Consider the following 112,128-nt stretch of genomic DNA (forward strand, 5'->3'; position numbering starts at 1 on the left):
GCGCCACCTCGGCGCCGACATCGAACCTTCACACGGCGCGCGCTTTCGCATCCTGCTCAATGGCCGCGAAGGCTTTCTGCATCACCCGCATCACGGCTCGACCTGCTCCAAGAGCGAAATCCGTCTGCTGCGGGAATACCTCGCGGCCGCCGGCGCAACGCCAGCGGCCGTGGAAGACGGAACCGCCTAGTCGTCCAGCTCGATCTCGGTCGCGACATGGCGACCGTCGCGGTACTCAAAATCGATCTCGACCCGCTGCCCCGCTCGCAGATCCTCGAAACGCTTCAGCCCATCGTCGTAGTCGGTGGTGTTCGAGGTGTGAAAGGTGATGCCCTGGACGGTCAGCGTTCGCGCTGCCACATCAACCCCCTCAATGGTGCCCTCGATGTCATCGGCCCATGCGCTGGCAGCGCTGCTTGCGAGAACGGCGGTCACGGCGGTCCGGATCAGCAGGTTTTTCATGTATTTCTCCACGGTTGTGATGAGGTTGATGGACTTCTGCCATGTCAGGCCAGTCCATTCGTCTATGCTTGAATGGTGATATTCAAAGCATGTCGCGCTTGGCGCGATGGAAGGGAGAGACATGCGCATGAACGACGAAGTTCTGAACATGAGTATCCGGAAGTTTCTGAAAACGGTCGGCGTGAACTCCCAGCTCGCCATCGAGAAAGCTGTGCGCGAAGCCGCGGCAGCCGGCCGTCTGAAGGGGCGCGCGCTGCCTGCGTCGATGACGCTGCACATCGAAGGCCTTGCGCTGGAAGTGCGCTTTGACGACGAGCTGCGGCTGGAATAGACACGCTGCCGTCCGGACCACGTCATGGCCTCGTCACCCGTTTCCGCCCATCGCTGGTGGCCCGTATTGGTGGCGTGTGCCGCAAGTGCGGCCGTCGCCGTGCTCTTTGCCGGCGCATTTGAACTATGGCAACGCCAGTCCCTTGCGCAGTGGGAGTACCGCGTGCAGCGCTCGCTGTCCGAGCTGCGCGCCCAGGTCGAGGCAGAGCTGTACGGCAACCTGCACCTGGGCACCCGCATGGCGGCCATTGTCGACAGCCAGCCCGATCTGGGCGAAGCCGAATTCACCGATTTCGCACAAGACCTGCTGTCTTCCGGACAGCACGCGGTGCGTTACCTCGCCTATGCGCCGGATCACGTCGTGCGTTTCATCTATCCCGCTTCGGGCAATCAGCTGAACATCGGACGCGTCCTGTCGCGCGACTCCCTCTTCGCGTCCGAGGTCGCGGCACTGATCCGGGAGCGACGCACCCGCATCGCCGGCCCATACGAGCCAGTGCCCGGCACCCGCGAACTGATCGTGCAGATTCCACTGCTCACCCACTCCGGCAACGGCAAGAGCACACCGGAGGTCACCGGTCAGGTCGACGCCTCGCTCGATCTGGAGCAGATCTACCGTCGCGCCGAGATCTACCGCTTTGCCGAAATCGTCGACCTGGCCATCCGTATCGACGGCGCCAGCATCCTGTTCGGCCGCGAAGGCGTGTTCAAACAGGAGCCGATCCTCACCGCAATCGAGCTACCTGGCCTGACCCTGGAACTGGCTGCCGTACCGCACGAGGGCTGGCGCGCAGTGGCGCCGGTTCCGGCCTTCGCGGCGCCGCTGGCCATGTTGATGCTGCTTGCGGTGTTTGCCACCAGCTGGCGTGCGACGGCACAGACCGGGCGCCTGCGCATCTCTGAGGCGCGCATGCGCTCGACCGGCAAGCGCCTGTCCACGCTGCTGGAAACAATGCCCAACCTGGTTTCAATCGTCGAACGCGACGGGCATTGCAGCGGCCTGTTCGGAGGGCGTAGCGCAGAGCATTTCCATGTCGACGAGCTGCGCATCGTCGGACGCCGCATCGACGAGATGCTGCCGCCGGGCAAGGCGCGCAAGCTGCTCGCAGCGCGTGACCGCGCCTTGCAGGAAAATTCGCTGCAGACCCTGGAGTTCGACATCACACCCGAAGACGCCCGCAGCTTCGCTGCGGCAGACTGGCCGCAACAAACCCAGTGGTTTCGCGCCACCATTGCACCGCTGCAGGAAGAACACGTCGAGCCGGGCGCAACACTCTGGATTTACGACAACATCACCGAAGCGCGCGTTGCCGAACTGGCCCTGAGGAACTCGCACGACCGGTATCGGCAGCTCAGTTCAGCCGTCCAGCAAGTGGTCTTCGAGACGGATCTGGACGGCCGCATCGGCTTCATCAACCCGGCCTGGGAAAAACTCTCCGGCGGACACGCCGAGGAAGCCATCGGCCATCCATGGATCAGCCTGATCCACCCGGAAGACCGTGACGCCCTGCATGCCGCGTTCATCGACCTGATGACCGGACGGGCCGACCACGTCCAGCGCGACGCGCGGTTGGCCGGGACGGGCAGCGCCCCCCTGTGGGTCAGCGTCTACCTGATGCCGCTCGCCGAGGAGCAGGGCGGACGGGCGCGCGGCGCCATCGGCACACTGTTCGACATCAACGAACGCAAGCTCAACGAAAGCGCGATCCGCCATCAAGCCCTGCATGACGCGCTGACCGGCGTCCCGAACCGGCTGCTGCTGATCGAACGCCTGGAACAGGCCCTGGGCCGACTTCGCCGTCAGGGCTCTCAACTGGCCGTGCTGTATGTAGATCTGGACGATTTCAAACTGGTCAACGACCAGCACGGCCACCTTGCCGGCGACCAGCTTCTGCGCCTGTCGGCCCAACGCCTGCGCGAGCAGGTGCGTGACACCGACACCGTCGCACGCATCGGTGGCGATGAATTCGTCGTGCTGCTCGACGCCATCACCAACCCGGCCGACGTCGACACCATCTCCGCAAAACTCGTCGCCGCCATCAGTCAGCCCTTCGACTTGACCCCGCCCGGCGGCCCGGTCAGCTGCCACATCGGCGCCAGCATCGGCATCGCACTCGCGCCGCGCGACGGCACCACCGTCGACGCCCTGCTGCACCATTCGGACAACCGTCTGTACCGCGCCAAGGCCAGCCGCAAGCGCGCGGGCAGTACTTGAAGCGCTACCCCGCCAGATCGAGCAGGTGGTTGTCCCAGCGTGCGGTAATGATCTGCGCGTCCAGCGACATGCGGCTTGCGTTGTCCGCATCGACGCGGCGCATGCCGCCCAGCCCGCTGCCGACCACGAAACGCCCCACGCCATCCGCTCCCAGCGCGCAGCCGTCGGGCACCTCGAACAAGGCCACGGGTTTGTCCGCGTCCAGGTCATGCAGCAGCGCTACGCCGCCACGCGGGCTGGTCAGCGCCAGGATGGTGCCGCTGGCATCGAAATCCACGCTGCCGACGTAGTTCTTCAGCCGCGACTGCAGATCGAGCTCCAGCGGGCGCAGCGCCTGGCCGGGACGCAGCACGGCCACCAGCGGCACGTCATCGACACGCGCGCCCTCGTACTGCATGCCGACCGCGATGGTGCCGTCGGCGCGCGCCGCCATGTGGCGCAGGCCGAGCCGGCGCAACTCGTGCGGCAGACGATGCAGCGCGTCGATGCGGCCGTCGCGCGCGTCGATCAGCGCCAGCGAGGAATTCATGGAATCCGGGTTGAGCACCACGCCCGGCGCGTCGACATGCGTCAGCAAGCCGCCGTTGGCCACCGCCAGCGTGTCGCCGAGCGCCAGCAACTGGTGCGGGTCGTGCCCGCCGCTGGGGAATTCGCCGACGCGTTGATACGCGCGCGCCGGGTCGTACACACCGATCAGGCCGTTGCCGATTTCCGGCGGCTCGTCCGCAACCAGGGTTTCGGTGGCGAACAACAGCCCGCGCGCGAACACCGCGTGGCCGTTGAAATAGCGCTGCGGCGCGGCGGGCACCTGGTGGCGCAGCGTGCCGCTGGCCGCATCGAGTACCAGCAGGTAGTCGCCGGGCCGGCGTGAGACCACGATGATCTCGCCCCGCGCGGCGGAGAACGCCGCGCCATGGGCACGCGCCGGCAGCGCCCGCTCGAAACGCAGGCTGCCGTCCGCGTCGAAACGCACGGCGTGCGCCTGCCCGGCGGCATCCACATGCGCGCCGAGCCAGCCGTGTGAGGCCTGCCTTGCGAAGCCTGGCAACGCGACCCCGGCCGCCAGCGCTGCGAGCGAGGCCGACAGGAAGTCGCGTCGGCGCATCAGTCGCCGTCCAGCGAATTGAAGCCCAGCGCGATGCCCAGCGCCGGCGCCAGCCGCTGCGCGAACAGCGCCTTGAGCGCGCCCGCTTCACGCGCGAGCTTCTGTACCTTGGCGCGCTCGGCGGGATCAAGCACGGCCTGTGCGAGCGGCAGCGTGATGGACTCAGCCGTGCCACGCGTCTGACGGAAGGCGCGGCGCAGCAGCTTGTCGAGCGCCGCATCACCGGCCACATCACGCACGATGCGCGAGAAACCGCCGGTGTCAGCGCCCCCCAGATACAGGGCCTCGGCGGCAGCCAGATTGGCGCGGATGTTGGCCACGGAGCGGCCACTGCGCGCGGACTCGACGAGTTGCGGCTTGGCCGTGTCGACCGAGCTGCCCAGCGCGCGGGCCAGCTTGTGATCCGCAATCAGTTCGAGCGCTGCGTGCGCGGCCTTGAAGAAGTCCTGCGTGACTTCCTGATCACTCTGGTAATGCGAGGTGCCGGCCGCGGCCTGGGCGACCACTTCACGATATGGCCGCTCGCCGCCGCGCCAGCCCTGCAGCGTGTCAGCAGCCATGCTCGCCACACCGCCGGAGATGGTCGTCAGCAGTGCGCAGGCCGGCGTACCGGGCGCGGGCGGCTCGCCGTACAGCAGCGCTTCGATGGCCGGAAAACCTTGCGCCGGCACGGTGAGTTCGTCAAAGGCCGGCGTCGGTGCGCCCTTCGCCAACAGCCCTTCGATCTCGCGTCCGACGTTGTTGCGCGGGTCTGGCCAGAACTGCATGCGCATGCCACGCATGAACAGCTCGACCGGACCGAAGCGCAGGTGCTGCACGCCCTGCCAGGCGTCGAAAGCCTCGCCCCAGGCGGCGCGCGCCTCGGCCAGCGTGCCTTCGCCAGCGCACAGGCGGTCCACCTGAGCATCCAACAGGGCGGTGCGGTCGGCCAGCCGCGTGTAAGCCGGCAGCACCACGGTGTCGACCAGCTCGAGATTGAGCCGACGGTACTCCGCGGGTTCGGGCGTGGCGGCTACAGCGCTCAGCGGCAGCAATGCAGCCAGCGCCATCACGACAGTGCGCATCATCGGAACAGTCCTCATCACAGTGAATTCAGGAAGGCCAGCAGCGCCTCGCGCTGTTCGCGCTGCAGCGCAACGACGCGGTCGCGCGATGCCTGCGCCTCGCCGCCGTGCCACAGGATGGCTTCGAGCAGGTTGCGCGCGCGCCCGTCATGCAGGAAGAAGGTGTGGCCGCTGACCGCCTCGGTCAGGCCGATGCCCCACAGCGGCGCGGTGCGCCATTCGCGGCCGTCGGCGTCGCCTTCGGGGCGGTGGTCGGCCAGCCCCTCACCCATGTCGTGCAGCAACAGGTCGGAATACGGCCAGATCAGCTGGAAGGACTGCTCGGGCTCGGCCGAATCACGCCGCGTGACGAACTTGGGCACATGGCAGCTCGCGCAGCCGGACTCGTAGAACACCTGTTTGCCGGCCAGCACCTGCGGCGCATCCACGTCGCGCCGCGCCGGCACGGCGAGGTTGCGCGAGTAGAACACCACGAGGTCGAGCATCTGGCGTGTGGCCTCGACGCCTTCCTCGGCATGGCGGCCATGCGGCGCCTCGCGGCACGCGGCCTGCGCCGGCGTGCAGTCGCCCCACGGCGCATTCACCAGATGCGAAGAGATGCCGATGTCGCCGGCAAAGGCATGCGCGCTCTGGTCAGCCACGCCGGGCTTGCCGGCCTTCCAGCCGAAGCGGCCGAGTTCCACACGTTGAGTCTCGTCGCTCCAGACGCGGTTGGGGCGGCCCGAAATACCGTCGCCGTCCGCGTCCTCGGGGTCGGCGTGGGCCAGGATGGCGGCCTCGGGAATGGCTTCGAGCAGGCCCATGCCGAGCATGGTCGGCGCCACCCGCGGCGACAGCATGGCCTGCGGATGCAGCGGGCCGTAGTTGAGGTCTTCCACGCGGTAGCTCGGCCGGCGCAGCTGCACCACCTCGCCATCCGCCAGCGTGACGGCCTCTTCCGTGTACTCGATCTTCATGCGGCCTTCAGCCGCCACGCCCTGCACCGAGAAGTTCTGCAGCTGCGTACCGTAGGTCGGCTCGGCGATGACGCTCTTGATGCGCGCCGCCAGCGCCGCGCGATCCGCATCGGTCTGCGGCGGGATGGACAGGCGCAGGAACATCGACACCGCTTCCTCGTTCCCCACCGGCGGCGCACCACGGCCGTCCTTGAGATGACAGGACTGACAGGAACGGGCGTTGAACAGCGGGCCGAGGCCATTGGACGACTCGGTGGAGCTGGGTGCCGACACCCACAGCTTGCGAAAGATGCCGTCGCCCACGCGGAAGTCGAGCTGACGCTCGAAGCTCATGTTGGCCGAGGGGTGCGAGAAGCTGCTGCTGTTGACGAACTTGGTGACGGTGCCGGCGCCCGCGGGGTTGGACTCGAAGGGCTCGGCGCGTTCGAACTGCGTGGCCGGCGCGGTGACGCGCGCAATGCGCGCCGCCTCGTCGGCGGGCACGCCGGCCGGGGCGGCGGTCAGCGTACAGGCCGCGGCAATGGTGGCCGCGGCGACAAGACTGCGTTTCATGGGACTCCTGCCACTGCGGGGCCGCGCAGGCCCCGCAAGAGAATTACTGGAACACCGCTTCAGGGTTGTCGAGGCTGTCGGAACCTTCAATCTCGATCGGCTGCAGCGCCAGCGCGGTGACCACGCGTTCGATGCTGCGCGTCTGCACCGTCAGCGCATCGATGGCGGCCTGGATCAGCGCGTTGCCCGCCGTGTTGCCGGCAGCGATGAGCTGGTCGTAGGCCTCGCCAGTCTGTGCACGCGCGCGGATCGCGTCGAGCGCGGCCAGGCTGGCGTCGAGCCGGCTGCGCATTTCGGCGTCCAGCGCGGCATCGGCCGCCGCGGTCAGTGCAGACAGGCTCGGCCCCTGCAGGCGCGTGCCGTCGCGGCGCTGGTACTCGCCCAGATACACCGCGCGCATGCCGACCACGTCGTAGTAGTGCGAGTTGTGGGTGTTGTCGGAGAAGCAGTCGTGCTCCTCTTCTGGATCGCCGAGGATCAGGCCGAGCTTCATGCGCTCGCCAGCCAGTTCGCCATAGGACAGGCTGCCCAGCCCGGTCAGCGCCATCGACAGACCACGCGCCGGATCGGCCGTGACCGCCTGACGGGCTTCGCCGTCCGCCGCCCATTGGGCGACGATCCACTCCAGATCGTCAATCAGCAGTTCGGTCGCCACTTCCAGATAGCGTGCACGACGCTCGCAGTTGCCGCCGGTGCACTGCGCACCCTGCGCGTAGTCGGTCCACGGGCGCTGACCGGCGCCCGGGCCATTGCCGTTGAGGTCCTGGCCCCACAGCAGGAATTCGATGGCGTGGTAGCCGGTGGCGACATTGGCCTCGACCCCGCCGATCTCGTGCAGGCGCTCGGTGAGCAGTTCCTTGGTGATCTCGCTCGTATCGACCACGTCGGCGCCGAAGCGGATCTCGGTGTTGCCGATGATGTTGGCGACGTACAGCGGGTTCTCGTCCGAAGCCGTGCCATAGGACGCATCCACGTAGTCGATCAGCCCCTCGTCGAGCGGCCAGGCGTTGACCTTGCCCTCCCAGTCATCGACCACCGGGTTGCCGAAGCGATAGACCTCGGTCTGCTGATACGGCACGCGGGCCGCCAGCCAGGCGCTGCGCGCGGCCCGCAAGCTATCCGGCGACGGCGTTTCGACCAGCGCCCGCACAGCCCCCTGCAAGTCACGCGCGGCGGTGAGCGAATCGGCGTACATGGCTTGGGCAAGATCGGCGTAATGCGTGACGACGGCGTCACGCTCGGCCGCCAGCACCGGGGCGGCGACGGAAAACACAACGGCGGCCAGCAGGCCTTTTGCGGAACGGACGAACATGGTCTGGAACTCTCCTAGACGGCGACGCAACGCTGCGTCGACAGGAACGGCAGGAGGTCGCGAGCGTATCACAGTATTGCGACTCATTCTTATTTGAGTTACGCATTGGAGTGCGTCGCACACAGTCCGGCGCGCTAAGATGCGGCACACCCGAGGACCGCCGCATGACCGCCTCCCTCCCATCCCCAGCCGCGCCACCGCTGTGGCGACACGTCGTGATGCTCGGCATCACGCAGGTCATCGCCTGGGGCACCCTCACCTACGGCATTGCCGTGCTGGCCCCGGCCATCTCGGCCGAACTGGGCATGAGCACCAGCATGGTGTTTGGCGCCTTCTCTCTCGGATTGGGCTTCTCGGGGCTGGCCGCGCCGGCAGTCGGCCGCGCCATCGACCGCGTCGGTGGCGGCAAGGTGATGGCCGGTGGCTCGCTGCTGGCGGCGCTCTCCATGGCCATGGTCGCGCTGTCGGACGGGCCGGTGCTGTTCTTCCTCGGCTGGATCATTGCCGGACTGGCGATGGCGGCCAATCTGTACGACGCCGCCTTTGCCACCCTGAGCCAGTTCGCCGGCACTCGCTACCGCCAGGCGCTGACCGTGCTGACGCTGATGGGCGGGCTGGCCAGCACCGTGTTCTGGCCTCTGGCCTGGTGGATCGACGAGTCCGCCGGCTGGCGAGCCGCCTTCTGGGTGTTTGCCGTCTTGCATCTGCTGCCATGCCTGCCGCTGCATCTGTTGCTGCCCAGGCCCCACCGCGAGGAGAAGGCCACCGTCGCGCTTCAGGTCTCGCCCGAAGCCGGCGCCGCTCAGCGCAAGCAACTGCTGTGGCTGGCCAGCGCCTTCACGCTGGCGGCCTTTGTGGTGTCCGGCATGGCCGCACATGTGGTCGGTGCGCTGCGTGCCAGCGGGCTGGAAGCGGCCACGGCCATCGCCGCGGCCTCGCTGATCGGCCCCATGCAGGTGGTCGGACGGATTCTGGAATTCACCTTTGCGCGCAATCTGCCGGCCGTGCGCGTGGGACTGGCCTCACTGCTGACGATGGGGCTCGCCATGCTGCTGCTGACCCTGGCTGGCGCGGCGCCGCTGCTGGCCTTTGCCTGTGCGTGCATCTACGGGCTGGCCAACGGCGTGCTGAGCATCGTGCGCGGCACGGTGCCGGCCGAGCTGTTCGGGCGTGAGGCCTACGGGAGCCTGATGGGCAGACTGGCCCAGCCGGCCTTCTTCGCCAAAGCCGTCGCACCGCTGGCGGTGGCCCTGCTGATCGGCGCCAATGAAGCCTACGGCCGAATGGCGGTGCTGTTCGTGGTGCTGATGGTTGGGGCGGTTGTGGCTTACCTCGTCGCGACGCGGCGCACGCAAGCAGGTACGCGCCTCTAGCGTGACTCCAGCACCCGGCGGTCGAAGCCATCCTGCAGCGGCCGCGCACTCGGCGGATGCAACCGGGCAATGATGCCGAGCTGCTCCCAGGAGACGTCCATGGGCTGCTTCATGACTACGCGCAGCACACCCTCAGTGCACGGCGGCGAAGTCAGCGAACCCACGTACAGGAAGTGCGCCGGATCGGCCGGCAGCAAGGGGCGCAGATCGACGCCGAATTCCGGCGCGTACTGCCCGCCGCGCTCCAGCGGCAGACTGGACAGCCAGGTATTGAGTACCGGATTGGGTGTGGTGCCGACACGGAACTGCACCGACACCACCGCCAGACGACCATCCGCGGCGCGATGGTGCAGATCGACCGACAGGTCGTGAATGACGCCATCCACCCGCGCTTCGCCGGGGCGATGCAGCTCGATGTAGATGAGCTCGAAACGTTCGCCGCGAATGCGCGCACTCAGGCCCTCGCCGGTCTGGATGCGCAACAAGCGGCCGGTGTCGACAACGCGGAAGAAGGTCGGCCGATAGTCGAACTCCACCGGCTCCAGATCCACCACCAGCCCTGACTGCAGATCAATCGGCGACTGGCGTCGACCGTTCGCGCAGGCCGACCAGTCGGGCAGCAGCTTGCCCCACATCGGCGGACCATTGGTTTCGTCGTAGCTCCAGTCGGGCAATGGATGTCTGGAGGCCGGCGCCGGCTTGACGGGTGGCGCCGGCGGGCGCGCAGGCGCTTGTTCCGTGCGCGGCAGAGTGGCCGGATCTGTCGCCCCGGAGGGCGTCGAGGTCTGTGACGGACGCGCCGGCTGCGCGGGAGAAGCGGCAACCGTCGTGGCCGGCAAACTCTCCAGCGCTGCCGCCAGACGCTCGGCCTCGTCGGCCAGCGAAGTCAGATCGCCGGTGCTCGGCGGCCGGCAGATCTCGCGCCACAACCGGTCGTCGACCCCACCGCGGGTGACCGTGCGCATGGCCTGGTCACGCACCTCGTCTTCCCGCACCACCACGCTGCGATCGTCCACATAGCGACGGCGGATGGTGACGAAGCCGCGATTGAGGCAGTCGTAGCGGTTGAGCGCCATCACCGCGGTGTAGCCCGCGCGCTCAGCCTCATCAGGCCCAAGCAACAGGCGGGCCCAGGCGACCTTGGTGCCGGCATCCGACAGGATGACGCTGTCCCGATCAATCTGGATCTCGCGACTGCCGTCACGCGACACGGTCACCCAGCCGTCAACGGCAAACACCGTAAGCGGCAGGGCAAGCGCGAACGCCGCGAGCGTGTGGCCAAGGCAGGGATGCATGTCGATCCGTCGTGAAGGGGTGGCGGGCTTCCACTAGCTACAACGGCGCGCAAGGCAGTTTTCTTTAGCCTCAACAACGAATCGGTTAGAATCCGCCGCGTCATCGGGGAGTAGCCGCTTCCGCTCCGGCGGAAGGAACGCGTCAACATGCTTGTCCATCGGACATGGCGCGTTCAGCCCGAGGCGTCGCACGCGCACGTTCCCACCGTGCCCCGACCCTCCAGCCTGGCAAGACCGCTGGCCGCACGCACTCCGCTGTTCGGGCCGGGAGCGCGTCGGTCATCGGTTCATCCACGGCCCGGAGGACCTCATGAATTTCACCACTTTCTCCCTCGACGCCTTTCTGGTGTCCACCGGTATCGTTGCCCTCGCCGAGATCGGCGACAAGACGCAATTGCTGGCCTTCATGCTGGCCGCCCGTTACCGCCGCGCTTGGCCCATCGTGCTGGGCATCTTCGTCGCGACCGTTGCCAACCATGCGTTCGCGGGTGCCGTCGGCGCCTGGCTCACGCAATTGCTGGGACCCGACGTGCTGCGCTGGGTGCTGGGCGTGGGCTTTCTTGCCATGGCGGTGTGGACGCTGATCCCGGACAAACTCGACGCCGACGAGGTCCAGCTGAAAAGCGGCATGGGGGTGTTCGCGACCACGACCATCGCCTTCTTCCTCGCCGAAATGGGGGACAAGACGCAGGTCGCCACGGTGGCGCTGGCCGCGCAATACGACGCCCTGGTGGCCGTGGTGCTTGGCACCACTCTGGGCATGATGATCGCCAACGTGCCGGCCGTGCTGATCGGCGACCGGCTGGCGCACCGCATGCCGGTGCGGCTGGTGCATGGCGTCGCAGCGGTGATCTTTGCGGTACTCGGCATCGTCGCGCTGAGCGGCGCGTGGCAGGGCTGACGCCTCTTCCGGGGCATGGCGTTTTGTTTTACAGGATCTTGAGTTGAGTGCTTGTCCGCAGCAGGGTGCTGCGCTAGGATTCGCACCTTCGTTGGGGGTGCCCGCAATCGCTTGAGCGGGCTGAGAAAATACCCTTGGAACCTGATCCGGTTAGCACCGGCGTAGGAAAACGCGCAATGAACGCCTGCTCTACTCCGCTCCGCGGCACGCCCGCCCCGCCCCCTCGTTCCACAGGGGGCCTGCAATGACCCACAGCATCCCGAACGTAGTCAGCATCGCTGGCGTGGACCCGTCCGGCGGCGCCGGCGTCCTGGCCGACCTCAAGGCCTTCTCGGCGCTAGGCGCCTACGGCTGCGGCGTGATTGCGGCACTGACCGCGCAGAACACGCGGGCCGTCACCGGCGTACATACGCCGCCCGTCGACTTCCTCAAGCTGCAGATCGACACCCTGTTTGCCGACGTGGACATCCACGCGGTCAAGCTCGGCATGCTCGGCACCGCCGACATCGTGCGCACCGTGGCCGACCGGCTGGCGCATTTCAAGCCGCGATTCGTGGTGTGTGACCCGGTGATGGTGGCCAAGAGCGGAGACCATCTGCTGGCCCGCGAGGCGGTGGCCATGCTGCGCGAAGCGCTGCTGCCGCAGAGCTTCATGATCACCCCCAACCTGCCCGAAGCCGGCGTGCTGCTCGAATGCAGCGAGCCGGATTCGGTCAAGGCCATGTATCGCGCAGCCGAACGCCTGCGCGAGATGCTGCCCACCTCCAGCGAGCGCTGGGTGCTGCTCAAGGGCGGCCACCTTCCGGGCGGCGAGTTGATGGACCTGCTGTTCGACGGCGACCGCATGATCGAACTGCCGGCCCAGCGCATCGAAACCAAGAACACCCACGGCACGGGTTGCACCCTGTCGTCCGCGATTGCGGCCCTGCTGCCTCAATCCGCCAACACCATCGCCCCCGTCGAAACCGCGGTACGCGGCGCACGCGACTACCTGCTGCGGGCCATTGCCGCATCCGGTCAGCTCGCGGTCGGCAGCGGCCACGGCCCGGTACACCACTTCCACGCACTGTGGCGCTGACGCGCCGCTGATTGCTGGTTGGCGGCCACCCCCGGCCGCCCCGTCCGGGTGTACTGGTGCACAAGCACGTGCGCACGCACGCATTCCGCCCGGCTCCTCGTCGCCACTCACATGGCATACAACCCTGCAGGAGACGTTCATGAACGCCAATGAGAAATTCATTGCGGCCAAGGCCCACGTGGATGAAGCCGCCATTGCCCCGCTGCCGAATTCGCACAAGATCTACGTCGAGGGCTCGCGCCCGGACATCCGCGTGCCGATGCGCGAGATCACGCAGAGCGACACCTCGGAATCCATGGGTTTCGAGCGCAATCCGCCGGTCTTCGTGTATGACTGTTCGGGGCCCTATACCGACCCCGCTGCCCGGATCGACGTCCGGACCGGCCTGCCGGCGCTGCGTCAGGCCTGGATCGACGAGCGCGGCGACACCGAGCAGCTGTCCGATCTGTCGTCCGAGTTCGGCCGCATGCGTGCCGCCGACAAGTCGCTCGACGAGCTGCGCTTCCCCGGCCTGCACCGCCAGCCACGTCGCGCCAAGACCGGCAAGAACCTCAGTGGCAACGTTACGCAGATGCACTACGCCCGCAAGGGCATCATCACGCCGGAGATGGAGTTCATCGCCATCCGCGAGAACCTCAACCGCGAGAAATACATCGAGTCGCTGCGCGAGTCCGGCCCCAAGGGCGAGAAGATGGCCGCCATGATGCTGCGCCAGCACCCGGGCCAGAGCTACGGCGCCAGCCTGCCGCAGACCATCACGCCTGAATTCGTGCGTGACGAGGTCGCACGCGGCCGCGCCATCATCCCGGCCAACATCAACCACCCCGAGTCCGAACCGATGATCATCGGCCGCAACTTCCTCGTGAAGATCAACGGCAACATCGGCAACTCGGCCGTGAGCTCGTCGATCTCCGAAGAGGTCGACAAGATGACCTGGGGCATCCGCTGGGGCTCGGACACCATCATGGATCTGTCCACCGGCAAGAACATCCACGAGACGCGTGAATGGATCATCCGCAACAGCCCGGTGCCGATCGGCACGGTGCCGATCTATCAGGCGCTGGAAAAGGTGGATGGCAAGGCCGAGGAGCTGACCTGGGAAATCTTCAAGGACACGCTGATCGAGCAGGCCGAGCAGGGCGTGGACTACTTCACCATCCACGCCGGCGTGCTGCTGCGCTACGTGCCGATGACCGCCAACCGCATGACCGGCATCGTCTCACGCGGCGGCTCGATCATGGCCAAGTGGTGCCTCGCCCACCACAAGGAAAACTTCCTCTACACGCACTTCGAGGAAATCTGCGAAATCATGAAGGCCTACGACGTGAGCTTCTCGCTCGGCGACGGCCTGCGCCCCGGCTCCATCTACGACGCCAATGACGAAGCGCAACTGGGCGAACTGAAAACGCTGGGCGAACTGACCCAGGTGGCGTGGAAGCACGACTGCCAGGTGATGATCGAAGGCCCGGGCCACGTGCCGATGCAGCTCATCAAGGAGAACATGGACCTGCAGCTCGACTGGTGCAAGGAAGCGCCGTTCTACACGCTCGGCCCGCTGACCACCGACATCGCGCCGGGCTACGACCACATCACCTCGGGCATCGGCGCCGCGCAGATCGGCTGGTACGGCACGGCCATGCTTTGTTATGTGACGCCCAAGGAGCACCTCGGCCTGCCCAACAAGGACGACGTCAAGGAAGGCATCATCACCTACAAGCTCGCCGCCCACGCTGCCGACCTCGCCAAGGGCCACCCGGGCGCGCAGATCCGCGACAACGCGTTGTCCAAGGCGCGCTTCGAATTCCGCTGGGAAGACCAGTTCAACCTCGGCCTCGACCCGGACCGCGCACGCAGCTTCCACGACGAGACCCTGCCCAAGGACTCGGCCAAGGTCGCGCACTTCTGCTCCATGTGCGGCCCGCACTTCTGCTCCATGAAGATCACCCAGGACGTGCGCGAATACGCCGCCCAACAGGGTGTGGACGAACAGGCTGCACTGAACAAAGGCATGGAAGAGAAGTCCATCGAATTCGTGAAGACCGGCGCCAAGGTCTATCACAACATCTGATGCGGCTTTTCCGCTGAACTGCACGGGCCGCCATGCGCGGCCCGTTTTCATTGGAGGACACCCCGTGAGTGCCCCGCTGAACCAGAAAACCTGCACCCCCTGCCAGGGCGGCATCCCACCGCTCGGGCCCACACGTGCAAAGGAACTGCTCGCCGAAACCCCCGGCTGGAGCCTGCTCGACGAAGCCCGCCGGCTGGAAAAGCGCTACACCTTCAGCAATTTCCGCGAAGCGCTGGACTTCGTTGTGCGTCTTGGCGAACTCTCGGAGGAGCAGGGTCACCACCCCGACATTTCCTTCGGTTGGGGCTGGGCGACGGTGTCGTGGCAGACCAAGAAGATCAAGGGCTTGCACGAGAACGATTTCATCATGGCGGCGCGCACGGAGCCGCTGGCGACAGGCCGTTCTTAGCCAGGATCACCTATAAACCACACCCGAACGCAGACAACGCAATCCGTACTTGTCCCTACTACGGATTCCGATAGACTCGGATGCCGCCCTGCCGGAACTTCTTCGATGCACACACAGCAACACGTTGCGACTGCCCCGCCCCGGACGGCCTGATCCATGTGGCCCACGGTGCTCGCCGCGCTGCTCTACAACGCCGCCCTGTTGCTGGCGATGGTGCTCGTGTTCGAGCTGGCCACCGGCCGCTTCCGGCTCGACCGCAGCCGCAGCACGCAACTGCTGATCGGCGGGGTGCTGGGGCTGATCGCCATCAGCGTGATGAAGGCACCCTTCGTGCTGACCGAAGGCGTGGTGTTCGACACCCGAACCGTCATTTTCGGCATGTCGGGCTTGTTCTTCGGCGCCGTACCGACGGCCGTGGCCGCACTCATTGCCGGCGCCTACCGTTACAGCCTGGGGGGCGGCGGCGCGATCACCGGCGTACTCACCATTCTGGCTGCCTCGCTCATCGGGGTACTTTGGCGCGCGCGCATGCGCAGCTCGCTGGAGGACATCCGCGGGCGTGAGTTGTATGCGCTGGGCATCGTCGTGCATGCCGCAATGGTCGCGCTGATGATGACGCTGCCGGGCGGCGCGGGCCCCGCGGTGATCGCCGCCATCGGCCTACCTGTGATGATCGTGCCCCCGGTGGCCACCGCCGCGCTGGGCATGCTGCTGGCCAACCGCCTGCGCCGCGACCGCAGTGAACACGAGCTGGAGAAAAGCGAGGCGCTGTATCGCTCGCTGGTCGACAGCCTGCCGCAGAATATCTTCCGCTACGACCTCGAAGGCCGCATCACCTTTGCCAACAAGGTTTTTCAGGAGACGCTTGGCAAGAGCGAAGAGGAGCTCATCGGCATGAGCGCCTACGCCCTCGCTCCGCCGGAGCTGGCCCAGCACTACCGCTCGATTGATGCCGAGGTGATCAGTTCCGGCGAATCGGTTTCGCTCACCGCCACCCACAAGTCAGAGCGCACCGGTGAAATCGTGCACGTGGAGATCGTCAAGGCGCCGATTCGCGGCACCGACGGTTCCATCGAAGGCCTTCAGTGCGCCGTGGTGGACGTAACCGACCGCAAGCAGACCGAAGAGCGCATCCACCGCCTGGCCTATTACGACACGCTCACCGGCCTGCCCAACCGCAGCCTGCTGATGGACCGGCTGACGCAGGGGCTCACCGCCCATCGGCGCAGCGACCACATCGAAGCCTTGATGCTGCTCAACATCAACCGTTTCAAGGTCATCAACGACGCGCGTGGCTACCGTATCGGCGACGCCTTGCTGTCGGCCTTCAGCAAGCGCCTGGAAGGTCTGCTGCGCACCGGCGACACGCTTGCCCGCATGACTGGCGACGAGTTCGCCATCCTGCTGCCCGACACTTCGGGCCATCCTGACCGTGCCAGCCGCCGCGCCCTGGTTGTGGCCGAAAAGATTCACTCCGCGCTACGCGAAGCACTGACCATCGATGGCGAGGCGTTCGCGCTCACGGTGAGCATCGGCATCACGCTGTTCCCGGAGAGCAGCCCCGACGAATCACCCGAAACCATCCTGCGCCGCGCGGACACTGCACTGCACCGGGCCAAGGCTGCGGGAGCGGAGCAGACCGCCTTCTTCGACATCGTCATGGGAGAGTCGGCGGCGCAGAGTTTCCGCGTCGAGCGCGATCTGCGCCAGGCCCTGACTGACGGCCAGTTGCGGCTTTTCCTGCAATCCCAGGTCCACGCCGAACGTGGCGTGGTCGGTGCCGAAGTACTGGTGCGCTGGCAACACCCGCAGCGCGGCCTGCTCAGCCCGGCCGAGTTCATCCCGATGGCCGAAGAGTCCGGCCTGATCGTGCCGCTGGGCGCCTGGGTGATGACCGAAGCCTGTTCTCTGATGGCGCTCGAAGCGCGCGCCGGACGCACGCTGCGGCTATCGGTCAACGTCAGTCCGCGTCACTTCCGCCAGCGCGACTTCGTGGTGTGGCTCAAGGCGGTGCTCAACGACACCGGCGCCGACCCGCGGCATCTGACGCTGGAAATCACCGAAGGGCTGTTCATCCACAACATCACCGAAATTGCCGAGCGCATGAACGAGCTGGCCGCCATCGGCATGCGCTTCTCGATCGACGATTTCGGTACCGGCTATTCGTCGCTGTCCTACCTCAAGCGCCTGCCCATCCACGAACTGAAGATCGACCAGAGCTTCATCCAGGACGCCCCGCAAGATCCCAACGATGCGGCGCTGGTTGAAACCATCCTGTCGGTGGCCGGCCACCTTCAGCTCGACGTGGTGGCCGAAGGCATCGAGACGCGCGAGCAGGCGGACTTTCTCGCCAGCCGCGCGACCATCGTCCATCAGGGTTTCTATTACGGCCGCCCGACCGCCGCCCGCACATGGCTGGACGAGCGCCCGGGCAGTTGATCAGACGGGCACCAGCGGCCAGAAGAACGGGATCATCAGGCTTGCCAGCACCCACACGATGAGGTTCATCGGCACGCCCAGCCGCGCGAAATCGGCAAAGCGGTAATTGCCGGCGTTGTACACCAGGGTGTTGGTCTGATAGCCGATGGGCGTGGCAAAGCTCGCGCTGGCAGCGAACATGACGCCGACCACGAAGGGCCGCGGATCCACCCCCAACTGTTGCGCCACGCCGATCACCACGGGCGTGAACAGCACCGCCACCGCATTGTTGCTGACGAACTCGGTGGTGATCGAGGTCAGCAGGATCACCAGCGCCAGCATCATCCACGGACTGAGCCCATCGCCGGCCACCACCAGACCGCGCGCCAGCAGGTCGGCCAGGCCGGAATCACGCATCGCGATCGACAGCGCCAGCATGCCGAAGATCAGCACGATGATCGGCCATTCAATGGACTTCCACGCTTCATCCGAGCGGATGCAGCCGGTGGCGATCACCACCGCCGCACCGATCATCGCCAGCCCCTCAATGGGCATGACGTTGAAGGCCGCCAGCAACATCACGCCGACGATGGTGGCGAGTGCAATCGGCGCCTTCTTCGGGCGGTTGGCCGGTGCCTTGCCGTCGGTGATGGCAAACAGGTCACCGTTCTCGCAGAAGCGCTTGATCTGCGCAGGCGTGCCTTCGACCAGCAACACGTCACCGAACTGCAGCTGGAAGTCATCACCGATGTCCTCGATGGAGGCATTCTTGCGATGCACCGCGATCAGGTGGATGCCATAGCGCGCTGCCAGATCCAGATCGCGGATCGGCCGCTGCACATAGCGCGAGGTCGAGCCGACGATGGCCTCGACCATCACCACGCCGCGCCGACGCAAGGTTTCCAGATCGTGCTCGCCACCGGGCATCTTCAGCCCGACCAGATCGGTGCTGCGCAGATCCATCATGCCCTTGCTGCGGCTATGCACCACCAGCCGGTCACCGACCACCAGCAGCGTGCCCGGTGACGGCGACGAGATCTCGTCGTCACCCCGGAACAGCGTCAGCACCTTGATCACCCCGTTCGACAGGCGCGCTTCCTTCAAGGTACGGCCCGCCAGGCGCGATCCCTCGGGCACGAACAGTTCGGTCATGAACAGGCGGTCGCCGCTGCCGGTGAATTGCTGGGTCAGCGTCTCGCGGCTGGGCAGCCAGCGCGGCGCGAAGAAGTACATGAAGGCGCAACCGGCCAGTGCCAGCACGATCGCCGGAGCGCTGATCTCGAACATGCGGAAGGGCTCCAGCCCCATGTTGCGCGCCACGCCATCGACCAGGATGTTGGTCGAGGTACCGACCATGGTGATCAGGCCACCGAGGATGGTGGCGTAGGACAGCGGAATCAACAGGCGCGACGGTGCGATATTGTGGCGCGCGGTGATGGCAATCACCGCCGGGATCATCACCATCACCACCGGCGTGTTGTTGATGAAGGGCGACACCACCACGCCGACGCCGAGCATGGCCAGCAGCAGGCGCCGCTCGCTGTTGCCGGCCAGCGCGGCCAGCCATTCGCCCAGGCGGTCCACGCAACCGGTGCGCGCCAGCGCTCCGCTGATGATGAACAGGCAGGCAATGGTCACCGGCGCACTGTTGCCGAACACGCCCAGCACCTGCCCCGGCTTGAGCAGGCCAAGCGCGAGCAGCGAGGCGACCGCACACATCACCGCGACCTCGGGCTTGAGCCATTCGCGCACGAAGCTGGCGAACAGCATGAGCAGGGTCAGGCCTACGATGGCGGCGTGCAGTGATTCCGGAACCATGGAGCGCCCTTGCGCGGGGGATGGACAGGCTTCGCACATTAGGCCCAAGGCCGGAATCATCAAAAGAATTTGATATTCAGTTTTTATGCCATTTTTGACATATAGCGGCAGGCCGTCGCGCGGGACGCTGGCTGATGCGACAATCGCGCCACCACATGCCCTGTTTCGCCATGACTGACGACGCTCCCGCCCCGCTTGCAGCCATCCTGTACACGCCCGACGATCCGGTCGAAGACCTGATGCTCGAAGTCGCGCACCTGCTCGCACAGCGCGGCCTGCGCCTGGGTGGCGTGCTGCAGCACGACATCGGCATGGAGATTGAGGATCCCTGCGCGATGGAGCTGGAAAACCTGGCCAACGGCGAACGCTTCTCGCTGTCGCAGGCGCTGGGCCGTGGCTCGGAAGCCTGCCGGCTTGATCCGGCTTCGCTGGCGCACGCCGCAGTCGCCATCCGTCGTGCCGTGGAAGACGGCGCCCAGCTGATCTGCGTGAACAAGTTCGGCGCCCAGGAAGCACTGGGCTGCGGCCTGCGCGAGGAGATCGGCCTGGTCGTGGCAGCCGGCATTCCGCTGCTCACGGCGGTCGGCAAACGCTTCAAGCCGGAGTGGGAAGAATTCTCCGGCGGCTACGGCGAGTTGCTGCCGCCCGAGCGCGAGGCCATTCTGGCCTGGTGTCTGCGCGTCTGCGCAGGCTGACGCGGCATGGAATGCCGCTCAACTTGCGCCGCGTGCTGCATCGCACCGTCCATCTCGTCACCCATCCCGGGCATGCCACAAGGCAAACCGGCCGGCGTTGCCTGCGTACAGCTCGACGAGCACCTGCGCTGCCGCATTTTCGGGCAGCCCGAGCGCCCCGCCTGCTGCAGCGGCCTTAGCCCATCGACCGAAATGTGCGGCGAAACACGCGAGTACGCGCTCGCCTGGCTGAACGACCTAGAAACCCTGACCCGCCCGCAATGATCATCTACCTGCACGGCTTCCGCTCCGCGCCCGCCTCGAACAAGGCGCAGTCCCTCAAACAGCATATGGAGCAGCGCGGCCTGGGCCACGCCTTCTGGTGTGAGCAGTTGCCGCACGTGCCGGCGCACGCCCTGGCGCTGATCGAACACGCCATTCAGGATGCGCGCGAGCGCAGCCCGGAGCGCCCACCCACACTGGTCGGCAGCTCACTGGGGGGCTACTACGCGACCTTTCTCGCCGAGCGCCACGCACTGCGCGCGGTGGTCGTCAATCCTGCAGTGGTCGCACCGATTGACCTCGCGCCATGGATCGGCACCCAGACCAACCTGTATTCGGGCGAAGCCTTCGACTTCACGCTGGAGCATATCGATCAGCTGCGTGCGCTCGACACCGGGCCGCTGTCGGACCCGACACGTTTCTGGCTGCTGGCCGAGAAGGGGGACGAGGTGCTGGACTATCGCCACGCAGTCAAAAAATACCGCGGCGCCCGCCAGACCGTGCTGGACGGCGGGGACCACGGCTTCTCACGCTGGAACGATTACCTCGACGACATCGTCGAGTTTGCCGGACTGGGCTGAGAGGCTCAGTCGCGACGCGGCGCCGGTGCGTCGGCGGGCCCGGTTTCGGTCGGCTCGCGGCGCTCCTCATCCATAGCCCGAGCCGCTTCGGCATCGGCCTGCACCGGATCAACCTGCTGCGCTTCACGCTCCTCGGCCTCCGCCATTTCGGCAGGCGACGGCGGCTCGGGATGGATGCCGGCAAGTAGCGCCTCGGCCTCGTCCGACCGCTCGTCCGGTGCCGACGACGCCTCCTCACCGGCCGGCTCTTCATTCGGCGTCTCTGCCTGCTGCTGCGGGGCATCAATCAGCAAGGTCGCCACATGCTCCCGGAACAGGTCCCGGCTGGAACCGTCGGACAGTTTCTCGTAGCCGCTCGACAGGTGCTCGAACAAAGCCTTGTAGGAGCCCGCCATGGAGACGAACAAAGTGGCAGTCTTGTCGAAATGCGCATCGACTTCGCGCCGATAGGCCGCCAACTCGGAATCCTTGCGGCCAACCGCTTCTTCGGCCTCCCGCACACGCTCTTTCATGCCGCTGTTGCTGACACGGCCGAAGAAGAATCCGAGTCCCGCTGCGACCAGCACCAGAACGATCACAAAGGCCCACAAGGCTTGTCCAGACATGCTTCTACCTCATTGAATGCTTGAAAAAAACGCTGCTGCGCGCTGCCTTACTCGATCTTGATGTAGGCGAAACCCTGGTTCTGTTGCAGCTCGGCAATCCGCACCACGCCCGACTTCACCATCGTGACGCCGCCATACACCTTGTCTTCGGCCAGGCCGATCTGCGAACGCGTGATGTCGCACAGTTCGAGCTTCACACCCTGCACTTCGTTCAGCGCCCGCAGACGACTGGCGTTGTTCTCGCGCCGCTCGGCCATCTCGGCGTCTTCCTCGAAGGGCGTTCCAGTCAGCTTGTCGTCGGTGACAAAACGGATGCCGTGCGCCACGAAGACGATGCGCACGTCGTAGTCGATGAGCTCGTTCTGATAGTGCGTGACCATGTTGTTGATGCTGGTCAGCATCGCGCTGAAGCGGCGCGGATCGGAGAAGTCGGCGTGATACACCACCTTGGGCTCTTCCTCGGCCCGCGCCGGGGTCGCCACGAAGGCGAGCGCAAACAGCAGCGCAGCAAGCGCAAAGGCAACGGGACGCCCGGAAAACAGAGCGAAACGGCTGGCGATCATGAAGTTCTCCTGAGGAAATCAACGGTGTTTCCGGACCGGGCTTCCCGCCATGGCCGAAAGCTGAAGTATACGTCCCGACACCTGCGCTGCCGCTCCGGGTGGACGGCGGCGACCCTGCTAAACTAGCACGCTCATTTCCTCACGGCGACCCGGATGTTTGTCCTCTTCGAAGACAGTGGCGCGTTCAAGGCAGGCACGATCCTGACCGACAACGACGCTACCCTGCAGATCGAAACCACCCACGGCAAGCGGCTCAAGCTCAAGTCCTCGCACGTGCTGATGCGTTTCCGCGAGCCGGCTCCGGCCGAGCTGCTGGAGCGCGCCGAGCGCGAGGCCGAGGCACTGGAGACCGACTTCCTGTGGGAGGTCTGCGGTGACGAAGAGTTCGCCTTCGAGGAATTTGCCGCCGAGTATCACGGCCACACCCCGAGCGCGCTCGAATCAGCCGCCGTGCTGCTGCGCCTGCATTCGGCCCCGATCCACTTTCACCGCAAGGGCCGCGGGCGTTTCCGCAAGGCGCCGCCCGACATCCTGCAGGCCGCGCTGGCCGGGCTGGAGAAGAAGCGCCTGCAGGCCGAGGCCATCGAGCGCATGCGCGCCGAGCTGGTCGAGGGCAAGCTGCCGGTCGAACTGAACGGAATGGTCGAGCAGGTGCTGTACCGGCCCGACCGCAACCGCCCCGAGGTCAAGGCGCTGGAGGCGGCCTGCGTCGACGCCGGCCTGTCTGCCCCGCGCCTGCTACTCAAGTGCGGTGCGCTGCGTTCGAGCTACGACTTTCACTACAACCGCTTCCTGTTCGAGCAATTCCCGGACGGCGCAGCCTTCCCGGCCTTTGAACTGCCGCACGCGGATTTTGCCGAACTGCCGCTGGCCCAGGTTGCCGCCTTCTCGATCGACGACGCCACCACCACCGAGATCGACGACGCCTTCTCGGTCACCCCGCGCGACGGCGGCGGCTGGCGCATCGGCATCCACATTGCCGCACCCGGGCTGGGTTTCGAACGCGGCTCCTCGCTCGATGCAATCGTGCGCCGCCGCCTGTCGACGGTGTACATGCCGGGCAACAAGATCACCATGCTGCCGGACGAAGTGGTCGAGTGCTTCACGCTCGCCGCCGGACGCGAATGCCCGGCCGTGTCGCTGTATCTGGACGTCAGCCCGGCGCTGGCCGTCACCGGTTTCGAGAGCAAGGTGGAGCGCATTCCGGTGGCCGCCAACCTGCGTCATCACGACATCGAACCCTTCTTCAACGAAACCACGCTGAGTGAGGAGAACGTCCCCGACTTCCCGTGGAAGCGTGAACTGGTGCTGCTGTGGGAGCTGGCCACGGTGTTGGAGGCCGGGCGCGGCAAGCCCAGCGCCAACTCGGATCAGGTCGACTACAGCTTCTACGTCGACTGGACGATGGAAACCGCTGACGGCCCCGGCCACGTCACCATCAGTGACCGCAAGCGCGGCTCACCGATGGACAAACTCGTGGCCGAGCTGATGATTCACGCCAACGCCACCTGGGGCAAGATGCTCGACCAGGCCGGCGTCCCCGGGCTGTACCGCGTGCAGAACGGCGGCAAGGTGCGCATGAGCACCCACGCCGAACCGCACGACGCGCTGGGCGTCGATTGCTATGCGTGGTCCAGTTCGCCACTGCGTCGCTACGTCGACCTCGTCAACCAGTGGCAGATCGTGGCCGTCGTGCGCGGCGAGACCCCGCCCTTCGCGCCGCGCTCGACCGAGCTGATGGCGGCAATGCGCGACTTCGAGCTGACCTACGCAGCCTACGCCGAATTCCAGCGCATGATGGAACGCTACTGGTGCCTGCGCTGGCTGCGCCAGCGCGGCGAACCCGAGATCACCGCACGCGTGCTGCGCGACAACGTGGTGCGCATCGACCGCACACCGCTGGTGACCAAGGTGCCCTCCATGCCCTTGCAGATGCCCGGCGCACAGGTGCGACTGGCACTGGAAGGCAGCGATCTGGTCGACCTCGATCTGACTGCACGCCACCTCGAAACCCTGTCCGAGCCCGACCCCGAGGAAACCGGTGAGGCGCTCTTCGAAGGCAGCTGACCCCAAACGATGACGCTCCTGGCACGTGCCCCGCTGCTCTCGCGCTCCCGCGAAGGCGCCCGCACCGGCGGAGCGAGCCTGCCGTTGCCGTTTGCCATTGTCGCATCGTTGGTGCTGCACGCCGTGGTGCTGGGCATCACCTTCTCGCAGTCGCCCCCGCCACCGCGCCAGCAGGTCAATCAACTCGACGTGGTGCTGGTCAACGCCAAGCGCGAACGCGCTCCGGACAAGGCGGACGTGCTGGCTCAGGCCAACCTGGACGGCGGCGGCACGACCACGCTTGAGGACGCCCGCCCCAGCACCCCGACGCCACCACGCCAAGAGAACGTGCGCGGCGACGCGCTGGCCGACGCCCGCCGCGCGACACCGCCACAGGCACCGACCCCGCCGCCCGAGCCGCCCCCCGAGCCCGAGCCACCCGCACCTCAAGCCCTCATCCTGCCGCCCGTGCCCGCGCCACAACCGGCCCCGCCGCCTGCGCTCGTGCCGGCGCCACCGACTCCGTTGCCATTACCGCCGACACCCGCTCCCGTTGCCGTACCGCTGCCCGCGCCGGAGCCCGCACGTCAGCAATTCAGCTTCGACACGCCGGAGCCCGTGCGCACCGAACCGCCACCTCCGCCGCCACCCCCGGTGCTGACCGCCATCGAGACCCCCGTCATCACGCCACCGCCGCCGCGCCCGCAACTGCCTCCGGCGAACATCGCGCCACCACCGCAGGCAGCGGCCGCAGCGATTGTCGAACCCACGCCGCAGCCCGCACCCGCTGCGCGCCCCGCGCCGGCAGCGGTGGCGCAGTCGGTACCGCCCCCCGCACCCGAACCGACACCGACACCGACACCGACATCAGTACCTGCTCCCGCTGCCGCGGAACCGCAAGCCGCGCCACCGGCGCCCGCGCCGGTCGAACCGGTTACCGCGCCCCCTGCGCCACCGCAACGCCCGGCCCTCTCCGGGCTGGACCTGATGGATTCGGTCGCTGCCATCGCGCGCCTGGAGGCGCAGATCGACCGCCGGCTGGATGAATTCTCGAAGCGGCCGCGCAAGGTCCAGATCGGCACCCGCGCACGCGAACACCGTTTCGCGCAATACGCTGAGGACTGGCGTCAGAAGGTCGAACGCATCGGCACCCTGAACTACCCTGAGGCCGCGCGCGGCAAGGTATACGGCAACCTCGTGCTGACCGTTTCGATCCGCGCCGACGGCACGGTCGAACGCATCGACGTCGACCGCTCCTCCGGTCACGACGTGCTCGACAAGGCCGCCATCGAGATTGTCCGGCTGGCCGCGCCGTATGCCCCGTTCCCGCCGGATATCCGGGCCGACACCGACATCATCGAGATCACCCGCACGTGGTCCTTCACCAACTCCGACCAGTTGAGAACCCGTTGAACATGGACCAGTACGCCGTCATCGGAAATCCCATCGCGCACAGCAAGTCGCCGCAGATCCACGCGGCCTTCGCCACGCAGACCGGGCAACCCATGGAATATGGCGCCCTGCTTGCGCCGCTCGACGGCTTTCGCACGACCGTGGCCGCGTTTCGCCACAACGGCGGACGCGGCCTCAATGTCACCGTGCCGTTCAAGCTCGAAGCCCATGCCCTGGCCGACGCGCTGTCGGCACGCGCCGATGCGGCCGGTGCGGTGAACACGCTGCGTTTCGACGCCGAGGGCATCTTCGGTGACAACACCGACGGCGCGGGGCTGGTGCGCGATCTGGTGCACAACCTCGGCCAACCGGTGGGCGGCGTGCGCGTGCTGTTGCTTGGCGCCGGCGGCGCGGCGCGCGGCGCCATCCTGCCGCTGCTCGACGAACATCCGGCCAGCCTGACCATCGCCAACCGCACACCGGCCCGCGCCGAGGAACTGGTCGCACGCTTTGCGCCGCGCGCAGTGGTGACCGAGCTCGACGCCTGCGGCTTCGAGGCGCTAGCCGGACGCACGTTCGACCTCATCATCAACGCCACTGCAGCCAGTCTCTCGGATCAGGCACCGGCGCTGCCGCCGGGCATCCATGCACCGCAGTCACTGGCCTACGACATGATGTACGGCCGCGGCGACACCCCCTTTCTGAGCGCCGCACGCGCGGACGGTGCGGCCCGGCTGGCCGACGGACTGGGCATGCTGGTCGAACAGGCCGCCGAAAGCTTTCTGCTGTGGCGCGGCGTGCGCCCGGTCACCGCGCCGGTGCTCGAAGCCCTGCGCGCCGGACTCGGCAGGGGATGAAGCGCACGATGCGCCGCCTGGCGCTGACGCTGGGCGCCGTATTGCTGGCCTTTGCGCTGGTGCAAGGCTGGTTTCTGGCGCATGTGCTGTGGTGGCGCAACCATGACCCGGCCATGACCAGCTTCATGCACCTCCGCCTGAACGAACTACGCGAACGCGACCCACGCGCCGAGCTGGATCACCGCTGGGTGCCTTACCAGCGCATCTCCGTCCACCTCAAGCGCGCCGTGGTGGCCGCCGAGGACGACGCCTTCATGGACCACTATGGCTTCGACTGGAGCGGCATCCAGCGCGCCATCGAACGCAACCGTGCGCGCGGCGAGCGCGCCTCCGGCGGGTCCACGATCACGCAGCAGCTCGCCAAGAATCTGTTCCTGTCGCCCAGTCGCAGCTATGTGCGCAAGGCGCAGGAGGCCATCATCACGGTGATGATCGAGACCACCTGGAGCAAGCGACGCATCCTCGAGGTGTATCTGAACGTCGTCGAATGGGGCGACGGCGTGTTCGGCGCAGAGGCCGCAGCACGCCAGCACTACGGCATTTCGGCAAGCCGTCTGGGGCCGGTCGAGGGCACCCAGATGGCGGTCATGCTGCCCAACCCGCGACACTACGCGGATGCCTTCGGCCCGCGACTGGCGGCCATCGCCGAGAGTGTTCGGGGCCGCATGATGTACACCCGCATCCCCGACTGAGGCAGCATGCGGCCCGCACAAACTGCGGTCGCTTCACAACGCACAAGCCCGTAAAATCTGCGCGGCAAGCACGTTCCACGCACCCAGCCCGCGCCGAGACCGCCCATGTCCGCTGAAGAGCAGCAGCACCCGCCCGACGACGTCCAGCAGCATCTGCGCGCAGTGCAGGAGCTGCTCGCGCGCCATCGGCTGGTCGAGGGCCTGGTGCATCGGCAGGACATGGCGCGTCAGGACATCGTCGAAGGGCTGATCCACCGCCAGCACCTGGGCGAGCTGCAGGATCTGCTCGAAGGCATGCACCCGGCCGACATCGCCTTCGTGCTTGAAGCGCTGCCGCTGGAAGACCGCCTGTTCGTGTGGAATCTGGTCAAGGCCGAGCGTGACGGCGAGATCCTGCTCGAAGTCTCCGACGCGGTTCGCGAGTCGCTGATCGAGACCATGGACAGCGACGAGCTCAAGGCCGCGGCCGAGAGCCTGGACGCCGACGAGCTGGCCGACCTCGCTCCGGACCTGCCGCCCGAGATCATCCAGGACGTCTATCAGTCACTCGACACCGAGGGCCGCGAGCAGCTGCGCGCAGCCATGTCCTACCCCGAGGACACCGTCGGTGCGCTGATGGATTTCGACATGGTGACGGTGCGCGAGGACGTCTCGCTGGAAGTCGTGCTGCGCTACCTGCGCCGCTTCGAAGAACTGCCGGACCACACCGACAAGCTGCTGGTGGTCGACCGCGACGATCATCTGCGCGGCATCCTGACGCTGGAAAACCTGCTCATCCACGATCCGGAGATGGAGGTTTCCGAGGTCATGGGCACCGAGCCGGTGATCAGCTTCATGCCGGAAGACGACGCCAGCGACGCCGCCCAGGCCTTCGAACGCTATGACCTGGTTTCCGCGCCGGTGGTCGACTCCGAACGGCGCGTCATCGGACGCCTCACGGTGGCCGACGTGGTGGACTACATCCGCGAGGAGTCCGAACAGGAAATCCTCAGCAACGCCGGTCTGCGTGAAGAGGAAGACATCTTCGCCTCGGTATGGGATTCGGTGAAGAACCGCTGGGCGTGGCTGGCCATCAACATGGCCACGGCCATCCTTGCCTCGCGCGTGATCGGCCTGTTCGAGGGCTCGATCGAGAAGCTGGTCGCGCTCGCCGCACTGATGCCGATCATCGCCGGCATCGGCGGCAACTCGGGCAACCAGACCATCACCATGATCGTGCGCGCCATCGCCATGGGTCAGGTCGAACAAAGCGCCATGCGCCGCCTGCTGCGCAAGGAAGTGGGCGTGGCGCTGTTCAACGGCGTGGTGTGGGGCGGTCTGCTCGGCGTAATGGCCTGGTGGCTTTACGGCAGCTGGCAACTCGGCGCCGTGATGACCAGCGCGATGATGCTCAACCTGCTGCTCGCCGCCAGCGCCGGCGTGGTGATTCCGATGCTGCGCATGCGCATGGGCAAGGACCCGGCGCTGGGCGGCTCGGTGATGATCACCGGCCTGACCGACTCGGGCGGCTTCTTCATCTTCCTCGGACTGGCGACGCTCTTCCTGCTGTAAGCCTCGCCACTCGAGCCCTCACCCGGCCATGCGAGCGAACACCTGCGCAGCCTGCGCCACCGTTGCGTCGATATCCGCATCACTGTGCGCAATTGACACGAATCCGGCCTCGAAGGCCGACGGCGCAAAGTAATGGCCGGCGTCCAGCATGGCGTGGAAAAAGCCGTTGAAGGCTTCCTTGTCGCAGGTCATGACTTCGGCAAACGACGCCGGCACGGTCTCGGCAAAATACAAGCCGAACATGCCACCCACCGCATCGGAGCAGAAGCGCACTCCGGCCTTGTCAGCCGCGGCCTGCAGTCCGGTCACGAGACGCTGCGTGCCCGCCGTGAGACTTTCGTAGAAGCCCGGCTCGCCCAGAATCTTCAGCGACGCCAGCCCCGCAGCCACCGCCACCGGGCTGCCTGACAGCGTGCCTGCCTGGTACACGCTGCCGAGCGGCGCAATGCACTGCATGATGTCGCGCCGCCCGCCGAAGGCCCCCACCGGCATGCCGCCGCCGATGACCTTGCCCAGCGTGGTCAGATCCGGCGTGACACCGGTCAGCCCCTGCACGCCCTGCGGTCCGACGCGGAAACCGGTCATCACCTCGTCAAAGATCAGTACGGCGCCGTACTGGGTGCACAGCTCGCGCAGACCTTCGAGAAAGCCGGGATGCGGCTTGATCAGGTTCATGTTGCCGGCCACCGGTTCGACGATGATCGCCGCAATCTCGTCACCCCGCGCCTTGAACACCTCGGTGACCTGGTTGAGGTCGTTGAAGTCGAGCACGATGGTGTGCTTGGCGAAGTCCGCCGGCACACCGCCCGACGACGGGTTGCCCAAGGTCAGCAGGCCGGAACCGGCCTTCACCAGCAAGCTGTCGGCGTGGCCGTGATAGCAGCCCTCGAACTTGATGATGGCGTCCCGCCCGGTGAAGCCGCGCGCAAGGCGAATGGCGCTCATCGTGGCCTCGGTGCCGGAACTGACAAGCCGCACCATCTCGACCGACGGCAGGCGCTCGCAGATGGCTTCGGCCATCTCGATCTCGCCTTCGGTCGGCGCACCAAACGACAGACCGCGCAAGGCAGCCTCGCGCACCGCCTCGACAATCGCCGGATGCGCGTGCCCCGCAATCGCCGGCCCCCAGGAGCCGACGTAGTCCAGATACTCCTTGCCGTCGGCATCCCACACGCGCGCGCCCTGCGCCCGCTCGATGAAGCGAGGCGTACCGCCGACCGAGCGGAAGGCACGAACGGGCGAGTTCACGCCGCCAGGGATGGTGCGCTGGGCGCGCTCGAACAGGGATTCGTTGTGATGACTCATAAGTCTCGCTTCAATCGTAAAGGGCCTGGAAGGCGGCCGCACGGGCAGCCGGATCGGTCGCCTTGAAGACGTCGGAGATCACGGCCAGCATGTCGGCGCCCGCCTCGACCAGCAATGGCGCGTTATCGAGCGTGATGCCACCGATGCAGCACACCGGAACGTTCAGTTCGGCTTTCGCACGCCGCACGAGATCAATGGGGGCCTGCACGGCCTCGGGCTTGACCGACGACGCGAACATCGCGCCGAAGGCCACATAGTCGGCGCCCGCAGCGACGGCCTGCTCGGCGCGCGACCACTCGTCATAACACGACACGCCAAGAATGCGTCCCGGGCCAAGCGCCGCACGCACCGCGGCGACGTCGCCATCCTCGCGACCGACGTGCACGCCGTCGGCACCGACATCGAGTGCCAGTTCAACGCTGTCGTTAACGATGAACAAAGCGCCCGCAGCATGCGCAAGCGCGGCGGCGGCGGCGGCCTGTTCGCGCCGGGCTTCGGCGGAGGCGAATTTGTTGCGGTATTGAACGATGGCCGGATGGCCGGCCAGGGCATCGTGCAGGCCAGCCAGAAGTTCACCGGTGTCACGGCAGTCAGGGGTCACGAGGTAAAGACCCCGGGAGAGCTTTTCGGTCATGCGGAAACTCCAGGAACCCCGCGAAAACAGCGCTTTTCCGGACTGGCGGGCGCGCTGGCGGGGGCAGGAAAATACGGTAAGATGACCCGGATTCTACCGTCAAACCATACGGAGCACGCCGACTGATGAGCAACCCCGAGTACAAGAAATACATGTGCCTGATCTGTGGCTTCATCTACGACGAGGCCGCCGGAATTCCCGACGAAGGCATTGCACCGGGCACTCGCTGGGAAGACATTCCGCCAAACTGGACCTGTCCGGAATGCCAGGCGCGCAAGGAAGACTTCGAGATGGTCGAGATCTGACATCGGCATGCCTCAATACGCGTTGCGAATAAGCCGCAGCCTCTGAAGGGGCATTGCGGCTGAGGCATTTCTGCAGCATAGTCGCGACAAACTCCCGCATATGCAGGCCGATCCGGACCGCCAGCGGGCCATCAGCAACGAGGAACTGTTCATGGACTTGACCGGCTTGCGGGTGATGGTCATTGATGACAGCAACACCATTCGCCGCAGCGCGGAGATCTTTCTTGGCCAGGCCGGCTGTGAAGTGGTGCTGGCCGAAGACGGTTTCGACGCGCTGGCCAAGATCGCCGACCACCACCCCGACGTAATCTTCATGGACATCATGATGCCCCGCCTCGACGGGTATCAGACCTGCTCCCTGATCAAGCGCAACAACCGCTTTGCATCAACACCCGTGATCATGCTGTCCTCCAAGGACGGCCTGTTTGACCGGGCGCGCGGCCGCATGGCCGGCTCCGACGAGTACCTCACCAAACCCTTTACCAAGGACAGCCTGCTGAAGACCGTCGCTCAGCATGCCGGCCAGAAACAACCCGATTGAACGCCAGCAGTGGGACCCAGAAAATGCCGATCAAGAAAATTCTCGTCGTCGACGACTCCCCGACCGAACGCTTCGCACTGAACGAAGTACTTACCGCCAACGGCTATCAAGTGGTCATCGCCGAGAACGGCGAGGAAGCCATTGTCAAAAGCAAGGCAGAAATGCCCGACCTGATCCTCATGGACGTGGTCATGCCCGGCATGAACGGCTATCAGGCCACCCGCACCATCTCGCGCGACGAAGCCACCCGCGCCATTCCCATCATTATCTGCACCACCAAGGGGCAGGAAACCGATCGGATCTGGGGCATGCGTCAAGGCGCTCACGACTATCTCGTCAAGCCGCTCGACCACGCCGAGCTACTTGCCCGCATCAAGGGACTGGGCTGATCGCATGGCACGTCGTGTCAGCCTGCGTGAGTTTCAGGAAAGCCTTGCCCGGCGTCTAGCGGAATCCCGCGAAGGCGAACACCGGACCCTGCTTGGCCTGCAGACCCCGACCGAAAACTGGCTGGTCGACCTTGCCGACACCGGCGAGGTCCTGCCCGTTCCGCCGCTGGCCAACGTGCCGATGACCCAACTCTGGTATAGGGGCCTCGTCAACGTGCGAGGCAGCCTGTGTGGCGTAGTCGACTTCTCGCTGTTCCATTCGGGCGAAGCCATCCCGACCGGCGGAAGCGCACGCGTGCTGCTGGTCGGCGCACGCCACGGCAGCGGCACCGCCCTGCTGTTCTCGCGCGCCTCCGGGCTGCGCAGTCCGGAAGAATTCACCCCTGAGGAGGCATCCGACCCCAGACCATGGGTCGAAGCCATTCTCAGCGACGTCCAGGGCCACCGCTGGCTGAAGCTGGACATCGCCGCCCTAGTTCGCACCCCGGCTTTCCTTGAAGCCGGCGTCATTGAAGTCTGAGGAAACCGGCACCACCGGTTAACTTTCTCGCTGCGGAGCATAAAAATGGGATTCAATCTTTCAACACTCTCCTTGGGCGGCGCGAAGAAGAACAAAGACGCCGATTCGTCCGACGAGACCATTCTCGAAACCGGTACTCAATCCAGCGCCGCACCCGCTGCAACCGAAGCGCAGGATGAGCGCCCGGTGTCCGAGCGGATGAAGAAACACTTCATCCTGTTCGCACTGCTGGTCATCGCTGCCGCCGTGCTGCTGACCCTGCAGAACCGCCAATCCACCTTCGCCACGCTGTACGTCGCGGCGGCCGGGGAATTGCAGACACTCTCGCAGCAGATTGCCAAGGCCGCGCAGCGAGGTATCCAGGGGGATCGTCAGGCCTTCACCGAGCTGCGCACCGCATCCCAACGCTTCACCAACGTGCTGCAGACACTCAAAACAGGTGGGCAGCTGCAGGACCGTACCGTGCCGCCCAGCCCAGAGTCGGTGCAGCCGGCACTCGCTGCCCTGGCCGAACGCTGGGTTCCGATCGAGCAGGACGTGCAATGGCTGCTGGAAGGCGAAAACAGTATCGCCACCCTCGACCGCTCGGTAGCCATGATCAACGCCTTCAACCCGCTGCTGTTCGACCTCACGCAAGCCATCGCACGCCTGAAGACCGAAGGCGATTCATCGATTCGTGAAATTTCCTTGTCGAACAACGCGGTGCTGATCACGCAGCGCATCGCCAAGAACGCCAACGCCCTGCTCGCCGGTGAAACCATCGACCCGGAAGCTGCCTTCCAGATGAGCCAGGACCCGGAAAACTTCAACACCACCCTGGCCGAACTGCTGCGCCTGTCGGCCAACGAGCCGGCCTCAGAGCAACGTCTGCGCGACATCGAGTGGTATGCCGAGGAAACCCTGGCAGCGGTCGGACGCATCAACGACAACATCCAGAACCTTGCCCAATCCAAGCAAACCGGCGTGCGCATGTTCCGCGCTTCTCCCGGCCTGCTGGAAGACACGCGCGCGGTCTCGGCGGCCATCGACAACAACTACCGCGGCTTCGACCCGCTGATCGCCGGCATCATCGCGGCCAGCCTTGCGGCCCTCGCAGTGATCGCGCTCATCGTCAAGGCCTACAACGCCGACCTTACGCGTCGCCGCGCAGAAGCCGAACAGCAGCGTCAGGAAGCTCAGGACGAGCGCAACCTCGCCCAGCAGGCCATTCTGCGTCTGATGAACGAGATGGGCGACCTCGCCGACGGTGACCTCACCATCCGCGCAACGGTGTCGGAAGACATCACCGGCGCCATCGCCGACTCGGTCAACTACACCATTGAAGAACTCTCGGTGCTGGTTCGCCGGATCAACGACGCCGCCACCCGCGTGACGGCCGCAACCGAGTCCGCCCAGAAGATCTCGGGCGAACTGCTCGACGCCACGCAGCGCCAGTCGCAGGAGATCGAAGAGGTCGGCTCCACCGTCGAACGCATGGCCATGTCAATGACCGACTCTTCCGAGCGCGCACTGCAGTCCGCGCAGGTCGCGCGCCAGTCACGTGACGCCGCGCAGAAGGGCACGACCGCGGTGGAAGACACCATCCGCGGCATGAATGACATCCGTGAGCAGATCCAGGAAACCTCCAAGCGAATCAAGCGACTGGGCGAATCCTCGCAGGAGATTGGCGAAATCGTGGAACTGATCTCGGACATTACCGAGCAGACCAACGTGCTGGCGCTCAACGCCGCTATCCAGGCTGCCTCGGCCGGTGAGGCCGGCCGAGGCTTCACCGTGGTTGCGGAAGAAGTGCAGCGCCTGGCGGAACGTTCAGCCGAAGCGACGAAACAGATCGCATCCATCGTGAAGTCGATTCAGACCGATACCAAAGACGCCGTTGTGGCGATGGAAACCGCAACCCGCGACGTGGTCGAGGGCGCCCAGCTGTCCGACGCCGCCGGTCAGGTGCTGGCCGAAATCGAACGCGTCTCGACCGAAACAGCCGAGCTGATCGAGCAGATCTCCGGCGACATTCAGGAACAGGCCGCCACCGCCGGCCGCGTCGCCGGCACCATGAAGGACATTCTCGCGATTACCGACCAGACCACCCGCGGCACCCAGCAAACCGCCGTGTCGGTCGGCGAACTCGCCGACCTGGCAGTCGAACTGAAGGGTTCCGTGTCCGGCTTCAAGGTCTGAACGAGGCAAGCTCATGACGCAATCGCAGGAACTGGATATCGGCCCCCTCAGCTGGGTTCGTGGTGAGATAGACCAAGCGCTTACGCTGGCGGCTGAGGCAGTCGGCCGGGTCAGTCACGAGTCCGATCCGGCTGACCAGATCCAGTTCTCCCGGAACCATCTGCACCAGGCCCGAGGCGCACTGTCCATGGTCGGGCTCGATGGCCTGTGTCACTTCGCCGACACGCTGGACACGCTACTTGCCGGCATGGCCGACGGAAGCATCCCGCCGGATGAAGCACACACCGGACTCGCACGCCGTGGCTGCTCTGCCGTCGCCAACTACCTCAGCGATCTGGTCAGCGGTTCGGGCGACCAGCCCCTGAGACTGTTCGCCCTGTATCGGGAAATCGCCACCGCCAGCGGTCGCGACGACATCAGCCCGGCCGAGCTGTTCTACCCCGACCTCAGCCTCCGCTTGCCGCGCCGCAAGCTGCGCAACGCTCCGAGGCCGGGCACACCGGCCGGAACCGAGCGCATGCGCGGTGCGCGTGCGGCCCTCGAACGCGGCCTGTTGCAGTGGCTCAAGTCGCCTTCCGATCCGGCCGGCCCGGACACCATGCGCGACGCCGCCATTGCCCTTGAGGCACTGCAGTCGAGTCCCGCCTTTTACACGCTGTGGCGCGTGGCCCAGGCCTTTTTCGATGCGCTCGCCCATCAGGACCTGCCCGCCTCCGAGGTCCGCATCAAGCAGCTGTGCACCGGCATGGCCAAAGAGGTTCGCCACCAGGCCAGCACTTCGCACCGCATTCCCGAACGCCTGCTGCGTGACATCCTGTTCGAGATCGGACAGGCACCCGTTCGCACGCCCGCCCAGCGTCAGGTTCGCCAAGCCTGGAACCTTGACGCCTGGTGGGCGGATCCAGGCGAAGTCGTGACCGATATCCCGCTGGGGCCGCTGCTGCGCAAGCTGCGCACCGAGCTTTCCGCCGCCAAGAACGACTGGGACGCTTTCGGTAGCGGGCAGGCCTCCGCCCTGCAGGATTTCGACACCCGCATCCAGTCGATCACGGCCGAAGCCGGGCGCCTCGGGCGCCCCGCCCTGCTGGAACTGCTGTCGGGCACGGCGAAGGTTTCCCAATGGCTGCGTTCCGATCCCGCCACGAACGGCGGTGAGACGCTGGCCGTTGAAGTCGCCACCGCACTGCTGCTGGCCGAGCTCAGCATTGAAGGCGGCATTGCCGACAACGAACTGGCCACCCAGAGCAGGTCCTGCCTCGCCCGTCTGGACGCCATCATGGCCGGGAGTGCGCTGCCGGAAGCTACGGAACAACCGCTCGACGGCACTCGCAGCACCCACGAGTGGGATGCCCGCCAACAGGTGGCGCGAGAGATCGCCTCCAATTTGGGACACATCGAGCAAACCCTCGACGACTTTTTCCGCAATCACGCCAAGCGCGGACCGCTTGCGCAACTGGCTGCTCCGATGCGCCAGATCGAAGGCGCATTGGCCGTAATTGAGGGCGAACAGGCAATACCGCTGGTGCGCGAGGCGATCAAGCGCATCAACGACCTGGCCAACAGCGAGCTGGAACCCGACGAGGACCAGCTCAACCGCCTCGCCGACCAACTGTCCACGCTCGGGTTCTTCGTCAGCGCCCTGCAGCACGGACAAGCCGACCTCAACGATTTCCTGCCGCCCGACCAACGCAAACAGGCCTCCGAGTTCGATCCTGCTTTCGAGCTCGACTTCGATGAAACGGTCGAAGCCCAGGACCTGCACTTGGAAGAAGACGAGCCGGAAGCACCGCAACGGGTGGCTGCCCCCGCCCTGTCTGCGCCAGCCCCGGAAACCGATGCCGAAGTCGATGCCGAGCTGCTCTCGATCTTCATCGAAGAGGCGCACGATGTCCTCGGCAATATCGGCGACGGCCTGAAAACGGTGATGCCGCATGGCAACCAGGATGCACTGGTCGACATCCGGCGCGGCTTCCACACCCTCAAGGGCAGCGGCCGCATGGTCGGACTGACCGACTTCGGTGAAGCCGCATGGGCGATCGAGCAAACGCTCAACCGCTGGCTGCAACTTGAACTCCCCGTAACCGAAGACCTGCATGGCTTGATCGCCTCCGCGCATCAGACCTTCGAGACCTGGGTCGAGCAGATCGAAAACGGCGGAAGTCACGCGTTCGATTTCGCCCCCCAGGCCGCCGAGGCCGAGCGCTTGCGCGGCTCCGAGCTGGATGCCGGCGCCACCGACACCGCGGCAGCGCCACCGACACCCGAGGCCGAGCCACCCCAGTCCGCCCCGCTCGCCGAACTCGACGTCCGCCCGCCACAGGAAGACGAGACGCCAGCCGAAGAGGCCCCTGCAGAGAGCTTCGTGGCCCCCGAGCTGCCGAGCTTCGACTTCGGCGATCTGCCGTCGCTTGAACTCGACGAGCCTGCGCCTCCTGCCGAGCTCCCTGCGATCGAAGAGATTTCGCTGAGCGAGCCGGAAGAGGACGAATCAGAGGCGGTCGAAGCCGAAGCGCCTGAAGACGTTATCGCGCTGGAACTGGACGAGCTGCCCGCGACGGACGCCGAAGCTGAATCTGCGGCTGCCGAGGGTACCGACACGTCGGAAACGAGCGCCGCGCAGACCGTGCACATCGGCGGCTACGAACTGTCACGCCAGCTCTACGACCTTTATCTGAACGAAGCACGCGATCACCTTGAGGTACTTGGCAGCGAACTCAAGCCCCTGCGCCGCAACCCGGGAAAGCCCTCTGACAAGCTTCAACGCACCGCCCACACGCTTTCCGGCATCTCGGGCACGGCGCATATCCCTGCCTTGCAGAATCTTGCACGCGCCCTTGAATTTGCCTTTGACCGCCTGCGCCAGACCGAGCAAACGCCGACCGTCGAACAAATCGACCTGCTGAGCACGACCGTCGACACGCTGCAGGCCATGCTCACCGAAGTCACCCGCGAGCAGTTGCCGCTTGAAGTTCCTGAACTCGAACAGCAGCTCGACGCGGTTGGCCGCCCGCCGGTCAATGAAGAGCCCGTTACCGCCGCCGAGGCGGACGTCCTGGAGGCCCCTCAGTCCGGCGTCGAGACACTCCTTGCGCCGACCGAAGCTGCACGCCCGGGCCACCAGACCAGCGCGACGGTAGACGACGAGGAATCTGCCCTCACGGTCCATGACGACCTGGATGAACAACTGCTGCCGATCTTCCTGGAAGAGGCAGAAGAGCTCATGTCCGGTCTCAGTGAGCGCCTGCGGCTGTGGCAGACCGACCATGCCAACCCGGAACACGCCCGGCTTGCCGCGCGCCAGCTGCATACCCTTAAGGGCAGCGCACGGATGGCCGGTGCAATGCAGCTCGGCGAGCACGTGCACCGCATTGAGTCGCGTCTCGAGAACAGCCTGGCGCGGCAGCACGACGCCTCGCGGCTGATCGAGGACCTGACCACCGGTCTGGACCAGGCGGCCCACCTGATTGCCACGCTCAGCGGTGAAGCGCCCGCCGAAGCCGCGCCCGTCACGGCGGATCCGGCCCAGCAAGCGCGGGCTACCGCCATCGCCATCGACACCGGTGAAGTCGCGGCCGAAGCCATGCAATCCGGCGGCACCTTGCGCGTACGAGCCGAGACGCTTGGCGGCTTTATCAACACGGCCGGCGAAATCGGCATCGCACGCACCCGCATCGAAGGTGAGTTGCGTGTACTGCGCCGTTCGCTGCTGGACCTGACCGAAAACGTCATCCGCCTGCGCAACCAGCTACGCGAAGTCGAACTGCAGGCCGAAACCCAGATGCAGTCGCGCATTGCCCAGGCCGACTCGGCGCACGGCGAGTTCGACCCGCTCGAGATGGACCGCTACACCCGTCTGCAGGAACTGACGCGGATGATGGCCGAGAGTGTCGGCGACGTCACCACGGTTCAGCAGCAGTTGTTGCGCAACCTCGACGGAGCCGAACTGGCGCTGCACAGTCAGGCGCGCTTCGCACGTGACCTGCAGCAGGCACTCATGCAAGTGCGCATGGTGCCCTTCGACAGCCTCGCCGACCGCTTGCACCGGGTCGTGCGCCAGAGCGCGAAAGATCAGAGCAAGCGCGTCAACCTCGACATCCGCGGCGGCCGCATCGAGATCGATCGCAGCGTGCTCGAACGCATGACCATCGCAGTCGAGCACATGCTGCGCAACGCGGTCGCACACGGCATCGAATCCGCTGAGGAACGCCGCGCCGCCGGCAAGGATGACATCGGCCAGATCTCGCTGACCGTGCTGCAGATCGGTAACGAAATCGCCATCGACCTCTCCGACGACGGGCGCGGCCTCGATTACGCTGCCATCCGCGCACGCGGTATCGAGCGCGGCCTGCTTCAAGCCAACGAAGAGGCAGATGAGCGCAAACTCACCAACCTGATCTTCACGTCCGGCTTCAGTACCGCAGAAAGCGTGTCGACGATTGCCGGCCGCGGTGTCGGCATGGACGTTGTGCGTGCCGAGGCCGCAGCGCTCGGCGGCCGCATCGACGTCGACGCCGGAAGAGGTCAGGGAACCCGCTTCCGTATCTACCTGCCGCTCACGCTGGCCGTAACGCAGGCGCTGCTGGTGCGTGCCGGCACGGCCAGCTACGCCATCCCGTCGAGCATGATTGCGCAAGCCATGGAATTGCGCGCAGACGCCATTGAACGTGTGCGCGCAGACGGCTTCGTGGAATGGCAAGGCCAGCGCTTCAACTACCGCTATCTGCCGGAACTACTGGGCGATCGCCGTACGCGCCCGGAGATTCATCGTTTCAATTGGGTCTTGTTGCTGCGCGCCGGCGGCGAAAGCCTTGCGGTGCATGTCGACTCGCTGCGCGGCAACCATGAAATCGTCGTGAAGTCGGCCGGGCCGCAGCTGCTGCGTATCGTGGGCGTGTCGGGCGCCACGGTGCTTGGCGACGGCGAGATCATGCTGATCCTGAACCCCATCGCGCTGGCCAGCCGCTTTACCGCACCGACAACGCTGACCGAGCCGGCCTCCGCCAGCGATATTGCAGAAGGCGCTGCGCTCGCGGACAGCGTGAAGCTGCCGACCGTCATGGTCGTCGACGACTCGCTGACGGTGCGCAAGATCACCGGTCGACTGCTCGAACGCGAAGGCTATCGCGTGGTTACCGCAAAGGATGGCGCGGATGCGCTCGACCAGCTGGAAGAATCGCTGCCCGACGTCATCCTGTCGGACATCGAGATGCCGCGCATGGACGGCTTCGAGTTTGTGCGCAACCTTCGCGCCGACGAGCGTCTGAAGGAGGTGCCGGTGATCATGATCACCTCGCGCCTGGCCGACAAACACCGCGAGTACGCGCAGAAGCTCGGCGCCAACGAGTACCTCGGCAAGCCTTACGACGAAGACGAACTGCTGCGTCTGCTGCAGCAGTACATCCCGACCACGACCACGCACTGAGCCTCAGGGCTCGGCGCGTGAGCTCTTCGTGACCTCGAAGCGCGCCAGCGTGCGCGCTCGCGCTGCGGCGTGGTCGACCACCGGCCCCGGATAATCCTGACCGATCACCACGCCGCACTGCTTCTGCAGCGCGGCGTCCATTTTCCATGGCGCATGGATGTAGCGCTCCGGCACCTTTGCCAGCTCGGGCACGTAGCGGCGAATGAAGCCGCCCTGCGGGTCGAAGCGCTCGGACTGCGTCACCGGATTGAATATCCGGAACCAGGGCTGGGCATCGCAGCCAGTCGACGCCGCCCACTGCCAGCCGCCGTTGTTGGCGGCCAGATCAAAGTCGTTCAACAGCTCGGCAAAATGCCGCTCGCCCTCACGCCAGTCGACCCCCAGATCCTTGGTCAGGAATGCCGCCGTGACCATGCGCAGGCGGTTGTGCATATAGCCCGTCTGCGCGAGCTGACGCATGCCGGCGTCCACCAGCGGATAGCCGGTGCGCCCTTCCTTCCAGGCCGCCAGCAGCGCCGGCGCATCGTCCCAGCTCACCACGTCGAACTCGGGCCGGAAATTGTTGCCGACCACGCGCGGGTGGTGCCACAGGATCATGTGGTAGAAGTCGCGCCAGATCAGTTCATTGAGCCACGTACGCGCGCCGTCGCCTACCTGGCTCCACGCAAAGCGCGCCAGTTCGCGGATGGACACGGTGCCGAAACGCAGGTGGACCGAGAGGTAGGACACGCCCTTGCGCCCCGGATAGTCGCGCGCCTCGTGATAGCCGTTGATGCGCGACGCGAAGTCCTCGAACAGCGCGTGCCCGCCGTTCATGCCGACCGGCAGGCGCAGACCTTCCAGCGTGCCGGCCTCGAAACCGATCTGTGCCAGTTCCGGCACGCCGCACTGCGGCGATCGAGGCGCGAGATTCGCGCCATGCGGCGCCGTCGTCCGCGCGGCCAGGTCGGCTGCCTCCAGGCGCCGCATCCAGGCATTCCGGTAGGGCGTGAACACACTGAACGGACGCCCGTCCTGCGTGAGCACTTCCGCACGCTCGAACACCACCTGATCCTTGAAGTCCTCGAAGTCGATGCCGCTCGCTTCGAGCTTCTCGGCCACTACCCGATCACGCTCGATCGCGACCGGCTCGTAGTCGCGATTGGCGAAGACCGCCGTGACGCCCAGCTCTGCCGCCAGACGCGGAATCTCTTCACTGGCGACACCATGGCACACGATCAGCCCGGCCCCCGCCCCTCCCGCCTCACGCGACAGGCAGTCCAGACCGGCATCTAGCTCAACCAGACTCTCGCGAATGAACTCCACGCGGCGATCCCGCCGCGACGGCAGGGCGTCAAGAATGTCGCGATCGAACACGAAGACACAATGCACACGCCCGAAACGACGCAGCGCGTGATGCAGCGCGGCGTGGTCAAAGCTGCGCAGATCGCGCCGAAACCACACAAGAGCAGAAGAAGTCATGTCAGCAAGTCAGCCGGTGAAGGTGCAATTGGACGAAAGCCGGTCGGGCAGGTTCCTGCAACGCAGGCGCCGTGAAAGCGTAAAATGCCGCGCATGAGCGCCATCATCGCAAACCTGACCAATCACTTCCTGATTGCCATGCCTGCCATGGCCGATCCGAACTTCTCGCGCACGCTTACCTACGTCGCCGAGCACAACGATCAGGGCGCACTCGGCATCATCGTCAACCGCCCGCTCGACATGACGCTGGCGACGCTGTTCGAACGCATCGATCTGCCGCTGCACTCCGCAGAGTTCGCCGGGCAGCCAGTGTACTTTGGTGGACCGGTTCAGACGGACCGTGGCTTCGTGCTACACCGTCCGGCAGGTGAGTGGCACTCAACCCTCAAGGTCAGTGACGAAATCGGCCTGACCAGTTCGCGCGACATCCTGCAGTCCCTCGGCGAGCGCGGCGAACCCGGCGAGGTGTTGGTGTCGCTCGGCTACGCCGGTTGGTCGGCCGGGCAGCTCGAACAGGAACTCGTCGACAACGCCTGGCTGACCGTACAGGCCGAACTGTCGATCATCTTCGATCTCCCCCCGGAAGAGCGCTTTGCGGCCGCGCTGCAGCAACTCGGGGTGGATTTTGCAAACCTCAGCGAGGTCGCCGGACATGCCTGAGGCGGCCGCGGCCACGCCGCCGCTGCCGGCCCGCGGCACCGTGCTTGGTTTCGACTTCGGTCTGGCGCGCATCGGCGTGGCCGTGGGTGAGCTGGAGACCCGTCAGGCCAACGCACTCACCACGATTGCCGAAGAATCCCGCGAGCGCCGCTTCGGCGCCATCAGCGCACTGCTCGCCGAATGGCGCCCGGTCGCCATGGTGGTCGGGATTCCGCGCCACCTGGACGGCACCGAACACGACATGACGGCACGCTGCCGCCGCTTCGCCAACCAGTTGCACGGTCGTTTCGCGTTGCCGGTACATCACATCGACGAGCGCCTGAGCTCGGCAGCGGCCGACGCCGCATTGTCGGACGCCGGTGCCACCCACTGGCAGACACGCAAACCGCAACTCGACGCCGTCGCCGCGCAGATCATCCTGCAGGACTTCCTGAACGGACCCGACCATGCAACTTCCTGACGCAGAAACCCTGCTCGAGACCCTGATCGCGCAAATGCGCCCACAGGTCACGCCCGACACCGCGCTGGTCGGCATCCGCACCGGCGGCGTATGGCTGGCCGAACGCCTGCACGCCGCGCTGGGCCTGACCGGCCCCATCGGCTCGATTGATGTGTCCTTCTACCGTGATGACCTCGGTGCGCGCGGCCTGCCGCCAAACCCGCAGCGCACCGACATCCCCTTCGATGTTGAAAGCGCGCACATCGTCATCGTCGACGACGTGCTGTACACCGGCCGCACCACGCGCGCCGCGCTCAACGAACTGTTCGACTACGGACGCCCGGCCTGTGTCGAGCTGGCCGTACTGGTCGACCGCGGCGGGCGCGAACTGCCGATCGCCGCGCGCTACTGTGCCCACACCCTGCCTGAACCCCTGCCGGCTTCGCGCACACTCGAATTGAGCCGAGACGACACCGGCAAGCTCTCCCTGAGGCTGATCGATGCATAACCCCCAGCTCGACCCCAACGGCGGTCTGCGTCACCTGCTGACGCTCGACGGTCTGCCGCGCGAGATCCTCACCGCCATCCTCGACACCGCGGCACCGCTCACCGAGGTGGCCGAACGCGAGGTCAAGAAGCTGCCGGTACTGCGCGGCAAGAGCGTATTCAACCTGTTTTTCGAGAATTCCACACGCACCCGCACCACCTTCGAGATCGCCGCCAAGCGGCTCTCCGCCGACGTGGTGAACCTCAACGTATCGACCAGTTCGACCACCAAGGGCGAGAGCCTGCTCGACACCATCGACAACCTGTGCGCCATGCAGGCCGACATGTTCGTCGTGCGTCATGCCGCCAGCGGCGCGCCCTTCCTGATCGCGCAGCATCTCATCGCCAACGGCCGCAATGACATCCACGTGGTCAACGCCGGCGACGGACGCCATGCCCACCCGACGCAGGGCCTGCTCGACATGTACACCATCCGCCACTTCAAGGGCGACTTCACGCGCCTGGTGGTGGCCATCGTCGGCGACGTGCTGCACTCGCGTGTGGCCCGCTCGCAGATCGCCGCGCTGAAGACCCTGGGCGTACCGGAAATCCGCGTCATCGGCCCGAAGACGCTGCTGCCGACCGGGCTCGAAGCCTGGGGCGTGCGCGTCTTCCATGACATGGACGAAGGCCTCAAGGACGTGGATGTGGTGATGATGCTGCGCCTGCAGAACGAGCGCATGAACGGCGCCCTGCTGCCGACTCCGCAGGAGTTCTACAAGGTATGGGGGCTGACCGCCGAGAAGCTCGCGCGCGCGCGGCCGGATGCCATCGTGATGCACCCGGGGCCGATGAACCGCGGCGTCGAGATCGACTCTTCCGTGGCCGACGGCGCCCAGGCCGTCATCCTCAACCAGGTCACCTTCGGCATTGCCGTGCGCATGGCCGTGATGAGCATGCTCGCCGCCTGACCGACCGGAGCCCACCCCAGACATGAAAATCAAGATCAGCAACGGCCGCGTCATCGACCCCGCCCACGGCGTCGATGCAGTACAGGACCTCTACATCGCCGCCGGCCGCGTGGTCGCGCTCGGCAAGGCGCCGGACGGCTTCGAGCCCCAGCGCGTCATCGACGCCAACGGGCTGGTGGTGAGCCCCGGTCTCATCGACGTGGCGGCGCGCCTGCGCGAACCGGGCTACGAGTACCGCGCCACGCTTGAATCCGAAATGGATGCGGCGATGGCCGGTGGCGTCACCAGTCTCGCCATCCCGCCCGACACTGACCCGGCGCTCGACGAGCCGGGCCTGGTCGAGATGCTGTGCTACCGCGCCAAACAGCTCAACCGCGCCCACGTCTATCCGGTCGGGTCACTGACCATCGGCCTGAACGGCGAACGCCTGTCGGAAATGGCACAGCTGGTCGAAGCCGGCTGCTTTGCCTTCAGCCAGGCCAATGTGCCGATCGTCGACAACTCCGTGCTGATGCGTGCCATGCAGTACGCTGCGACCTTCGGCTTCCGCGTCTGGCTGCAACCGCTGGCCCCTTTCCTGTCGCGCGGCGGCTACGCCCACGACGGCGAATTCGCCGCGCGCCTGGGCCTCACCGGCATCCCGGTCGAAGCCGAAACCGTGGCGCTGTTCACCTATCTGCGGCTGGCCCGCGTCACCGGCGCACGGCTGCACATCACGCGCCTGTCGAGCGCCGAAGGGCTGGCACTGATCGAACAGGCCCGCGCCGACGGCATGGACGTGACTTGCGACGTGTCGATCAACCACCTGCACCTGTGCGATCAGGACATCGGCTATTTCGACGCCAACTGCCATCTCGTACCGCCGCTGCGCGCCGCGACCGACCGTGACGCGTTGCGCGCGGGCCTCGCCGACGGCCGCATCAACGCGCTGTGTTCGGATCACACACCGGTGGACGACGACGGCAAGCTGGCGCCCTTCAGCGAATCCGAAGCCGGCGCAACCGGCCTGGAACTGCTGCTGTCTCTGACGCTGAAATGGGGCGAGGATTGCGGCCTGGGCCTGCCGGCAGCGCTGTCGCGCGTGACCTGCGATGCTGCGAAACTGATCGGCATCACCAAGGCCGGCCATCTGGCGCCGGGCGCACGCGCGGATATCTGCATATTCGACCCCGCTACGCGCCGTACCATCACACGCGACCGCCTGCGCAGCCAGGGCAAGAACACGCCCTTCCTGGGGTACGAGCTACCGGGCATCGTGCGCTACACGATGGTCGAAGGTCAGGTGATGTTCGAGGGCTGACCGCCTCAGAGACTGCCGACGATCAGCGGCATGAACGTCCCGCGCAGGCCGGCCAGCACCACCAGCAAAATCTGCAACAGCAACAACAGCGCCAGTGGTGATAGGTCTACCCCGGCAATCGCCGGGATGATCCGACGGAACGGCCGCAGAAAAGGTTCGGCAAGATGGCGCACCACCGGCGCAGCCGGTGCGTGCGGCGCCACCCACGACAGCACGGCCGACACCAGCACCAGTGCGAACACCAGATAGACGGCCATGCGCACGAGCTCGACCAGGCCCATGCCGGCCAAGCCCAGCGTAAGACCGCCCGCTCCGCCAAACGGAATACCCCGCAGCGCCAGTTCGATGGCAACGAACGCCACCTGGGCCAGCCAGGCCGGGAGCAGGCTGGCCATATCCAGCCCCCACAGCCCCGGCACCACGCGACGCAGCGGCCTCACCACCCAATCCGTCGTCTGCAGCACGAACTGGCCCAACTGGTTGCGGAATGGCACACGCTGCCACTGCATGAAGAAGCGCGCGAGCAGCAACAAGGTGAACGCGCCAAATACGAAGTTGATGAGCAGGAACAGAATCTGCGTGGACATCTCAGCGACCTCCCAGCTCGTCGCCAAGCTCGCGACCACGTAACTCTGCGGCTGCAACGGCACGGCCGATCAGCTCGACGAAACCGCCGTCACCCAAGACCGCCAACGCAGCGGCGGTCGTCCCGCCTTTGGAAGTCACCTTCTCGCGCAACACACCGGGAGGATCCTCTGAGCCCGCCGCAAGCCTGGCTGCACCCAGCACTGTTTCAAGTGCCAGACGGCGCGCGGTGGCACCGTCAAAGCCACGCGAGACTGCAGCAGCCTCCAGCGCCTCGATGAAATGAAAGACGTAGGCCGGACCACTGCCCGAAACGGCCGTTATCACATCCATGCGCGCTTCGTCTCCGACCCACACCACACTGCCGACTGCCGACAGAATGCGCTCAGCCACTTCGCGGCTGGAATCATCTACGGCATTCGGGGCATACATGCCGGTGACCCCCGCCCCGATCAGCGCCGGAGTATTGGGCATCGCACGTGCCACGCGCTCGTGCCCACCCAGCCAACGCGACAGATCCGCAACACGCAGCCCGGCCGCCACACTGATCACCAGCGCCTTGCCGAGGCGCCCGGCAAGAGGCGCCAACGCTCCGCGCATCTGCTGTGGCTTGACCGCCAGCACCACCACATCGGCATCCGCGGCACGACCGATATCTTCCGACACCCCCACACCGAATGTCCGCACAAGCCAGTCACGGCGCTCCGCGGCAAGCTCCACAACGACCACATCCGACGCGGCAAAGCCACGCTCAAGCATTCCGCCAATCAGCGCGGCCGCCATGTTGCCGCCGCCTAAAAATACGATTTTCATACTGCCTTTCACTCCGTCGGAGATCGTGTGTAATCGCGCGCGCCAAAGATCGCACTACCGACACGCACCAGCGTGCTGCCCTCGGCAACAGCCACCTCAAGATCATCGGACATGCCCATCGACAGCGTGTCGAGGTCAATGCCTTCAGCCGCAAGCTGCTCGCGAAGCGTACGCAGACGCGCAAAGCGCGCGTGCAGCAAGGCCTGGTCAGCGGTCGGTTCAGGAATGCACATCAGTCCGCGCAAGCTGAGCCGTGGCAGATTTGCAACGGCTTTCGCCAGCGGCAGAACCCCTTCCGGATCGACACCGCTTTTGCTGGCCTCGCCGCTGACATTGACCTGAATGCACACCTGCAGCGGCGGCAGATGGGCGCCGCGCTGTTCGGAAAGACGCCGGGCGATTTTCTCGCGCTCGACCGAATGGACCCAGTCGAAAGTTTCAGCAACCTGCCGGGTCTTGTTGGATTGCAGCGGGCCGATGAAATGCCATTCAAGCCCCGATGCGGACAGCTCTGAGAGCTTGCTCACACCTTCCTGCACGTAGTTCTCGCCAAAGGCAGACTGTCCGGCCGCTGCCGCTTCCCGCACCTGCTCGGCCGGCCAAGTCTTGCTGACCGCGAGCAGGCGTATTCCGTCGGGATCACGTCCCGCAGCCATTGCGGCGGCGGCAATGCGGGCGCGCACGGCTTGCAAGTTGGCAGCGATTGATGTCATATACCTGCGTCCGGCCCGTCATCCCAGCAGGCGCCGAGTATAGCACCGCGCCTGAGGCCTCCTTCCGACCCAACCAAGCCCATACCACTCATGGACATTACTGAACTGCTCGCGTTTGCGGTCAAGAACAAGGCCTCGGATCTCCACATGTCAGCCGGTCTGCCCCCGATGATCCGGGTGCACGGCGACATCCGGCGCATCAACCTGCCGCCGATGGAGCACAAAGACGTACACGCCATGGTGTACGACATCATGAATGACTCGCAGCGCAAGCAGTACGAGGACGAACTCGAATGCGACTTCTCGTTCGAGATCCCGAATCTGTCGCGCTTCCGCGTCAACGCCTTCAACCAGAACCGCGGCGCTTCGGCCGTATTCCGGACCATTCCGTCCAAGGTACTGACGCTCGAAGAGCTTAACGCGCCGAAGATCTTCAAGGACATCGCCGAGCAGCCGCGCGGCATCGTGCTGGTCACCGGCCCGACCGGCTCGGGCAAATCGACCACGCTGGCGGCGATGGTCGATTACATCAACGAGAACCAGTATTCGCACCTCCTCACCATCGAGGACCCGATCGAATTCGTGCACACCTCGAAGCGCTGCCTGATCAACCAGCGCGAAGTACACCGCGACACGCTGTCGTTCAACAATGCCCTGCGCTCGGCCCTGCGTGAAGACCCGGACGTGATCCTGGTCGGCGAAATGCGCGACCTCGAAACTATCCGCCTGGCCCTGACCGGCGCCGAAACAGGTCACCTGGTATTCGGTACGCTGCACACCTCGTCGGCCGCCAAGACCATCGACCGTATCATCGACGTCTTCCCTGCCGACGAGAAAGAAATGGTGCGCGCCATGCTGTCCGAATCGTTGCGCGCGGTCATCTCGCAGACACTGCTCAAGACCAAGGATGGCAGTGGCCGCGTCGCGGCGCACGAGATCATGCTCGGCACACCCGCCATCCGTAACCTGATCCGCGAGGGCAAAGTAGCCCAGATGTACTCGTCCATCCAGACCGGTCAGTCCATGGGCATGCAGACGCTCGACCAGTGCCTGCAGGAGCTGGTGCGGCGCAACATTGTGTCGGTCACCGAAGCGCGCATGCGCGCCCAAAACAAGGATGCCTTTGCCGGCTGAGGCCGTCGAAGACTGCCAGCGGAGCACGTAGATGGAACGCGATCAGGCCCTCAAATTCATGCACGATCTGCTCAAGCTGATGGTGCAGAAGAACGGCTCGGACCTCTTCATCACCGCAGGCTTCCCGCCTGCCATCAAGGTCGACGGCAAGATTCTCCCGCAGTCGAACCAGGTGCTCACCCCGCAACACACTGCCGAGCTGGCCCGCGCGATCATGAACGACCGGCAGGCGGCCGAGTTCGAAGCCACCAAGGAATGCAACTTCGCCGTCGCCCCGCCGGGCATCGGCCGTTTCCGTGCCAACGCCTATCTGCAGCAGAGCCGCGTCGGGCTCGTACTACGCACCATTTCGCAGACTATTCCGACCTTCGAGGATCTGGGGCTTCCGACCATCCTCAAGGAAGTCGCGATGACCAAGCGCGGCCTGGTGATCTTCGTCGGCGGCACCGGCACCGGCAAGACCACTTCACTGGCGTCGATGGTGGATTTCCGCAACGAGCATTCCTACGGCCACATCATCACCGTCGAAGACCCGATCGAATTCGTGCACCAGCACAAGAACTGCATCATCACGCAGCGCGAGATTGGCATTGACACCGATGGCTGGGAATCTGCCCTGAAGAACACCCTGCGTCAGGCACCCGACGTAATCCTGATGGGCGAGATCCGCGACCGCGAGACCATGGACTACGCGGTGGCCTTCGCCGAAACCGGTCACCTGTGTCTGGCCACGTTGCACGCCAACAGCACCAACCAGGCGCTCGACCGGATCATCAACTTCTTCCCGGAAGACCGCCGTCAGCAGCTGTTGATGGACCTTTCTCTGAACCTGCGCGCACTGATCTCCCAGCGCCTGCTTCCGCTCAAGGATCGCAAGGGTCGCGTGCCAGCCATCGAGGTGATGCTCAACTCGCCGCTGATTGCCGACCTGATCTTCAAGGGCGACGTGCCGGGCATCAAGGAGATCATGAAGCGCTCGCGCGAGCTCGGCATGCAGACCTTCGACCAAGCACTGTTCGATCTCTACGAAGACGAGCTCATCACCTACGAGGACGCGCTGCGCAACGCCGACTCCGTCAACGACCTGCGCCTGCAGATCAAGCTCAACAGCCGCCATGGCGACCAGGATTTCCTCGCCGGCACGCAGAATCTGGATATCGTCTGACCCTGCGGCTCAGGCAGCCGGCTTGTCCCGCCCGCTGCCCTGGAAAATGCGGTACTCATAGAGCCGGCACTCCAGCGCCCCGTTGAACAATGGCGTACGCCGCGTGGCCTTGAGCCGCATGCCTTTGGGCAAGGCCGGGTCCGCACTCAGAAAGTAGCAGCGCCATCCGGCCCAATGCGCCTTCAATGCGTCGGCCATCTCGGGGTAGAACTCCGCTAGCTCGCTCTCTTCGCCAAGGCGCACGCCATACGGCGGATTGGTCACCATCACGCCAGATTCGGCCGGCGGATCGACCTCCAGGATGTCCGCGCTCATCAGGCGGACGCAATCGGCCACACCAGCTGCCTCCAGGTTCACGCGGGCACGCCGCACCTGCTCGGCAACCAGATCCGAACCATAGATATCCAGCTGGCGCGCCGGCTTGCGGCGCCCTTCCGCGGCCTTGCGCATTGCAGCCCAGCCGGCGCGGTCGAAGTTGCGCATCTTCTCGAAGGCAAAACTGCGGCCCAGACCCGGCGCCACATCCAGCGCGATCTGCGCCGCCTCGATGAGGAAGGTGCCGCTGCCACACATCGGGTCAATCAGCGTCTCGTCCGGCGTCCAACCCGTCAGCCGCAGGATGCCGGCGGCGAGGTTTTCCTTGAGCGGCGCCTCGACCGCGGCGCGCTTGAAGCCGCGCTTGTACAACGGCTCGCCCGAGGTGTCGATATACAGGGTCACCGCATCCTTGGTCAGGAAGGCATGGATACGCACGTCCGGGTTGGCCGTATCCACGCTCGGACGCTTGCCCGACACGGTGCGGAAGTGGTCGCACACCGCATCCTTGATGCGCAGCGTGACGAACTCCAGGCTCTTGAGTGGCGAGCGCTGGGCCGTGACATATACGCGGATGGTCTCATCGGTCGTAAACCAGCGCGCCCAGGTCGGCGCGTAGGCGATGCGGTAGATGTCCTCCTCGCCGCGATAACGCCCCTCGGTGATGCGCCACAGCACTCGCGTGGCAATGCGTGACTCGAGGTTCACGCGATAGCAGGTCAGCCAGTCGCCCTTGAAGCCGACACCGCCATGCGTCGGCTCGACCGACTGCGCCCCCAGCGCATTGAGTTCTTCGGCCAGTGCGGCTTCAAGGCCGCGCGGACAAGGGGAGAAAAACGCTTCGGCCATCAGGCCCTCCGGATCAGAACGGCTTGAGTACCGTCAGAAATACGATTGCGAACAGCACCAGCACCGGCACTTCGTTGAACCAGCGATACCACACGTGGCTGCGCGTGTTGCGCCCCGCCGCGAAGTCGCGCAGCAACTTGCCGCAATACAGGTGATAGAGCACCAGCACGAGGACCAGCATCATCTTGGCGTGCAGCCATCCTCCCGAGAACCCGTAGCCGTACCACAGCCAAAGCCCCAGGCCCATTGCCAGCGCGCCCAGCGGCGTCATGAAACGGTAGAGCTTGTACTCCATGAGGGCCAGTCTCTCGCGCGTTGCGGCGTCCTCGACCATGGCGTGGTTCACGAACAGCCGCGGCAGATAGAAGAGCCCGGCAAACCACGAAACGACGAACACGAGGTGCAGCGATTTGACGATCAACACGCAGCGCTTCCTTGTTGGGCGATGGCCGCGGCAAAACCGTCCTCGACCGTGGGATAGACCAGCCGCATGCGCAACTCGCGCAGCGCGCGCGAACCATCGATACGACGCGACTCCGACATGAAGGACAAGGCCATCGGCGAGAGCTTCTGCGCAAGTTCGGCCCGACTCAGCCGTGGCGGCGCAGCGACGCCGAACATGCTTGCCGCCAACTCGAAGTATTCGCCCATCTTCATGTCTGATTGATCGACCGCATTGTAGACGCGACCTGAGCGTCCGCGGAACAGCGCCAGACAGGCCATGCGCGCCAGATCCTCGGCATGGACGTGATTGGTGAAAACATCCTCGTCCGGCGCCAGCACCGGATCACCACGGCGCAGGCGGTCGAGCGGCAAACGATCCCCTGCATAGATGCCCGGCGCACGCAGGATCGACACCGAAAGCGCGTTGTCAACCGCGAAATTGCGCAATCGGCGCTCGGCATCGACACGACGGCGCGCGCGTGCCGTCGTCGGCCGACACACCCGGGTCTCGTCGATGTGCGCATCTGCACAATCACCGTAAACCCCTGTCGTACTTATGTATATCAGGCGCTGTGGTAGACTCCGCCCGCCCGCCAAGGCCGCCAGCAAACGCTGCATGCGCGCGTCGCCCGGCCCTTCGGCCGGCGGCGGTGCAAAATGCAGTACCGCGTCGGCAATACCCGCCAGCCGCGCAAGACTGGCCCGGTCGTCCAGATCGGCCAGCAGCGGCACCGCACCCAGCCGGCGCAGGCGCTCGCGGCCTTCCGGGCGGCGCGTCAGCGCGAATACGCGAAAACGCCGCGCGAGCCACGGGATCGCACGACCGGCCACGTCGCCGGCACCGACGATCAGGATTCTTTTCATCGCAGGATTATCCCACGTCCGATGCCCTTCACGATTTCACTCCAGCCCGGCGGGCAGCAGTTCTCCATCACATCCGATCAGACCATTCTCGAGGCCGCCCTGGCAGCCGGCTTCGTGGTCCCCTATGGCTGCCGCGACGGCGCTTGCGGTGCCTGCAAGGCACGCGTGGAGCGGGGCGAGATCGAACAAGGGGCGGTTTCGGCCACCGCCCTGAGCGCTTCCGAGCGCGCCGACGGCATGGCCCTGCTGTGCAAGGCCCATGCCCTGAGCGATCTCGACGTCACCGTGCGCAGCCTGACACGCGCCGGAGACCTCCCCATCAAGAAGCTGCCTTGCCGGGTGCAGAGCATAGACTTCGCCGCGCCCGACGTGGCGGTACTGAAGGTCAAGCTGCCCGCTTCGGAGCCCTTCCGCTTTCGCGCCGGGCAGTACATCGACTTCGTACTCGACGGAGGTCGTCGTCGCAGCTTCTCGATTGCCAATGCACCGGCGGTGGGTGATCAGCTCGAACTGCACATCCGTCGCATCGAAGGGGGCAGCTTCACCGGCCACGTCTTCGAACAGATGAAGCCGCGCGACATCCTGCGCTTCGAAGGCCCACTGGGCAGTTTCGGGCTCGGCTCAGGCAGCGGTACCGCCGTCCTGATCGCCGGCGGGACGGGCTTTGCCCCGATCAAGAGCATGGTCGAGGATCTCATTGCCTCCGGCCGGCAGCGCCCGCTCACGCTGTACTGGGGTTCGCGCACCCGCGATGGTCTGTACATGGACGATCTCGCCCGTAGCTGGGAGCAAAGCCTGCCAGGCTTCCGCTACGTTCCGGTGCTCTCCGAAGCTTTGCCTGCAGATGGCTGGACAGGGCGCACCGGCCTCGTACATCATGCTGTCATGGCCGACTTGCCCGACCTCTCCAGCTTTGAAGCCTATGCCTGCGGCTCTCCCGCGATGATCGACGCCGCGCGCGATGATCTGGTGAGTCGATGCGCCCTGCCGTCGGACGCGTTCTTCGCCGACGCATTCACTTTCGCCAGCGCCTGAGCCATGCCCCAAACGACCATTTTCACTCGCGAACCCGTGGTCAACCGCAAGCGGGCAATCACCGCCAACCGACTGATCGCACACGGGCCCGACGTTGCGTCGGTGGTCGAAACGCTCAACGCCCTGCAGGACGTATGGCCGAGTCACTATCCGGTGTTCGTCTCGCTGGCCCGGCTGGTGCCCACGCCCGACCTGATGGACTGGCAGGCCCCGCCCAACGCCATGGTCGAAATCCCTGCCCAGGCCATCAATCACCCGCGCACGCTGGAGCTGCTCGAACAATTGCGCTCGGCCAATGTGCAGACCTGCCTTGCCTGGCATGCCCCGGACACGTCCGTCCCCCCCAACACCGACTGGCGCTTCGCGATCTCCGACGCCCGCAAACACCCGGCTCCGGGCAACCCACCGGGCGTGCCGCTGGCCTGGGGCCTGAACGATCTCGCCGCATTCCAGAGTGCAATCCAGCAGGGCTACGAAGGTGCCTCGGGCTGGTTCTTCCTGCGCGGCCATCCGGCTCCCAAGGCGCTGGCACCGGCCCACGGCCAGATCGTCCAGCTGCTCAACCTGGTCCGCAACAACGCCGACATCGGCAAGATCGAGCAGCTGCTCAAGCAGGATGTGGCGATCTCCTACAAGCTGCTGCGCTACATCAACTCGGCCGGCTTCGGCCTGATGGTCGAGATCCAGTCCTTCCGCCACGCGGTCAGCATTCTTGGCTACGACGCACTCAACAAGTGGCTGTCGCTATTGCTGGTCACGGCCAGCCGCGATCCCTCCGCGCCGGCGCTGATGCAGACGGCCATCGTGCGTGGCCGCTTCATGGAAATCCTCGGCGCGTCCTGGCTCGACAACAGCCATCACGACAACCTCTTCATCACCGGCGCCTTCTCGCTGCTGCCGCTGCTGACGGGGTCGAGCATCGAAGAGATCGTCGAGGCCATGACCTTGCCGGAAGGCATCGTCGACGCACTTGTGCACGACATGGGCGAATATGCCCCGCTGCTGCGTCTGGCCTATCTCACCGAAGGCTTCGACGGCGCCGCGCTGGCCAAACAGGTCGAAGAGCTGCAACTGCGCCCGGAACAGGTCAACGCCGCGCTGCTGTCCGCGCTCAGCTTCGCCGACAATCTCACGGCCTGAACCACTCCGCAGGCAAACTTTCCGGCAAGCCCGCTCAGCCCTTGGGTACAATCGGGCATTCGCAACCGCCCGGCTGACACCCATGGGATCGAGCATGCTCCATCCGCAGGTTCTCCTGCACGATGCAGCCTCCCCCGCACAACGCGATGCGCTGCTCGGACTGCTCGGCGCGACCCCACCCGACCTTGGCGCGGTCGCGCAGTGTTTTCTCGACGACCCCGTATTGCTGCACGCCCTGCTGCGCGCCATGCCGCTCAACGGCGCCGGCCTGGACGACCGCCTGCCCGACATCGTCGAAACACGCGTAACCGCACTCGGCCCGGATCTGCTCACGGCGTGGTTGCTGACACGCACCCACCACGCGCGGGCATCCCGCACCGACATCGCGCTGCGCAGCCAGTCCCAGCATGCAGCCAGCATCGCCCGGGCCATCACGCACACCGCCGGCTACCGCTTCGCCGACGACGCAGCACTGGTCGCGCTGTGGTCGCGGCTCGCACAGCTGCTGCGCATCGGACCGCTGCCCGGTGGTGGCCATCAAGCACCCTCCCGACAACTGAATGCCCGCCTCGCTGACGAGTGCGGTTGCACCCCGCTGATCTGCGACGCGCTGATGCTCGCCGACAGCGCCGAGGAGCAGATTACCCAGGCGCACCCGCTGGCCGCCATGGCCTGGTGCGCCAACCGTCTGGCCGCCAACCCCGACCACTGGCTCGACGCCTGCTCACGCGTCAGCGGACTGTCCCGCGATGAGCTCATGGGCATCGTCGCCGCGCAGGACGCTGCAAGCCTCCCGGTCGTGGACGACGTGACCGAGACCGAGCCGCCATTGCCCGTCGCGCCCGCCCCGACATCGCCCAGCCTCGTTGAGGCAGCCCTGGCCGGCTTCGCGCACAAGGCGTTTGCCGGACTCGAGGCCGGCGCGCTGTGCATGCGCTATGAAGCGGCTGCGCGCCTGCTGTGCGACCAACACCCGTTCATCGTCGTGGCCGCGCAGGAGGGCCGTCTGAATGTGCTGTCGCTGACGCGTGAAACGAGCGTGGCACAGTGGCACGGCGAATCCGCGCAACCGCTCGACGACGAAGCCAGCGTGCTGGCCCTGGCCGTGCGCAGTCAGACACCCACCTCATGGCATCGCGACGACGACGGTCCCGGCCGTTCGGTGCGCGACTGGCAGCTTTCCCGCTGGATCGGGCGCAGCGGTTTCGTGTGCATCCCGTTCAGTACCGGTACGACGCCCGGCGCCATCGTGGTTGCACCGGAGCGCTCTCCGCTGCCGGCCACCGACCTTGCACGCATGCTGGTGTCGCTGACCTCGGCTGCCGCCGCAGTCGCCATCGAGCGCCATACGCGCGATGCACTGGAACAGCGGCTGCGGGCGCAGATCGAACAACGCCATCGCGAACATGCACGTCGCATCGCCCACGAAGCGCGCAATCCGCTGTCGGTGATCCGCAGCTACCTGCACCTGATTCCACAACGCCATGGCGATGTGGCCGGGCTGAGTGATGACCTGCGCATCGTGCACGACGAGATCGAACGCCTCGGCAGCCTCATCGACAACGCCACACTGCCGCCAGACGAGCCCGCCGAGCCCCCGTTCTGCGACATCGTGACGCTGTTGCGCGACATGCAGGCCATGCTCGAGGAATCCCTGTTCGGCAGCCGCGGCATCCACCTCGAACTGCGCACCCTTTCCGCGCTGCCTGCAGTTGCGATGCCGGCCTCGGCCCTGCGGCAGGTCATGCTCAACCTGCTGCACAATGCCGCCGACATCCTGCATCCGGGCGGGCGCTGCACCGTCGCGCTGGCCGGCGAACTGATCGCCGACGGCAGGCGCTGCATCGAGATCCGGGTCATCGACAACGGCCCGGGGCTGCCGCCCGAACGGCTCGGCGACCTCTTCTCACCGCAACCCAGCCGCAAGGGTGGTCAACATCAGGGGCTGGGGCTGTCGATCACGCGTGACATCCTGGAACGCTGGCATGCACGCATCCTGTGCCGCAGCCAGAATGGCGTTGGCACAAGCTTTCAGTTGCTTGTGCCAATCGTTTCCGAATAGATTAGGGCGTCATTCCGCGACGCAGCACGGGGCATATGGTCATACCTGGTGACGCTTTCTTCCAGAATCAGTTCTCCGAGTCCCATAGCGGCGCCGAGACCACTACCCGCATTCTGATTGTCGATGACGACGCTTCGCTGCGTCGCACCCTGCCGCAGATCCTCGCCAACCCGGGCCGCAACTTTGATCTGGCCTGCGATGTAGGCGAAGCGCTGGTCCGCCTCGGCACCCAGCAGTATGACCTTGTCGTACTCGACTACCGCCTGCCCGACGGCACCGGACTGATGGTGCTCGACTGGCTGTCCGAGCATCAACGCGAAGAAGCCGTTGTCATGATCAGCGGTGAAGACGCCATTGACGCCGTCATCGGCGCACTGCGTCGCGGCGCCGATGATTTCGTGCGCAAGCCCTATCATGTGGCGCAATTGCAACGCGCCGTTCAGAACGCATTGCACAAGACCGTGCTCGAGCGCGCCAACCGCGCAATGAGCGAACGCCTGCGCGCGTCCGAGCGCCTGCATCGTTTTCTGGTCGAACAGTCACCTGATCTGATCTTCACCCTCGACGCCCAGGGGCGCTTCAGCTTCGTCAACCCACGCATCGAAGAGTTGCTTGGTTTTCAGCGCAACCACCTGCTCGACACGCCGTTTGCAGAACTGGTGGTCGATGAAGACGCCAGTCGCGTTGCCAAGATGCTCGAAGCCCAGCAGTTGCGACCGGAAGCCAGCTTCACCCTCGAACTTCGCCTGCGGCGTGCCCACCCGATGGGTGAGCCGTATGTCAGCGTGGTGCTGCAAGGCATCCCGATGCTCGGCCGCGGCGACGGCTCCGACAGCGGCTACGCCGGACTCTACGGCATCGCGCGTGACGTTTCGGACCAGAAGCGTGCGGAAGAGATCATCAGCTTCCAGACCTATCACGATCAGCTCACCCGTCTGCCCAACCGCAGCCTGTTCCGCGAACGTCTCGAACTGGCGCTGACCCACGCGCGCCGCCACGGTCGGGCCCTCGCCGTACTGTTCGTCGACATCGACCGCTTCAAGCTGGTCAACGACACCTACGGCCACAGCGAAGGCGATGCCTTGATCCGCGGCGTGGCCGCGCGCCTTTCCGGCGCCCTGAGACGCAGCGACACCCTCGCGCGGGTCGGCGGGGACGAGTTCACCATCCTGCTCTCGGATGTGCGCGGCGCCGAAGACACCGACGCCATCGCCCACAAGATTCTGGCCGCCATGGAGGCGCCACTCGCGTTGAGTCATGGCGACTTCCGCGCAACGGTCAGCGTCGGCATTGCGATGTACCCGACCGACGGCGAAACCTGCGAGACGCTGCTGCAGCACGCGGACATCGCGATGGCCCAGGTCAAGCGCTCGGGCAAGAATGGTTTCCGCTTCTTCGCACCCGAACTCAACACCAGCCACCAGGGACGGCTGGCGCTGGAGAACGACCTGCGCGTGGCGCTTGATCGCGGCCAGTTCGAGCTGCATTTCCAGCCGCAAGTCAGCCTGTCGCGGCGTAGGGTCGTCGGCGTTGAAGCACTGCTGCGCTGGAACCATCCCGAGAACGGCTTGATCAGCCCGTCGACTTTCGTGCCGCTGGCCGAGGAACTGGGCATGATCGGCGACATCAGCCACTGGGTGCTGGAGCAAAGCTGCGCACAATTGGCGCACTGGCGCAGCCGCGGGCATGAAGACATCAAGATGTCGCTCAACCTCGCGGCCAAGGATTTCGAGCGCGGCGATATCGTCACCAGCGTCACCGAATGCATCGCCCGCCACACGCTCCCGCCCGGGCAGGTCACGCTGGAAATCACCGAGCACATGATGATGCAGGACACACCCGGCGTCACCGACAAGGTGCGCCGACTGCGCGAAGCCGGGGTGGGCATTGCCATCGACGACTTCGGCACCGGCTACTCCGCCCTGGCCTATCTGCAGAAGCTGCCGATCAGCGCGCTCAAGATCGACCGCAGTTTCGTCAAGGACATGGGCGGCCTGATGACCAACCCGATCATCTCGGCCATCATCGGCATCGCGCGCGGATTCGATCTGGAGCTGATCGCCGAGGGGGTGGAGCACCCGCAGCAGGCCGCCATGCTGCGCGCACTCGGTTGCGATGTGATGCAGGGCTACTACTTTGCGCGGCCAGTTCGCGCCGACGACGCCGAGGCCCTGTTCTCGATGCCACCACGCGCCGTATCAAACTAGAGCCTCGCAACGCAGAAAACAAAAACACCCCACGCTTGCCGCTCCGTGGCGGCGCCCCCCAGGGTCGTTTCTTGTCTTGGGGCGCCAGCAACAAAAAAGCCGGCATCGCCGGCTTTTCTTATCAGCTTCGCGGGGAAGCTTACTTGATGCTCATGACCCAGGCGGCCAGCTTCTTGGCCTCATCCTCGCTCACGGCATTGGGCGGCATCGGGACCGGGCCCCACACGCCGGAACTGCCATTCTTGATCTTGCCTGCGAGCATCGCAACGGCGTCGCCCTTGCCGGCGTACTTGGCAGCGACATCCTTGTATGCAGGGCCGACAAGCTTCTTGTCGGTCGCATGACAGGCCATACAGTTCTTGGACTTCGCCAGCGCTGCATCGGCAAAGGCGGGGGCTGCGCAGAGGAGACTGGCTGCTGCGACGATGGACAGAATTGCCTTCATGTTTCCCTCTTCCCTCTAGTGATATAAAAGCGGACCTTTTCAAGGTGGTCCGATACTACCCGACTCCCGCGCGCTTTGCCTACTCGTGGAAACCCGGCATTGTCAGCATTCGTGACAGTTCCGCAGCCTCCGACACCGGCGGCAGACAGGTGCGTCCACGGCACACCCAGGCAGCGGCCGCGCCCGTCGGCGCCCGTTTGGCCAGCACCGGCGGCACCCCCGCCGAGTCCCCCGGCACCACAACCCCCATCACGCACGGGCGATAGTGTTCGTTCAGACTGGCGCGCAAAGGGGCGAGTGCCACGGCCTCGCCGCTCATCACCACCACCGCCGGTGGCTGCAACACATCCTGCAAGGCCAGCAACAGGCTCGCGCAGCCCTGCGGATTGCGCTCCAGCAGCGACCATGCCGCCCGCACCGTACGTTCGGCCGAGTCGAGATAGCGCACCTCACCGGTCAGCTGTGCCAGGCGCGCCAGCATGCGGGCAGCCACACCGTTGCCCGACGCAGTCGCATTGTCGTGCAGCGGCCGGGGTCGCAGGATGAGTGGCTCGTGGTCATGCCGGGTGAAATGGAAGCCGCCGTGCTGCCGGTCCTCGAAGTCATCCAGCAGGGCCTCGGCCAGATCCTCGGCAAAGGTCAGCACCTCGGCATCGAAGCCGCACTGGAGCAATTCGAGTGCCGCATCGATGAGCCAGGCGTGATCATCCAGATACGCATTGAGACGCCCCGGACCTCCGTCGCTGGTGGCCAACAACCGACCACCGCGCCACAAGCGGCTGCGTACGAAAGCGAATGCGCTGCGCGCGGACGCCAGCCAGTCGTCCCGTCCGAACACCCTGCCCGCGTGCGCCATGCCGGCAATCATCATGCCGTTCCAGCCGGCCAGATGCTTGCTGTCGCAGCCCGGCCGCACACGTTGTTCGCGCTCTGCAAACAAGGCCTGACGTCCTTGCTCCAGCCGGCATACGAGTTCGTCTTCACCAAGCCCGGTTTTTCTGGCGGTGCGCTCCAGTGGCTCGGCCACATACAGATGCCAGGCGCCATCAAAGCCGGCACGCTCGCCCAGTCCATAGTGGCGTTCAAAGGCCTTCCAGGCTTCGGGTGGCACAACGCGCTGGGCGTGTTTGCGGTCCCACGCGTAGAAGCGCCCCTCGTGCCCCTCGGAGTCGGCGTCGAGCGCGGAGTAATAGCCCCCGTCGGGCGACTGCATGTCGCGCATCACCCACTCCGCCGTGCGCTCGATCGCAGCGCGAAAAACGGCCGTACCGCTGTACACATGGGCGTCGGCATACAGCCGCAACAGCGCAGCGTTGTCGCACAACATTTTCTCGAAATGCGGGATGCGCCATTGCGCATCGGTGCTGTAGCGGAAAAAGCCTCCGCCCAGATGGTCGAACAGCCCGCCTTCGGCCATGCGTGTAAGCGTGGTCAGCGCCATCTCGCCGGCGGCTTCGTCACCCTCGGTCGCGGCACGCTGCAACAGGAATTCCAGATCGCTCGCGCGTGGAAACTTGGGGGCTTCGCCAAAACCGCCGTGACGCCGGTCGAAGGCCGCTTTCAGGCCGTCCCGCAGCACCTTGAACGGACGTTCATTGAGATCGGAGTGATGCGCTGCATCTGCCGGCGCAGACAGGCGAAGCAGTTCCGAACGCAGCCTCACGCCACCTGCCTCGAGTTCAGCCCGCTCGCTCGCAAAGGCCTGCGCGACATCGCGCATCAGGTCGACGAAACCCGGCAGCCGGTAGCGCGAGACCTTCGGAAAATAAGTCCCGCCAAAGAACGGCAGCCCGTCGGGCGTCAGGAACATGGTCAGCGGCCAGCCGCCGGGGCGACCTTTGAGTAGCTGGTGCGCTGCCTGGTAGATGTGGTCCAGGTCCGGCCGTTCCTCGCGGTCGACCTTGATGTTGACGAAGTCGCGGTTCATTGCCGCGGCCACTTCGGCATCCTCGAAACACTCGTGCGCCATGACGTGACACCAATGGCAGGCGGAATACCCGATCGACAGCAGAATCGGCTTGTCCTGCGCGCGCGCCAGCGCCAGGGCGTCTTCACACCACGGCCACCAATCGACCGGATTTTCGGCGTGCTGCAACAGATACGGGGAGGTTTCAGTGGAAAGTCGATTGGGCATGGGGCGTATCGGAGGTGAAGGCCGGGAGTGGAGCTAAGCGCCTCCACTCTTCGCCCTTCACTGTCTCACTTCAAACAGGTTGCTGGCAGGGGCTTCGCCGGGCGTGGCGCGGAAGGGGTTGATGTCCAGCCCGCCACGTCGCGTGTAGCGCGCCCACACCGCCAGCCGTTGCGGCCGGCAGGCGGCGAGCACATCGCAGAACACACGTTCGACGCATTGTTCGTGGAATTCGTTGTGGGTGCGGAAGGACACGATGTAACGCAGCAGCGATTCGCGGTCGATACGCGGGCCGGCGTAACGCACGACGATCATGGCCCAGTCGGGCTGGCCCGTGACGAGACAGTTGGATTTGAGCAGATGCGAGTACAGCGTCTCCTCGACCTCGACGCCCACCTCGGCACGCAGCACACCGGGCTGCGGCGCATAGGCGTCGATGGCCAGGTCCAGTTCGTCGATCAGCGTTCCCTGCGGCACCCCGAACACGCGCTGCGGCGCATCCGACAGCGATTGCAGCTCCACCGTCACAGCGGCTCCGGCTGCCATCGACAGATCGCGCACCAGGACCTCGCGCACGGCCTCGATCGAATCGAAATTCGTCTGGTTGAATGAATTGAGGTAGAGCTTGAGCGACTTCGACTCGATCAGCTGCGGCGAACTTGCCGGCACCGTGAAGCGGCCAAGCGCCACCACCGGCTTGCCACGCGGGTTGAGCCACGACACTTCGTATGCGTTCCACACATCCTCGCCGACAAAGGGCAGCGCATCGGGGCGCAACCCGATCTCATCCCGCTTGGGCTGGCGCGGGATCGGAAACAGCAGTTCGGGCGCGTAGCAATCGCGGTAGGCCACGGGGCGTCCGAGCGGGGAATCCTCGGCACCAGGGGAGACAATCGGGTTCATGGGCCGATTGTACGTCAGGCGCAACAACCGGCGCCCGGACCCACCGCCGGATGCGTCCTTTCGGTAAAGCTGCTCAGGGATATGGTGTAAGTTGCATCCGATACAGGCAAAAAGACGGCCTCCCGGCCCTGCCGGATTGCATCTACCGGACAGATTGCAAGGATGAGCACACGCACATGCCCGATACGCTGTCACAGAAGCACGACAACCCGCTGGCCAGCCCGGTCCGCAGCCCGCGCGCTGATCAGGCCGTCGCAACCGGAACGGCCCGGCATGGAACAGCGGTGTCGCTGAAAATGCTGTCCTGGCTCGGGGCTGCGCTGGGCGCGCTGGTCGTATTCGCCGGCGGCGCCCTGATCTGCCTGTCGATTGCCGGAAGCGAGCTCGAACGCCAGATGCAGGCGCGCGACCGCGATGCCGCAACCCTGCTCGGACTGCTCGCCTCCCGCAGTGAGCCCACCCGCGAAACCCTTTCACCGCTGGTCGAGACCCTGTCCGACAGTGGCGACTACGCCCTGGTGCGCATCGAGCGCCCCAACGGCGAGATCATCGTCCAGCGCACCGCAGAGGAAAGCGTACTCGTTCCGTACTGGTTTGCCGCGCTGCACCCGCTCGAGGTCTCGCCGGCCAGCCTCGAGATCGCCGCCGATGGCCGACCGATCGCCGTCGTCACCGTCGTTGGGTCCCGCGCCGAGGCGCACGCCGCACTGTGGCGTACGTTGCAGGGGCTGATGCTCTGGCTGGCGCTGGCCGCAGCCCTGATCGGCCTGGCCATGAGCGCACTGATCCACCGTCTGCTCGCTCCGCTTTCGGCGCTGGAGGCCCAGACCCGAGGCTTTGCCGAACGCCGCTTCAACCGCGTTGCCGAACCCACGGCAAGCGAGCTCAAGCCCCTGGCAGACGCCACCAATGCGCTGGCTGCGCGGCTTGAAGCCGACAGCGAAGAGCAGTCCGTACGCCTCGGGCAGCTCGACCATCTCGCCGGACATGACGAACTCACCGGCCTGCCCAACCGCAACCGCTTTCTGGCGCTGCTCGAGACCACTCTTGATCTGGCTACCGCCAACCCGGAGCTGCGCGGATCGATGGCGGTGCTGCGCGTCGCCAACCTGCACGGGCTCAATCGCAGCTTCGGGCGCAGCGCTACCGACAAGCTGCTGGTCGACGTCGCAGCGCGGCTGCGCGCGATTGCCTCGGCGCGGCCGGGCCGCAGCGTCGCGCGGCTCAACGGCTGCGACTTCGCGCTGATCGCACCGGACGTCGAGCGCCCCTCGGTGCTGGCTCACGAGCTGTCGAGCGCGCTCACCCCGCTCGAAAGCATGCACGGCGAAGGCTTGATGAAACGCCTGCCCATCGGCGTCGTCGGCTACGCCGGCGGCGAACCACGCGAACGGCTGCTGTCGCGGCTCGACAGCGCGCTGGCATCCGCCGAATACGCGCGGCGCGGCGCGGCGCATATCGGAGACCCCGAAACCGTGATGCCGGCACGCACCGATCTTGCGGGCTGGCGTGAGGCGCTGGAATCGGCGCTCGATCATGGCCGGGTGCGCATCGACGCCTTCCCGGTGCTCGACCAACGCGGCGCGCTGATGCACTACGAGGCTCCGTCGCGCATCCTGATCGACGACCTGTGGTATTCGGCCGAGGCCTTTCTGGCCTGGGCCGAGCGGCTTGGCCTGACGGCGCGCATCGACCTCAACGCGTTGCATCTGGCGCTCGAGCGCATCACCGCCGAAGGCCGGCCGGTCGGCATCAACGTTTCGGCCAGTTCGCTGCGCGATCCCGGCTTTCTGGATGCCGTCCGCAATGCGCTGGAGGCACAGCCGGAAGCCGCCAAATTGCTGTGGATCGAACTGCCGGAACAAGGTGTCGTGGCCGACCTGGCGGCGTTTCGTGCGATGTGCCGGCTGGCTCGACCCTTTGGCTGCCGGCTCGGCATCGAACACGCCGGGCGCGAATTCGGGCAACTGGGCGGGCTGCACGATGTCGGCCTGGACTACGTCAAGATCGACGCCGGGCTGGTGCGCAACATCGCCACCAATCAGGACAAGCAGGGTTTTCTGGCTCGCATCTGCGAGCTTGCGCGCGCCATCGGCCTGCAGGTGATTGCCGAAGGCGTGGATCACCAGGACGATCTGGAAGTCATTCGTACATTGGATTTTGACGGCATGACCGGTTCGGCCGTGCGCCTGCAAGGAGCCCATACCGATGGATAGCCAGCGCCGACACTTCTCGCGCATCGCCTTCGAATGCGCGGCCCGTTTCACCTGCGACGGCCAGACTCAGCCGTGTCAGCTGCTCGACCTGTCGCTCAAGGGCGCGCTGTTGAAACTGCCCGACCACCCTGACTGCAGCGGACAGGCCTGCGAGCTGCAACTGGATCTGGGCGAGGATGCGGTGGTGCGCATGCGCGGGCATGTCGCCCACATCGAAGGCTCACACATCGGTGTCGCCTGCGAGGACATCGACCTCGACAGCATCACCCACCTGCGTCGCCTGCTCGAACTCAACCTAGGCGATCCGGCGCTGCTGGAACGCGAACTGGCGGCGATGATCGTCGCCTGATCGCACTCACTCGTACTCGATCACACGCATGCCGGTCATGCGGTAGCCCGAAGTCCCCAGATCGGAGGTCTTGCGGTCGACCGTCATCACGCCGCTGACCCACACCGGCACCATGTTCCAATCGGCCTTGATCGGCTTGTCCGGCTTCACCAGGATCAACTGGTTGGCGGGCGGCGGCGGCACGTGGATGCAGGCGCCGAAATACGGCACCAGCAGGAATTCGCGGATGGTCTTGGCGTCGCCTTCCAGCGGCACCACAAAGCCCGGAATGCGCACACGCTTGCCGTTGAAATCGGACACCAGCGGCGCGTTGTCCCAGGCCTCACGCACTTTCTGCATCAGTTCGGCGGCACGCGGATCGGTGTCGTCGAGCTTATCGAGGTTCACGTCGTTGAACAGATCCTCGAAGAGCTTCTCGGGCATCCAGTCCTTGGGAATCAGGTCGTCCCACTCGATTTCCAGATAGCCGTCCACCATCTTGCCGGCCGCCGCGCCGACGCGGTCGCCCACCTGATAGTCGCCCTGCTGCGCCACCGCCGGAGCGGCCGTGATCATCAGGGCAAACAGCAACACCGCCATTTTCTTCATGTCACATCCGTATCGTCATTCCATCCGCCAACGACTGACGGTAAGCCCGAACGCCCGGCACCAGACTGGCCACCAGCGTGGCCACCAGCACGCCACCGAGCAACATCCATTCCGTCGCCGACAATCCGCGCACCGTCAGCAACATGCCGTAGTGCGCCTGCAGCCAAGGGCCCGCAAAGAAGGCTGCAGCCTGCACCACCAACACGCCGAGCAGGCACCCCGCCACGCCGATCACCAGACTTTCCAGCGCCAGCAGCGCAAACACGTGACGCGGGCCGGCCCCCATGGAGCGAAGGATCGCCAGTTCGCGTCTTCGTTCCCCAAGGCTCGCGGTCACCACCGCCACCAGGCCCGCCAAGCCGACCAGCACCACCAGCGCGGAGACCGCCAGCAGCGCACGCTCGGCGATCGCGATGATGCCCCACAACTGCTGCAGCGTCGCGCCCGGCAAGGCCGCGGTGAGCGGTTCGTCAGGGAAGGTGTTGATGTGGCGCTGCACGCGGAACACCGCCACGCGCGACTTCAACCCGACCAGCGCGGCAGTGACCTGCTTGGGCTCCAGATCGAAACGGCGCACCTGTTCAGCCGGAATGTTGAGTCCCGGCATGCGCGCGCCGCCCGACCAGTCCAGATGGATCGCCTCAATGCCTTGCAGGCTGACCAGCACCGAGCGGTCCACCGGCGTGCCGGTGCGCGCGAGCACCCCCACCACCGTGAAGGGCTTGTCGTCATGCTGCGCAAAACTCACTTCGCCCGCGCCGTGTGCGACCACGATGGATTCCCCCACCGCGTAGCCCAGCCGCGCCGCCACTTCCGCCCCGATCACCGCGTCGAACACGCCATCGAAAGGCTTGCCGTCTGCAAAACGCAGCGCGCGATCGTCGCCGTGGCGATAGCGCTCGAAGAACTCCGCCGTGGTGCCGACCACGCGAAAACCGCGGTGCGAATCTCCCAGCGACAGCGGCACCAGCCAATCCACCTGCGGATGTTCGGCAATGCTCTGCAGACTCTTCCACGACACGTTGTTGGTCGCGTCGCCGATGTGGAACACCGAGTACAGCAACAACTGCACCGCACTGCTGCGCGCGCCGACGACCAGATCGGTACCGGAAATGGTCTGCGCGAAGCCTTCGCGTGCGTCCGAACGCAGCCGCTCGACGCCCAGCAGCAAGGCCACCGACAAGGCCACCGAAACAATGGTCAGCACCACCGTCAGGCCGCGGTTGGCGATGCTGCGTCGGGTCAGAAACCACAGCGGGGTCATGCCGCCTCCTGCGCGACACCCGCCCGGTTGATCTCGGGCAGCGCGATGCGGCGTGCAAAACGGGGCGCCAGCCGGGCGTCATGACTGACGAACAGCAGACTTGCCCCGGAAGCCTCGCATTCGGTCAGCAGCAGATCGACGAAGTCACGTTGCCGGTCGGCATCGAGTGCCGAGGTCGGCTCGTCGGCCACGATCAGTCCGGGGCGACCGATCAGGGCACGCGCCGCCGCCACGCGCTGTTGCTGGCCGACCGAAAGCTGTGCGGCGGGACGTTCAAGCAACGCAGCATCCAGATCCAGCCGACCCGCCAGCCGCCGCGCCTCGTCGACGGACGAACCGCTCACACGGGTAGCACGCTCGGCCGAAAACCGGCACGGCAGCAGGATGTTGTCGAGCGCCGAGAGGTAAGGCAGCAGATTGAAGAGCTGGAACACGAAGCCGATATGTGCCGCACGGAAACGGTCGCGGGCCGGTGCGCGCAATTCGCCGAGGTCCTGCCCCAGCACCGCGACGCGCCCCGCATCCGGTGACACCACGCCGCCGATCAGCGACAGCAGCGTGGACTTGCCGCTGCCGCTGGGGCCGTGCAGAAACACGTGCTCTCCGGCCGCGATGACCAGCTGCGGAATCTCCAGGCAAGGCGCGGTTGCGCCTGGCCAGGCAAACACGACGCCGTCGAGGGTGACGGCCGCAGCCGACGTCGTGGCCTCAGTCACAGCGCGAGCTGCGCCTTGGGCGACTCAATGCGCGAGGCCTTCTGGCCGCGCGGACCGGCCGTTTCGGCGCGGAGCACGTGAATCGCGGGGAAAGCCTCAATCACCTTCACCTCGACCGATTCCGGCGCAAGCTTGCAGGCAAACTCCCAAGCCGCATAAGCATCGGCATGGTCGTCCCCGTGCTTGTGGTCATGATCGTGCTTGTGGTCGTGTTTGTGATCATGCTGGTGGTCGTGTCCGTGGTCGTGCTCATCAACACCGGGCAGCTCCAGTTCAACATCCTTGAGCACGCAAGCGGCCGTGGCCGGCAGTGCAAACAGGCGGTCGGGGGCACGCAGCGCTTTTTCCAGATCGGCCATGGCGGCTTTGTCCGCGTCAGAACGTGCAGCATGCTCGAAGCCGACCAGGTTGGCGAGCGGCGAATCGAACTCGACCAGCAGCGTCGAACCTTCAAGCGCCACGCGGAATTCGGCAACACCGTGCTCATGGGCGTGCTGGGCGGACGCGCCGGAGGCCACACCCAGGGCAAGTGCGGCGGCAAGGAAAGAAATGGATGGCTTCACTGCAGTCTCCTGAAGGTAATCACGGCCGGCGGCGCTGGCACATGCTTGCGACCGCCAAAATGCTACAATGTTGCATTCTTTGCCACAAGCCATGCTGACCATGTCCCACGAGCATTCACACCACCACGATCATGCGCATTCGACACCCGCCCTGTCGGTGCTGTCATCCGGCATCGCACTACGCCTGACCGTGGCCGGAATCGCCGGCATCGGGCTGTGGCTGACCCTCTGGTGGGCGCTGGCATGAACGCGCCGGAGACCTTCGCGCTCGCCTGCGACAACCTGACCCTGGGCTACGACCGCCATCCGGCCGTGCACCACCTCGATTGCAGCTTTGCGCGCGGCACCCTGGTTGCCGTGGTCGGGCCCAACGGCGCCGGAAAATCCACGCTGCTCAAGGCGATTGCCGGCGAGCTGGACCCGATCGAAGGCCGCTACCGCCTCGGCGTGCCGCGCGAACGTATCGCTTATCTGCCACAGCGCGGCGAACTCGATCTGGGCTTTCCGGTTTCGGTCTTCGACATGGTGGCCATGGGCCTGTGGCGCCAGATCGGCGCCTTCGGCCGGCTGCGCCCGGCGCAGGCGGCGCAGGTGCGTGCCACGCTGGCACGCGTCGGCCTGTCGGGGCAGGAGCAACGCGCCATTGGCACGCTGTCGGGCGGCCAGTTGCAGCGGGCGCGCTTTGCCCGCCTGATGCTGCAGGACGCCGACCTACTGCTGCTCGACGAGCCCTTCAACGCCATCGACAGCCGCACCACCGAAGATCTGGCCGCAATCATGCAGGAATGGCACGCCGAAGGCCGCAGCATCGTTGCGGTGCTGCACGACTTCGAGCTGGTGCGACGCATCTTCCCGCACTGTCTGCTGCTCGCGCGCGAGCAACTCGGCTTCGGCCCGACGGCCGAGGTGTTGACGCCGGAACTGCTCGCCCGCGCCCGCACACTGGCCGAGTCCTTCGACGAAGACGCACCGGTGTGCCACCGCCACGCGGAGGCCGCGCAGTGATCGATCTGCTCGTAACCCCCTTCGTGGACTTCGAGTTCATGCACCGCGCGCTGGCCGGCTGCCTCGCACTCGCGCTGGGCGCCACGCCGGTGGGCGTATTCCTGCTGCTGCGCCGCATGAGCCTGATGGGCGACGCCATGAGCCACGCCATCCTGCCCGGTGCGGCACTGGGCTACCTGGCCTTCGGCCTGTCGCTGGGCGCCATGACGGTCGGCGGCATTGTCGCCGGTCTGGTGGTGGTGCTGGCCGCGGGGCTCGTGGCGCGCTCGTCCATCCTCAAGGAAGACGCCAGCCTCGCCGCCTTCTACCTGATGTCGCTCGCTGCCGGCGTGCTCATCGTGTCGCTGCGCGGCAAGAACCTCGACCTGCTGCACGTGCTGTTCGGCTCCGTGCTGTCGCTCGACAACGGCTCACTGCTGCTGATCGCCGCCATCACCAGCGTCACGCTGTTCGCGCTCTCGCTGCTGTACCGCCCGCTGGTGCTCGAATGCTTCGATCCCAGCTTCCTGCGCAGCATCGGGCGCTGGAGCCCGGTGGCGCACTACGGTTTTCTCACGCTGGTGGTACTCAACCTCGTCAGCGGCTTTCATGCGCTCGGCACGCTGATGGCGGTCGGCATCATGATCCTGCCGGCGGCGGCCGCACGGCTGTGGGCCAAGACCTTGCCCGCCATGCTGGCCTGCGCCGCAGGGCTGGCCTTTGTCAGCGGCCTGATCGGGCTACTGGCCTCGTTTCACCTCGACGTGCCGGCCGGCCCGGCCATCGTGCTCACCGCCGGTCTGGCGCACGTCGCCTCCATCCTGCTCGCACCGGGCGGCGCTTTCGGCCCAAGGCTCTACCGCCGCCATCACCTCGAAGCCTAATTGCCATGAAGCACGTTCTTGCCTGCCTGCTGCTTGCCTTGAGTTCAACGCTGTACGCCGCCCCGCTGAAGGTGGTGGCGAGCTTCAGCATCCTTGCCGACTTTGCCCGCGAGATCGGCGGCGAACGGGTTTCCGTCACCGCCCTGGTCGGCCACGACGCCGACGCCCACGCCTGGCAGCCGCGCCCATCCGATGCACGCACGGTCATGGAAGCCGACGTGGTGATCGCCAACGGTCTGGGCTTCGACACCTGGATGGAACGGCTCGCGGCCTCGGCCGGCAACCGCAGCGTGGTGCTCGCCGCAGACGGCGTGAAACCGCTGGAACAGCACGATGACCACAGCCATGCCGGACACGACCACGGCCCGGTGGACCCGCATGCATGGCAGAGCGTGACCAATGCGCGCATCTACGCGCGCAACATCGCCACCGCGCTGATCGCCGCCGACGCGGCCGGCGAAGCGCACTACCGCGAGCGGCTGACGCGTTACGACGCCGAGCTTGCCGCGCTCGACACCGCCATCCGCCAGGGCTTCGCCGCGCTGCCGGAAGCCGCGCGCAAGGTCGTCACCTCGCATGACGCCTTCGCCTACTTCGGCGCGACCTACGGCATCCGCTTCCTGTCCGCAGCCGGCGTCGGCAACCGCAGCGAGGTTTCCGCCGCGGCCATGGCGCGCCTGATCCGCCAATTGCGCAAGGAGAAGGTGCCGGTGGTGTTCATCGAGAATGTGAATGACGCGCGTCTGATCGAGCGCATCGGCGCCGAGGGTGGCGCACGGGTTGGCGGCACGCTGTATTCCGACGCCCTGTCCGGGCCGGACGGCCCCGCCGCCAGCTATGTGGCGATGATGCGTCACAACGCCGACACCATCCTCGCCGGCATCCGGCCCTAGGAATCAGAAGAAGACGGTGTGCACCATCTTGGCGGACAGCAGCAGGAAGAACACCGCAAATACCTTTTTCAGCCGCTTCACCGGCATGCGGTGCGCCAGCTTCGCACCCAGCGGTGCGGTCAGCACGCCAGCCACCGCAATGGTGGCCAGCGCCGGCAGGTAGATAAAGCCCACGCTGTGCTCCGGCATGCCCGGCGCATCCAGACCATTGACCAGATAGCCGATGGCACCCGCCACCGCAATCGGCCAGCCGATTGCCGACGAGGTGCCGATGGCGTGCTGCAACCTCACGTTGCACGCCACCATGAACGGAATCGACATCGCTGCGCCGCCAATCGCCACCAGCGACGAGACCCCGCCGATACCGAAGCCCACAGCCGACACGCCCAACTTGCCGGGCAGTTCGCGCGTGGGTTTGGGTTTGACGTCAATCATCATCTGCGCCGACATGAACGCCATGAAGATCGCGAAGAACAGCGCCAACGGCTTGGACGGCACGGCCGCGGCAAAGAAGGTGGTGGCGAACGCCCCGATCATGATGCCCGGCGTAATGCTGCGGAAAATATCCCAGCGCACCGAACCCAGGCGGTGATGTGCGCGCAGGCTGGAGATGGCGGTAATCACCATCACCGCCATCGAAGTGCCCAGCGCCAGATGCACCACGTTGGCCAACGGCACCCCCTGCGCAACGAAGATCGACGTGAGAATCGGCACCATCATGCCGCCCCCGCCAATTCCCAGCAGTCCGGCCAGAAAGCCGGCCACCGCGCCGAGCGCAAGATAGGCCATCCACCACACGTCGAAGCTCATGCATCCATTCCCATCATCTCGCGCGTGATAAAGCGCCACTCTGCAGGCTCGACCGGGGTGATCGACAGCCGGTTGCCGCGGGCCAGTACACGCATGTCTTCCAGTTGCGGCGCTGCCCGCAGTGCGGGCAGGCCGATCAGCGGCGTCTTGGTCACCAGCTCCACGTCGACCAGCACCCAGCGCGGATCTTCGAGCCGCGCCTTGGCATCGTAATACGGACTGGCCGGATCGAACTGCGTCTCATCCGGATACGGCCCGCTCGCAACCCGCACGATGCCGGCAATCCCCGGCTCGGCGCAGCTCGAATGGTAGAAAAAGGCCAGATCGCGGACCTGCATCACGTCGCGCATGAAATTGCGCGCCTGATAGTTGCGCACGCCGAACCACGGCACGCGCTGGCCGGGCAGCTCTGCGAGCATGTCGATGGAGCATTCGTCGGGTTCGGATTTCATCAGCCAGTAAGGCATGGGCTCTCCATAGCTGCGGTCTGCCTACTCACATTCGCGGTGTGCGACCGGAGTACGTAATATCGGCGAACCGACAGGGTGCGAGCAAGCGCGCGTGACTCAACCGTTTGAGCCATGGCTGCATCCGCCCTGCACGGCCAGCGCCTGCCGCGGCGGGTTAGCATGCGCGGGACGCACCTTCAGACGCGCCCAACTGACAGCAGATTGAAGGCGTGGCAGGCATTCTCGAAGCATTCTCCGGGCACTTTCGCTGAAGCAAGAACGCTCGGGTGATTGTTATCGAAGTCTGCAAGCGGAAGGCTGCCCTGCGCCCCGTTCTTCTCGTACAGCTGAATCACGGACAGCCCAAGGTGCTGCATGACCTTGGAGACTGCAATTAAGACCAAAGCGGCCAAGTGCAACTTTCCCGGCGACATACCTTGCAGGCCTGCGAGCAATGCATCCTTGGACTTATGGACATGCGCGCCACCGCCCCGATCAGCAACCGTCCTGATGACCTGACGGATCGTAACTGGCACTGGATGAACTGAGACAATCTGATCAACCCAATGCTCGATTGGAAGCACGAAGCCATTCGTTGAAAGTAGCGGACGGCAATCTTCGATCCCGTTGAAGTAGACGCGCGCCTCGAACGGCATGCAGGAGATGACCAGCTGCCCGGGACCAATCACTGCGAGCGAATTGAGATGCTCCAGTTCGGGCGGGAAAGCACCAGGCGAGTACGACTTCACTGGCTGAAGAGCCTGTAGCTCAAGATTGTCGAACAGCCGTGCAAGCAGTGGCTTGGGGGAGTCGCAAAGCAATATTCGAAGCTGAGTGGAAAGTGCACGGTACATGTAGTGCTCGCCAGCGTAAATGCAGCGCAGAGAAGACTCGATTACTCGAAAGCACTCAATGGCCTCTTCGAATTCCCAAGCGGTAGCCGGCATAGCGAAGCCCCTGAAGCGGAACGCTTAGATTGAGGTACTGCTCGTCGTCGCGCAGTCCATCTCAAATGATAGGTTATCCCACACCCTATAACTCGCTGAGTGACACAGCAACCATGCAACTGACCTCAACGGCGCACAAAAATCCGCTATCCACTTGAAACTCGAAGCGACGGCCACTCTGAGGGCCTCGAAGTCAGGTCTAAACTATGGGCCAGTCGGATAATGACCCGACCCCGATTCATATGGAACAATTGATGCGCACGTTGAGAATACTAGTGATTCGATAAATTGATAGCAATGCTAAGCAGCTGCCGCATGCTTGGACATAAGGTAATTCACGAACCCGGCACATGAAACAAGAAAGTATTTCGCATCTGAAAAATCAAGATTAGCCTCTTCTAGCATGGCGTGCCGTATTCCATTTGCGTCGCTGGTATAACCATAGATGGCTGAAAATCCCCTTCTTAATGCGCCGTGCAGCTGCCCTTTTCTCTCCAGAATCTGTAATGCGTCGCCCAAGGTTGCACTTTTCTTTCCCGTAAGCTCGCACGCTAGACTCTCTACCGCCGAAATTGACTCCTTAATAGAGTTTCGGTAATCGGGGTGGTCTCGGCTCGCAAGATGCTGAAGCGCCTGACGAAGATGAACCTGCACTCCCGCATACGGGCCTGGCTCCAGCGCCTTTTCAATTGCATCCCGCTCTGCGACATCGGTAACAGGGATCAAGCTCCAATCAATGAGCCGAAACCCAGACAGCTCTCGCTCCAGCACTTTATTGAGATCTTCGACTAGCCGCTCATTCTTATACGTAGCGACAATATGCTCAACAAAATCGTACACCTGATACCACTCCGCACCAAAATAGTAATCGCGAATAGCCTTAAGAATCTGATGCCCATAGGCCGGCCGTCCATCAACGCGGCGCTTAAAGAAGTTAGCCCATAATTCGCGACTGAACGCCTCGATATCTCCTTTACCAACACCATTCCTGGAGGTAAGAAATCCTCCCCGACTAAAATAGTGCCTATCCAAGCAATTCCAGAGTGAATGCCGCAGAGCTTCTGACATACCTTCCGTTTGAATGGCATCCGCTACTACAACCAACCCCATGCGTTCGCTGAATTTCACGCATCACACTCCGTAAATAAAGTTTATCGAACGTCTTCCGCCGACACACAACCAACGCCAATCAAGTTATATAGGAATGCCTAGCATAGCGAAAGCCGTACGTCATAGGCAACGCTGTTAATCGACTCTTAATGGCTTCAGGAGTGCATAGAAGACACCAGCGGCGGGTAACTCAAATGAACGATGCCCGAGCGGCGGCCCCCACACTCATCGGTTACGACGCCTGAAGCCACTCTCCGAAGCAGTCAGTCGGTGCTACAGTTCGTAACACCCCTGCACCCACCACCGGAGACCTCGGCTTGGACAAGATCGTCATCCTGTTCCTGTTCGGTGCCCTACTGTTCGCGTCGCCGTGGGTGCATTGGTGGGCATCGGGCAGCTTGCCCTGGTACGTGCCCTATCTGCTGTGGGCGCTGGTCATCGCCCTGATTGCCGTGGTGCAGCGCCGTGACCAGTGAGATCGGCACCCTCTATGCGGTGGGTGTGGCGTATCTGGCGCTGCTGTTCTTCATTGCCCACGCCACGGACAACCGCTGGCTGCCGGACAAGCTGGTGCGGCATCCGATGGTGTATGCGCTGGCGCTGGGGGTGTATGCGACGTCGTGGAGCTTTTACGGCAGCGTGGGGTTTGCGCAGTCGCAGGGCTACAACTTCCTGACCATCTATCTGGGCGTGACGCTGGCCTTTGTGCTGGCGCCGTTGATGCTGGCGCCGTTGTTGCGACTGGTGCGCGAGCACCAGCTCACGTCGATTGCCGACCTGTTTGCCTTCCGTTACCCGAGCCCGTGGACGGGCACGCTGGTGACGCTGTTCATGCTGGTCGGGGTGTTGCCCTACATCGCACTGCAGATCAAGGCGGTGGCGGAGTCGGTGGCGATCATCACGCAGGAAGCTCCGCCGCATCTGCTGGCGCTGGGCTTCTGCGCCACGCTGAGCCTGTTTGCCATTCTGTTCGGAGCACGCCACGTCACGCCGCGCGAGAAGCACGAAGGGTTGGTGGTGGCGATTGCGTTTGAGTCGGTGATCAAGCTGTTCGCGCTGCTGGCAGTGGGCGCGCTGGCGCTGTTCGGCGTGTTTGGCGGTTTCGGGGGTTTGAGCCGCTGGCTGGAACTCAACCCGCAGGCGGTGCAGGCGCTTTACGAGCCGGTGCGCGAGGGGCCGTGGTTTACCTTCATCCTGCTGGCCTTCACGGCCGGCTTTTTGCTGCCACGCCAGTTTCACATGCTGTTTGTGGAGAACATCGAGCCGCGCGCGCTGAAGACTGCGGCGTGGGCGTTTCCGGCTTTTCTGCTGCTGCTCAATCTGCCGATTCCGCTGATCCTGTGGGCCGGCTCGGCGAGCGCACTGGAAACACCGCCGGACTATTACGTGCTGGGTCTGGCGGCCGAGCACGGCTCACGCCTGCTGACGCTGTCGACCTTTGTCGGCGGGGTGTCTGCAGCCAGCGCGATGATGATCGTGACCACGCTGGCACTGGCCGGCATGGTGATGAACCACCTCATTCTTCCTGCGCATTTCCGCCAGCAGACCTTTCCGCAGGACGACCTCTACAACTGGCTGCTGTGGGGCCGGCGCACGCTGATCGTGGTGATCATTGCGCTCGGCTACGGCTTCTACCGGCTGCTGGAGGTGCATCAGGGGCTGGTGCAGATCGGGCTGATCTCGTTCGTGGCGGTGACGCAGTTCCTGCCCGGTCTGGCCGGCATGCTGCTGTGGCCGCGCGCCACCACGTTTGGCTTCATCACCGGGCTGGTGGGCGGCATCACGGTATGGAGCCTGTCGCTGATCATTCCGCTGCTGCACCAGTCGGGCCTGCCGGTGACGGGCTTCAACCTGCAGGACTGGGTGGGCGCGGGCGATCAGGACCGCTGGACCTTCTCGACCTTTTGGTCGCTGTCGATCAACGGCGCACTGTTCGTGGCGGCATCCTTGCTGACGCGTCCGTCGGTGCGCGAGGTGACGGCTGCCGCCGCGGCACGCCCGCGCGACAACATCAGCGACGCGCCGCCCATCGTGCCGGAGGCGCGCAGCGTGGGCGAATTCGAGGAACGGCTGGCGCAGGCCGTGGGGCCGCAGACCGCAAAGGTTGAACTGGAGCGCGCCCTGCTTGATCTGGGCATGGATCACGAGACCTCGCGGCCTGCCGATCTGGGGCGATTGCGCGAGCGGCTGGAGCGCAACCTCTCGGGCCTGATCGGCGCGCAGCTCTCGCGCATGATCGTCGACAACCGGCTGCAAGTCGCCCCGCCCGCCCGCCGCGCGCTGGCCGACAGCCTGCGCTTTGTCGAGGCGCGGCTGGAGCATTCCAACGTGCGCCTGCAAGGTCTGGCGGCCGAACTGGACACGCTGCGCCGCTACCACCGCGAAGTGCTCAACGAGTTGCCGCTGGGCGTGTGCTCGCTCACCCCGGAGGGCGAGATCCTGATCTGGAACACGGCCATGGCGCGCATCTCGGGCATTGCCGGGCTCGACGCGCTGGGGCGACGCATCGACCAGCTTGATGCGCCTTGGGAAGGGGTGCTGGGCGCCTTCGTGCGCGGCGAAGACAGCCACCTCTACAAGCAGCAGTGCAGCGTGCGCGGGCTCAACCGCTGGATCAACCTGCACAAGGCGGCCATCGACTCGGGCGAGTTCGACGCCGCCAGTGCCGACGGCACGGTGCTGCTGGTGGAAGACCTGACCGAACTGCATGTGCTGGAGAGCGAGGTCGCGCATAACGACCGGCTGGCCTCGATCGGACGGCTGGCGGCGGGCGTGGCCCACGAGATCGGCAACCCGCTGACGGGCATTGCGTCACTCGCGCAGAACCTGCATTTCGAAACCGACCCGGCCGAGCAGGAAACGGCGATCAAGCAGATCCTGATTCAGACGCGGCGCATCAATGACATCGTGCAGTCGCTGGTGACCTTCAGCCATGCGGGCAACGACCCGTCGGCCGCGCGTCAGGCGGTGGACCTGCGCGAATGCGTGGATGAAGCGGTCCACCTGGTACAGCTCGGCCGCGAAGGGCGCGGCATTGAGTGCTGCAACCAGGTCTCTGCCGGGCTGGCCGTGCATGGCAATTCACAGCGATTGCTGCAGGTCTTCGTCAATCTGCTGTCGAATGCCATCCACGCGTCGGAGGGTGGCAGCCGGGTATGCATCACCGCAAGGCAGGACGGCGCGGACATCGAGGTTGCGGTCGAAGACGAAGGCCACGGCATCCCGCCGGCGCTGCTCGAACGCATTTTTGAACCCTTCTTCACCACCAAGCCGCCGGGCCAGGGCACGGGGCTGGGGCTGTCGGTGGTGTACAGCATCATCGAGGAACATGGCGGCACGGTGGCCGCCAGCAACCGGCCGCCTCGCGGCACGCGCTTTGAACTGCGCCTGCCAGCCGCGGCCGACGACACGCAACACACGGGGGATTCCACCGCATGAACCGCATTCTCATCGTCGATGACGAGGACGTGATCCGCAGGGCGCTGCGGCGCCTGCTCGAACGCGAAGGCTATGCCACGGCCGAGGCCGGCCGTCTCGACGAGGCGCGCCGCATGTGCATCGCCGACAGCTTCGATCTGGTCATCTGCGACCTGCGACTGCCCGATGGCGACGGCATGGAGCTGCTGCCCGACTGCGCGGACACGCCGGTGCTGATCATGACCAGCTTTGCCAGCGTGCGTTCGGCGGTCGAGGCCATGCGCCAGGGCGCGGCCGACTACATCGCCAAGCCCTTTGATCACGACGAGATGCTCGTCATCGTGGCGCGCCTGCTCAAGCAGCGTGTGCTCGAACGCGACAACGCGCACCTGCGCAAGGACCTCGCGCAGGTCTACCCGATCGAGGGCATGGTCGGCCGCTCGTCGCCCATGGCCAAAGTGTGCGAGACGCTGGCGCGCGTGGCGCCGACCGACACCACGGTGCTGATCCGTGGCGAGTCCGGCACCGGCAAGGAGCTGGTGGCGCGTGCGCTGCACGCCAAGAGCCCGCGCGCCGACGTGCCGCTGGTGTCGGTGAACTGCGCGAGCATCCCCGAAACCCTGCTCGAATCCGAACTCTTCGGCCACGAAAAAGGCGCCTTCACCGGCGCCACCGCCAGCCACCGCGGCCTGATTGAAGCGGCCGACAGCGGCACGCTGTTTCTCGACGAGATCGGCGAGCTGACCAGCGCCGCGCAATCACGCCTGTTGCGCGTGCTGCAGGACGGCGAGATCCGCCGCGTCGGCGCCACCACCAGCCGGCGTGTGGATGTGCGACTGGTGGCAGCAACCCACCGCGACCTGGAGCAGATGGTGCGCGACGGGCGCTTCCGCGAAGACCTGTATTACCGGCTGGAAGTCGTGCAGATCCACCTGCCGCCGCTGCGCGAGCGTGGCGACGACATTCCGCTGCTGGCCGAATTCCTGCTCGACGAGGCCTGCAACCGCGTCAAACGCCAGAAGCTGCGCTTCACGCCCGAGGCCATGCAGGCGCTGCAGCGCCACACCTGGCCAGGCAATGTGCGCGAGCTGCGCAACGCCATCGAACGCGCGGTGATTCTGGCCGACGACCGCATCACGGCCGAGCTGCTGGCCCTGCAGCCGCACACCGATGCGCGGGGCGAAACGCGCGAGCTGAGTCTGGACGATTACTTCCAGCGGTTCGTGATCGAACACCAGGGCTCGCTGACCGAAACCGAGCTGGCCCGACGACTCGGCATCAGCCGGAAGGCGCTGTGGGAGCGGCGCGCACGCATGGGCATTCCGCGACCGCGGGCGGAATCCCGCTAAGCCGCTTCCGTAGCGGCTTTCAGCTTTCTTACGCGAGCTTTCAGACTTCTTACATTGCATAAAACGGGCGTTACCCCGGGTAACAGGTGTTACCCAAGGTAACGTCCGTTTCGACCCCCGCAGGCCTACATCCCCCGGCCTGCAACCCTCCTTGTTTTGGCATGCGCCTTGCTCATGTTTCCGGTAGCGCCGGAATACACGTGCGCGCAACAAACCATCAAAGGAGGATCACCCGTGACTGAACTCACCGCAGAGAATCGCGTTGCGCACTGGCGGCGTACGCGAAACCTGATGATCGGACACCTCAGTGTCTGGTTCGTCTTCGCCTACGGCGTACATCTGTTTGCCTTCCAGCTCAACAGCATCAACTTCTTTGGCTGGCCGCTCGGCTACTACTTCGCCGCGCAGGGCTCGCTGATCGTGTTCGTGGTGCAGCTGTTCCTGTTCAACAAGCAACAGCACGCGATCGACGTCGAGTTCGGCGTAGACGAAGAAGAATAAGGGGGACCGATCATGGGTATGCAATGGGAAGGAAAGTCCTTCATCGACAATCTCCCGAAGATCTACGGTATCTACACGGGTGGTTTTTTCGCGTTCTTCGCGCTGATGGCATGGCTGGAAACCATGGGCGTAGGTGCCGACACCATCGGCATCCTGTTCGTGGCCTTCACGATCGTGATCTATGCCTTCATCGGCATCCTTTCACGAACGATGGAGGTCGGCGCGTACTACGTCGCCGGCCGTTCCGTACCGCCGGTGTTCAACGGCATGGCCACTGCGGCGGACTGGATGTCCGGCGCGTCCTTCGTAGCCATGGCGGGCGGCATCTTCATGTCCGGTCACGCCTACATGGCGTTCATCGTGGGCTGGACGGGCGGCTACATCCTCGTCGCAACGCTGATGGCGCCGTACCTGCGCAAGTTCGGCTGCTACACGGTGCCTGACTTCATCGGTACGCGTTACGGCGGCAAGGCCACGCGCTTCATGGCCATCGTGGTGCTGGTGGTTGCGTCCTTCACGTACGTGACCGCGCAGATCACCGCTACCGGCACGATCGCGGCACGCGCCTTCCAGATTCCGTTCGAGGCCGGTGTGTGGTTCGGTCTGGCCGGCATCCTGGTGTGCTCGATGCTCGGCGGCATGCGTGCGGTGACCTGGACCCAGGTTGCGCAGTACATCGTGCTGATCTTTGCCTACCTCATCCCGATCTTCTGGATGTCCGGTTCGCAGGGCTTCGGCTGGTTCCCGCAGCTGGCTTATGGCGGCGCTGTAGAGCGCATCATGGAGCTGGAGCCGGTGATCGGCATTGGCACCAAGGCCGCAGAAGCCGTGCCGGGCCTGTCGGTGCTGACGGCACTGCACGCCACCCCGGCCGAAAGTGGCCTGGCTGCCTGGAAGTTCGTGACCCTGGTCGCGTGCATGATGATCGGTACCGCTTCGCTGCCGCACATCCTGATGCGCTACTTCACCACCCCGTCTGTGCGTGCTGCGCGCAACTCGGTGGCCTGGTCGCTGTTCTTCATCTTCCTGCTGTACTTCTCGGCTCCGGCCCTGGCTACCTTCAGCAAGCTGCAACTGATCGACCCGAACCTCGCCACCTCCATCATCGGTGACAAGATCGAAACGGTCATGACGCTGGAGTGGATCCAGAAGTGGGGCGCGATCGGCATGATCGCAATCCGTGACAGCAACGCTGACGGCATCCTGCAGATCAACGAGTTCTTCCTGAACCCGGACATCATCGTGCTCGCAACGCCGGAAATCGCCGGCCTGCCGTACGTGATCTCGGGCCTCGTTGCTGCCGGTGGTATGGCTGCCGCAATGTCCACCGCTGACGGCCTGCTGCTGGCCATGGCCAATGCCCTGTCGCATGACCTGTACTACAAGATCATCGACCCGAAGGCGGAGACCAAGAAGCGTCTGCTGACCGCTCGCATCCTGCTGCTGATCATCGGTGCAGGCGGCGCGCTGGTGGCCTCGATGAAGCTGACCGGCATTCTGGGCGCAGTGGCCTGGGCCTTCTGCTTCGCGATGTCCGGCCTGTTCTTCCCGCTGGTGCTTGGCGTGTGGTGGAAGCGTGCCAACCGCGCAGGCGCACTGGCTGGCATGATCGTGGGTCTGGGTGTCGGCTGGTGGTACCTGATCGCTGTGCGCAGCGGCATGGACCCGTGGCTCGGCCTCGACCACCTGCGTTTCGGCATCGTCGGCATCACCGCCAGCCTCGTCGCAATGGTCGTGGTAAGCTTGCTCACGCCCGCGCCGGACGAGGAAATCCAGCGCATGGTCGATGAGGTTCGCATCCCGAAAGGCGCGACCATCATCTCCAGCTCTTGATGAGTACGTGGTGAAATGATCAAGCCGGGGCGAGGCAACTCGCCCCGGCTTTTCTTTGGGGTCAGCCCCCTCAAGAACATGGGCCACCGCGCCCGTTTCGGAGTGCTTGAATGATCGAAGGAATTCCCGGCTGGGCAATCGCCCTGGACTACGTCCTGGGCATGATCATGTGGACCCTGATCGGCCGTTTCGGCATGCGTCTGTTTCTGCCGGAAGAGAGCAAGTTCTTCTTCAGCCGCTTCTTCATCCGGGTCACGGACCCGCTGCTGAAGCTGTTTGCGCCGATCACACCGGGTTTTCTGGTGCCGGCCATGATCCCGCTGTATGTAGCATGGTTCTTCTATATGGCGCGCTTCTACCTCATGCCCTGGCTGCTCGGCTATTCCGTGCTGGGCATGCTGTCATTTCCGTTGGAGGGCGAGATCGCCCGCGGTATCAACCACCTGTTTGAGATGGTCGTCCGCTAGGGCCGGTCACTTCCGGGAGGTTCAGGCTTCGACCGTGCCGGCCATGACGCCGGCCGGATCGAGGTTTGCACGCAGATCACGCCGGATTTCCTGCCAGCGGAAACGCACCGAGTTCTGCACGATTTCAGCGTCGAGGTCCTTGAACTCCTGCACCACCGGCGCCCAGTGCACCAGCGACTCCGGGCTCGCCGAAAACGGACCTTCGTCATCCGTCATCTGCGTCCAGTCACACGCCGCGAGGCGCTCGCGCACGCGTTGCGCATGCGCACTGAATTCCTCACCGCAATCGGCCGGCACACCCGTGGCATCGAGAATCGCGCCGACCAGTTGCTGCATCAACACACCAACCTGCTCGGCCTCATAACCCGCACGCACCAGCACTCCGCCGGAAAAGCAGGCCAGATCGCCGAGGCAATCGAGCCAGATCTGCCATTTGGCGACGTTGATGCTGACGACAAAGCCGTCGTCATCGAACAGCTCGGGATAGCGCGTACCGGCGCGGGTGCGCAGGTAGCCGTACAAGGAGGTCTGTGCAACAAAACTCGCGCGGGTTTCCAGAAAACGCTGCAATGCGGCGCGATCATGCACCGGCTCGCTACCGCGACGTGACAGGCCGAAATAGGATTTGAGCGTGGAGAGCAGCGTTGCCGGCGACTTGAGCGCCTCAAGAATGGTGATGCGCGGTTCGGTCGATGCCGTGGATGACTTTTCGCTCACGTTGCGCTCTTCCTTGTTACGTCGGGTGTCTGGCCATTATAGGGCTAAAGCACCGCCCTCCAGAGGCCGCCAACCCCACGTCAAAAATGCAAAAAGGCGCGCAGAATCTGCGCGCCTTTCAAGCATCTGGCCCCCCGCCTGTGCCGTCTCCATCGATATCCTGAACCGAGGGTTCAGGGCGGTCGCCTGACTTCCGCATCAGGCTTCCCCTCGAGGGGGCTTGCACACCAGCGGTTAAGTATTCGGCAACCATGCTCGCAAGCATTGGTTCAAGGAACTACGACTTCAACAAACACGGCAGGGGATTGAACCTGTTCACACGCCTGGGAGGCGCCTCAGAACAGCCGTTCCTGGCTGTCGATGGCTTCGTCCAAACGGGCTGTGATGGCCCCGATTCTACGCTTCAAGTCAGGCATGTCAAACCCGCCGGAGCGCTGAAAAGCGATGAACTCATGGGTGATGTTGAGCGCCGTCATGACCGCCAGTTTTTCACCCGCAGCGCCGGTTTTTGCGGCCAGCTTGCGCAGTTGCTCGTCGAGATAGGTCGCCGCGTCAATCAACGCCTGACGCTCTTCCGGAGGGCAGGCCACGCGGTACTCGCGGCCATTCAGATTGATGTCAATTGCGTCGTCAGGCATCGTCCGCCTCCGTCTGAGGCAAGCGCCCGAGGATGGCTTCGAGTCGCTCTGTCGCACCACACAGACGCTCGCGCAAGGCCTTGTTCTCGGCCTCCAGTTCGACGCCACGGGAACGTGCCGTGCGAAGATCCGAACGCCCCGCTTCATACAGCGCGATGAGCTTGTCGAGTTGCTCTTCAAGACGGGCGATTTCGGCATCCATGCGCGGCATGGTAGTGTCCGCCCTCGGCACGGTCAAGAATGCCAGTGGATTGCCGCTCAACGCCCGTCAAACCTGTCTCTTCGCCGCACAAGCCCGCGCCTGAGGTGCTTTTTGCCTCAATGCTGCCGCCCGTGGCAAACGGGCACACGCCCTACGGAACTACGCCGAATGCTCGTCCATCCCCAGTTTGACCCTGTCGCCCTGTCACTCGGCCCCGTCTCCATCCACTGGTACGGCGTGATGTATCTGCTGGCTTTTGCCCTGTTCATGGCGCTAGGTCGGGTGCACGCGCGACGTCGCCCCGAGTCGGGCTGGGACGGCAAGCAGATCGACGACCTGCTCTTCTACGGCATGCTGGGTGTGATTGCCGGCGGCCGTCTGGGCGAAGTGCTGTTCTTCCAGCCGGGTCATTACCTTGCCAACCCGCTGGAGATTCCGATGATCTGGAAGGGCGGCATGAGTTTTCATGGCGGCTTCCTCGGGGTGCTGGTGGCGATGTGGTGGTACGGCCGCACGCAGGGACGTGGCTTCTGGCAGATCACAGACTTCATCGCTCCGCTGGTGCCGCTGGGGCTGGCGCTCGGGCGCATCGGCAACTTCATCAACGGTGAGCTGTGGGGGCGAGTTGCCTCGACCGACCTGCCGTGGGCGATGGTCTTTCCGTGGGTCGACAATCTGCCGCGCCACCCTTCGCAGCTCTATCAGGCTGCCGGCGAAGGCCTGCTGCTGTTTGTCCTGCTGTGGCTGTACTCGGCCCGACCCCGCGCAACCGGCGCGGTCTCGGCCGTATTCCTGATTGGCTACGGCAGCCTGCGTTTTCTCGCCGAGTTCTTCCGCACGCCCGACCCGGGCATTTTCGGCACCTTGTCGCTGGGACTCTCGACCGCCCAGTGGCTGTGCGTACCGATGGTGGCTGCCGGCATCTGGCTGCTGAGCACACGCCGCAAGCACTGAGTTTTCGACGCCCCGGACAATTCCTGCTTGACCCGCGGCCTGCTTTGGCTGTTAAATACGAATTGTTTTCATTTGCGTTAGTTTCATCATGCATAACAGTGCCTCCGCAGACTGCCCCGACCGCACTGCCTGCACCGCCCCGCCGTCAGATGACGCGGCGCTGCAGGCTGAAGCGCTATCGAGTGCGGCGCTGCTGCAAGGCGGTTCCTGCATTGCCATCGACCACCTCGGCACGCGCTACGTCCTGCGCGCAACGCGCGCCGGGAAACTCATCCTCACCAAATAAGCGAGTCTGGCTGGACACGCGGTTTCATTGAGAGCCTCCGGGATGTACATTTGCATCTGCAACGCGGTCACCGAAAAGCACATCGAGCAAGCAGTCGAGCAGGGCGCCTGCCGCATGCGCGATCTGCGCCAGCAACTCGGGGTGGCCGCCGATTGCGCGTGCTGCGCGGAATCCGCGCGGCGCTGCCTCGCCACCGCGCTCGAGAATCGCGCAGACCGCTCATGGACCCCCGTGCCGGCCTGCGCTGGCAGCGTCGCCCTTGCCCTGGAGGCATCATGAAAGGCGACAAGAAAGTCATTCAGCACCTGAACCGTCAGCTCACCATCGAACTGACCGCAATCAACCAGTACTTTCTGCATGCCCGCATGTACAAGAACTGGGGCCTTACCAAGCTCGGCAAGCACGAGTACGACGAATCGATCGAAGAAATGAAGCATGCCGACATGCTCATCGAACGCATCCTGTTCCTCGACGGCCTGCCCAACCTGCAGAACCTCGACAAGCTGCTGATCGGCGAGAACGTGCCTGAGTGCCTGGCCGGCGACCTGAAGCTCGAAACCGGCGGCCGCACCCACCTGATCGACGCAGTTGCCTACTGTGAGTCCTGTAAGGACTATGTGTCGCGGGAGCTGTTCGAGCATATTCTCGAAGACACCGAGGAACACATCGACTACCTCGAGACGCAGATCAGCCTGGTCGAACAGGTCGGCCTGCAGAACTATCTGCAATCACAGATGGAGGTCGGCAGCTGACCCTGCCCCGGCGCCGCGCCTGCGCGGCGCCGCCTCCGACACTCCAGCCAGCCAGTTCTCGCGCGGAACGAGCCAGCCAGCGGGTCACCTAAGAACTGGAAACATGCACCACACACCGGCCCCGCACCCCTCTGCGCAACGCAATGCCCGACGACAGGCTTTCGCGCCGCTGCGCACCCTTGTCGTTGTAGCGCTGGTGGCCGTACTGCTTGACCTGATGCTGCGATGAGCGCCGGCCCCCTGTCCCGTTTTGCCGGCTCCGGCGGTGAGCGGCGTCTTCTGCTCGGCGCCGTGATCATTGCGCACATTGGTGGGCTGTTTGCGCTCGCACGTGTGCAGCAGCGCCCGGACGTGCTGCCTGAACCGGTCATGGCCGTCACCCTGCTGGACGAGCCCGTCACCGTCGCAGAGTCTCCGCCGGCACCCGAGCCGATTGCGCCGGCCCCGGAACCCACTCCGAAGCCGGCCCCTGCCCCGGCGCCCAAGCCCGAACCGCTGCCGCCCCCCGAGCCCACACCCGAGCCGCCGCCTCCGCTGCCCGAGCCGATGCCGCCGGAGCCTGTGCCCGAGCCGCCGCCGCAACCGGCGCCGGAACCCATGCCCTTGCCAGAACCGGTACCCGTCCCCGAGCCCATCGCGGAGCTCACACCGACGCCTGAACCGGTGATCGACCCCCTGCCGCTCCCGGAGCCGCTGCCTGCACCAGTGCCTGTGCCGCAGGCCGCCGCGCGCGCCGAGCCTGTGCGCCTGCCCGAACCCATGCCGCTGCCGCGGGCAGAGCCACTGCCTGTACCCAAGCCGGCCCCGCTGGCCGAACTGCCGCCGCTGCCCAAGCCGGAACGCCAACCGGTGCCGCTGCCTGCCGCGCCCGCCCGACCCACGCCGCCGGCACCGCCGGCTCTGCCGCCCGTCGCCAAGGCCGAACCGCGCCCCGAAGCGCCGCCGGAAGTGCGCAAACCCTTGCCACCGCCCGCGCCTCCCGCTCCGCCTGCACAACCGCCCGCACCTCCCACACCGCCCGCGCCGCCTCCGCCGGTGACGCCACCCGCGCCACCGCCTCCTGCTCAGCGCAGCCAGCCGGTTGTCGAGGCGCGTTACGATGCGGCCTATCTGAACAACCCGGATGTGCCGTATCCGGCGCTGTCCAAGCGCATGCGCGAGGAAGGACGCGTCATGCTGCGTGTATTCGTCAGCGCCGAAGGCCGCGCACAGAAGGTCGAGATTTCGGAGAGCTCCGGCTCACCGCGCCTCGACCGGGCGGCCAGCGCCTCCGTTTCGAGCTGGCGCTTCGTTCCTGCCAAGAAGGGCGAGCGCAATGTCGCATCCTGGGTACTCGTACCCGTCGTATTCAAACTTGAGGGATAACGCCCATGACCCCGAATGAAACCTTCGGCCTGGCCCACCTGTGGGCCCAGTCCGACATCGTCATCAAGCTGGTCGCCTTCACGCTGGTCGTGATGTCGGTGGCGAGCTGGTATCTCATCGTGCTGCGCACCGTGCGCCAACTGCGCGCGCGCAGTCACGAAGGCGCAGTCGAGTCGTTCTGGAAGGCGGCCAACCTCAGCGAGGGGCTGGAACGCCTGTCGCAGGCTGCGCCCGATTCGCCCTTCGAGGCACTGGCGCGCCAAGGCGTGGCAGCCGCCGAGCACGTGCGCAATCACGCCGCCTCCGAGACCCTTGGCGGCCGGCTGGATGCCGACGAGTTCGTGACGCGCGCACTGCGCAAATCCATCGCCATCTCCACGGCCAAACTTGAGTCCGGCCTGACGGTGCTGGCCTCGATCGGCTCCACGGCGCCCTTCGTCGGCCTGTTCGGTACGGTGTGGGGCATTTACGGCGCGCTGATCGGCATCAGCGTCTCCGGCATGGCCACGCTCGACGCCGTCGCCGGCCCGGTCGGCGAGGCACTGATCATGACTGCCTTCGGCCTCTTCGTCGCGATCCCCGCGGTGCTGGCCTTCAACGCCTTCAACCGTGCCAACCGGCTTGAACTGAACGAGCTCGACGCCTTCGCGCACGATCTGCACGCGTGGTTCTGCACCGGTTCGCGCCTGGCCAGCGGCGCACAGAATGCCCGCGCCCGCAAACCCGCGGCTGCCGAACTACGCACCGCCGATCAAGGAGCTGCGTAATGGCTTTCGGCGGATTCAACCAGCAGGGCGGCACGCCGCAGATGAGCGAGATCAACATGGTCCCGCTCATCGACGTGATGCTGGTGCTGCTCATCGTGTTCATGATCACGGCGCCGCTGCTCACCCATTCCGTGCAGATCGATCTGCCCAAAGCCTCCACGCAGGCCACCAACCAGAAGCCGGAAACGGTCACGCTGGCCATGGACGGTGACGGCAAGCTGTACTGGAACGACCAGCCGGTCGAGCGCAGCGAGGTTTCCACCCGCCTGCGCGAAGCCGCGCAGCAGGAGCCGCAACCGGAGCTGCATCTGCGCGCCGACCGCGAAACCCGCTACCAGATCCTGGCCGAGGTGATGGCTGAAGCACGCAACGCCGGCATCGCGAAAATGGGCTTCATCACCGTACCGAAGCGCTAGCGGGTGCACTCGCCCACGCAGGCAGATCGCGGCAGCGGCGCTTCGGCAAGAAGCGCCGCTTGTTTTTGCAGGCACCCCGCACTGCTGCAATGCGATACAAAGCAAGAACGCCCGGCAGCCTAAGCTTGTCCATGTAGCCACTCCACCGCTCGCCCAATCTCTCCAGCCGACACCATGATCGCCATCCCGCCCCGCTCCCGCACCACCCGCATCACGGTCGCCTGTGTGCTCGTTGTTTCGCTGGCTGCGGGCCTTTGGTTGGCGCGCGGCACCCTGTTTGGCGGCAATGACGCCACGGCGGGCCTGGTGGTCGCACCGGTCCAGCGCGGCACGCTCGAAGACATCGTCACGGCCACCGGCACCTTGCAGCCGCGCGACTATGTCGATGTCGGCGCGCAGGTATCGGGGCTGCTCAACCACATTCACGTTGAAGTCGGCGACGATGTATCGACCGGTGAGTTGCTCGCCGAGATCGATGCACGCGTGCTGGCCAGCCGCGTAGACGCCACGCGTGCGCAACTGCGCAGCCAGCGTGCGCAGCTGCTCGAACGCCAGGCCAATCTCCAGCTGGCCGAGCTGCAGACCCGACGCCAGCGCAATCTGATGGCCGAGGACGCCACCACGCGTGACGCTCTGCAGACGGCCGAGGCCGGCCTGCTTGCGGCCCAGGCCCAGATCGAAGCGCTCAAGGCGCAGATCGATCAGACCGAAGCCAGCCTGCGCGCCGACGAAGCCAACCTTGAATACACCCGCATCGCCGCGCCGATGGACGGCACCGTGGTGTCCATCACCGCACGTCAGGGCCAGACCCTCAACGCCAACCAGTCCGCCCCGACCATCCTGCGCATTGCCGATCTGTCGACGATGACGGTCGAGACCCAGGTCTCGGAAGCCGACGTCGGCCGCCTGCGCGTGGGCATGGACGTGTGGTTCACCACGCTCGGCGCCAACGGCCAGCGCTGGGAAGGCAAGTTGCGCCGGATCGACCCGACGCCCACCGTCACCAACAACGTCGTGCTCTACAACGCGCTGTTCGAAGTCCCCAACGCCGGCCGCCGGCTGATGACACAGATGACCGCGCAGGTGTTCTTTGTCGTCGCACGTGCCGAGGACACATTGAGCGTGCCCATCGCCGCCCTTGCGGGACTGGCCTCCCGCCCCTCCGGCGCAGCAGGCGGCCAACGCCCCGTGCGCGGCACCGGCGACGGCTCGCCGCGCGGGGAGCGGCCTGCGCGCACGGCCGAGGCCCCCGCCGAGGGTGTCGAACGCCGCGGTCCGCCGGCTCGCAAGGCCACGGTGCGTGTTGTTGAAGAGAACGGCACGATCAGCGAACGCGCGGTGCAGGTCGGCCTGACCAGCCGCATTGCGGCACAGATCGTCTCCGGCCTGGAAGCCGGCGAACGCGTGGTGGTCGGCGGCCGTGCGGCGGGTGCGGCCGGCGCGCGCAATCCGCCCATGCCGGCGCACCCGCGATGAAGGCCGAAACCCCGCTCGCCATGCCCGACGGCGCCGGGACGGCCGGCACGCCGTTGATCGAACTGCGCGGCATCACACGCACGTATCACAACGGCGAGATCGAAACGCGCGTGCTGCACGGCATCGACCTCAGCATTCATGCCGGCGAGTTCGTCGCCATCATCGGCGCGTCCGGCTCGGGCAAGTCGACGCTGATGAACATCCTCGGCTGCCTCGACCGCCCGACCACCGGCGAATACCGCTTCATGGGGCAGGACGTGTCGCAGCTCGACCGCGACGAATTGGCCCGCCTGCGGCGCGAAGACTTCGGCTTTGTGTTCCAGAGCTACAACCTGATCGGCTCGGCCACCGCGGCCGAGAACGTCGAAGTACCGGCCATCTATGCCGGCGCCCCGGCCTCCGAACGCCACGCGCGCGCTACCGCACTGCTGGGCGAACTGGGGCTGGACGAGCGCACGCACCACCGCCCCAGCCAGCTCTCGGGCGGCCAGCAGCAGCGCGTGTCGATTGCCCGCGCGCTGATGAACGGTGGCCGCATCATCCTCGCCGACGAGCCCACCGGCGCGCTCGACACGCGCAGCAGCGCCGACGTGATGCAGCTCATCCGCGAGCTCTCGGCCAAGGGCCATACCGTCATCCTGATCACGCACGATCGCGAGGTGGCTGCGCACGCCGACCGCATCATTGAGATCAGCGACGGTCGCATCCTGTCCGACCCCGGCCCGCAACTGCCTGCAGTGCCGGTGGCGTTTGAACCCCATGTCGACCGCAGCTCGCCGCTGGGCGAGCTCATCGAAGCCACGCTGACCGCCGTACGCGCGCTGCGCGCCAATGTCTTCCGCACCATCCTCACACTGCTCGGCATCGTCATTGGCGTGGCCTCGGTGATCACCATGCTGGCCATCGGCGACGGCGCCAAACAGGCCGTGGTGGACCGCATCAGCGCCATGGGCTCCAACCTGCTCACGGTGCGCCCCGGCGCACCCAACCAGCGCGGCCGCGACGTCACCGCCACGCTGTCGCTGGAAGACATGCGCGCCGTCGGCGCTCTGCCTGGCGTGCTGGCCTCTGTCCCCGAACAAGAGGGCAGCGTCACCATCCGCTACGGCAACGCCGACCATCGCACCACCGCCAGCGCCACGTCGGCCGATTTCGTGGTGGCGCGCACCTGGGACGTTGCCGAGGGCAGCTTCTTCAGCGCCGAGGACGACGAGCGTTACGCTACGGTCGCCGTACTCGGCAAAACGGTGGCCAATGCACTGTTCGGCTCGCGCTCGCCGATCGGCGAATATGTGGTGATCAACAACGTGATGTTCCAGATCGTCGGCGTCATGGCCCCGATGGGGGCCACCGGCTGGGGCCGCGACCAGGACGACGTGATCTTCGTGCCCTGGACCACCGGCAGCCTGCGCCTGTTCGGCCAGCGCTATCTGCGCTCGATCACGGTGGCAGTGGCCGACGGCGAGGACATCGACGCCACCCAGCAACGCGTGCAGGAACTGCTGCTGGCACGCCATGGACTGGAGGATTTCAACATCCGCAACATGGCCTCGATCATCGAGAGCGTGTCGGCCACCCAAAACACCATGACCATCCTGCTCGGGTCGATTGCCGCCATCTCGCTGCTGGTCGGCGGCATCGGCGTGATGAACATCATGCTGGTGTCGGTCACCGAGCGAACGCGCGAAATCGGCATCCGCATGGCCACCGGCGCACGCACGCGCAACATCCTGCAGCAGTTCCTGATCGAGGCGCTCACCGTCTCCGCGCTCGGTGGCCTGATCGGCGTTGGCGTCGGCTTGGGCACCACCGCGCTGATCGAGTGGCTGGGCACACCGGTGGTGTATTCACTCGCACCGGTGGTGCTGGCTTTCGGCTGCGCCTTCGCCACCGGCCTGATCTTCGGCTTCCTGCCCGCCCGCAAAGCGGCCCGTCTCGACCCCGTCGCCGCACTGGCTTCCGAATGAAAAACACCCTGTCCGTCCGACTCCTGCTGCCGACCTTTGCCGTGCTGGTGCTTGCCGGCTGCGCCATCACCGAGCCGTCCTCTCGCCCTGACTACGCTCTGCCGGGCGGCTGGAACGAAACCGCCGACCCCACCGCCGCTGCAGTCGACGCCCAATGGTGGCAGGCCTTCAACGCTCCGGCACTCGACACTCTGGTGCGCGAAGCGCGCGACAACAATCCGGGCCTGGCCATCGCCACCGAACGCGTGGTGCAGACCGAACTGGCCTTGCGTACGGCCGGCGCCTCGCGCCTGCCCGGCGTGAGCCTGGGAGCCACTACCAGCGAGCGTCGCAGCCAGCCCGACGGCGCATCGACAAGCACCACCGAAGCCACTTCGGCCAGCCTCTCGATCTCGTGGGAGGTGGATCTGTGGGGGCGCCTCGCGGCCGGCGTGGATGCCGCCTCGGCCGGCCTCACAGCGAGCCGCTTCGACCTCGACGGTGTGCGCCTGAGTCTGGACGCCAACGTTGCATCGACGTGGTTTGAGACGCTCGCGCTGACAGAGCGTCTGCGCATCGCGCGGGAGAACCTCGCCATCGCCGAACGGCTGTTGTCGCTGGTCGAGGTGCGTTACCGCAACGGCGCAGCCTCGGCGCTGGACGTCTCGCGCCAGCGCACCACGGTGCTGTCGCAGCGCGCCACCATCACACCCCTCGAAGTGCAGTTGCGCCAGACCCGCTCGGCCCTCGCATTGCTGGCCGGACGCTTCCCGCAGGCGTTCGAGTCGCCCGAGAGCGCACTCGAAGCACTGTCTGTGCCCGCCGTAGCGGCCGGACTGCCTGCCGAGCTGCTCGCACGCCGCCCCGACATTGCTGCCGCCGAAGCACGGCTGGCTGCGGCCGATGCCAACGTGGCCGCCGCACGCGCGGCCTTGCTGCCCAGCGTGCAGCTCACCGGGTCGGGCGGCCTGGCCAGCGCCGCACTGCTTTCGCTGGCGGACCCGACGCGCAGCACTGCCATCGCCGCCGCACTGGCGCAGACAATCTTTGACGGCGGACGGCTGCGCGCGCAGGTCGACACCGCCCGCTCACGTCAGCGTGAACTGATCGAGACCTATCGACAGAACGTCCTGACCGCCCTCAAGGAAGTCGAGGACGCACTGGGCAACGTCGCCCGCGCCAACGAGCTGGAACAGTCGCAACGCGCCATCCGGGACGAGGCGCAACGCAGCCTGCGCCTGTCCGAACTGCGCTACCGCGAAGGCGCGGACGACCTCGCTGCCGTGCTCGACGCACAGCGCACGCTGTTCCAGACCCAGGATCAGCTCGCCCAGCAACGCCTAGCGCGTCTCACCACAGCCACCGACCTGTACAAGGCCCTGGGCGGCGGCTGGCGCCCCGATGCGGCCGCCCGACCCTGAGTCCGACCTGACACATTTGTTGCAAATTTTAATGCGAGTCATTATCATTTATTGATTCGTAGCCAGCCATCTGCGTGCGTCCTCACAACGCCAGCCAGTCAGCCAGCCATCGCCCCATCCCTGACTGGAGATTCACCATGGCTCGCCGCCTGCGGAGCATGCGCTCCGCTTTTGCCTTGCGCCCCCTGCACTGTGCGCTCGCGCTGAGCTTTACTGCGCCGCTTGGCTTCGCGCAACAATCCGACGCCCTCCTTGACGACGTCGTCGTCACCGCCTCCGGCTTCGAACAGAAGATCACCGACGCGCCGGCCAGCATCTCGGTCGTGACGCAGAAGGAACTGGCCAGCAAGCCCTATACCTCGTTGATCGACGCAGTACGTGACCTTGAAGGGGTCGACGTGGGGGAAACGACCGACAAGACCGGTCAGCGCACCATCAGCATGCGCGGCATGGGGTCGGACTACACGCTGATCCTGATCGACGGCAAACGCCAGAACAACCACGGCGACATCTACCCAAACAGCTTCAGCGGCAACCAGTTCAACCACGTGCCACCGCTCGACGCCATCGAGCGCGTCGAAGTCATCCGCGGCCCAGCGTCCACCCTGTATGGCGCCGATGCACTTGGCGGTGTGATCAACATCATCACCAAGAAAGACATCACCAAATGGAGCGGTTCGGTTACAGCCGGACGTACGTTCCAAAGCAACAGCGATTTCGGCGACGATCAAACCATCGACTTCAGTCTGCGCGGTCCGATCAAGCCAGGCCTGCTCGGCATGAGCGTGCGCGGCAGCCAATATGATCGCGACGCATCAAACCCTCAGTATGCCGGCGCGACTGCACCGGACGGCACTCCCCACCCTCGCACCCTGGGCTTTGGCGGTGGCGGGCGAACGGTCGAAAACACCAACAAGGCGCTCGGCTTCAGTCTTTTCCTGACACCCACCGAGAACCAGCGCATCACCTTCGATTACGACACGTCCAAGCAGGTCTACGACAACAAGCCTGTGGATGGCAATTTCCCGCTCGGGACCGTCGATAGCATTGACACCATCTGGTCGGCCGGAAACTGGTCCGCTTGTGACGATGGCGGCGTAGCGTCCGGCTGCGAAGATCGTGGTGGCTCGGTTATTACGGGACGTCGTGCGAACCCCCGCGTTGGCTACGCGGATGAGCAGGAGTTCACGCGTAAATCGTGGTCGCTCTCCCACGAGGGCACGTGGGATTTCGGCACCAGCCACGTATCTCTGTCCTATATCGAAACCGACAACAATGGCCGGACCTTGCCGTTCACGGTGGCAGAACGCGAGGAACTGCTGGCCATGATTGACGGCACCGGCGCTTATGCAGGGATGAGCGAGACCGACCGCCGTGCAGCCGCCGAGGCCACCTTCCTGCCCCGCGGCAAACGCACACTGCAGAGCAACCAGTACACGCTGGACGCCAAAGTCGATATCCCCCTGGCCAATCTGGCCGGAGATCACCTGCTGGTCGTTGGCGGTCAAGTCATTGACGGCGAGCTGATCGATGGCGTTTTCGGTATGGAGGAAGGCACCCCGGGCAAAGCGCAGAAGCACCAGATGTGGGCATTGTTTGTCGAAGACAACTGGATGCCGACGGACAAGTTCACGCTCACGGCCGGCGTCCGCCACGACGATCACAAGGTGTTCGGAAGCCAGGTATCGCCCCGCCTCTATGGCGTCTACAGCTTCAACCCGCAATGGACGGTCAAGGGCGGCATCAGCACCGGCTACAAAACGCCAAAAACCACCCAGCTCTATGACGGCATCACGGGCTTCGGTGGTCAAGGCACCTCTCCGATGTACGGCAACCCCGATCTCAAGCCGGAAACCAGTCGCAACGCAGAAGTGGCCGTCTATTGGAGTCACCCGCGCGGACATAACTTCAATGCAACGCTGTTCCGCAATGACTTCAAGGACAAGATCGCCAACGAGCCCTGCGGCCCCGGAACGAGCGTCAGCTGCACCAGCACCGGCGAATACTCCGACCTTGGCTATAGCTCGTCCAACCGCAGCACCAACATCGACAAAGTCGTGATCCAGGGTCTGGAGCTGGCGGGCCGCTGGCAAATCGCCGACAACTGGATGCTGCGCGGCAACTACACCTACACCGACAGCGAACAAAAGAGCGGCACCAACAAAGGCCAGCCGATGACCCAAAGCGCCAAGCACATGCTCAACACCACGGTGGACTGGCGCGCCATGCCGAAACTCAACGTATTCCTGACCATGGAAGCCCGCTCTAAACGCTATCGCGGACAGATCGACGGAAAGGCTGCCTACTACAAGGATTACGAGGTGTTCCACCTCGGCGCTAGTTACGCAGTGACCAGCATGCTCACGATCAACGCCCGAATCAACAATCTGCTAGACGAAGACTTCACCACGTACAGCACGACCTTCGTCACATGCTCCAGCGGCAGCAGTTGCATCAACGGATGGCAGCCGAGCTACCGCGACGATTACAACAACAAGGACAAGTCCCGCAATCTGTGGGTCTCGGCCAACCTGAAATTCTGACCTACTCGAGGACGGCCGCTCGCGAGGGCGGCCGTCCTTGCTGATTGATGACGACGCACAGCGAACACCTGCCGGCACGCCCGACCGCAGCTCCAAGCACATCCCCTCAGGCTCGTCGCGCCTGGTGGATGCGCCATCTCATGCAATGGCACTGGATCAGCTCGGCCATCTGTCTGGTCGGCATGATCCTGTTCGCCATCACCGGCTTCACGCTCAATCACTCCGGCAGCCTCGAATCTGCGCCACAACGCAGCAGCGTGACACGCACGCTGCCGGCCGAGCTGCGCGTACAGCTCGAGAACAACGAGGCAGACGAAGCGCCGTTGCCGCGCGCGTTGCGGCGCTGGCTTGGCGCCGAGCTGGGACGCCACGTACCGGCCCTGTCGGCCGAGTGGTCGCCCGACGAGATCTATCTGGCGCTACCGCGCCCCGGTGGCGACGCCTGGCTGGCCATCGACCGCAGCAGCGGCGAGGTCGAGTACGAGCAAACCAGCCGCGGCGCCGTGGCGTATCTGAACGACCTGCACAAGGGCCGCAACACCGGCACCGCCTGGAGCTGGTTCATCGACGTGTTCGCGGCAGCCTGTCTGGTGTTCTCGCTGACCGGCCTGTTCATTCTCGCGCTGCATGCACGCCAACGCGTCAGCGTGTGGCCGCTGGTGGCGCTCGGCGCGGTGCTGCCGGCCCTGCTCGTCCTGCTGTTCATCCATTGAAAGGAATCGCCCGATGAAACGAACCCTGCTGTGCACGCTGTGCGCCGCCTTCTCCGGTCTGACCAGTGCCGCCGACCTGCGCGTGGAGATCGAACTGCCCGAGCTCACGCCGCGACCGTATGTGGCGGTCTGGCTGGAACGCCCCGACAACAGCGTGGCCGCCAACCTGGCCGTCTGGTACGACGGACGCATGCGCAACGACGAAGGCAAGACCTGGCTCAAGGACATCCGCCAGTGGTGGCGCCGCATCGGCCGCGACACGCCGGTGCCGATCGACGGCGTGACCTCGGCCACGCGCGGCGCCGGCGTACACACGCTGAGCTTCAGCGCCGGTCAGGCCCCGCTGGGCACGCTCGCCAAGGGCGAGTACCGCCTGGTGGTCGAAGCCTCGCGCGAGCACGGAGGCCGCGAGGTCATCACCTTGCCGCTGCAGTGGCCGCCGGCTGCGCAGAAACGTGAATCGGCCAAGGGCGAGCGCGAGCTCGGCCGCGTCGCAGTCGAACTCATCCCCTGATTCAACCCGAAGGAGCACCACGATGAAACTCCGTACCCGCATCGCCCTCGCCGCCCTTGCTACGGCCCTGGCCGTACCGCTGGCCGGTGCCCACGAGCGCTGGCTGCTGCCGTCGTCCACCGTGCTGTCGAAGGCCGGCTACATCACCGTCGACGCTGCCTCGTCGAATGAAGTCTTCTACTTCAACCACCGTCCGCTGCAGATCAACGACAGCCTCGTGATCACCACGCCGGACGGCAGCCAGCTTGCGCCGGAAAATGTGCAGACCGGCAAGCTGCGCTCGGTGTTCGACCTGAACCTGACGGCCGACGGCACCTACCGTCTGGCCATGGTCAGCTCCGGCGTGATGGCGAGCTGGAAAGAAGGCAGCGAGACCAAGCGCTGGCGTGGCACGCGCGCCGAACTGGCGAGCAAGGTGCCGGCCGACGCTGCGGAACTGACCGTGCGCGAAGTCGCCAGCCGGGTCGAAACCTTCGTCACGGTCGGCAGCCCGGCCGCGCCGCAGCTCACCGGCGAAGGCCTGGAACTGGTGCCGGTGACCCACCCCAACGACCTGTACGCCGGAGAGGCAGCCACCTTCGCCTTCCATTACAACGGCCAGCCCGCCGCCGGCATCGAGGTGCACGTCCTCCCCGGCGCGATGCGCTATCGCAACGCGCCAGACGAGATCAAGCTGACCGCCGACGCCGAAGGCCGCGTCACGCTGCAGTGGCCGCAGGCCGGCATGTACTACCTGAGCGCCTCGATCAGCGGCGCTGCGGAAGGCAATGTCGAACGTCGCGCCTCCTACATGGGCACGCTGGAAGTGCTGCCGCAGTGAGACCCGGCGCATGATCACCGACCAGCTGCCCCGACTGGCCGGCGCTGCCGGCCTGCTCGCCGGCTGGCTCGGTCTGTGCCTGCGCGCCTGGTGGGCTGTCCGTGTGGCAGCCCCCGCTGCCTCCGGCGACACTGCCGGGCCGGATGGCCCGGTGCTGGTCGCCTTCGCCAGCCAAACCGGCTTTGCCCACGAACTCGCCAATGAAGCCGCGCTCGCACTGCGCGCCGGTGGCGCGGACTGCGAGGTCGTCGCGCTGGGCGAGGTCGACGCCGCCCGTCTGCGCCGCGCCGGACAGGTGCTGTTCATTGCCAGTACCTGCCGCGAAGGCGATGCGCCCGACAATGCGGCAGGCTTCGTCGAACGCGTCATGAACACCCATCCCGACCTGCGCGGCGTACGCCATGCCGTGCTGGCGCTGGGTGATCGTCACTACCCGCGCTTCTGCGGTTTCGGCCGCGAGCTGGATGCCTGGCTCGGCGATTGCGGCGCCGAGGCCTTGTTTCCGCGGATTGATCTCGACGGCGCCGAACCGGCCGGGTTGCAGGTCTGGCGCCACCGTCTGGCCGAATTCGCCAACGCCGCCGAGACCGTGGCGGAGGCACCCACCAGCTGGTGGCGCATCCGTGCACGCCACCACCTCAACCCCGGCAGTGCCGGCGCTGCGGCCTTTCATGTCGAATTCGAGGCCGTGGCCGGGCCGCAGGCCGATGCTGCCGTGGTGTCGCCCCCCGCCTGGGAGGCCGGCGATCTGCTGCAACTGCTGCCCCCCGGCGGCGACCACCGGCCGCGCACCTATTCGATGGCCTCTCTGCCGGAAGACGGCGCGGTACATCTGCTGGTGCGCGCCGTGTTTGACGCTGAAGGCTGCCCCGGCCTGATGTCGGCACTGCTGTGCGGCGAAGCGCCGGTGGGCAGCGTGCTGCGCGGGCGCATCCGCCCGCATCACAATTTCCGTCTGGGCGACAACGCTGAACGCCCGCTGATCCTGATCGGCAACGGCACCGGTCTGGCCGGCCTGCTTGCCCACCTGCGCCAGCGCGCGCGCCAGGGCGATGGCCGCAACTGGCTTCTGTTCGGGGAGCGCAACGCGGCACACGATGCCTTTCACGCCGACGAACTTGACCAGCTCAAGCAACAGCGCCTGCTGGCGCGCTGCGACCGGGTGTACTCGCGCGACGGACCCGGCGAATACGTGCAGCACCGCCTCGCCCACAGCGCCAACACGCTGCGCCAGTGGGTTGCCGACGATGCGGCGATCTACGTCTGCGGCAACGCCGTGGGCATGGGGCCAGCGGTGCACGAAACACTGCGCGAGATCCTTGGCGACGAGACCCTCGCGCAGCTCATGCGCGACGGGCGCTACCGTCGCGACCTCTACTGACCGATTTATCACCACGGAGCCTTCCATGCAGAAGACCCTCAGCCTGATCGCCCTCGCCGTGGCGCTCACCTTTTCCACAACCACTTTCGCCGACGAGAAAGCACCCGAGCGCGTTGCGCACTATCAGGGCAAGCAGGCCGCCGGACTGGCCGAAGCCGTCGCCAACCTGCGCGAAGCCAACGTCAAGCTCGCCGAACTGCTGGGCGGCGAAGTCGGCGAGTACGACATCCACGACATCCACAGCCTGTCCTACACGCTGGAAGAGTCGCTGGCCAAGCTGCGCAAGGAGATCGAAAACCTGCAGGGCGAGGTCGAATCCATGCACTTCTACAGCGAAGGCCTGAACCGCGACGAAGTCATCCAGTACGGCAACGCCTACCTGCAGGGCATCGCCCCGCTGCTGCCGCCGCAGTAAGCGGTTTCAGTCGGACGCCTCGTCGTCCAGCCAGCGGTACAGCGTGCGCCGCCCGATGCCCAGCAACGCGGCGGCGCGGCGACGATTGCCGCCGGCTTCGGCCAGCACACGGCGCACATAGCGCTTCTGTACTTCGTCAAGCGTGGGCAGCATCGGACCGTCAAGCAGCCCGCCATCGCCGCGCGGTGCACTCGGCGTGGCCGCCGCAGCCGGCTTGAGCACGCGCTCGGGCAGGTGCTCAAGCTCCACCGTCTCGGTCGGGCAGAAGGCCACCGCGCGCTCCACGGCGTTCTGCAGTTCGCGCACGTTGCCGGGAAAGGGATAGGCACGCAGGGCCGCCAGCGCGTCCGACGAGAAGCCGCGCGCGGGACGACTCTGCCCGGCCGCAAAACTCGCCAGAAAGCGCTGCGCCAGCAGCTCCACGTCGTCATCACGTTCGCGCAGCGCGGGCACACTCAGCGCGAAGGTCTCCAGCCGGTAGTACAGGTCCTCGCGAAACTCGCCGTCGGCCACGCGCTGCGCCAGATCGCGGTGAGTGGCGGCGACGATGCGCACGTCCACCTGCTCCTCGGTGTCCTGCCCGACCGGGCGGATCGAGCCGTCCTGCAGCGCACGCAGCATCTTGGCCTGCAGCGCCAGCGGCATTTCGCCGATCTCGTCGAGCAGCAGCGTACCGCCATGCGCCTGCTGCAGCAGGCCGCGGCGCGCGCTGCGCGCACCGGTAAAGGCGCCGGAGGCGTGGCCGAAGAACTCGCTCTCCATCAACTCCTGCGGCACGCCGGCACAGTTAACCGCCAGAAACGGCCCTTCGGCGCGTTCACTCTCGGCGTGGATAGCACGCGCCACCAGCTCCTTGCCGGTGCCGCTCTCGCCATTGACGAGCACCGGCCCCTGGGCTCGCGCCACGACACGAATCTGATCGAACAGGGTGCGCATCGCCGCGCTGCGCCCGAACAGGCCGTGAAAGGATTCGCCAGCGCTGCTGATACGGCGGAAACGCGTGACTTCGTCGCGCAACTGGCGGGTTTCGAGCACACGGTCGACGCAGATCAGGAAGTGGTCGAGATCGAGCGGCTTGGTCAGAAAATCGTCGGCGCCGGCCTGCAGCGCCTCGACCGCCTGACGCACGCTGCCGAAGGCCGTGACGACGATGATGGCCGGACGCTCCTCACGCGCCATCAGCTCGCGGACCAGCTCCATGCCATGCCCGTCGGGCAGGCGCAGATCGGTGACCACCAGATCGGGCAGCTTGCGGCCCAGCGCGGTGCGCGCCTCGCCCAGCGTTGCGCACGCCACCACGCGACGCCCGGAGGCTTCCAGCTCGTCCACGACCAGCCGCGACAGCGCCGGATCGTCCTCGACAACGAGAATGTTTGCGCGCTCAGTCATGTGGCTGCTCCAGGGTTTTCAGCACCAGTTCAAAGCGCGCACCGCCCAGCGGCGAGGTGCTGACAGCGGCCTCGCCGCCATGCTCGCGCGCAATGCGTTCGACGATGGCCAGCCCCAGCCCGGTGCCTTCGCCCGGCAGGCGGGTGGTGTGGAAGGGCTCGAACACGCGCTTGCGCTCGGCCTCGGGTACTCCCGACCCGGCGTCGTCCACATACAGCGCCACGCGTCCGTCCTCGATACGCCAACCCAGCTCCACTACGCCATCCGGACAGGCCTGGCGTGCGTTGCGCAGCAGGTTGACGAGCGCCAGTTCCAGCCCCAGCGGATCGCCTCGCACCGTCGCCGGGGCACCTTGCCGCAACGTCGAGACCACGCCCTCGCCCTCTGCCTGCGCATGCACGCGGGCGACCAGATCGGCCACGACAACCCGATCGTGCCCGCTGCCCGCACCGCGGGCGTAGGCCAGCAACTGCTGCACGATGGAAGTCATGCGGGCGACCTGATCGCGGATCTCGCCCAGTTCGCGCGCATCCTCGTCGCTGCGCGCGGTGCGCTGAAGCCGGCGCGCACGTCCGTCCACCACCGACAGCGGCGCACCCAGCTCATGCGCCACGCCGGCCGAGAGCTGGCCCAGTGCCGCCAGCGTCTCGCTGCGGCGCAACTGCGCCTCGATACGGCCGCGCTCCTCGCGCGCAGTCGCCTCGCGCGCCTCGGCCTCGTCAATGGCATCGAGCATGTTGTTGAAACGGTGTGACAACTGCCGCAGCTCGAGCGGGCCGCCGGGGAGAACGCGGTGTTCACGCTCACCGGCGGCAACGCGCTGCACGCTGTGCAGCAGCTCTTCGAGCGGGCGCCCGATGGCTCGCCGGTGCGTGAAGCCGAGCATGCCGAAGACGATCAGTGCCGCCAGCCCGAAACCGCCCCAGATCCGCAGATGCAGCTTGCGCAGCTCGGCCTCGATGTCGCTGCGACGGCGCGTGACCTGCAGCAGACCGTCGGGCTGACCACCCGCGTCGAACAGCGGCAGGAAGAAGGAATAGACGTTCTCGCCACGAATGGTCTCGTACTGCTCGAACTGGCCCTCACGCGAAAGCTTGAGCGCATCCCCGGCCTGCGCGCGGGTCGGCTCACCGGTGCCGAAGGTGAGAACGCGGTTGCCGTCGCCATCGAAAAGATAGGCGCCATACACCTCGCTCATGCCGAACACCGACGCCAGGCTGGACTCGATCTCGCCGATGTCGCGGCGCGCCAACGCCTGCGTGACCGGGAAATGCACCGCCCGCGCGACCAGTTGCAGGTCGCGCTGCATTCGGCCTTCGACGAACTGCCCGAGCACCGCCAGCAGCACGATCAGAATCAGCGCCAGCACGGCCAGCACAGGGGCAACAACCTGCAGCGCGAGCACGCTGCGCAGGCTGCCTAGAACGGCAGGGGCTTGCATGATGAGCTCCGACGGGAGATGTGACACATGCGCCAAAATGACACACTTTTGCGCACAAGGTCAATCCAATCGCCCCCGCAGCGCGGACAACACACCTCCGCATCCGACTGTTTTAAAGCGACTTTCCGGAATACGCCTGAAACTGGCACGAAGTTCGCACTGTATGGCTGGCATGACCCACAAATGGAGGTAATACACATGACCAAGATCACTCCGCTACTGGCCAGCCTGATGCTTGCTTTCGGCGTTTCCACCGCAGCCCTCGCGCAATCGGCACCGCCGCCGCAAGGCACGGCAGCGGCCCAGCCCGCGGCCAAGTCGGCGGACTTCACCGAAGAGGATCTGGAGAAGTTCGCCGAGGTCCAACCGGCCATCGAAACCATCCGCGCGGACTACTCGCAACGACTGCTCGACGTGAACGACCCCGAAAAGGCCGCCAGCCTGCAGACCGAAGCCGTCCAGCAAATGGTCGAAACGGTGAATGAAGCCGGCCTCGAGGTCGAAACCTACAACGGTATCGCCATCGCGCTGCAGTCGGATCCCGACCTGCGCATGCGCGTTGAATCGATGATGAACTGATCCTCCTTCAGATCATCGATTCAACCCCCGGGGCGGCCTCCTCCCGCCCTCCTTGAGGACGGTGGACACGGCACAATACGCGCCATGCCCACCGTCCGTTTTTTTCTGAGCCGACTGACCGAAGACCGCCTGTTGCTGGCGCTGTTGATCGGCCTGGCGGCCTTGTTGCTGCCGGCCCCCGAACGCGCGGTCGAACTGCCGGCGCTGGTGGACTGGGACACCATCGCTGCACTGGCCGGCCTGCTGGTACTTTCGCGCGGGCTGGAGGACAGCGGCCTGCTGGCACGCATGGGGCAATGGCTGCTCACGCACGCGCACGGGGAGCGCCGCCTCGCCGCGTCGCTGGTCTTGTTCTCCGCAGCGCTGTCGACAGTGGTCACCAACGATGTAGCGCTGTTCATCGTCGTACCGCTGACCATCAGCCTGAACGCTGCGGCGCAACTGTCTGTCGGACGGCTGGTGATCTTCGAAGCCCTGGCGGTGAATGCAGGCTCCACACTGAGCCCGGTCGGCAATCCGCAAAACCTCTTCCTCTGGCAATCATCGGGCGCCGGCTTCGTCGAGTTCGCGCTCGCCATGTTGCCGCTCGCGGCCGCCTTGCTGACGCTGATTCTCGTGCTGATTCCACTGGCCTTTCCGGCCCGCCGCATCGGCATGGCGGCTCCGCTGGTCACCCCGCCGCTCGACGCCCGTCTGATGTGGCTGTCACTGGCGCTGTATCCGCCTTTCCTGCTGGTAGCCGAAGCGGGTTACACGCTGTGGGGGGCGGCCGCAGTGATCACCTTGTATCTGGCCATTGCGACGCGGGTACTGCGGGGAGTGGACTGGTTGCTGCTGGTGGTATTCGCGCTGATGTTCATCGACCTCGGCTTGCTCGCGGGACTGCCATGGATTGCTGAGCGGATGCCGGCCTTGCTGGCGTTTCCAGGTGGCCTGCTGGCAGCAGGCACGCTGTTGTCGCAGGCCATCAGCAACGTACCGGCGACGATCTTTCTGGACGGCTTTACCGAGGACTGGCGCACGCTGGCATGGGCTGCGGCGGTTGGTGGCTTCGGCACGGCGCTCGGCTCGCTCGCCAATCTGATCGCACTGCGCCTGTCGCGCCAGCCCGGGCTGTGGCGCGAGTTTCACCTGTGGTCGCTGCCGCTGCTGATAATGGCGTTCGGCATCGCATGGTGGCTGCTTTAGGGCTCCAGACCCAGCCCACAAAACGAAACGCCCCGTGCAGCAAGCGCATGGGGCGTTTCATATTGCTTCGGCGCAGCCAGGTCAGGACGCCAACGCGCCTTTGGGCAGACACGGCATGTCCGCACACAGCGAACGGTATCCATCCCATTCGGCGCACATCTCGCGAGCGCAGGTGCGCACTTCGTCCGCCAGCCGGGGATCGGCTGCAATGACTTCCAGATGCTTCACGACAGCGTCCGCCACCACCGGCGAACGACGTGCCGGGAAGCGCGACATCAACTGCATGACGGCCGCCAGCGCAAGCTCGGGGCGGGCCTCGTAGCGCAGGGCGTCGCTCATGATTACATCCTCACTGCGTAGTATTCGACGACGTGCTGGACTTCCACCGGGAACGGAACTTCGTCGTGGTGTGGCACGCGCGTGACGCTGGCGGTGACCGTCGTGGCATCAAAGCTGATCCACTCCGGACGCTCCAGCTCGGGCTTCTCAATGCACTCCACCGTCGCGGGGATACGGCGCCCCTTGTCGGTCAGCGTGATCACGTCACCCGGCTTGATGCGGATCGACGGAATGTTCACCGACTTGCCGTTGAGCAGCACATGCCGGTGGCTGACGAGTTGGCGGGCAGCGATGCCGGTCGGCGCAAAACCGGCGCGGAACACGGCATTGTCGAGACGACGCTCGAGCAGTTCGAGCAGCTTCTCGCCAGTCGGCGCCTTTGAATTCTTGGCTTCGCGGAACAGCTTGCGGATCTGACCCTCGGTCAGTCCGTAGTTGAAGCGCAGCTTCTGCTTCTCCATCAGGCGCAGCGCAAAGTCCGAACGGCGACGGTTCTTCTGGCCGTGCTGACCCGGCGGGTAATCGCGGTTTTCCATGGATTTGCGCGACAGCCCCGGCAGGGCTGTGCCCAGCGCGCGCATGACTTTGAGGCGGGGACCGGTGAGACGAGACACTTGCTTCTCCTGTGCGTGCTGGCCGCTCTTGAGATACCGGCCATGAATGCAGAAATCAGAAGAAGATGATAGTTACTCTCATTTGTAATTGCAAATCATTCTCTTGCTGCTAGCCGTCAGCGCCCGCTTTGCGCCATCTGGCGCCGCGCCTGCAGGATCTCCTGCGGCCATGTGCTCTGGATGTAGGCCAGCACCGCTCGGATCTCGTCGTCGGACAGAACGTCGCCGTAGGCCGGCATGTCGCTCAGATAGCCCTCGGGCGCCAGCGGCGGCACCAGGCCGTCGTGCACCATCGCAAACAGCATCTCGTCGGAGTGGTGCCAGGTATGGCCGTTGGCGTCGTGCGGGGGCGCCGGCAAACGGCCGTCGGCACGACGTATGCGCCAATCGGCCTGGCCTTCGAGCTTCCCGCCGTGGCACGCGGCGCAATGGTCCGCATAGACCTCCTGGCCGATGGCAAGCTTGGCGGGATTGGTCGGGTCGATGCCACGTTCCGGCCATGGCTCACCACAACCGACGAGCAACAGCGCGCCGGTGGCGGCCAATGCGTACAGCGGAACGGGCAATCGGCGCATCGCGTCCCCTACGAGTTCAGCAAACCCGAATCAGTGACGCGAGAACACCGTGGTATTGCCCTGCGCGTCAAAGCCCACAACATCGTAACGCTCGGCCGGATACGGGCCTTCCATGCCCGGCGAACCGAGCGGCATGCCGGGCGCCGAGACACCCACCAGCTTCGGCTTTTCGGTCAGCAGCCGGCGAACATCCGACGCCGGCACATGGCCTTCGACAACGTAACCGCCCACCTGCGCCGTATGGCACGACCCCAGGGCACGCGGCACGCCGGCTTCGCGCTTGACCAGCGGCATGTCGCGCGCGGCGACTTCGCGCACCTCGAATCCGTTCTCGCGCAAGTGGTCGGCCCACTTGCCGCAGCAACTGCAATTCGGATCTTTATAGACCACCACTTCCTCGCCGGCGGCAAAACCGACCGACGAGCCGAGCAAGCCCGCGCACAGCGCAATAATGCCGAAAGCATTCCTGGAAAGCATCCTGTTTCTCCCTTGGGGCGTATTCACGGTGACCATGGCAGTCGGGGTGGCGGATCGCGAGCGGCTGTGAGGCCGCGCCCTGATTGGTCATGGAGTCGAAATCATGTCGTCAGGTTCCGCACGCCGACACGGCAAGTGCAATGTAAAGCGGGTCGTCCCTTCGCCCGAGAGCAGCGATACGCCGCCGCCGTGCGTCTCGACGATCGAGCGCGTAATCGCCAGGCCCAGGCCAGCACCCTCGCCGCGGCGCGGGCGTTCGTCTTCGATGCGGTGAAAGCGCTCGAACAGCCCGGCCGCGCGCTCGGGCGGAATATCGTCACCGGCATTACTCACCGACACCCGCACTTCAGCCGTGTCCGACTCGATGATGATGTCCACGCTGCTTCCGGCCCGGGCGTGGCGCACGGCGTTCGACAACAGATTGGATAGCGCGCGGCGCAACATCAAGCGGTCGCCGGTAACGGTCGCGGCGCCGGCCACCCGGATCGCCACGCCATGCTCCTCGGCCAACGCCTCATAGAACTCCGCCAGCGCGGCGGCCTCGTCCTGCAGCGCCACCGCCTCGGCGGCGCGGGGCAGACGGCGCTGGTCGGCCTTGGCCAGGAACAACATGTCCGAAATCATGCGCGCCATACGCTCGAACTCTTCGAGGTTCGAGTGCAGCGTATCGCGGTACTCCTCGGCGCTGCGGGCGCGCGACAAAGCCACCTCGGTAGCCGTCATCAGGTTGGACACCGGTGTACGCAGCTCGTGGGCAATATCGGCCGAATACGCATCTAGCCGGCGAAAAGCAGCCTCGAGCCGCTCAAGCATGCCGTTGAACGCTTCCACCAGCTCCTGCATCTCGGCCGGCGCATCACGCAGCGTGAGCCGTTCCCCCAGGCCTTCGGCGGAGAGGCGGCGCGCCGTCGCGCTCACCCGGCGCAGCGGCGCCAGCCCACGCCTTGCGGCGAACCATGCCAGCCCTGCCGCAAGCAGCGCCACCAGAGAGATGCCCAGCCACAGGCGCAACCGCACGGCGTCAAGAAAATGGCTATGGTGCGAGATGTCGAGCGCAACGCGCAGGTGGATGCGGCGCGGCGGATCGAGCGGCAACTCCAACGCCGCGACGCGGCCGATGAACTCTCGCCCGTCGCGCGTCCATTTACGCGGCGAGCCGTTGACGGCAACTCGGGTATCAGGCGGGAAGACGTCGCCACGCACGGCATGGAGCACGCGGCCGGCGGAGTCGGTCACGACGGCCGCCACCATCGAATTTCCGCCCAACATGTCATCAAGCCGCGAGCCCATGGCACCGAACTGCGCTTCCGACGCGGTGTGCGCGAGCAGATTGCTGACGACCGAAATCTGGGCGCCCAGATCGTGCTCGTCGAGCTCATCAAAGTGCGTCGCCACCGCACGCTCGATGATCATGCCCGCCATCAGTAGCACGCTGGCCGCGAAGGCGGCGAAGATCAGCGCGAAACGCGCCGTCAGCGACAAGGGGCGGCGCACGCTCATGTCGTTTCGTCCGCCTCCAGCACATAGCCCATGCCACGCACGGTGCGGATCAGCCTGGGTTCGAACGGTTCATCGACCTTGGCGCGCAGACGCCGCACCGCAACCTCGATGACGTTGGTGTCACTGTCGAAGTTCATGTCCCACACCAGCGAGGCGATCAGCGAACGCGGCAGTACCTCGCCCTGCCGGCGCATCAGCAGCTCCAGCAGTGCAAACTCCTTGGCCGTGAGGTCGATGCGCTGGCCGGCCCGCAGCACGCGCCGGCGCAGCAGGTCGAGCTCCATGTCGGCCGCACGCAACACTTCGGGCTCCTTGCTGCGACCGCGCCGCAGCAGCGTGCGCACCCGCGCCAGCAACTCCGAAAAGGCGAACGGCTTGACCAGATAATCGTCCGCCCCCAGCTCCAGCCCGCGTACGCGGTCCTCCACCTGGTCGCGCGCCGTCAGGAACAGCACCGGCGTCTCGCGCCCGGCGCGGCGCAGCGTCTCGAGCACGCCCCAGCCATCGAGCCTCGGCAGCATCACGTCGAGCACGACCAGGTCGTACTCGCCGGTAGTCGCGGCGTGCAGGCCATCGAGCCCGTCGCGCGCCAGATCGACCACAAACCCGGCCTCGGTCAGCCCCTGACGCAGATAGTCCCCGGTCTTCGGTTCGTCCTCGACGATCAGGACCTTCATCGTCTTCACCCCCTTGAGCATGCCGGCATTGTGCCAGCGCCACACAAGCCCGAACCAAGCTGTCAAAGATGTAATCCTGCGCTCAGCCGGTAGTGCGACCCGCAGCGGCCGCCGGGAGCGCCGACAGTTCGCCCCGTGCCTGCCGGATGACGGCCAGCCCGGACGTAATGGCCAGCGCAGCGATGACCACGGCCACCACCAGATCCGGCCATTGACTGCCGGTGCCGAACACGCCGAAGGCCGCGATCAGCACCGCGACATTGCCGATCGCATCATTTCGGCTGCACAGCCACACCGAGCGCATGTCGGCGTCGCCGTCACGATAGGCGTACAGCAGCAGTGCCACCGCTACGTTGGCAATCAACGCCAGCACCGCAATCGCGCCCATCGCGAAGGCCTCCGGCGGTACGCCGTTGAAGGCTGCCCAGACCGTCTTGCCGATCACGAACACGCCGAACACCGTCATCGTCGCGCCCTTCACCAGTGCCGCGCGCGAACGCCACATAAAACCCATCGACAGCACGGCCAGCGAGATGCCGTAGTTCGCCGCATCACCAGCGAAGTCCAGCGCATCGGCCAGCAACGACGTCGACCCCACTTTCAGGCCGCCGACCACTTCGACCGCGAACATCGCGGCATTGACCACCAGCGCAATCCACAGCGCACGACGAAACTGCGGGCTCACCGCAGTCCGCGTGGAACATCCCGCATCGCAACAACCCGCCATGACGGCCTCTCCGAAGTCTTGACCGGTGCCATTGGAAACCCTGCAACGATTGCAGGGTCAACCCCGTCCCACGTCCCACAACCGAGCGGAGCACCCCACCATGCGCATCGGCGAACTCGCCCGGATCACCGCGACTTCGGTCGAAACCATCCGCCACTACGAACGCCTCGGCCTGCTGCCCGCACCGGCGCGTAGCGACAGCGGCCAGCGCCGCTATACGGAAGCGCACCTCGAACGGCTCGCCTTCGTGCGCCACTGCCGCACGCTGGACATCGCGCTGGCCGACATCGCGCGATTGCTCACCGTGGCCGACCGCCCGGAGGCCGTCTGCGTCGACGTGGACCGGCTGATCGACACGCAGCTCGCCAAAGTGCGCAGCCGCATCGAAGCACTGCGCCGCCTCGAAGCCCAGCTCGACACGCTGCGCGGCTGCTGCGGCACGCCGAGGCGCGCCGACCAGTGCGGCATCCTGCGCGAACTGTTCGACGCGGCACACGGCGAAGCGGGCGCAGATGACGGGAGCCTGTCTCCTTTGTAACGCGGGCGTCAGCGTGCTGTTCGCATCGTCTCCCCATAGTGACCGACATGCCCCATGGCATCGCGCCTGCTCCAATGCATGCGTGTTTTTGGTCAAAAACAGGAGTCCGTCATGAAAGCAACTACCGCATCCATTCTGCTCGCCGCTGCAGCGGCGCTCACCACCCTCCCCGCGCTCGCCGACAACGCCGCCGAAAAGGCGGCTTCGAAGACCGTCGCACTCGCCGACGGCGGAACGCTCTACATCTTTCCGGACGGCAAGATGGCCAAGGCAAACCGTTTCGGGCAGAGCGAGTCACTGCAGATCGGCACCACGCTCCAGACGGTTGACGGGAAACCCGTTCAGGTCAAGTCGAACGAAGTCGCCCGCCTGAAAGCCTTGCTGCAGCAGGACCACGAAGGCTGAACGAACGCCTCAATAGCCCCGGTCGACATCGGCCGGACGCCCGATACGCCCCGCAAAACGGAGCGCATCGGGCTTTCCCGTTCGCCGCGCTGCCGAGCCCGATTACGTCCCGTTCCCGCTTGCGCGCCGACGCCGCATCAGCAGATACACCGCCGGCACGACGAACATCGACAGCAGTGGCGCCGAGATCATGCCGCCGACCATCGGCGCCGCGATGCGCTGCATGACCTCGCTGCCGGTACCCGCCCCCCACATGATCGGCAGCAGGCCGGCGAGGATCACCGCCACGGTCATGGCCTTCGGCCGCACACGCAGCACCGCGCCTTCGCGGATCGCGTCGCGCAGATCGGCTTCGCTCGTGCGGTTCTGGTCGATGCGCGCGAACCACGCCTGCTTGAGATAGACGAGCATGATCACGCCGAACTCCGCGGCGACCCCGGCCAGCGCGATGAAACCCACCACGCCAGCGACCGACAGGTTGTGCCCCAGCGCCCACAGCAGCCAGATGCCACCGACCAGCGCGAACGGCAGCGTCGCCATAATCAGCAGCGCTTCGCCGAGGCTCTTGAAGGTCAGGTAGAGCAGCACGAAGATGATCATCAGCGTGAACGGCACGACGATCTTGAGCTTGGCCACCGCACGTTCGAGGAACTCGAACTGGCCGGACCAGGACACCGCATAGCCCGGTGGAAGCTCGACCCGCTCGGCGACGATCTGCTGCATCTCGCGCACTGCCGAACCCAGGTCTCGCCCGCGCAGGTCCACATACACGAAGCCCGCCAGCCGCGCGTTCTCGCTGCGCAGCATGGGCGGGCCGTCGCTGATGCGGATGTCTGCCACGTCGCCGAGCACCAGCTGCTGGCCGCGCGGCGTCACGATCGGCAGGCTTCGCAGGCCCGCCAGCGAATCGCGCACCTCGCGCGGATAGCGCACGTTGATCGGGAAACGCTGCAGGCCCTCGACCGTCTCGCCGATGTTCTGGCCACCGATCGCGCTCGCCACCACCGACTGCACGTCGGCGATGTTGAGCCCGTAGCTCGCGGCCCGCTCGCGGCGGATGTCGACGTCGATGTAGCGCCCGCCGGTGAGCCGTTCGGCGAATGCGCTGGTCACCCCCGGCACCTGCTTGAGCTCGGCCTCGATCGCGCCGGTCAGGCGGTTGATGACCTCCAGGTCTGCGCCCAGCACCTTCACCCCGACCGGGCTCTTGATGCCGGTCGCGAGCATGTCGATGCGGTTGCGGATGGGCGGGATCCAGATGTTGGTCAGCCCCGGCACACGCACCGTGCGGTCCAGTTCCTCGACCAGCTTGTCCGGCGTCATGCCGGGCCGCCACTCCTCAAGCGGCTTGAACTGGATGGTGGTCTCGAACATCACCAGCGGCGCGGGGTCGGTCGCGGTCACCGCGCGGCCGGCCTTGCCGTACACGCTCGCGACCTCGGGCACGGCCTTGATCAGCCGGTCGGTCTGCTGCAGCAGCTCGGCGGTCTTGCCGGCCGACAGGCCCGGCAATGCGCTGGGCATGTACAGCAGATCGCCCTCGTCGAGCGGCGGCATGAACTCGCTGCCCAGATGCTGCAGCGGCCACAGGCTGGCCGCAAACACCAGCACCGCCGCGACGATGGTCGAGCGCGGAAAGCGCAGCACCGCCTCGAGCATCGGCCGATACACGGCGATCAGCCCGCGGTTGAGCGGATTGCTGTGCTCGGCCGGGATGCGCCCGCGCACGAGATAGCCCATCAGCACCGGAATGAGCGTCACCGCCAGCCCGGCCGCGGCGGCCATGGCATAGGTCTTGGTGAAAGCCAGCGGCGCGAACAGCCGGCCCTCCTGCGCCTCGAGGGTGAATACCGGGATGAAGGACAAGGTGATGATCAGCAGCGAGAAGAACAGCGCCGGCCCGACCTCGGCCGCGGCGTCGCCGATCACGCGCCAGCGCGCCTCGCCCGCCAGTGTCTCGCCCGGGTGGGCATGGCCCCACTGTTCGAGCCGCTTGTGCGCGTTCTCGATCATCACCACCGCGGCATCGACCATCGCCCCGATGGCGATCGCGATGCCGCCCAGCGACATCACGTTGGCGTTGACGCCCTGGTAGTGCATGACGATGAAGGCCGCGAGAATGCCCAGCGGCAGCGACACGATGGCGACCAGCGCCGAGCGCAGGTGAAACAGGAAGACCGCGCACACCAGCGCGACGACGATGAACTCCTCGATCAGCTTGTGGGTGAGGTTGTCGACGGCGCGCTCGATCAGCCCCGAGCGGTCGTACACCGGCACCACCTCGACGCCGGCCGGCAGCCCGCGCTGCGCCTCGGCGAGTCGTTCCTTGACGGCGCGGATGGTGCTCAGCGCGTTCCCGCCCGAGCGCATCACGATCACGCCGCCGACCGCCTCGCCCTCGCCGTCCAGCTCACCGATGCCGCGCCGCATTTCCGGCCCGACCTCGATGCGCGCGACATCCCCCAGCCGCACGGATACGCCGGCCGCGGTGGTGCGCAGCGGAATCGCGCGGAAGTCGTCGAGCGTCTTCAGATAGCCGGAGGCGCGCACCATGTACTCGGCCTCGCCCAGCTCCAGCACCGAACCGCCGACCTGCTGGTTGGCGCGGCCTAGGGCTTCGATGACCTGCCCGTGGGCGATGCCGAAGGCCGCCAGCCGCTCGGGATCGAGCACGACCTGATACTGGCGCACCATGCCGCCGACGGTCGCGACCTCGGCCACGCCCGGCACCGTCTTGAGCTCGAAGCGCAGGAACCAGTCCTGCAGCGCGCGCAGCTGCGACAGGTCATGGGAGCCACTGCGGTCGACCAGCGCGTACTGGTAGATCCAGCCGACGCCGGTCGCATCCGGCCCGAGCGTCGCGACCGCGCCCGGCGGCAGGCGCGACTGCACCTGGTTGAGGTATTCGAGCACCCGGCTGCGCGCCCAGTACAGGTCGGTGCCGTCCTCGAACAGCACGTACACGTAGCTGTCGCCGAAGAAGGAATAGCCGCGCACC

The 112,128-nt window shown here is 65.7% G+C and carries 109 protein-coding genes, 1 other RNA gene and 2 riboswitches (2 of these 112 cut by a window edge); of the genes, 67 read left to right on the forward strand and 43 right to left on the reverse strand.

Annotated features, from left to right (window positions below):
- Positions 1–190, forward strand: partial view of a type II toxin-antitoxin system HicA family toxin gene (locus AC6H0R_RS12390; protein ID WP_497581664.1) — the 3' portion only. The gene continues 89 nt to the left of window position 1, outside the view; only the last 190 of its 279 coding nucleotides appear in the window; the start codon falls outside the window, past its left edge; the stop codon is at positions 188–190.
- On the opposite strand, the gene AC6H0R_RS12395 is transcribed toward AC6H0R_RS12390, so the two are convergent.
- A complete protein-coding gene (locus tag AC6H0R_RS12395) occupies positions 187–462 on the reverse strand; it encodes a DUF5666 domain-containing protein (protein ID WP_497581665.1) in 276 nt (91 codons plus the stop codon). The genes AC6H0R_RS12390 and AC6H0R_RS12395 overlap by 4 nt on opposite strands.
- Before the next feature lie 127 nt (positions 463–589).
- Between AC6H0R_RS12395 and AC6H0R_RS12400 the strand changes: the two genes are divergently transcribed.
- Both AC6H0R_RS12400 and AC6H0R_RS12405 read left to right on the forward strand, forming a co-directional pair.
- Positions 590–793 (forward strand): DUF6494 family protein, encoded by a 204-nt coding sequence (locus tag AC6H0R_RS12400; RefSeq protein WP_497581666.1) that lies wholly within the window; start codon positions 590–592, stop codon positions 791–793.
- Positions 794–817: 24 nt separating this feature from the next.
- The gene (locus tag AC6H0R_RS12405) at positions 818–3,007 is read left to right on the forward strand and encodes a diguanylate cyclase domain-containing protein (RefSeq protein WP_497581667.1); all 2,190 of its coding nucleotides are present in this window, start codon (positions 818–820) and stop codon (positions 3,005–3,007) included.
- Between the two features lie 4 nt (positions 3,008–3,011).
- Here the strand turns inward: AC6H0R_RS12405 and AC6H0R_RS12410 are convergent, their stop codons facing one another.
- Genes AC6H0R_RS12410 through AC6H0R_RS12425 form a run of 4 tightly spaced genes read right to left on the reverse strand, consistent with a single transcriptional unit; the run spans position 3,012 to position 7,996 of the window.
- On the reverse strand, positions 3,012–4,112 hold the full coding sequence (locus AC6H0R_RS12410) for a DUF1513 domain-containing protein (RefSeq protein ID WP_497581668.1): 1,101 nt from the start codon (positions 4,110–4,112) through the stop codon (positions 3,012–3,014).
- Positions 4,112–5,179: an imelysin family protein gene (locus AC6H0R_RS12415; protein ID WP_497581669.1), complete on the reverse strand. Its 1,068-nt coding sequence runs from the start codon at positions 5,177–5,179 to the stop codon at positions 4,112–4,114. The genes AC6H0R_RS12410 and AC6H0R_RS12415 overlap by 1 nt, the downstream gene beginning before the upstream one ends.
- A 14-nt stretch (positions 5,180–5,193) precedes the next feature.
- Positions 5,194–6,684 (reverse strand): di-heme oxidoreductase family protein, encoded by a 1,491-nt coding sequence (locus AC6H0R_RS12420; protein WP_497581670.1) that lies wholly within the window; start codon positions 6,682–6,684, stop codon positions 5,194–5,196.
- Between the two features lie 43 nt (positions 6,685–6,727).
- Positions 6,728–7,996 carry an imelysin family protein gene (locus AC6H0R_RS12425; RefSeq protein WP_497581671.1) on the reverse strand — a complete coding sequence of 423 codons (1,269 nt, stop codon included), beginning with the start codon at positions 7,994–7,996 and terminating at the stop codon, positions 6,728–6,730.
- Positions 7,997–8,160: 164 nt separating this feature from the next.
- On the opposite strand from AC6H0R_RS12425, the gene AC6H0R_RS12430 reads away from it, so the two are divergent.
- Positions 8,161–9,369, forward strand: a complete 1,209-nt coding sequence (locus AC6H0R_RS12430) for an MFS transporter (RefSeq protein ID WP_497581672.1) — start codon at positions 8,161–8,163, stop codon at positions 9,367–9,369.
- On the opposite strand, the gene AC6H0R_RS12435 is transcribed toward AC6H0R_RS12430, so the two are convergent.
- Entirely contained in the window at positions 9,366–10,664 is a 1,299-nt protein-coding gene (locus AC6H0R_RS12435; RefSeq protein ID WP_497581673.1) for a carbonic anhydrase, read from the reverse strand. The two genes, AC6H0R_RS12430 and AC6H0R_RS12435, sit on opposite strands and share 4 nt — an antisense overlap.
- A 93-nt stretch (positions 10,665–10,757) precedes the next feature.
- A riboswitch (yybP-ykoY riboswitch) is annotated at positions 10,758–10,885 on the forward strand.
- A gap of 89 nt (positions 10,886–10,974) precedes the next feature.
- On the opposite strand from AC6H0R_RS12435, the gene AC6H0R_RS12440 reads away from it, so the two are divergent.
- From AC6H0R_RS12440 to AC6H0R_RS12460, 5 genes are all read left to right on the forward strand, one after another.
- The gene (locus tag AC6H0R_RS12440) at positions 10,975–11,565 is read left to right on the forward strand and encodes a TMEM165/GDT1 family protein (protein WP_497581674.1); all 591 of its coding nucleotides are present in this window, start codon (positions 10,975–10,977) and stop codon (positions 11,563–11,565) included.
- Positions 11,566–11,648: 83 nt separating this feature from the next.
- A riboswitch (TPP riboswitch) is annotated at positions 11,649–11,750 on the forward strand.
- 59 nt (positions 11,751–11,809) lie between these two features.
- Positions 11,810–12,643 carry a bifunctional hydroxymethylpyrimidine kinase/phosphomethylpyrimidine kinase gene (thiD, locus tag AC6H0R_RS12445; protein WP_497581675.1) on the forward strand — a complete coding sequence of 278 codons (834 nt, stop codon included), beginning with the start codon at positions 11,810–11,812 and terminating at the stop codon, positions 12,641–12,643.
- 139 nt (positions 12,644–12,782) lie between these two features.
- Positions 12,783–14,711: a phosphomethylpyrimidine synthase ThiC gene (gene thiC, locus AC6H0R_RS12450; RefSeq protein ID WP_497581676.1), complete on the forward strand. Its 1,929-nt coding sequence runs from the start codon at positions 12,783–12,785 to the stop codon at positions 14,709–14,711.
- A 64-nt stretch (positions 14,712–14,775) separates the two neighbouring features.
- Positions 14,776–15,120 (forward strand): 4a-hydroxytetrahydrobiopterin dehydratase, encoded by a 345-nt coding sequence (locus tag AC6H0R_RS12455; RefSeq protein WP_497581677.1) that lies wholly within the window; start codon positions 14,776–14,778, stop codon positions 15,118–15,120.
- A 156-nt stretch (positions 15,121–15,276) separates the two neighbouring features.
- Positions 15,277–17,559, forward strand: coding sequence for a putative bifunctional diguanylate cyclase/phosphodiesterase (locus AC6H0R_RS12460; protein ID WP_497581678.1), 2,283 nt, complete (start codon positions 15,277–15,279; stop codon positions 17,557–17,559).
- On the opposite strand, the gene AC6H0R_RS12465 is transcribed toward AC6H0R_RS12460, so the two are convergent.
- On the reverse strand, positions 17,560–19,356 hold the full coding sequence (locus tag AC6H0R_RS12465; RefSeq protein ID WP_497581679.1) for an SLC13 family permease: 1,797 nt from the start codon (positions 19,354–19,356) through the stop codon (positions 17,560–17,562).
- 170 nt (positions 19,357–19,526) lie between these two features.
- Between AC6H0R_RS12465 and AC6H0R_RS12470 the strand changes: the two genes are divergently transcribed.
- From AC6H0R_RS12470 to AC6H0R_RS12480, 3 genes are read left to right on the forward strand one after another with little or no spacing between them, the layout of a single operon-like run.
- Positions 19,527–20,051 (forward strand): DUF2478 domain-containing protein, encoded by a 525-nt coding sequence (locus tag AC6H0R_RS12470; protein WP_497581680.1) that lies wholly within the window; start codon positions 19,527–19,529, stop codon positions 20,049–20,051.
- Between the two features lie 6 nt (positions 20,052–20,057).
- A complete protein-coding gene (locus tag AC6H0R_RS12475) occupies positions 20,058–20,315 on the forward strand; it encodes a YkgJ family cysteine cluster protein (RefSeq protein WP_497581681.1) in 258 nt (85 codons plus the stop codon).
- Complete coding sequence (locus AC6H0R_RS12480; protein ID WP_497581682.1) at positions 20,312–20,893, forward strand: YqiA/YcfP family alpha/beta fold hydrolase; 582 nt, start codon at positions 20,312–20,314, stop codon at positions 20,891–20,893. The genes AC6H0R_RS12475 and AC6H0R_RS12480 overlap by 4 nt, the downstream gene beginning before the upstream one ends.
- Positions 20,894–20,898: 5 nt before the next feature.
- Here AC6H0R_RS12480 and AC6H0R_RS12485 read toward each other — a convergent pair whose 3' ends face one another.
- Both AC6H0R_RS12485 and AC6H0R_RS12490 read right to left on the reverse strand, forming a co-directional pair.
- Positions 20,899–21,498: a Z-ring associated ZapG family protein gene (locus AC6H0R_RS12485; protein WP_497581683.1), complete on the reverse strand. Its 600-nt coding sequence runs from the start codon at positions 21,496–21,498 to the stop codon at positions 20,899–20,901.
- Between the two features lie 47 nt (positions 21,499–21,545).
- Positions 21,546–22,061, reverse strand: coding sequence for a DsrE family protein (locus AC6H0R_RS12490; protein ID WP_497581684.1), 516 nt, complete (start codon positions 22,059–22,061; stop codon positions 21,546–21,548).
- A 153-nt stretch (positions 22,062–22,214) separates the two neighbouring features.
- Between AC6H0R_RS12490 and AC6H0R_RS12495 the strand changes: the two genes are divergently transcribed.
- From AC6H0R_RS12495 to mgtE, 5 genes are all read left to right on the forward strand, one after another.
- Positions 22,215–24,128, forward strand: coding sequence for a ribonuclease catalytic domain-containing protein (locus tag AC6H0R_RS12495; RefSeq protein WP_497581685.1), 1,914 nt, complete (start codon positions 22,215–22,217; stop codon positions 24,126–24,128).
- 9 nt (positions 24,129–24,137) lie between these two features.
- Positions 24,138–25,520, forward strand: coding sequence for an energy transducer TonB (locus AC6H0R_RS12500; RefSeq protein ID WP_497581686.1), 1,383 nt, complete (start codon positions 24,138–24,140; stop codon positions 25,518–25,520).
- 2 nt (positions 25,521–25,522) lie between these two features.
- Positions 25,523–26,356: a shikimate dehydrogenase gene (gene aroE, locus AC6H0R_RS12505; RefSeq protein ID WP_497581687.1), complete on the forward strand. Its 834-nt coding sequence runs from the start codon at positions 25,523–25,525 to the stop codon at positions 26,354–26,356.
- A complete protein-coding gene (gene mtgA, locus AC6H0R_RS12510; protein ID WP_497581688.1) occupies positions 26,353–27,048 on the forward strand; it encodes a monofunctional biosynthetic peptidoglycan transglycosylase in 696 nt (231 codons plus the stop codon). Before aroE ends, mtgA begins: the two co-directional genes overlap by 4 nt.
- A gap of 105 nt (positions 27,049–27,153) precedes the next feature.
- Positions 27,154–28,599, forward strand: coding sequence for a magnesium transporter (mgtE, locus tag AC6H0R_RS12515; protein WP_497581689.1), 1,446 nt, complete (start codon positions 27,154–27,156; stop codon positions 28,597–28,599).
- Between the two features lie 18 nt (positions 28,600–28,617).
- Here the strand turns inward: mgtE and hemL are convergent, their stop codons facing one another.
- Entirely contained in the window at positions 28,618–29,904 is a 1,287-nt protein-coding gene (gene hemL / locus AC6H0R_RS12520; protein ID WP_497581690.1) for a glutamate-1-semialdehyde 2,1-aminomutase, read from the reverse strand.
- Between the two features lie 10 nt (positions 29,905–29,914).
- The gene (gene thiE / locus AC6H0R_RS12525) at positions 29,915–30,538 is read right to left on the reverse strand and encodes a thiamine phosphate synthase (protein WP_497581691.1); all 624 of its coding nucleotides are present in this window, start codon (positions 30,536–30,538) and stop codon (positions 29,915–29,917) included.
- Between the two features lie 152 nt (positions 30,539–30,690).
- Here thiE and AC6H0R_RS12530 point away from each other — a divergent pair, with 152 nt between their 5' ends.
- The 6 genes from AC6H0R_RS12530 to AC6H0R_RS12555 all read left to right on the forward strand — a co-directional run bounded on the left by AC6H0R_RS12530 (position 30,691) and on the right by AC6H0R_RS12555 (position 39,893).
- The gene (locus AC6H0R_RS12530; protein ID WP_497581816.1) at positions 30,691–30,843 is read left to right on the forward strand and encodes a rubredoxin; all 153 of its coding nucleotides are present in this window, start codon (positions 30,691–30,693) and stop codon (positions 30,841–30,843) included.
- A 151-nt stretch (positions 30,844–30,994) separates the two neighbouring features.
- On the forward strand, positions 30,995–31,384 hold the full coding sequence (locus tag AC6H0R_RS12535) for a response regulator (RefSeq protein ID WP_497581817.1): 390 nt from the start codon (positions 30,995–30,997) through the stop codon (positions 31,382–31,384).
- Between the two features lie 23 nt (positions 31,385–31,407).
- Positions 31,408–31,773 (forward strand): response regulator, encoded by a 366-nt coding sequence (locus AC6H0R_RS12540; protein ID WP_497574756.1) that lies wholly within the window; start codon positions 31,408–31,410, stop codon positions 31,771–31,773.
- Between the two features lie 4 nt (positions 31,774–31,777).
- Positions 31,778–32,293: a chemotaxis protein CheW gene (locus tag AC6H0R_RS12545; RefSeq protein WP_497581692.1), complete on the forward strand. Its 516-nt coding sequence runs from the start codon at positions 31,778–31,780 to the stop codon at positions 32,291–32,293.
- Between the two features lie 45 nt (positions 32,294–32,338).
- A complete protein-coding gene (locus AC6H0R_RS12550) occupies positions 32,339–34,471 on the forward strand; it encodes a methyl-accepting chemotaxis protein (protein WP_497581693.1) in 2,133 nt (710 codons plus the stop codon).
- A 13-nt stretch (positions 34,472–34,484) separates the two neighbouring features.
- Positions 34,485–39,893, forward strand: a complete 5,409-nt coding sequence (locus AC6H0R_RS12555) for a hybrid sensor histidine kinase/response regulator (protein ID WP_497581694.1) — start codon at positions 34,485–34,487, stop codon at positions 39,891–39,893.
- Positions 39,894–39,896: 3 nt separating this feature from the next.
- Here AC6H0R_RS12555 and AC6H0R_RS12560 read toward each other — a convergent pair whose 3' ends face one another.
- Positions 39,897–41,354 carry a cryptochrome/photolyase family protein gene (locus AC6H0R_RS12560; protein ID WP_497581695.1) on the reverse strand — a complete coding sequence of 486 codons (1,458 nt, stop codon included), beginning with the start codon at positions 41,352–41,354 and terminating at the stop codon, positions 39,897–39,899.
- A gap of 84 nt (positions 41,355–41,438) precedes the next feature.
- On the opposite strand from AC6H0R_RS12560, the gene AC6H0R_RS12565 reads away from it, so the two are divergent.
- The 5 genes from AC6H0R_RS12565 to AC6H0R_RS12585 are packed head-to-tail and all read left to right on the forward strand — an operon-like array spanning position 41,439 to position 45,210.
- Entirely contained in the window at positions 41,439–42,014 is a 576-nt protein-coding gene (locus AC6H0R_RS12565; RefSeq protein ID WP_497581696.1) for a YqgE/AlgH family protein, read from the forward strand.
- Positions 42,007–42,474: a Holliday junction resolvase RuvX gene (ruvX, locus tag AC6H0R_RS12570; RefSeq protein WP_497581697.1), complete on the forward strand. Its 468-nt coding sequence runs from the start codon at positions 42,007–42,009 to the stop codon at positions 42,472–42,474. The genes AC6H0R_RS12565 and ruvX overlap by 8 nt, the downstream gene beginning before the upstream one ends.
- Positions 42,461–42,961 carry a bifunctional pyr operon transcriptional regulator/uracil phosphoribosyltransferase PyrR gene (gene pyrR / locus AC6H0R_RS12575; RefSeq protein WP_497581698.1) on the forward strand — a complete coding sequence of 167 codons (501 nt, stop codon included), beginning with the start codon at positions 42,461–42,463 and terminating at the stop codon, positions 42,959–42,961. Before ruvX ends, pyrR begins: the two co-directional genes overlap by 14 nt.
- Positions 42,954–43,910: an aspartate carbamoyltransferase catalytic subunit gene (locus tag AC6H0R_RS12580; RefSeq protein WP_497581699.1), complete on the forward strand. Its 957-nt coding sequence runs from the start codon at positions 42,954–42,956 to the stop codon at positions 43,908–43,910. The genes pyrR and AC6H0R_RS12580 overlap by 8 nt, the downstream gene beginning before the upstream one ends.
- Before the next feature lie 22 nt (positions 43,911–43,932).
- Positions 43,933–45,210, forward strand: a complete 1,278-nt coding sequence (locus tag AC6H0R_RS12585) for a dihydroorotase (protein WP_497581700.1) — start codon at positions 43,933–43,935, stop codon at positions 45,208–45,210.
- A gap of 5 nt (positions 45,211–45,215) precedes the next feature.
- Here AC6H0R_RS12585 and AC6H0R_RS12590 read toward each other — a convergent pair whose 3' ends face one another.
- The 3 genes from AC6H0R_RS12590 to AC6H0R_RS12600 are packed head-to-tail and all read right to left on the reverse strand — an operon-like array spanning position 45,216 to position 47,321.
- A complete protein-coding gene (locus AC6H0R_RS12590) occupies positions 45,216–45,797 on the reverse strand; it encodes a YggT family protein (protein ID WP_497581701.1) in 582 nt (193 codons plus the stop codon).
- A gap of 1 nt (position 45,798) precedes the next feature.
- Positions 45,799–46,608, reverse strand: coding sequence for a pyrroline-5-carboxylate reductase (gene proC, locus AC6H0R_RS12595; protein WP_497581702.1), 810 nt, complete (start codon positions 46,606–46,608; stop codon positions 45,799–45,801).
- Between the two features lie 8 nt (positions 46,609–46,616).
- Positions 46,617–47,321 (reverse strand): YggS family pyridoxal phosphate-dependent enzyme, encoded by a 705-nt coding sequence (locus AC6H0R_RS12600; protein ID WP_497581703.1) that lies wholly within the window; start codon positions 47,319–47,321, stop codon positions 46,617–46,619.
- Positions 47,322–47,411: 90 nt separating this feature from the next.
- Here AC6H0R_RS12600 and AC6H0R_RS12605 point away from each other — a divergent pair, with 90 nt between their 5' ends.
- Both AC6H0R_RS12605 and AC6H0R_RS12610 read left to right on the forward strand, forming a co-directional pair.
- Positions 47,412–48,455, forward strand: a complete 1,044-nt coding sequence (locus AC6H0R_RS12605) for a type IV pilus twitching motility protein PilT (RefSeq protein WP_497581704.1) — start codon at positions 47,412–47,414, stop codon at positions 48,453–48,455.
- A gap of 31 nt (positions 48,456–48,486) precedes the next feature.
- On the forward strand, positions 48,487–49,620 hold the full coding sequence (locus AC6H0R_RS12610) for a PilT/PilU family type 4a pilus ATPase (RefSeq protein WP_497581705.1): 1,134 nt from the start codon (positions 48,487–48,489) through the stop codon (positions 49,618–49,620).
- Positions 49,621–49,629: 9 nt separating this feature from the next.
- Here the strand turns inward: AC6H0R_RS12610 and AC6H0R_RS12615 are convergent, their stop codons facing one another.
- From AC6H0R_RS12615 to AC6H0R_RS12625, 3 genes are read right to left on the reverse strand one after another with little or no spacing between them, the layout of a single operon-like run.
- Positions 49,630–50,784: a THUMP domain-containing class I SAM-dependent RNA methyltransferase gene (locus AC6H0R_RS12615; RefSeq protein ID WP_497581706.1), complete on the reverse strand. Its 1,155-nt coding sequence runs from the start codon at positions 50,782–50,784 to the stop codon at positions 49,630–49,632.
- Between the two features lie 13 nt (positions 50,785–50,797).
- Positions 50,798–51,208 (reverse strand): CopD family protein, encoded by a 411-nt coding sequence (locus AC6H0R_RS12620; RefSeq protein WP_497581707.1) that lies wholly within the window; start codon positions 51,206–51,208, stop codon positions 50,798–50,800.
- Positions 51,202–52,092, reverse strand: a complete 891-nt coding sequence (locus tag AC6H0R_RS12625; RefSeq protein WP_497581708.1) for an NAD-dependent epimerase/dehydratase family protein — start codon at positions 52,090–52,092, stop codon at positions 51,202–51,204. Before AC6H0R_RS12625 ends, AC6H0R_RS12620 begins: the two co-directional genes overlap by 7 nt.
- A gap of 21 nt (positions 52,093–52,113) precedes the next feature.
- Between AC6H0R_RS12625 and AC6H0R_RS12630 the strand changes: the two genes are divergently transcribed.
- The 4 genes from AC6H0R_RS12630 to AC6H0R_RS12645 all read left to right on the forward strand — a co-directional run bounded on the left by AC6H0R_RS12630 (position 52,114) and on the right by AC6H0R_RS12645 (position 58,536).
- Positions 52,114–53,127 carry a CDP-6-deoxy-delta-3,4-glucoseen reductase gene (locus AC6H0R_RS12630; protein ID WP_497581709.1) on the forward strand — a complete coding sequence of 338 codons (1,014 nt, stop codon included), beginning with the start codon at positions 52,114–52,116 and terminating at the stop codon, positions 53,125–53,127.
- A gap of 3 nt (positions 53,128–53,130) precedes the next feature.
- Positions 53,131–54,267: an EAL and HDOD domain-containing protein gene (locus AC6H0R_RS12635; RefSeq protein ID WP_497581710.1), complete on the forward strand. Its 1,137-nt coding sequence runs from the start codon at positions 53,131–53,133 to the stop codon at positions 54,265–54,267.
- Between the two features lie 94 nt (positions 54,268–54,361).
- Entirely contained in the window at positions 54,362–56,329 is a 1,968-nt protein-coding gene (locus AC6H0R_RS12640; protein WP_497581711.1) for a sensor histidine kinase, read from the forward strand.
- Positions 56,330–56,364: 35 nt separating this feature from the next.
- Positions 56,365–58,536: an EAL domain-containing response regulator gene (locus AC6H0R_RS12645; RefSeq protein WP_497581712.1), complete on the forward strand. Its 2,172-nt coding sequence runs from the start codon at positions 56,365–56,367 to the stop codon at positions 58,534–58,536.
- Between the two features lie 139 nt (positions 58,537–58,675).
- Here AC6H0R_RS12645 and AC6H0R_RS12650 read toward each other — a convergent pair whose 3' ends face one another.
- The 3 genes from AC6H0R_RS12650 to queF form a co-directional block, all read right to left on the reverse strand.
- On the reverse strand, positions 58,676–58,981 hold the full coding sequence (locus AC6H0R_RS12650) for a c-type cytochrome (RefSeq protein ID WP_497581713.1): 306 nt from the start codon (positions 58,979–58,981) through the stop codon (positions 58,676–58,678).
- A gap of 79 nt (positions 58,982–59,060) precedes the next feature.
- Positions 59,061–61,115, reverse strand: coding sequence for a thioredoxin domain-containing protein (locus tag AC6H0R_RS12655; protein WP_497581714.1), 2,055 nt, complete (start codon positions 61,113–61,115; stop codon positions 59,061–59,063).
- A 57-nt stretch (positions 61,116–61,172) separates the two neighbouring features.
- Positions 61,173–62,015: an NADPH-dependent 7-cyano-7-deazaguanine reductase QueF gene (queF, locus tag AC6H0R_RS12660; protein ID WP_497581715.1), complete on the reverse strand. Its 843-nt coding sequence runs from the start codon at positions 62,013–62,015 to the stop codon at positions 61,173–61,175.
- A 176-nt stretch (positions 62,016–62,191) separates the two neighbouring features.
- Here queF and AC6H0R_RS12665 point away from each other — a divergent pair, with 176 nt between their 5' ends.
- Both AC6H0R_RS12665 and AC6H0R_RS12670 read left to right on the forward strand, forming a co-directional pair.
- Positions 62,192–64,231 carry an EAL domain-containing protein gene (locus AC6H0R_RS12665; RefSeq protein ID WP_497581716.1) on the forward strand — a complete coding sequence of 680 codons (2,040 nt, stop codon included), beginning with the start codon at positions 62,192–62,194 and terminating at the stop codon, positions 64,229–64,231.
- Positions 64,224–64,580 carry a PilZ domain-containing protein gene (locus AC6H0R_RS12670; RefSeq protein WP_497581717.1) on the forward strand — a complete coding sequence of 119 codons (357 nt, stop codon included), beginning with the start codon at positions 64,224–64,226 and terminating at the stop codon, positions 64,578–64,580. Before AC6H0R_RS12665 ends, AC6H0R_RS12670 begins: the two co-directional genes overlap by 8 nt.
- 6 nt (positions 64,581–64,586) lie before the next feature.
- On the opposite strand, the gene AC6H0R_RS12675 is transcribed toward AC6H0R_RS12670, so the two are convergent.
- Genes AC6H0R_RS12675 through AC6H0R_RS12690 form a run of 4 tightly spaced genes read right to left on the reverse strand, consistent with a single transcriptional unit; the run spans position 64,587 to position 67,711 of the window.
- Positions 64,587–65,168, reverse strand: coding sequence for a DUF3299 domain-containing protein (locus AC6H0R_RS12675; RefSeq protein ID WP_497581718.1), 582 nt, complete (start codon positions 65,166–65,168; stop codon positions 64,587–64,589).
- Position 65,169: 1 nt separating this feature from the next.
- Entirely contained in the window at positions 65,170–66,432 is a 1,263-nt protein-coding gene (locus AC6H0R_RS12680; protein ID WP_497581719.1) for an ABC transporter permease, read from the reverse strand.
- Positions 66,429–67,148 carry an ABC transporter ATP-binding protein gene (locus tag AC6H0R_RS12685; RefSeq protein ID WP_497581720.1) on the reverse strand — a complete coding sequence of 240 codons (720 nt, stop codon included), beginning with the start codon at positions 67,146–67,148 and terminating at the stop codon, positions 66,429–66,431. The genes AC6H0R_RS12680 and AC6H0R_RS12685 overlap by 4 nt, the downstream gene beginning before the upstream one ends.
- Positions 67,145–67,711, reverse strand: coding sequence for a ZrgA family zinc uptake protein (locus AC6H0R_RS12690; protein WP_497581721.1), 567 nt, complete (start codon positions 67,709–67,711; stop codon positions 67,145–67,147). The genes AC6H0R_RS12685 and AC6H0R_RS12690 overlap by 4 nt, the downstream gene beginning before the upstream one ends.
- A gap of 91 nt (positions 67,712–67,802) precedes the next feature.
- On the opposite strand from AC6H0R_RS12690, the gene AC6H0R_RS12695 reads away from it, so the two are divergent.
- From AC6H0R_RS12695 to AC6H0R_RS12710, 4 genes are read left to right on the forward strand one after another with little or no spacing between them, the layout of a single operon-like run.
- Positions 67,803–67,958: a hypothetical protein gene (locus tag AC6H0R_RS12695; protein ID WP_497581722.1), complete on the forward strand. Its 156-nt coding sequence runs from the start codon at positions 67,803–67,805 to the stop codon at positions 67,956–67,958.
- Complete coding sequence (locus tag AC6H0R_RS12700; RefSeq protein ID WP_497581723.1) at positions 67,955–68,716, forward strand: metal ABC transporter ATP-binding protein; 762 nt, start codon at positions 67,955–67,957, stop codon at positions 68,714–68,716. The genes AC6H0R_RS12695 and AC6H0R_RS12700 overlap by 4 nt, the downstream gene beginning before the upstream one ends.
- Positions 68,713–69,579: a metal ABC transporter permease gene (locus tag AC6H0R_RS12705; protein ID WP_497581724.1), complete on the forward strand. Its 867-nt coding sequence runs from the start codon at positions 68,713–68,715 to the stop codon at positions 69,577–69,579. Before AC6H0R_RS12700 ends, AC6H0R_RS12705 begins: the two co-directional genes overlap by 4 nt.
- A 5-nt stretch (positions 69,580–69,584) precedes the next feature.
- A complete protein-coding gene (locus AC6H0R_RS12710) occupies positions 69,585–70,472 on the forward strand; it encodes a metal ABC transporter solute-binding protein, Zn/Mn family (RefSeq protein ID WP_497581725.1) in 888 nt (295 codons plus the stop codon).
- A 3-nt stretch (positions 70,473–70,475) separates the two neighbouring features.
- Here the strand turns inward: AC6H0R_RS12710 and AC6H0R_RS12715 are convergent, their stop codons facing one another.
- From AC6H0R_RS12715 to AC6H0R_RS12730, 4 genes are all read right to left on the reverse strand, one after another.
- On the reverse strand, positions 70,476–71,282 hold the full coding sequence (locus tag AC6H0R_RS12715; RefSeq protein ID WP_497581726.1) for a sulfite exporter TauE/SafE family protein: 807 nt from the start codon (positions 71,280–71,282) through the stop codon (positions 70,476–70,478).
- Positions 71,279–71,749 carry an EVE domain-containing protein gene (locus AC6H0R_RS12720; protein WP_497581727.1) on the reverse strand — a complete coding sequence of 157 codons (471 nt, stop codon included), beginning with the start codon at positions 71,747–71,749 and terminating at the stop codon, positions 71,279–71,281. Before AC6H0R_RS12720 ends, AC6H0R_RS12715 begins: the two co-directional genes overlap by 4 nt.
- Positions 71,750–71,928: 179 nt before the next feature.
- Complete coding sequence (locus AC6H0R_RS12725; protein WP_497581728.1) at positions 71,929–72,585, reverse strand: hypothetical protein; 657 nt, start codon at positions 72,583–72,585, stop codon at positions 71,929–71,931.
- Positions 72,586–72,978: 393 nt separating this feature from the next.
- Positions 72,979–73,806: an AbiJ-NTD4 domain-containing protein gene (locus AC6H0R_RS12730; protein WP_497581729.1), complete on the reverse strand. Its 828-nt coding sequence runs from the start codon at positions 73,804–73,806 to the stop codon at positions 72,979–72,981.
- 299 nt (positions 73,807–74,105) lie between these two features.
- Between AC6H0R_RS12730 and AC6H0R_RS12735 the strand changes: the two genes are divergently transcribed.
- From AC6H0R_RS12735 to AC6H0R_RS12760, 6 genes are all read left to right on the forward strand, one after another.
- Positions 74,106–74,264, forward strand: coding sequence for a hypothetical protein (locus AC6H0R_RS12735; protein ID WP_497581730.1), 159 nt, complete (start codon positions 74,106–74,108; stop codon positions 74,262–74,264).
- Positions 74,254–77,226: an ATP-binding protein gene (locus AC6H0R_RS12740; protein WP_497581731.1), complete on the forward strand. Its 2,973-nt coding sequence runs from the start codon at positions 74,254–74,256 to the stop codon at positions 77,224–77,226. Before AC6H0R_RS12735 ends, AC6H0R_RS12740 begins: the two co-directional genes overlap by 11 nt.
- On the forward strand, positions 77,223–78,554 hold the full coding sequence (locus AC6H0R_RS12745; RefSeq protein ID WP_497581732.1) for a sigma-54-dependent transcriptional regulator: 1,332 nt from the start codon (positions 77,223–77,225) through the stop codon (positions 78,552–78,554). The genes AC6H0R_RS12740 and AC6H0R_RS12745 overlap by 4 nt, the downstream gene beginning before the upstream one ends.
- A gap of 234 nt (positions 78,555–78,788) precedes the next feature.
- Positions 78,789–79,055, forward strand: coding sequence for a DUF4212 domain-containing protein (locus AC6H0R_RS12750; protein WP_497581733.1), 267 nt, complete (start codon positions 78,789–78,791; stop codon positions 79,053–79,055).
- Between the two features lie 12 nt (positions 79,056–79,067).
- A complete protein-coding gene (locus AC6H0R_RS12755) occupies positions 79,068–80,888 on the forward strand; it encodes a sodium:solute symporter family protein (protein ID WP_497581734.1) in 1,821 nt (606 codons plus the stop codon).
- 110 nt (positions 80,889–80,998) lie between these two features.
- A complete protein-coding gene (locus tag AC6H0R_RS12760) occupies positions 80,999–81,355 on the forward strand; it encodes a hypothetical protein (RefSeq protein ID WP_497581735.1) in 357 nt (118 codons plus the stop codon).
- A gap of 21 nt (positions 81,356–81,376) precedes the next feature.
- Here the strand turns inward: AC6H0R_RS12760 and AC6H0R_RS12765 are convergent, their stop codons facing one another.
- The 4 genes from AC6H0R_RS12765 to AC6H0R_RS12780 form a co-directional block, all read right to left on the reverse strand.
- Entirely contained in the window at positions 81,377–82,072 is a 696-nt protein-coding gene (locus AC6H0R_RS12765; protein ID WP_497581736.1) for a hypothetical protein, read from the reverse strand.
- Positions 82,073–82,199: 127 nt separating this feature from the next.
- Positions 82,200–82,379, reverse strand: a non-coding RNA gene (gene ssrS / locus AC6H0R_RS12770) — 6S RNA.
- A 28-nt stretch (positions 82,380–82,407) separates the two neighbouring features.
- A complete protein-coding gene (locus AC6H0R_RS12775) occupies positions 82,408–82,710 on the reverse strand; it encodes a cell division protein ZapA (RefSeq protein ID WP_497581737.1) in 303 nt (100 codons plus the stop codon).
- Positions 82,703–82,921, reverse strand: a complete 219-nt coding sequence (locus tag AC6H0R_RS12780; RefSeq protein WP_497581738.1) for a hypothetical protein — start codon at positions 82,919–82,921, stop codon at positions 82,703–82,705. The genes AC6H0R_RS12775 and AC6H0R_RS12780 overlap by 8 nt, the downstream gene beginning before the upstream one ends.
- Before the next feature lie 159 nt (positions 82,922–83,080).
- Between AC6H0R_RS12780 and lgt the strand changes: the two genes are divergently transcribed.
- The 17 genes from lgt to AC6H0R_RS12865 all read left to right on the forward strand — a co-directional run bounded on the left by lgt (position 83,081) and on the right by AC6H0R_RS12865 (position 98,681).
- Positions 83,081–83,866: a prolipoprotein diacylglyceryl transferase gene (gene lgt / locus AC6H0R_RS12785; protein ID WP_497581739.1), complete on the forward strand. Its 786-nt coding sequence runs from the start codon at positions 83,081–83,083 to the stop codon at positions 83,864–83,866.
- 88 nt (positions 83,867–83,954) lie between these two features.
- A complete protein-coding gene (locus AC6H0R_RS12790; RefSeq protein WP_497581740.1) occupies positions 83,955–84,152 on the forward strand; it encodes a hemin uptake protein HemP in 198 nt (65 codons plus the stop codon).
- Between the two features lie 42 nt (positions 84,153–84,194).
- Positions 84,195–84,431, forward strand: a complete 237-nt coding sequence (locus AC6H0R_RS12795) for a (2Fe-2S)-binding protein (RefSeq protein WP_497581741.1) — start codon at positions 84,195–84,197, stop codon at positions 84,429–84,431.
- Positions 84,428–84,904 (forward strand): bacterioferritin, encoded by a 477-nt coding sequence (bfr, locus tag AC6H0R_RS12800; RefSeq protein ID WP_497581742.1) that lies wholly within the window; start codon positions 84,428–84,430, stop codon positions 84,902–84,904. Before AC6H0R_RS12795 ends, bfr begins: the two co-directional genes overlap by 4 nt.
- Positions 84,905–85,007: 103 nt before the next feature.
- On the forward strand, positions 85,008–85,133 hold the full coding sequence (locus tag AC6H0R_RS12805) for a hypothetical protein (protein WP_497581743.1): 126 nt from the start codon (positions 85,008–85,010) through the stop codon (positions 85,131–85,133).
- Positions 85,130–86,269 (forward strand): energy transducer TonB, encoded by a 1,140-nt coding sequence (locus AC6H0R_RS12810; protein ID WP_497581744.1) that lies wholly within the window; start codon positions 85,130–85,132, stop codon positions 86,267–86,269. Before AC6H0R_RS12805 ends, AC6H0R_RS12810 begins: the two co-directional genes overlap by 4 nt.
- A 5-nt stretch (positions 86,270–86,274) precedes the next feature.
- On the forward strand, positions 86,275–87,036 hold the full coding sequence (locus tag AC6H0R_RS12815) for a MotA/TolQ/ExbB proton channel family protein (RefSeq protein WP_497581745.1): 762 nt from the start codon (positions 86,275–86,277) through the stop codon (positions 87,034–87,036).
- Complete coding sequence (locus tag AC6H0R_RS12820; RefSeq protein ID WP_497581746.1) at positions 87,036–87,452, forward strand: ExbD/TolR family protein; 417 nt, start codon at positions 87,036–87,038, stop codon at positions 87,450–87,452. The genes AC6H0R_RS12815 and AC6H0R_RS12820 overlap by 1 nt, the downstream gene beginning before the upstream one ends.
- Before the next feature lie 174 nt (positions 87,453–87,626).
- Complete coding sequence (locus tag AC6H0R_RS12825; RefSeq protein ID WP_497581747.1) at positions 87,627–88,928, forward strand: efflux RND transporter periplasmic adaptor subunit; 1,302 nt, start codon at positions 87,627–87,629, stop codon at positions 88,926–88,928.
- Positions 88,925–90,895, forward strand: a complete 1,971-nt coding sequence (locus tag AC6H0R_RS12830) for a MacB family efflux pump subunit (protein WP_497581748.1) — start codon at positions 88,925–88,927, stop codon at positions 90,893–90,895. The genes AC6H0R_RS12825 and AC6H0R_RS12830 overlap by 4 nt, the downstream gene beginning before the upstream one ends.
- The gene (locus AC6H0R_RS12835; protein WP_497581749.1) at positions 90,892–92,295 is read left to right on the forward strand and encodes an efflux transporter outer membrane subunit; all 1,404 of its coding nucleotides are present in this window, start codon (positions 90,892–90,894) and stop codon (positions 92,293–92,295) included. The genes AC6H0R_RS12830 and AC6H0R_RS12835 overlap by 4 nt, the downstream gene beginning before the upstream one ends.
- A gap of 137 nt (positions 92,296–92,432) precedes the next feature.
- Positions 92,433–94,838, forward strand: a complete 2,406-nt coding sequence (locus AC6H0R_RS12840) for a TonB-dependent receptor domain-containing protein (protein WP_497581750.1) — start codon at positions 92,433–92,435, stop codon at positions 94,836–94,838.
- Between the two features lie 47 nt (positions 94,839–94,885).
- Positions 94,886–95,551, forward strand: coding sequence for a PepSY-associated TM helix domain-containing protein (locus AC6H0R_RS12845; protein WP_497581751.1), 666 nt, complete (start codon positions 94,886–94,888; stop codon positions 95,549–95,551).
- A gap of 13 nt (positions 95,552–95,564) precedes the next feature.
- Positions 95,565–96,065, forward strand: a complete 501-nt coding sequence (locus tag AC6H0R_RS12850; RefSeq protein WP_497581752.1) for a DUF2271 domain-containing protein — start codon at positions 95,565–95,567, stop codon at positions 96,063–96,065.
- Positions 96,066–96,087: 22 nt separating this feature from the next.
- Complete coding sequence (locus AC6H0R_RS12855; RefSeq protein WP_497581753.1) at positions 96,088–96,885, forward strand: DUF4198 domain-containing protein; 798 nt, start codon at positions 96,088–96,090, stop codon at positions 96,883–96,885.
- 10 nt (positions 96,886–96,895) lie between these two features.
- Positions 96,896–98,266 carry a sulfite reductase subunit alpha gene (locus tag AC6H0R_RS12860; RefSeq protein ID WP_497581754.1) on the forward strand — a complete coding sequence of 457 codons (1,371 nt, stop codon included), beginning with the start codon at positions 96,896–96,898 and terminating at the stop codon, positions 98,264–98,266.
- A 25-nt stretch (positions 98,267–98,291) separates the two neighbouring features.
- A complete protein-coding gene (locus tag AC6H0R_RS12865; protein WP_497581755.1) occupies positions 98,292–98,681 on the forward strand; it encodes a DUF6746 family protein in 390 nt (129 codons plus the stop codon).
- Positions 98,682–98,687: 6 nt separating this feature from the next.
- Here AC6H0R_RS12865 and AC6H0R_RS12870 read toward each other — a convergent pair whose 3' ends face one another.
- Both AC6H0R_RS12870 and AC6H0R_RS12875 read right to left on the reverse strand, forming a co-directional pair.
- Entirely contained in the window at positions 98,688–100,070 is a 1,383-nt protein-coding gene (locus AC6H0R_RS12870; protein ID WP_497581756.1) for a sigma-54-dependent transcriptional regulator, read from the reverse strand.
- Positions 100,063–101,511: a sensor histidine kinase gene (locus tag AC6H0R_RS12875; protein ID WP_497581757.1), complete on the reverse strand. Its 1,449-nt coding sequence runs from the start codon at positions 101,509–101,511 to the stop codon at positions 100,063–100,065. Before AC6H0R_RS12875 ends, AC6H0R_RS12870 begins: the two co-directional genes overlap by 8 nt.
- A 198-nt stretch (positions 101,512–101,709) precedes the next feature.
- On the opposite strand from AC6H0R_RS12875, the gene AC6H0R_RS12880 reads away from it, so the two are divergent.
- Positions 101,710–102,090, forward strand: a complete 381-nt coding sequence (locus tag AC6H0R_RS12880) for a DUF4168 domain-containing protein (RefSeq protein WP_497581758.1) — start codon at positions 101,710–101,712, stop codon at positions 102,088–102,090.
- Between the two features lie 84 nt (positions 102,091–102,174).
- Positions 102,175–103,278, forward strand: coding sequence for an SLC13 family permease (locus AC6H0R_RS12885; protein ID WP_497581759.1), 1,104 nt, complete (start codon positions 102,175–102,177; stop codon positions 103,276–103,278).
- Between the two features lie 81 nt (positions 103,279–103,359).
- On the opposite strand, the gene AC6H0R_RS12890 is transcribed toward AC6H0R_RS12885, so the two are convergent.
- From AC6H0R_RS12890 to AC6H0R_RS12920, 7 genes are all read right to left on the reverse strand, one after another.
- Positions 103,360–103,617, reverse strand: a complete 258-nt coding sequence (locus AC6H0R_RS12890; protein ID WP_497574825.1) for a hypothetical protein — start codon at positions 103,615–103,617, stop codon at positions 103,360–103,362.
- 2 nt (positions 103,618–103,619) lie between these two features.
- Complete coding sequence (rpsD, locus tag AC6H0R_RS12895) at positions 103,620–104,231, reverse strand: 30S ribosomal protein S4 (RefSeq protein ID WP_497574826.1); 612 nt, start codon at positions 104,229–104,231, stop codon at positions 103,620–103,622.
- A 116-nt stretch (positions 104,232–104,347) separates the two neighbouring features.
- Positions 104,348–104,806 carry a c-type cytochrome gene (locus tag AC6H0R_RS12900; RefSeq protein WP_497581760.1) on the reverse strand — a complete coding sequence of 153 codons (459 nt, stop codon included), beginning with the start codon at positions 104,804–104,806 and terminating at the stop codon, positions 104,348–104,350.
- A 30-nt stretch (positions 104,807–104,836) separates the two neighbouring features.
- The gene (locus AC6H0R_RS12905; RefSeq protein WP_497581761.1) at positions 104,837–105,283 is read right to left on the reverse strand and encodes a DUF411 domain-containing protein; all 447 of its coding nucleotides are present in this window, start codon (positions 105,281–105,283) and stop codon (positions 104,837–104,839) included.
- A gap of 87 nt (positions 105,284–105,370) precedes the next feature.
- A complete protein-coding gene (locus AC6H0R_RS12910) occupies positions 105,371–106,783 on the reverse strand; it encodes a heavy metal sensor histidine kinase (protein ID WP_497581762.1) in 1,413 nt (470 codons plus the stop codon).
- A complete protein-coding gene (locus AC6H0R_RS12915) occupies positions 106,780–107,460 on the reverse strand; it encodes a heavy metal response regulator transcription factor (RefSeq protein WP_497581763.1) in 681 nt (226 codons plus the stop codon). The genes AC6H0R_RS12910 and AC6H0R_RS12915 overlap by 4 nt, the downstream gene beginning before the upstream one ends.
- An 82-nt stretch (positions 107,461–107,542) precedes the next feature.
- Positions 107,543–108,145: a cation efflux transmembrane domain-containing protein gene (locus tag AC6H0R_RS12920; RefSeq protein ID WP_497581764.1), complete on the reverse strand. Its 603-nt coding sequence runs from the start codon at positions 108,143–108,145 to the stop codon at positions 107,543–107,545.
- 142 nt (positions 108,146–108,287) lie between these two features.
- Between AC6H0R_RS12920 and AC6H0R_RS12925 the strand changes: the two genes are divergently transcribed.
- Positions 108,288–108,725 carry a Cd(II)/Pb(II)-responsive transcriptional regulator gene (locus AC6H0R_RS12925; protein ID WP_497581765.1) on the forward strand — a complete coding sequence of 146 codons (438 nt, stop codon included), beginning with the start codon at positions 108,288–108,290 and terminating at the stop codon, positions 108,723–108,725.
- A gap of 111 nt (positions 108,726–108,836) precedes the next feature.
- On the forward strand, positions 108,837–109,130 hold the full coding sequence (locus AC6H0R_RS12930) for a CopK family periplasmic copper-binding protein (RefSeq protein ID WP_497581766.1): 294 nt from the start codon (positions 108,837–108,839) through the stop codon (positions 109,128–109,130).
- A gap of 102 nt (positions 109,131–109,232) precedes the next feature.
- On the opposite strand, the gene AC6H0R_RS12935 is transcribed toward AC6H0R_RS12930, so the two are convergent.
- Positions 109,233–112,128, reverse strand: partial view of an efflux RND transporter permease subunit gene (locus AC6H0R_RS12935; protein WP_497581767.1) — the 3' portion only. Its footprint extends 242 nt past the window's final position; 2,896 of the gene's 3,138 nt are visible here — the last part of the coding sequence; its start codon lies beyond the right edge, outside the window; its stop codon occupies positions 109,233–109,235.

The organism is Pseudazoarcus sp. NS36 (assembly GCF_059703705.1).

Bases quoted from the DNA above. Each gene is read 5' to 3' on its own strand.
- AC6H0R_RS12490 (WP_497581684.1), bottom strand. From the start codon at position 22,061: ATGATCGCCAGCCGTTTCGCTCTGTTTTCCGGGCGTCCCGTTGCCTTT.
- AC6H0R_RS12810 (WP_497581744.1), top strand. From the start codon at position 85,130: ATGAGCGCCGGCCCCCTGTCCCGTTTTGCCGGCTCCGGCGGTGAGCGG.
- AC6H0R_RS12880 (WP_497581758.1), top strand. From the start codon at position 101,710: ATGACCAAGATCACTCCGCTACTGGCCAGCCTGATGCTTGCTTTCGGC.
- AC6H0R_RS12865 (WP_497581755.1), top strand. From the start codon at position 98,292: ATGCAGAAGACCCTCAGCCTGATCGCCCTCGCCGTGGCGCTCACCTTT.
- AC6H0R_RS12755 (WP_497581734.1), top strand. From the start codon at position 79,068: ATGGGTATGCAATGGGAAGGAAAGTCCTTCATCGACAATCTCCCGAAG.
- AC6H0R_RS12640 (WP_497581711.1), top strand. From the start codon at position 54,362: ATGCTCCATCCGCAGGTTCTCCTGCACGATGCAGCCTCCCCCGCACAA.
- AC6H0R_RS12845 (WP_497581751.1), top strand. From the start codon at position 94,886: ATGACGACGCACAGCGAACACCTGCCGGCACGCCCGACCGCAGCTCCA.
- AC6H0R_RS12495 (WP_497581685.1), top strand. From the start codon at position 22,215: ATGTTTGTCCTCTTCGAAGACAGTGGCGCGTTCAAGGCAGGCACGATC.
- AC6H0R_RS12485 (WP_497581683.1), bottom strand. From the start codon at position 21,498: ATGTCTGGACAAGCCTTGTGGGCCTTTGTGATCGTTCTGGTGCTGGTC.
- mgtE (WP_497581689.1), top strand. From the start codon at position 27,154: ATGTCCGCTGAAGAGCAGCAGCACCCGCCCGACGACGTCCAGCAGCAT.
- AC6H0R_RS12830 (WP_497581748.1), top strand. From the start codon at position 88,925: ATGAAGGCCGAAACCCCGCTCGCCATGCCCGACGGCGCCGGGACGGCC.
- AC6H0R_RS12440 (WP_497581674.1), top strand. From the start codon at position 10,975: ATGAATTTCACCACTTTCTCCCTCGACGCCTTTCTGGTGTCCACCGGT.
- AC6H0R_RS12825 (WP_497581747.1), top strand. From the start codon at position 87,627: ATGATCGCCATCCCGCCCCGCTCCCGCACCACCCGCATCACGGTCGCC.
- AC6H0R_RS12650 (WP_497581713.1), bottom strand. From the start codon at position 58,981: ATGAAGGCAATTCTGTCCATCGTCGCAGCAGCCAGTCTCCTCTGCGCA.
- AC6H0R_RS12900 (WP_497581760.1), bottom strand. From the start codon at position 104,806: ATGCGCCGATTGCCCGTTCCGCTGTACGCATTGGCCGCCACCGGCGCG.
- AC6H0R_RS12820 (WP_497581746.1), top strand. From the start codon at position 87,036: ATGGCTTTCGGCGGATTCAACCAGCAGGGCGGCACGCCGCAGATGAGC.
- AC6H0R_RS12625 (WP_497581708.1), bottom strand. From the start codon at position 52,092: ATGAAAAGAATCCTGATCGTCGGTGCCGGCGACGTGGCCGGTCGTGCG.
- AC6H0R_RS12585 (WP_497581700.1), top strand. From the start codon at position 43,933: ATGAAAATCAAGATCAGCAACGGCCGCGTCATCGACCCCGCCCACGGC.
- AC6H0R_RS12580 (WP_497581699.1), top strand. From the start codon at position 42,954: ATGCATAACCCCCAGCTCGACCCCAACGGCGGTCTGCGTCACCTGCTG.
- AC6H0R_RS12465 (WP_497581679.1), bottom strand. From the start codon at position 19,356: ATGGTTCCGGAATCACTGCACGCCGCCATCGTAGGCCTGACCCTGCTC.
- AC6H0R_RS12815 (WP_497581745.1), top strand. From the start codon at position 86,275: ATGACCCCGAATGAAACCTTCGGCCTGGCCCACCTGTGGGCCCAGTCC.
- AC6H0R_RS12420 (WP_497581670.1), bottom strand. From the start codon at position 6,684: ATGAAACGCAGTCTTGTCGCCGCGGCCACCATTGCCGCGGCCTGTACG.
- AC6H0R_RS12760 (WP_497581735.1), top strand. From the start codon at position 80,999: ATGATCGAAGGAATTCCCGGCTGGGCAATCGCCCTGGACTACGTCCTG.
- AC6H0R_RS12435 (WP_497581673.1), bottom strand. From the start codon at position 10,664: ATGCATCCCTGCCTTGGCCACACGCTCGCGGCGTTCGCGCTTGCCCTG.
- AC6H0R_RS12550 (WP_497581693.1), top strand. From the start codon at position 32,339: ATGGGATTCAATCTTTCAACACTCTCCTTGGGCGGCGCGAAGAAGAAC.
- AC6H0R_RS12790 (WP_497581740.1), top strand. From the start codon at position 83,955: ATGCATAACAGTGCCTCCGCAGACTGCCCCGACCGCACTGCCTGCACC.
- AC6H0R_RS12885 (WP_497581759.1), top strand. From the start codon at position 102,175: ATGCCCACCGTCCGTTTTTTTCTGAGCCGACTGACCGAAGACCGCCTG.
- AC6H0R_RS12670 (WP_497581717.1), top strand. From the start codon at position 64,224: ATGGATAGCCAGCGCCGACACTTCTCGCGCATCGCCTTCGAATGCGCG.
- lgt (WP_497581739.1), top strand. From the start codon at position 83,081: ATGCTCGTCCATCCCCAGTTTGACCCTGTCGCCCTGTCACTCGGCCCC.
- queF (WP_497581715.1), bottom strand. From the start codon at position 62,015: ATGAACCCGATTGTCTCCCCTGGTGCCGAGGATTCCCCGCTCGGACGC.
- AC6H0R_RS12925 (WP_497581765.1), top strand. From the start codon at position 108,288: ATGCGCATCGGCGAACTCGCCCGGATCACCGCGACTTCGGTCGAAACC.
- mtgA (WP_497581688.1), top strand. From the start codon at position 26,353: ATGAAGCGCACGATGCGCCGCCTGGCGCTGACGCTGGGCGCCGTATTG.
- thiE (WP_497581691.1), bottom strand. From the start codon at position 30,538: ATGACCGAAAAGCTCTCCCGGGGTCTTTACCTCGTGACCCCTGACTGC.
- AC6H0R_RS12780 (WP_497581738.1), bottom strand. From the start codon at position 82,921: ATGCCGCGCATGGATGCCGAAATCGCCCGTCTTGAAGAGCAACTCGAC.
- AC6H0R_RS12860 (WP_497581754.1), top strand. From the start codon at position 96,896: ATGATCACCGACCAGCTGCCCCGACTGGCCGGCGCTGCCGGCCTGCTC.
- AC6H0R_RS12775 (WP_497581737.1), bottom strand. From the start codon at position 82,710: ATGCCTGACGACGCAATTGACATCAATCTGAATGGCCGCGAGTACCGC.
- AC6H0R_RS12695 (WP_497581722.1), top strand. From the start codon at position 67,803: ATGCTGACCATGTCCCACGAGCATTCACACCACCACGATCATGCGCAT.
- AC6H0R_RS12720 (WP_497581727.1), bottom strand. From the start codon at position 71,749: ATGCCTTACTGGCTGATGAAATCCGAACCCGACGAATGCTCCATCGAC.
- AC6H0R_RS12635 (WP_497581710.1), top strand. From the start codon at position 53,131: ATGCCCCAAACGACCATTTTCACTCGCGAACCCGTGGTCAACCGCAAG.
- AC6H0R_RS12400 (WP_497581666.1), top strand. From the start codon at position 590: ATGAACGACGAAGTTCTGAACATGAGTATCCGGAAGTTTCTGAAAACG.
- AC6H0R_RS12700 (WP_497581723.1), top strand. From the start codon at position 67,955: ATGAACGCGCCGGAGACCTTCGCGCTCGCCTGCGACAACCTGACCCTG.
- AC6H0R_RS12545 (WP_497581692.1), top strand. From the start codon at position 31,778: ATGGCACGTCGTGTCAGCCTGCGTGAGTTTCAGGAAAGCCTTGCCCGG.
- hemL (WP_497581690.1), bottom strand. From the start codon at position 29,904: ATGAGTCATCACAACGAATCCCTGTTCGAGCGCGCCCAGCGCACCATC.
- AC6H0R_RS12890 (WP_497574825.1), bottom strand. From the start codon at position 103,617: ATGAGCGACGCCCTGCGCTACGAGGCCCGCCCCGAGCTTGCGCTGGCG.
- AC6H0R_RS12630 (WP_497581709.1), top strand. From the start codon at position 52,114: ATGCCCTTCACGATTTCACTCCAGCCCGGCGGGCAGCAGTTCTCCATC.
- AC6H0R_RS12415 (WP_497581669.1), bottom strand. From the start codon at position 5,179: ATGATGCGCACTGTCGTGATGGCGCTGGCTGCATTGCTGCCGCTGAGC.
- AC6H0R_RS12565 (WP_497581696.1), top strand. From the start codon at position 41,439: ATGCCGCGCATGAGCGCCATCATCGCAAACCTGACCAATCACTTCCTG.
- AC6H0R_RS12410 (WP_497581668.1), bottom strand. From the start codon at position 4,112: ATGCGCCGACGCGACTTCCTGTCGGCCTCGCTCGCAGCGCTGGCGGCC.
- aroE (WP_497581687.1), top strand. From the start codon at position 25,523: ATGGACCAGTACGCCGTCATCGGAAATCCCATCGCGCACAGCAAGTCG.
- AC6H0R_RS12605 (WP_497581704.1), top strand. From the start codon at position 47,412: ATGGACATTACTGAACTGCTCGCGTTTGCGGTCAAGAACAAGGCCTCG.
- thiC (WP_497581676.1), top strand. From the start codon at position 12,783: ATGAACGCCAATGAGAAATTCATTGCGGCCAAGGCCCACGTGGATGAA.
- AC6H0R_RS12405 (WP_497581667.1), top strand. From the start codon at position 818: ATGGCCTCGTCACCCGTTTCCGCCCATCGCTGGTGGCCCGTATTGGTG.
- AC6H0R_RS12460 (WP_497581678.1), top strand. From the start codon at position 15,277: ATGTGGCCCACGGTGCTCGCCGCGCTGCTCTACAACGCCGCCCTGTTG.
- AC6H0R_RS12540 (WP_497574756.1), top strand. From the start codon at position 31,408: ATGCCGATCAAGAAAATTCTCGTCGTCGACGACTCCCCGACCGAACGC.
- AC6H0R_RS12530 (WP_497581816.1), top strand. From the start codon at position 30,691: ATGTGCCTGATCTGTGGCTTCATCTACGACGAGGCCGCCGGAATTCCC.
- AC6H0R_RS12725 (WP_497581728.1), bottom strand. From the start codon at position 72,585: ATGTACCGTGCACTTTCCACTCAGCTTCGAATATTGCTTTGCGACTCC.
- AC6H0R_RS12930 (WP_497581766.1), top strand. From the start codon at position 108,837: ATGAAAGCAACTACCGCATCCATTCTGCTCGCCGCTGCAGCGGCGCTC.
- AC6H0R_RS12915 (WP_497581763.1), bottom strand. From the start codon at position 107,460: ATGAAGGTCCTGATCGTCGAGGACGAACCGAAGACCGGGGACTATCTG.
- AC6H0R_RS12840 (WP_497581750.1), top strand. From the start codon at position 92,433: ATGGCTCGCCGCCTGCGGAGCATGCGCTCCGCTTTTGCCTTGCGCCCC.
- AC6H0R_RS12875 (WP_497581757.1), bottom strand. From the start codon at position 101,511: ATGCAAGCCCCTGCCGTTCTAGGCAGCCTGCGCAGCGTGCTCGCGCTG.
- AC6H0R_RS12470 (WP_497581680.1), top strand. From the start codon at position 19,527: ATGACTGACGACGCTCCCGCCCCGCTTGCAGCCATCCTGTACACGCCC.
- AC6H0R_RS12535 (WP_497581817.1), top strand. From the start codon at position 30,995: ATGGACTTGACCGGCTTGCGGGTGATGGTCATTGATGACAGCAACACC.
- AC6H0R_RS12425 (WP_497581671.1), bottom strand. From the start codon at position 7,996: ATGTTCGTCCGTTCCGCAAAAGGCCTGCTGGCCGCCGTTGTGTTTTCC.
- thiD (WP_497581675.1), top strand. From the start codon at position 11,810: ATGACCCACAGCATCCCGAACGTAGTCAGCATCGCTGGCGTGGACCCG.
- AC6H0R_RS12905 (WP_497581761.1), bottom strand. From the start codon at position 105,283: ATGCTTTCCAGGAATGCTTTCGGCATTATTGCGCTGTGCGCGGGCTTG.
- AC6H0R_RS12560 (WP_497581695.1), bottom strand. From the start codon at position 41,354: ATGACTTCTTCTGCTCTTGTGTGGTTTCGGCGCGATCTGCGCAGCTTT.
- AC6H0R_RS12710 (WP_497581725.1), top strand. From the start codon at position 69,585: ATGAAGCACGTTCTTGCCTGCCTGCTGCTTGCCTTGAGTTCAACGCTG.
- AC6H0R_RS12600 (WP_497581703.1), bottom strand. From the start codon at position 47,321: ATGACATCAATCGCTGCCAACTTGCAAGCCGTGCGCGCCCGCATTGCC.
- AC6H0R_RS12745 (WP_497581732.1), top strand. From the start codon at position 77,223: ATGAACCGCATTCTCATCGTCGATGACGAGGACGTGATCCGCAGGGCG.
- AC6H0R_RS12910 (WP_497581762.1), bottom strand. From the start codon at position 106,783: ATGAGCGTGCGCCGCCCCTTGTCGCTGACGGCGCGTTTCGCGCTGATC.
- AC6H0R_RS12555 (WP_497581694.1), top strand. From the start codon at position 34,485: ATGACGCAATCGCAGGAACTGGATATCGGCCCCCTCAGCTGGGTTCGT.
- AC6H0R_RS12645 (WP_497581712.1), top strand. From the start codon at position 56,365: ATGGTCATACCTGGTGACGCTTTCTTCCAGAATCAGTTCTCCGAGTCC.
- AC6H0R_RS12480 (WP_497581682.1), top strand. From the start codon at position 20,312: ATGATCATCTACCTGCACGGCTTCCGCTCCGCGCCCGCCTCGAACAAG.
- AC6H0R_RS12665 (WP_497581716.1), top strand. From the start codon at position 62,192: ATGCCCGATACGCTGTCACAGAAGCACGACAACCCGCTGGCCAGCCCG.
- AC6H0R_RS12795 (WP_497581741.1), top strand. From the start codon at position 84,195: ATGTACATTTGCATCTGCAACGCGGTCACCGAAAAGCACATCGAGCAA.
- AC6H0R_RS12855 (WP_497581753.1), top strand. From the start codon at position 96,088: ATGAAACTCCGTACCCGCATCGCCCTCGCCGCCCTTGCTACGGCCCTG.
- AC6H0R_RS12475 (WP_497581681.1), top strand. From the start codon at position 20,058: ATGGAATGCCGCTCAACTTGCGCCGCGTGCTGCATCGCACCGTCCATC.
- AC6H0R_RS12805 (WP_497581743.1), top strand. From the start codon at position 85,008: ATGCACCACACACCGGCCCCGCACCCCTCTGCGCAACGCAATGCCCGA.
- proC (WP_497581702.1), bottom strand. From the start codon at position 46,608: ATGAAAATCGTATTTTTAGGCGGCGGCAACATGGCGGCCGCGCTGATT.
- AC6H0R_RS12715 (WP_497581726.1), bottom strand. From the start codon at position 71,282: ATGAGCTTCGACGTGTGGTGGATGGCCTATCTTGCGCTCGGCGCGGTG.
- AC6H0R_RS12850 (WP_497581752.1), top strand. From the start codon at position 95,565: ATGAAACGAACCCTGCTGTGCACGCTGTGCGCCGCCTTCTCCGGTCTG.
- AC6H0R_RS12655 (WP_497581714.1), bottom strand. From the start codon at position 61,115: ATGCCCAATCGACTTTCCACTGAAACCTCCCCGTATCTGTTGCAGCAC.
- AC6H0R_RS12500 (WP_497581686.1), top strand. From the start codon at position 24,138: ATGACGCTCCTGGCACGTGCCCCGCTGCTCTCGCGCTCCCGCGAAGGC.
- AC6H0R_RS12430 (WP_497581672.1), top strand. From the start codon at position 8,161: ATGACCGCCTCCCTCCCATCCCCAGCCGCGCCACCGCTGTGGCGACAC.
- AC6H0R_RS12680 (WP_497581719.1), bottom strand. From the start codon at position 66,432: ATGACCCCGCTGTGGTTTCTGACCCGACGCAGCATCGCCAACCGCGGC.
- AC6H0R_RS12675 (WP_497581718.1), bottom strand. From the start codon at position 65,168: ATGAAGAAAATGGCGGTGTTGCTGTTTGCCCTGATGATCACGGCCGCT.
- AC6H0R_RS12835 (WP_497581749.1), top strand. From the start codon at position 90,892: ATGAAAAACACCCTGTCCGTCCGACTCCTGCTGCCGACCTTTGCCGTG.
- AC6H0R_RS12590 (WP_497581701.1), bottom strand. From the start codon at position 45,797: ATGTCCACGCAGATTCTGTTCCTGCTCATCAACTTCGTATTTGGCGCG.
- AC6H0R_RS12610 (WP_497581705.1), top strand. From the start codon at position 48,487: ATGGAACGCGATCAGGCCCTCAAATTCATGCACGATCTGCTCAAGCTG.
- AC6H0R_RS12395 (WP_497581665.1), bottom strand. From the start codon at position 462: ATGAAAAACCTGCTGATCCGGACCGCCGTGACCGCCGTTCTCGCAAGC.
- ruvX (WP_497581697.1), top strand. From the start codon at position 42,007: ATGCCTGAGGCGGCCGCGGCCACGCCGCCGCTGCCGGCCCGCGGCACC.
- AC6H0R_RS12870 (WP_497581756.1), bottom strand. From the start codon at position 100,070: ATGACTGAGCGCGCAAACATTCTCGTTGTCGAGGACGATCCGGCGCTG.
- bfr (WP_497581742.1), top strand. From the start codon at position 84,428: ATGAAAGGCGACAAGAAAGTCATTCAGCACCTGAACCGTCAGCTCACC.
- AC6H0R_RS12615 (WP_497581706.1), bottom strand. From the start codon at position 50,784: ATGGCCGAAGCGTTTTTCTCCCCTTGTCCGCGCGGCCTTGAAGCCGCA.
- pyrR (WP_497581698.1), top strand. From the start codon at position 42,461: ATGCAACTTCCTGACGCAGAAACCCTGCTCGAGACCCTGATCGCGCAA.